Origin of the sequence: Collinsella intestinalis, from assembly GCF_902501455.1 — a bacterium.
In the GTDB taxonomy this organism is placed as follows: Bacteria; Actinomycetota; Coriobacteriia; order Coriobacteriales; family Coriobacteriaceae; genus Collinsella; species Collinsella intestinalis.
The window spans coordinates 1-86,483 of record NZ_CABWIC010000001.1 but is presented as its reverse complement, the minus strand read 5'-3'; the positions used below and the strand labels follow the sequence as shown (position 1 = coordinate 86,483).

Below are 86,483 nucleotides of genomic sequence, written 5' to 3'. Positions count from 1 at the left end.
GCACCGCGCCGATGGTACTGCGGGGTCAGCCCGTGGGAGAGCAGGGCGCCGCTGACCGGTGGACGGCTTTCGCGCTTTCCCGGCGCGGGAGCGCAAGGGGGTCCCCTCGGGGGCCCTCTTTTGCTATGTCGATAGGTTATGGAGCCGTTAAGGCTCCTTTTTTATGTGTCATCCCGCTCTGCGTGCTCTTGAAGGCGCAAGGCAATCTTCAATGGCTACAATAGGAACGTTATACGCTCAGGTTTTGCAGGGAGGTGCACATGGCTGAAGCCGGCATTGGCGTTGATATCGTTGAAATTTCGCGCATGGAGCGCATAATGCATGTAACGCCCTCATTCATCTCACGAATGTTTACTGAAGAAGAGCGCGCATATTGCGATGCCTCAGCTCGCCCGGCAGCTCATTATGCTTGTCGTTTTGCCGCACGCGAGGCTGTCCTCAAGTCTCTTGGCGCTGGATTTGGCCAAGAGGGCGTGGGTCGAAACGATGTGTGTACCTCACGTGATTCCAATGGTAAGCCTATCGCCGTTCTTTCTGGCGGTGCTCAAGCGGTCGCAGAGCGTCTTGGTGTTCAGGAAGTCGCTATTTCCTTGTCTTTCACTGGGGATCTCGCTATTGCCAATGCGCTGGCAATCACTGCCGAATCAAGGCCCAAGCCCAAAGAGGACAAGATTTCCGAGCGCCAGGTTATTGCGCAGTCGTTTCGAGAAGCGCGCAGCGTGCTCGATGAACTCGAGCGCGTGCAGGATTTCGAGGTCGACTTTTTGACTCAGAGTGATTCTGAGCCAGACCCCAGCATCTTGAAAGCTGATAAGGAGTAGCGAGTATGAAGCCGGTTCTTTCTGTCGAGGAGACGCTTCGCCTCGAAGATCTCATTGAAAAGGAGGGCACATCTAAGGCCGCCCTCATGGAATACGCTGGTGAATTTCTCGCCAGTGTTGCGATGAAGGCCCATCCGCATCATGCCGTGGTCTTGGTTGGGTTTGGCAATAACGGTGGTGACGGCTGGGTCGCCGCTGATATCCTGAGTCAAAAGGGTGTCACAGTCGACGTCGTGAGCCCTATCGAGCCCAATGAGATCAAAAGCCCTATTGCGCGCCACGTCGCCCGCCGCACGGCTGGCAGGGATGTCAACGTTGTCGTTGGACCGTCGCGCGACGAGCTCGTCGATATTCTCGCTCCTGCGGATATCGTTGTGGATGCCATTCTGGGCACCGGTTTCAGCGGTGCTGTCCGTGCTCCTTTTTCCATTTGGATTCCGACGCTGAACGAGATGGACATGATGGTCGTTTCGGCCGATGTCCCCTCTGGATTGAATGCGGAAACGGGCGAGGTCGAAGGACCGTGTGTCCAGGCGACGTATACCGCCACCATGCTTGCGCCTAAGATCGGGTTGTATAGCGGCGAGGGTCCTGAGTTTGCAGGTGATATCCTGTGCGGTGAGCTGTACGATCGTCTTGATGAGGTCGTCGACGATGTCGAGCATGCTGCTGATATCGTCGAGCCCGCCGACCTCATCGAGTACTTCCCTGAGATTCCTGCTCATGTGAACAAATACAGTCGTGGTTCCGTATTGGTTGTCGCTGGTTCTTCGGCGTATCCTGGCGCCGCGATTATGGCGGCGAAGGCGGCCGCCCGTGCGGGCGCCGGCTATGTCACCGTTGCCACGCCCGATCCGTGCGCGAATCTCATTCGCATGGCGCTGCCGAGCATTCCCGTGGTGGGAATCCCAGCCGACACGCGCGGCGCATTCGGTGCCGCTGCAGGTTCGGCCGTACGCGATCTTGCGGGAAAATTCGACTGCGTCCTTTGTGGCCCTGGTATGACGACTGCAGCCGGCGGTATGCAGGTGGTTACGGAGCTTCTGAAAAGCGACGTGCCTCTGGTCCTTGATGCCGATGCGCTCAACTGCATGAGTCGCCTTGCCATTGGTGGTATCGACACCACCCCCGACGTCTATCGTCGCGAGGCGCCGCTTGTTCTTACCCCGCATTATCGCGAGCTGTCTCGTCTGGTTGGGGGAGAGTCGGTAGAGGATCTTGGAACGGCGATTGACGCGGCGCAACGTCTGCTGTGGGCCGCCGGTTCGAACAACATGGTGGTGGTTGCCAAGGGTCCTCGAACCGCAATTGTTGGTGTCGAGCGCGTGCTGCTGCCCAAGAGCGGGCCCGCTTCGCTTGCCACGGCGGGTTCAGGTGACGTGCTTGCGGGAATTATCGCCGGCAATGTCGCGGTCAGCCACGGTGAGGTCGACTGCTGGGAGATGCAGTGCGCCTACTCTGTCGCCGTCCATTCGTTTACGGGGTATATCGCCGCTGCGGCGATGGGCGAACGCAGCGTGATCGCCACGGACTTGATCGACGTGATCGGTGATGCCATGGGAGTTGTCGAAGAAGAAGCCCTCAAGGACGCTGGAATCGAGTTGGGAGCATAGATGCAGACGCTACACGAGCCGCCGACGCGCTGGGCGTGGGCCGAGATCGACACCGGGGCGCTGCGCAGGAACACGAGGGCATTCAAGAGCCTGGTTGGTCCGCGCCAGCGCTTGTGCTGCGTGGTCAAGGCCGATGCCTATGGACACGGTGTGGCCAATTGCGCCAAGGTGATGCATGCGGCGGGTGCCGACATGTTTGCCGTCGCCACTGTCCTGGAGGGCGTGGCGCTGCGTGAGGCGGGGCAGAAGCTACCCATCCTGCTGTTGAGCGAGCCCCCGCAGGGCGCCATCGACACTTTGCTCGAGTATGACATCATGCCTTCGGTATACTCGCCCGAGTTCGCCTGGTCCTATGGTGAGCGAGCCGCGGCGCTCGGCCGAGTGGGCAAGTACCACATGGCCATCAATACCGGAATGAACCGCATCGGCGTTCATTGCACGGAGGTCGTCGACTTCCGCCGCAGCGTCGACTTCCATGCGGGCTTGGAGTGCGACGGCACGTTCACTCATTTCGCGACCGCCGATGACCCTGATGGCTGGGATCATCAACTGCAGTGCAAGCGTTTCACCGAGGCGATCTCGGCATTGCGCGAGGCTGGATTCGACCCCGGTATCGTGCACTGTGACAACACGCCCGGATCGGTGCTCAATCCCGCGATGCACTTCGATATGATTCGCGCTGGAATCGGCCTCTACGGCCTTCAACCCTGCGAGCGCACCGCCTCTGTTCTTCCGCTCGAGCCCGTCATGAGCATCCGCGCGCGCGTGACGCACACGTGCTATCCGGCCATGGGCGAGGGTGTGGGCTATGGTTTCACCTACCGGGTTCCACGAACGCGCGTCGAGGTGTGCACGTTGCCGATCGGGTATGCCGATGGCCTGCCGCGCGTCCTGTCGAATCGCATGGACGTCCTGTTCCGTGGGGAGCGCATCCGTCAGGTTGGCAACATCTGCATGGACCAATGTATGGTGGCCGTGTCCGAGACCTCGCTGCGCCCGACGCAGGAGGCCGAGGTGGGCGATTTGATGACGATCGTGGGCCGTGATGGCGATGCGCAGATCACGCTCGACGAGCTGGCCCGGGCTTGCGGGACCATCAACTATGAGCTTGCGTGCGGTTTTGGCATGCGCTTGGAGAAGATTTACGTGTAACGGCGCCCGTCTGCGGGCGGCGTTCGAACGATAGGGGGGCAGCGCCATGGGTGTCATGCACATTCCCGGACATACGGGCCAAAAGCCGCGCGAGGTTTCGCTCGATGAGATCCGTTCCGTCATGGGCGACTGCCGTGCGTGTCAGCTTTGCCAGACGCGCACGAACATCGTCTTTGGCGTGGGCAATCCACGCGCCCGCGTGATGTTCGTGGGTGAGGCGCCGGGAAAGAACGAGGATCTGCGGGGTGAGCCGTTCGTGGGGCGTGCCGGTGAGAACCTCAATCGAATCCTCTCCCTTGCGGGCCTCGAACGCGAGGACATCTATATCGCCAACGTTCTCAAATGCCGTCCTCCGCAGAATCGCAATCCCCAGGCGGACGAGGTATTGGCATGTTCGCCGTATCTGCGCGAGCAGATTCGCAGTATCTGGCCGGATGTCATCGTCACGCTGGGCAACCCGGCGAGCCATTTCGTGCTCAAGACCGAGGTCGGCATCACCAAGCTGCGCGGTCGTTTTCATCAGATGGGTCATTTCACCGTCATGCCGACGTTTCATCCGGCGGCGGCGCTGCGCAACCCGGCGTGGCAGGCGCTGCTCGAGGAGGACTTCCGCATGCTCGGGGCGTACCTGGCGGAACACCCCGTCGACGTTGGTCTGAACGCGGCACGTGCGGCTGTTCCCGAAAATGACGCCGCCGCCAATGCGCTTCCGGAGATTGAGGAGTAGCTATGGCGCTTGAATATAGGGGTCCGCGCGCGTATGCAAGTGCGGGTGTGGATGACACCGTCCACTTGGGCGAGCTGGTCGCCGGCTGCCTGGAGGACGGCGATGTGCTCGTTTTGACGGGTGGACTGGGTGTGGGAAAGACGCACTTCACCAAGGGCGTTTCGGCCGGCTTGGGTGACGGCCATCCCGTCACGAGCCCCACGTTCGCTCTTATGGCCGTACATGACGGCGGCCGCATTCCTTTGTTTCACTTTGACCTGTACCGCCTGGAGCACGCCTTTGAGCTCGAGGACACGGGTATTTTCGATGTGCTGGGGTATGAGGGCGCGTGTCTGCTCGAATGGGGCGAGCAGTTCCAGGACGAGCTGACCGATGAGTATCTGGGCGTGATCATCTCGCGCGTCGATGGGGATGAGTCCCTGCGTGAGATTGCGCTCGAGCCCCATGGTGCGCGTGCAGAGCGCCTGGCTGCCGCCGTCGATGATGCGGTGCGCGCGGGCGAAGCCGCCTAATATCTCAATTTGTATCTGCCCCCCTTGAGTCCTGAACGCTTGGAGCGAGAGAGATGAAACTAGACGAACTGCGGACGCTGATCGTGGCGATCGATACCTCCACGGACATGCTTTCCTGCGCGGTGGCGTGGTGGACGCCCGAGGTCTTCTTCGATGACAGACCTTCGCGGGCCTCGGTCGAGGTCCTCTCCTCCCGTGATCACTTGTGCCGCAGGCGGGCGAACGTCGAGCTCGTCCAAACGGTGCGCGAGGCCCTTGATGAGGCCGGTATGTCCATGTCCGACGTGGGTGGGTTCCTCGTGGGCCGCGGGCCGGGTTCCTTTACCGGCGTGCGCATCGGCATTTCCACCGCAAAGGGTCTTGCCCGCGGTGCAAACGTGCCCCTGATGGGGACTTCGACGCTCGACGCCTGTGCATGGACTGCTTGGAAGGCGGGCACGCGCGGTCTGGTGGGCGTTGCTGCGGATGCCATGCGCGGCGAGGTGTACCCTGCGCTGTATACGCTGGATGATGAGGGCCCGCACCGAATGTTCGAGCGCGAGCGCGTGGTGAAGGCCGCGGCCGCGGTGGAGGAGTGGGCCGAGCGCGCCGATGCGGACGAGTTGCAGCTCACCGGCGACGGACTGGTGCGCTACGGCAAGCTGTTCGAGGAGGCGGGCCTTATGGCGCGCGCCCTTCCTCGCGAGCTGTGGTGGCCCACGGGTGAGGGTGTGCTGCTGGCCGCTGCATGCCCCGAAGGCCTGGCCGCTGCGGGCAGCACGGACCCGGCGGCGGTGTTGCCGGTGTACACGCGCCTTTCCGATGCCGAGGAGAACGAGCGTCGTCGTTTGGGCCTGGCGGAGAGCGTGAACACGGGCATCACCGGTGTGGCCGACGAGCTCGCCGGACGCCACTTGCAGGTTCGTCCCATGGCCGCAGCCGATGCCGAGGCCATGGCCGTGCTCGAGCGCGAGTGCTTCGAGGGTGCGGGGCACGAGCCGTGGAGCGCGAACCTGTTCTTGGCGGAGCTTTCCGAGGGCGCCGCGGCCGCCCGCTCCTGGTGGGTCGCCCATGACAACGGCGAGTTGATCGGCTTTGCCGGCGGCATGGTGGTCGATAAAGACGTCGAGATCCTCGACGTTGCCGTTTCACCCGCACATAGGCGCGAGGGTATCGCGCGCAAGCTTCTCGCGCATGTGAGCTACGATGCGCAGATGCTCGGCTGCACGAGCGCCTCGCTCGAGGTGGAGGCCGACAACGAATCCGCCCGCGCTCTCTATGCGAATTTGGGATTCGAGCGGGTCGGTTGTCGCCGCGGGTACTACGGGGCCGGTCGCGATGCGCATGTGATGCGCGCTTCGCTGCCGCTGGTTTTGCCCGTGGACGCTGCATCGCCGGAGCCCACGGCCGCCTTGGCGCGTGAGTGGCCGTTGCCGGCGCCCTCGCGCACGGCCGATGAGGCGGCCGAGATCGAGCGCCGCCAACTCATCCTCGCTATCGAGAGCTCTTGCGACGAGACGGCTGTGGCCATCGTGGATGCCGAGGGCAACCTGTTGGCAAACCAGGTGTCGACCCAGATCGATTTTCATGCTCGCTTTGGCGGCGTGGTTCCCGAGATCGCCTCGCGCAAGCACGTGGAGGTCATTGTCGGTGTGGTGGATGCTGCGCTGGAGGAAGCTGCCGAGAGCCTCGGTTTGGCGGGCGGGGCCATCGCCCCTGCCGAGCTTGCAGCGGTTGGTGTGACCCAGGGACCCGGTCTGGTGGGCGCGCTTGTGGTGGGCGTGGCGTTCGCCAAGGGCTTTGCGCTTGCGGCCGACAAGCCGCTCATCTGCGTGAATCACCTCGAGGGGCACCTGTTCGCCAACAAGCTCACCACCCCCGACTTGGAGCCGCCGTTCATCTTCACGCTCGTCTCGGGTGGACATACCATGCTCGTGCACGTGCGCGCCTGGGGTGATTACGAGGTCTTGGGCGAGACGCTCGACGACGCGGTGGGCGAGGCTTTTGACAAGGTTGCCAAGGCGCTGGGCCTCGGATATCCCGGCGGTCCGATCATCTCGCGCTTGGCGGAAGACGGTAATCCCAAGGCCATCGACTTCCCGCGCGCCCTCAACAGCCGCGGAGACTACCGCTTCTCGCTCTCCGGCCTGAAGACCGCGGTCACGCTCTACATCGAGCAGGAGACGGCGGCCGGTCGCGCCATCCACCTGCCCGACCTGGCCGCCTCCTTCGAGGCCGCCGTGTTCGACGTGCAGTACAAGAAGGCCAAGTGCGCCCTGCGGGAGACGGGTGCGCGCGAGTACTGCATCGGCGGTGGTGTGGCGGCAAACCCGCATCTGCGTCAGATGATGATTGAGAAGCTCGGTCGCCAGGGCATCCGTGTGACGGTGCCCCCGCAAAACGCGTGCACCGACAACGCCGCTATGATCGCGGTGGTCGCGCGCGAGAAGTTTTTGCGTGGGGAGTTCGCCGAGTTCACGGTGGACGCCGACCCGAACATGACCTTGTAGGCCACGGGTTCAAACGATAGATGAGGCCCCCATCAGCGTGAAGTTTGCTGATGGGGGCCATATTGCGACGCGAGGGGCCGGCACGATGCAAGGGGCTAGTTCCAGAAGCCGTCCTCGTCATCGCCCTTTGGGCCGCGGTCGACGTACATCTTGTGGGTGCGCTTTTCCAGGATGAAGGCGGCGATGCCAAAGATGACGATGCCCGCGAAGAACAAGACGCCGACGCCCAGGCGGGTGCCGAAGAGGAAGTTGAAGACCTGATCCATTGCGCTGTCCTGCTTTCTTGCTGGAATACATGGCGAAATACGCTCACCAGTATATACTTGCACTGCACCAACATGCATCGCATCGCGATTTCCCCGCGATGAGTCGCCGCGCCGCGGTCGGGATAGCTCGGCTCGCGGCGATAGTTTTATGAGAGATGTGAACACGGAGGGACTATGCTCGACATCAAATTTGTTCGCGAGAACCCTGAGGCGCTCGACGCCGCCATGGCGAACCGTCAGGGCTCCTGGGACCGTGAGCGCTTCTTCGCGCTCGATGAGGAGCGCCGCTCCGTCATCGCAGAGGTCGAGGATCTGCAGGCCACCCGCAACGCCGAGTCCAAGAAGATCGGCGTCCTCATGAAGGAGGGCAAGCGCGACGAGGCTGAGGCTGCCAAGGACGCCGTTCGTCAGGTCAACGAGAAGATCGAGGTGCTCGGCGCGCGCCGTGCCGAACTCGACGCCGAGGTCTCCGACTTCATGGCCCGCATCCCCAACATCCCGGCCGACGTCACGCCCGTGGGCAAGGATGAGAACGAGAACCCCGAGCGCCGTCGCGTGGGCGAACCCCGCGATTTCGCCGCCGAGGGCTTTGAGCCCAAGGCCCATTGGGACCTGGGTGCCGAGACCGGCATCCTGGACTTCGACCGCGGCGCCAAGCTTTCCGGCGCTCGCTTCACCGTGCTCTCCGGTGCCGGCGCCACGCTCGACCGTGCGCTGCAGAACTTCTTCCTGAATACGCATATCTCCCGCGGCTTCACCGAGTTCATCCCGCCGGTCATCGTCAACCGCGAGATCATGTACGGCACCGGCCAGCTGCCCAAGTTCGAGGATGACGCCTATCACACCGGCGAGGACCAGTTCCTGATCCCCACCGCCGAGGTCGCCCTCACCAACCTGCACGCCGGCGAGGTACTCGACGCCTCCCAGCTCCCGCTGCGCTACACCGCGGGTACCCCGTGCTTCCGCGAGGAGGCCGGTTCTGCCGGTCGCGATACCCGCGGTATCATCCGTCAGCACCAGTTCACCAAGGTGGAGATGGTCAAGTTCGCCAAGCCCGAGGAGTCCGATGACGAGCTCGAGAGCATGGTGGCCGAGGCCGAGTTCATCCTGCAGCAGCTCGGCCTGCCGTATCGCGTAATCTCCCTGTGCACTGGCGACCTGGGCTTCTCCGCCCGTCAGACCTACGACATCGAGGTTTGGCTGCCGAGCTACAACGCGTACAAGGAGATTTCCTCCTGCTCCAACTGCGGTGACTTCCAGGCCCGTCGCGCGAACATCAAGTACCGCGACCCCGAGAACTTCAAGGGTCAGCGCTTTGTGCACACCCTGAACGGCTCCGGCCTGCCCACCGGTCGCACCATGGCCGCGATCATGGAGAACTACCAGAACGCCGACGGCTCCATCACGGTGCCCGAGGTGCTGCGCCCCTACATGGGCGGCATCGAGCGCATCGAGCCGCTGGCGTAAGGCCGCATAGATTACGGTGACCCTTATGGACGCCCGCTCGTGTATCCGGGCGGGCGTCTTGCGTATGAGGCGCAGGTGCATCGTGGTGCATTGCGCCCGTGATATGATGCTTGGATGAACACATCGCGTTGCATGGGAGAGAGGAACCGACATGCTGAACGCTATTGAGATCTCGCCGAAGGTTTGGTGGGTTGGCGGCATCGATTGGAACGAGCGCCTGTTCCACGGCTACACCACCGAGCGCGGCATCACCTATAACGCCTACCTCATCATGGACGAGAAGATCACCTTGATCGACACGTGCAAGGCGACGTTTGCCGATGAGCTTGTGCAGCGTATCTCGCAAGTCGTCGACCCCGCCAAGATCGATGTGGTCATTACCAACCATGTTGAGATGGATCACTCCGGCTCCCTGCCCGTGATCCATAAAATCGCCCCCAATGCCGAGATCTACGCTTCCGCCGGTGCCGGCGTCAACGAGCTCCGCGCCCACTTCGGCATCGAGGCAACGCCCGTGAAGACGGGCGACACCCTCTGCATCGGCGAGCGCACCCTGAGCTTTGTGACCACTCCGATGGTCCATTGGCCCGACAACATGGTCACGTACTCCGACGTCGATAAGATCCTGTTCTCAAACGACGCGTTCGGCCAGCATTTCGCCACCACCAAGCGCTTCGACGACGAGAACGATATGTGCGAGGTCATGAAGCAGGCCAAGAAGTACTACGCCAACATCGTGTGGCCGTACGGCATGCAGGCCGGTCGCGCGCTTGCCGCGGTCAAGGGTCTCGAGCTCAAGATGATCGCCCCCAGCCATGGCTGCATTTGGCGCTCCCACATCGACGAGATCATCGCCAAATACGAGGAGTGGACCACGTACCAGACGCAGGAGAAGGCCGTCGTGGTGTTCGATTCCATGTGGCACTCCACCGAGTCCATGGCGCGTGAGATTTGCGATGCCTTCATCGCCGAGGGTATCTCCGCCCAGCTCATCGACGTTAAGAGCACGCATATCTCCGACATCATGCTCTACATGTGCGATGCCAAGTACGTGGCTGTCGGCTCGCCCACGCTCAATTCCAACATGCTGCCTACCGTGGCGAGCTTCCTCACGTACATGCGCGGCCTTTCGCCCAAGAACGAGCAGCGTATCGGTCTGGCGTTCGGCTCGTATGGTTGGGCTCCGCTCGGCCCCAAGCAGGTGTACGCTGAGCTCGAGAACGCCAAGTTCCAGCTGCCCGTGCCGGTCGTGGCGCAGCAGTGGGTGCCTTCCGAGGAGAACCTCGCCGAGCTGCAGGGCACCGTTCGCAAGATGATCGAGGCCGCCCGCGCGTGATGTCGGGCAGGTGGCTCGTGCCCGTCTCGAGTTTTTGAGGGGCGGCCCCGCGGGGTCGCCCTTTTTGCCAGAGCGACGCCTTGCGGGCGAGCAATCGGATTCATCACCGCCCGGTGTAAAACCGGTGTGCGGTTCGTACACAAGGAGCTTCAATGGTGGATACGCTGCAGATGACCAGGAGTCTGGGTTCGTATGCCGATGTGCTCGCCGATGCGGGCATCGTGCTCGAGGACGTGCGCGACGAGGCTCGTGGGATCGAGATCGCATATGCGACCGATGATTCCCGGCGCGTGGTGCCGCGGACGCTGTTCGTGTGCAAGGGCGCTGCGTTCAGGCGCGAGTACCTGCTGCAGGCGCTCGCTGCCGGTGCGGTTGCCTATGTGTCCGAGGTCGATTACGAGGTCGACGGCGAGGTGGGGCATGAGGTTCCGCGCGTGCTGGTGAACGATATCCGCGCGGCGCTCGGGCTGCTCGCCGATGCCGCATACGACCATCCTTCCGGCCGGGTGAAGGTGTGCGCCTTCACGGGCACCAAGGGCAAGACCACGAGCGCATATTACCTGCGCTCGATTCTGTCCGAGCATGCACGCGAGATGGGACGCTCCGTTCCGGCCCTGCTGACGGGAGTCGAGTACGATGACGGCGTCGAGCGCGGCGATTCGCTACTTACCACGCCCGAGTCCTTCGAGCTCGAGCGGCGGTTCGCCAACGCCGGCAGCGTGGGTTGCGAGCACGTGGTCATGGAGGCGTCGAGCCAGGCCATCAAGTTCCGCCGCACCCTCGGGGTGGACTTTGCCGTGGGTGCGTTCACGAATTTCGGCGAGGACCACATCTCTCCCATCGAGCACCCCACGCTCGAAGATTATCTCGAGAGCAAGTTGCTGCTGTTCGAGCGCTGCCGCGTGGCCGTGGTGAATCTCGACATGGACGTGGCCGAGCGGGCGCTCGCCGTCGCCCATGCCTCACGTACGGTCGAGCGCGTGCTTACCTATTCGCTCGAGGACGCGGCGGCCGATGTGTTTGTGCCGTCCTATGTCCGCACCGAGCGCGGCATCCGCGCGACGGTGCGTACGCCGCGGTTCGCCCGCGAGCTCATGATTCCCTCACCCGCGGTGTTCAACTTGAGCAACGCTCTGGGCGCCATCGCGTGCGCCGAGGCGCTGGGAATCTCGGCCGACGCGATTGAGACGGGCCTTTCCCGGGCCTACGCGCCCGGTCGCATGGAGCTGTATCCGAGCGAGAGCGGCCGCATCATGGGTGTGGTCGATTACGCTCATAACGGCATGAGCCTCGAGACGCTCCTGCGCGATTTGCGCGCGAGCTATCCCGACCGCGAGTTCGCCGTGGTGTTCGGTGCAACGGGCGGCAAGGGCGTCGATCGCCGCGAGACCATGGGGGAGGCGGCCGGAAAGCTCGCCGATCGCATCGTTATTACCGAGGACGATCCCGGTCCCGAGGACCCCGCCCTCATCTGTGACGCCATCGCTCGCGCCGTGAGCGCGCAGGGCAACGAGAGCTGGCAGGTCGTGCTCGATCGAAGCGAGGCCATACGCACCGCGGTGAACGAGACGCACGGCCCCGCCGTCGTGATCGTGACGGGTAAGGGCAACGACCCGTTTATGCTTCGCCACGGTGTGCGCGAGCCGTATGAGCCCGACGGCGATCAGCTGCGCCGCGCCTTGGCGGACTGGGAGCGCGAGCACGTCTAGGTGCTCTGCGCCCGCCCGAACGCCGGTTTTGTGGCGGCTCCCCGGCGGGCCGCCAGTCGTACAATCGAGAATGACCGAGATGTTTGTCTGAGAGAAAGAGGACTCATGGCCGATTCGCCTGCCACCGCCGCTCCCATGGGAGCCGATTTTACGGCCGAGCCTGCCAAGGTGTATTACACCAACTTGCGCACGCACGGCCGCGAGAGCCAGCTCGACAAGCTCAAGCGCCTCATCCGCCGTGCCGGCATCGAGCAGATCGACTTCGAGAATAAGTTCGTTGCCATCAAGATTCACTTTGGCGAGCTGGGGAACCTCTCCTTCCTGCGTCCCAACTATGCACGTGCCGTTGCCGACGTGGTGAAGGAGCTCGGCGGCATGCCCTTCCTCACCGACTGCAATACGCTGTACGTGGGCAGCCGCAAGAACGCGCTCGAGCACATCGATTGTGCGTACCAGAACGGTTTCACGCCGTATGCCACCGGCTGCCAGGTCATCATCGCCGACGGCCTCAAGGGTACCGACGAGACGCTCGTTCCGGTGAAAAACGGGGAGTACGTGCAGGAAGCCAAGATCGGCCACGCCCTGATGGACGCCGATATCGTGATCTCGCTTACGCATTTCAAGGGACACGAGCAGGCGGGTTTTGGCGGTTGTATGAAGAACCTCGGCATGGGAGGCGGCAGCCGCGCCGGCAAGATGGAACAGCACGCGGCTGGCAAGCCGAGTGTGGATGAGGCCAAGTGCATCGGATGCCGCGCGTGCGAGCGCATCTGCGCGCATGGCGCCGTGAGTTTCCCCACGACGCGCGAGCGCACGCTCAAGAACGGGCGTGTGGTCGAATCTCCCGTGGCGCGCATCGACCATGATCGCTGTGTGGGATGCGGACGCTGCATCGGCGCGTGCAATCAGAATGCCATCGAGCCCGATTACGGTGCCGCCGCCGACGTGCTCAACTACAAGATCGCCGAGTACACGCAGGCCGTCGTGCAGGATCGTCCGAGCTTTCACATCTCGCTCGCCATCGACGTGAGCCCCAACTGCGATTGCCATCCAGAGAATGACACGCCCATCGTGCCCGATATCGGCATGTTCGCGAGCTTCGATCCCGTGGCTATCGATCAGGCGTGCATCGACATGGCGCTCGCCATGCCCGCGATGCCCGATACCGAGCTGACCGAGATGCGTGCCAAGCTCGAGGCGGCGGGCGAGGTTCCCGAGCGCTGTGAGCACGATCACCTCAACATGACGCACCCCGATACCAATTGGCGCTCCATGATCGAGCACGGCGAGAAGATCGGCCTCGGTACGAGCGAATATGAGCTCATCGAGGTGAAGTAGCCCGGGCGTTTGGTGCCCGGGATCTGGAGCCAGGGGCTCGGGTTCCGAGCCGGGATCTTGGACCTGAAGACATGGAGATGGTCGTGATTTGCCTGGCTGTTGCACGGAGGCAAATCACGACCGCTTCTGGGTGAGATGACATGGGCTCTGCCGTTTGCGGAGGGACCGGCGTTTGCGGTGGGCGGCGTTTGCGGGGGGACCGGCGTTGGGGGTGCCCGGCGTTTGCAGAGCGCCCGACCGGGCTTTCTGAGACGCTATTCTTCGCGGTCGAACTCCTCGTTCGCGTCGAGGGGGCGTCCGGAATAGTTCACATGCTCGGTCACGGCCCCCATGTCACCGGTTTCGATGAAGCGACAGGCCGCCTGGGCGTAATCGTCCAAGGCGCGGTCAAAGACATCGGGGAATGCCTCGGTGCTCTCGGTCTCGGAGAACGGGTTGCGCCAGGGCTTGTGCTCCAGGTTGCCGCATGCGGAGGGGGTTTCGGTGGTGATGCGGTGGGCGAGGGACTGCAGCAGGGAGTAGTCGCTCACCAGGCTCTCGAGGCGACCGAGCACATCGGAGCGCATGGACCCCGCGGGTTCGATCAGGCGGTAGACGAGCTGCATGTCCGCCACGGCCCCGCCGTATTCGTTGGCGGCAACATCCATGCCGTAGACGCTCTTTGCCATGAAGCTCACGAGCGCTCCGGCGACCTTGTCGATGCGCGGATTGCTGGAGACCTCGCCCACGGGCGGGAATTCGGCGATAGTGGCGCCGTTGCGTTTGAGCTGCAGCATGAGCAGGTCGAGGTCGCTCTCGATCACGGCGTGCACTTGGCTGCCGGCGCCGGTGAGGTCGGGGTCAGCCTCCTGGATGCCCCACTGCTGCGCGTAGACGAAGGGGTGCGCGTTGCGGTCGAGCACGTAGTGGGAGAGCATGCCCAGCGTCCAGGCGCGGCCCACACCGGAATCGGAGGGCTGCAGGCGCGAGACGCCTTCGCGCAGCGCGGCGAACTGGCGGGACATGCGGCTGCGGTGCATGACGCGTGCGAGCTCCATACAGGTCCCCATGTTCGGGGTCCTGAAGCGGAAGAAGAACGGGTCGGGGCCCTGGTTGGCGAGCAGGAACGCAGCGAGCTCGTCCTCATTCGTGATGATTCCCTCGGGCAGGCGCTCGATGCTCTCCTCGCCGAACAGGCGATGGGTGATCAATGCGGGCATGCGTGTCTCCTTTGAAGTGCGTGCAACTGTCGCATATTATGCCCAGCTTTCGGGCTGGATTTCGGGGCGGCGTCCGACCCGGCTTTCGAGGTCGGATTTCGCAGTATCGAAATGGTTTCGAAATGCAAAACGTTGCGCTTACCTGCGAAAATAAGGTATAACAAGCACTTGTCACATATATCGAGGGGGGAATGCATGGCAAATATGATCGAAATCCGCGGCCTGAACAAATATTTCGGCGACCTTCACGTCCTGAAGGACATTGACCTCACGGTCGAAGAAGGGGAGAAGGTCGTCATCATCGGCCCGTCCGGCTCCGGTAAGTCGACGCTCATCCGCTGTGTGGACTATCTCGAGGAGCCCACTAGTGGCGAGGTCATCATCGACGGCACGCCGCTTACCAAGAAGAACCACCTGGAGATGGCCCGCACGTACAGCTCCATGGTGTTCCAGCAGTTCAACCTGTATCCCAATATGACGGTGCTCGGCAACCTCACGCTCGCACCCATCAAGCTGCAGAAGAAGTCCAAGGAGGAGGCGACTCAGGCCGCCATGGTCGCGCTCAAGCGCGTCGGCCTGGCGCACAAGGCCGGCGAGTTTCCCCAGAACCTCTCCGGCGGCCAGCAGCAGCGCGTCGCCATCGCCCGCGCGCTGTGCACCAAGCAGCCGATCATCCTGTTCGACGAGCCGACCTCCGCTCTCGATCCCGAGATGGTCCAGGAGGTCCTCGACGTCATGATCGAGCTCGCACAGGAGAACATCACCATGATCTGCGTGACGCATGAGATGGGCTTCGCGCGCCAGGTCGCCGACCGCGTCATCTTCATGGACGATGGTCACATCCTGGAGCAGGGCTCCCCGGAGCACTTCTTCGAGAACCCCGAGAACCCCCGCTGTCGCGACTTCCTCGCGAAGATCCTGCATTAGAGCGAGGGGATGCAAATGCGATATAAGAAGGAACTCATGCGGGCTCCCGGCGACGGAACCCGCTTCGCCGCCTCGCCATTCGCCCCTGGTGCCGACGGCAGGTGCCCGAGCCGTCGATCGGTGCTTCGGGGTCTTGTCGCCACGGCGGCCCTTGCGGGGGCGGGCGTCCTTGCCGGCTGCGGTGCCGGTGCGGGCTCCGAAACCGGTTCTGCGCCGGCGAGCGCCCCCGGCTCTAAGCTCGCCGCCATCAAGGCGCGTGGGAAGCTCAACGCTGGTGTGAAGAAGGACGTTCCCGGATACGGATACTACGACCCCGCCGCCCGCACCTATGCGGGCATGGAGATCGACCTGTGCTATCAGATCGCGGCGGCTGTCTTCGACATGACCTATGACGAGGCGCGTGAGCGCGAACTTGTCTCCTTTACCGACGTCACGCCCAAGACCCGCGGTCCGCTCATCGACAACGATCAGCTCGACGTGGTGTGCGCGACCTACACCATCACGCCCGAGCGCATTGAGAGCTGGGACTTCTCCACGCCCTACCGCACGGACTACGTGGGCCTCATGGTGAAGAAGCGCAGCGGCTTCACGCGCATCGCCGACCTCGACGGGCGAATCATCGGTGTGAGCCAGGGCGCGACCACCCAGGGCCTCATCGAGCAGATGCTCAAGGACGAGGGTATCGATGCGCGCCCCGAGTTCCTCGCGTTCTCGGGGTACCCCATCATCAAGAGCTCGCTGGATGCGGGCAATATCGATTGCTTCGCCATGGACCGCTCCACGCTGGCCGGATACATGAACGAGACGGTCGAGCTGCTCGAGCCCGAGGTGAAGTTCGGCGAGCAGAACTACGGCGTTGCCACCAAGAAGGGCAGCGACCTGTCCACGGTCGTGGACGAGTGCGTGCGCGCTTGCGCGGCGAGCGGCTGGCTCGATGCCGAGATCGAGAAGTGGGGGTTGGTGTAAATGCTCGAGGGACTGCTCGATCCCCGGCGCTGGGCGCTGACATTTGAGAATATGGGGCCGTTTTGGGAGGGCTTCGGCGTGACCCTCAAGGTCGTCGCCGCGGGCCTGGCCCTGGCCTTGCTGCTGGGTACGTTGCTTGGCGTGTTCTCCACCACGCGTTCGCGTATCTTGCGCGGCATCTCCCGCGTGTACGTCGAGTTCTATCAGAACACGCCGCTGCCGGTGCAGGTGCTGTTCATGTACATGGCCGGCCCGCAGTTCCTGCAGGTCATGACGGGCGCTGCCCAGCCCGTGCGCATCGCGCCGTTCGTGTTGGGCGCTCTTGGCGTGGGCCTCTATCACGCGGCGTATGTGGCCGAGGTCATCCGCACGGGCATCGAGGCCGTGCCGCGCGGTCAAATGGAGGCCGCTCAGAGCCAGGGCTTCTCGCGCCTGCAGACCTACGCCTACATCGTGCTGCCCCAGACGTTCAAGATCATCTTGCCGCCCCTGTGCAACCAGGCGCTCAACCTGGTGAAGAACACCTCTGTGCTGGCGCTGGTGGCCGGCGGTGACCTTATGTACCGCTCCGACAACTTCGTGAGTCTGTACGGGTTCCTGCAGGGCTATATCGTCTGCTGTCTCATGTACTTCATCATCTGCTTCCCGATCGCCATGCTCGGCCAGTGGCTCGAGCGCCGCAGCAAGGCCCGCCCGCGCGCCAAGGTCATCCCCGGTGTGACGGATGCGGCGGGGTCTTCGCCCGAGGGTGCTGTACGGCCTGCGACCGCTGGAAAGGAGGCGTAAGCGATGGAGATCTTCAACGCGACGAACCTCGTCTACATCCTGGGCGGCTTTATCAAGACCATCGAGATCTCGGTGCTGTCCATCATCTGCTCCGTCGTGGTCGGCACGGCGCTCGCACTCGTCAAGAGCTACGGCCCCCGTCCCTGCCGTTGGCTCGTGAGCGCCTACATCGAGCTGTTCCGCTGCACGCCCAACCTGCTGTGGATCCTGTTCATCTACTTCACCGTGCAGGGCATCGACATCTTCATTTCGACGCTCGCGTTCACGTTGTTCACGAGCGCCGTCATGGCCGAGATCGTGCGTGCGGGCCTGAACGCCGTGCCCGCCGGGCAGTTCGAGGCGGCGCAGAGCCAGGGTTTTGGCTTCTTTGCCACGATGCGCTACATCATTCTGCCGCAGACTTTCCGCATCATCACGCCCGCACTGTTCGGTCAGTGCACGACGGTCATCAAGGACAGCTCCTACCTGTCCGGTATCAACGTTGCCGAGTTCATGTACACCACCAATGTCGTGATGGCTCATGCCGTCTCGCTCGACCAGGTGCTCATGCTGTACGGCTTCGTGTTCGCGCTGTATTTTGCCCTGAACTTCGGCATCTCGCTGCTGGTTCGTCGTTATCAGCGCAAGGTTGCGGCCGCATAGGGCCAAAAGAGGCGTCGCCGGCCCATGAGGGTGGGCGGCGCATTTTCTACGGTGCCCGCGCCATGGGCCCGTTTCCGCCGACCATCAAACGCAAACCCTTCGTACCCGGGAGGTAGCAATGGGTTTTCTGAAAGATATGCACGAGCGCAGGATCGCGGCGGCGCAGGAGGTGCGCGCCGGTCAGCCCGTCGTGATCACCATCGCGCGCGATTACGGTGCCGAGGGCCACGAGATCGGCAAGATGCTCTCCATGGAGTTGGGCATCCCGCTTTACGATAACGAGTTGCTGGTCCGTTCCGCTGCGCGCAGCGGCGAGGCGCTCGACAAGGTGGCCGCCTACGACGAGCGTATGGCTGCCGAGTTCATGGCGTTCCTGCCCGATCGCGCGGATTCGCGCACCATTTCCGACCGCCTGTTCAAATCGATGGCCCAGGTGATCGTCGATCTTGCCGCCACGCGTAGCTGCATTATCGAGGGGCGTCTGTCCGACTACCTGCTTCGCAACAATCCCAATCACATCGCGGTGCTCGTGACCGCCCCCTTCGATGCCCGCGTCGAGATCGTGCGCGCCAAGCGCGGCCTGGACAAGCGCGCCGGTGCCAAGCTCGTGCGCGAGATGCAGCATGCCCGAGAGGCGTTTTACAAGCGCTACTCTGCCGGCAAGTGGAAGATGACGGACGGCAAAGACATCGTGGTCAACCGAGCCAAGCTTGGTCGCCAGGGGTGCGTCGACGTGATTGCCGCCGCGTATCGCTTCAAGCTCGCCGAGGTTGGTCAGGACCCCGTGTCCGTTGCCGCCGGCGAGCTCGAAACCGGGGACCTCGGATAGGCGGAGATAGACCTTAGTCATTCAGACTTAGATTTGATGACAATGTGACGCTTAAAAAACTTGAGCTGATGTGAATAGCCTTGCGCGCGGCGGGCATAACGTGAGTGTCAAACAACGGCACGCACCCCGCAGGGCGCGCGCGAGGCGTGCGGGCATAGTGCCCCACGCGTATCACGAAGGAGTGATCGAGTATGGCTATGGTTCCGTATCGTCAGGGTTATGGCGTCCTCCCCGTGTCCACCAACTCTCTGTTCGACATCTTCGACGACATGATGGACATTCCGCGCACCGCTCTCGCCACCAAGGCGTTCCCTATCGACGTCGAGGACAAGGGTGATTCCTACGAGGTCAAGGCCTATCTCACCGGCGTCACCAAGGATGATTTGGACGTCGAGCTCAATGAGGGCCGCCTGTCCATCTCCGTGACCGTCGAGGAGAAGGAGGAGGACAAGAACAAGAACTACCTCCAGCGCGAGTTCACCGCGTACTCCGCCACGCGCGGCGTCTATCTCAAGGATGCGGCTTGCGAGGGCCTGTCCGCCACGTTCGCCGACGGCGTGCTGACCGTCACGGTTCCCAAGTTCGTGGAGAAGAAGAACGTCACCAAGATCGCAATCGACTAGTGAGGTCCCGCATACTGCCTTCTTGCTACGCCCCCGGCGCCCCAATCGGCCGCCGGGGGCGTTTTGTGTGTCGGGCCCGGCCTGCTGCCGGCGTTGGAGGGCGATCGGCGGGTACCCAGTCGCGCGACGCCATGGCAGCCCCCGTCGGCCTCGGGTGCTACAGGACGGAGAAGGGGCGGTTCTGGCCGGCGGGGCGGATGTGAAGGTCGGCGGTATCGCCCGGGCGCCTGAGCGTGGCGCTCGAGCCGAGCTCGTTGTCGAGTTCGGCGCCGATGGCCGCGGCGAGCGCTCGCACCGCCAGGCTCGGCCGGTTGTTCTCCTGGGAGATGTGCATGGCCACCACATGCTCCGTGCGCTCGCTCACGAGGGCGGACAGGGCCTCGGCGGCCTGCGCATTGGAGAGGTGCCCGCGGTCGGAGGCGATGCGGTCCTGCAGGTGGCGCGGATAGGGGCCGCAGCGGAGCATCTGCGTGTCGTAATTGCTCTCAAGTGCGAGGATGCGCGCATCCGCCAGCAGCTCCATGGCGCGCGGTGGCAACATGCCCGTATCGGTGGCGTAGCCAATCGCGTCGCCCGCGCATGAGAAGCGGAATCCCACCGGGTTCACCACGTCGTGCGAGGTGGGGAAGGTCTCGATGCGCACGCCTGCGACCTCGAGGGCGTCCCCGGGGGTGAAGGTCTCAAAATCGAGGCAGCTGAGGTACTTGCGTCCATCCACCGTGCCCTCGCTGGCAAACAGGGGGCCGTTGAAGATCTTGACCCACACGGATATGCCGCTCACATGGTCGGTGTGCTCGTGCGTGAGGATGAGCGCCCGCACATCGCGCTCGTCGAGTCCCAGCTCGTGCATGCGGTCGAGGACCTTGCAGCGTGCAAAACCGTTGTCGATCATGATGAGCCCCTCGGGCCCTTCCACCAGCGCGCAGTTCCCGCGCGAGCCGCTGCCGAGGATGTGAAGGTGCAGGGCGTGCCGACGCTCGCTTTTGGCGTCTGCGCCAGGCGTGCGCTGCTCGGCTGGGGATGCGCTTGTGGAGTGGGTCATGTCTGGTCCAATCAGTACAATACAAGGCGGATGAGATGAGCGTGCCGCACGCGGTGCCGCACACGTGGAAATGACGGGCAGAATCGTCGCCGCCCGTCGCGAAAGGCGATACATGCCAACGGTTTCACAAAGATATGGGTCCGGGCACGCGCTGCATGCGCGTGCAGCGGGCGAGCGGGGGCAAGCCCTCGCGGCGCCGGTGGTCCTCATGGTATCAGGAGGTGCGGACTCAACGGCGTTGGCCTTGATGGCCTGCACCGGCGAGCTCGACATCGACGACGGGCGCGGCTGCGCCCGTATTGCCCGTGAGCGGCTGCACGTTCTGCATGTGAACCACCATCTTCGGGGTGAAGCCTCCGACGGCGACGAGGCCTTTGTGCGCGATTTGTGCGAGTGCTTGGGGCTGCCCCTGTGCGTGGAGCACGCCCACTTCGCCGATTTGGACGGGCGCAACCTCGAGGCGGCCGCGCGCGATGTGCGCTACGCCGCGGCGCGCCGCTACGTGCGCGAGCTCTCGCAGCAATCCGGCACGCCCCGCACCGCGGCGCGCATCCTCACCGCGCACACGGCGAGCGATCGCGCGGAGACGTTCTTCATGAACGCCATCAAGGGTTCGGGCGCCGCGGGCCTTTCGAGCATTCCGCGACGCCGCAACATCATCGTCCGCCCCCTGATGGACCGCACGCACGGCGAGCTTGTGCGCTATCTGCAGGTCGCCGGTCAGCCCTGGCGTGAGGATGAGAGCAATCGGGATACGAGTTACCTGCGCAACTTTGTGCGCCATCGCCTGATGCCGCTCGCCGCCGAGCGCAATCCCGGCGTGGCGCGCAGCGTGGGCGCGGCCTGCGACATCCTGGGCGATGAGGACGCCTTCATGTCCCAGCTCGCGGCGACCGCGCTGCGCAGCTGCACGCGGCGCGAAGGGGCGGGCCTCGTCGTGCTGGACGCCGCCCGCCTCGCCGCGGCAGAGGTTGCCATCGCCCGCCGCATGGTACGCCTGGCGGTGAAGAGGATCGCGCCTGAGGCCCGTTTGGAGATGCGCCATGTCGAGGCGGTGCTCGCTTGCGTGGCGGCGGGGGAGGGTTCGGTCGCCCTGCCCGAGGGCGTCGACGCGCGTATCGAGTTCGGTACGCTCTCCTTCCGCACCCCCACTGAGCGCGAGCGCGCGGCGACCGGTTGGCTGCCCGTTCCCGGCTCCATGGTCGTCGCGGGCGGTCGGGTGCTTGAGAGCGCGTTCGTCCGAGTCCCCGAGGGACACGACGCCGTCAGCCTTGCCCGTGGGCTCAGCGCCGAGGCGGGTGGCGGAACGGTGGCCGTGATCGACGCTGCGGCGCTGGGATATGCATCGCGCGACCTGCAACGACTCGCCGAGGACCAGCGTTGGGGCGCTTCGGCAGCCCAGGGAGGGACGGACGGCGTCCGCCTGTGGGTGGACGGCCCGGCGGCGGGCGACGTGATGTGCCCCTTGGGGATGCAGGGGCGTAGCAAGAAGCTCTCCGACCTCATCAACGAGGCTCGCGTCCCGCTTGCCGAGCGCGCGGGCGTCCCGGTTGTGCGCAGCTCTCCGGGGGGCGCGATCGCGTGGGTCGCGGGAGTTCGTGCGGACGAGCGCTTCAAGTGCACCCCTACTAGCTCTATGCTGGTAAAATTAACGATTCGTCCCATTGGCGACGTGTAGCGTCCCCGAATGCGGGTATGCTTCAACCATCTTGTACATGCATGTGAAAGGGAAGTCATGGAAACGATGCATCCTGATGTCGAGAAGGTCCTGTTCTCCGAGGAGGACATTGCGGATATGGTCAAGCGCCTGGGCGCTCAGATCTCCGAGGATTACAAGGGTAAGGACCTGGTCCTCATCGCCGTTCTGCGCGGTGCCGTCGTGTTCATGGGCGACCTGATGCGCGCCATCGACACCGATCTGGCCATCGACTTCATGGCCGTGTCCAGCTACGGCAACGGCACCAAGTCCTCCGGTACCGTCCGCATCATCAAGGACCTCGACATCGACATCAAGGACCGCGACGTCCTGATCGTCGAGGACATCCTCGACTCCGGCCTCACCCTCAAGTATCTCATGGCCAATCTCGCCAGCCGCGGCCCGGCCTCGCTGGAGGTCTGCACCTTCCTGTGGAAGGACGTCGAGGGCAAGCAGGCCGCCATCGATCCCAAGTACGTGGGTACCCACTGCCCGGACGAGTTCGTGGTCGGCTACGGCCTGGACTATGCCGAGCGCTACCGCAACCTGCCGTACGTGGGCATCCTCAAGCCGGAGGTCTACGCGTAGCATGACCGACTGCAACGACGAGTGCATTCTGGGCGCCGCCACCCTCATGGCCGAGGGCGGCGGCGCCGGTTCGAATGGTCAGGGCCCCACGCCTCCCGGTGGCGTGAACGGAGATCCGGCCGCCGGCGGCTCCAACCGTCCGACTGGCCCGAGCCGCACGAACTACATCTACCTTGCCATCGCCTGCATCCTCGTGGGTTCCCTTTTCTGGAATCTGGGCCGCGGGGCGGGTCTTGGCGACAAGCCCGCCGAGTTGGCCACGAGCGAGTTCGTGGCCGCCGTGGAGGCCAACCGCGTCGACGAGGCGACCTACACGGTGCTCGATGGCACGGTCGAGGGCGCCTATTGGCCCGAGGGCGAGAAGAAGACCGAGGACAACCTTGAGCGCTTCTCCTCCACCTATGTGGGTTCCGATGCCCTGGCAGAGCTCATGGCCGCCCACCCCAAGACCACGTACAAAGTGGACACCGAGGACCCCGACATGCTGATGAACCTGCTGGTGGCGATTCTGCCCACCGGCCTGCTCATCTTTGTCATGTTCTACTTCATGCGCCAGATGACCGGTGCCAACAACAAGGCGATGCAGTTCGGCAAGACGAACGCCAAGACGACCGAGGTCACGCGTCCCAACGTCAAGTTCAAGGACGTCGCCGGCATCGATGAGGCGGTTGAGGAACTCGAGGAGGTCCGCGACTTTTTGGCCGATCCCGAGCGGTTCCGCAAGCTCGGCGCCAAGATTCCGCGCGGCGTGCTGCTGGTCGGTCCCCCCGGCACCGGCAAGACCCTGCTGGCCAAGGCCGTCGCCGGCGAGGCGGGCGTGCCGTTCTTCACCATCTCCGGTTCCGAGTTCGTCGAGATGTTCGTGGGTGTGGGCGCCTCGCGCGTGCGCGACCTCTTCAAGAACGCCAAGGAGCAGTCGCCTTCGATCATCTTCATCGACGAGATCGATGCGGTCGGCCGTCAGCGCGGTGCCGGCCTGGGCGGAGGCCACGACGAGCGCGAGCAGACGCTCAACCAGCTGCTCGTCGAGATGGACGGCTTCGAGGAGAACGAGAGCGTGATCCTCATCGCCGCCACCAACCGACCCGATGTCCTCGACCCGGCGCTGCTGCGCCCGGGCCGTTTCGACCGTCAGATCACGGTGGACCGCCCCGATGTGCGCGGCCGCGAGCAGATCCTGCGCGTGCACGCCGCGAACAAGCCCCTCGACACCGATGTCAGCTTTGAGAAGCTCGCCCAGCTCACCGTTGGTTTTGCCGGCGCCGATCTGGCGAACCTCCTCAACGAGGCCGCGCTACTTACCGCCCGCCGCAACCGCTCCCTCATCTCGATGGACGAGATCGAGGAGTCCATGGAGCGCGTCATGGCGGGCCCGCAGCGCAAGAGCCGCGTGATGACCGAGACCGAGCGCCGCATCATCGCCTACCACGAGAGTGGTCACGCCCTGGTGGGTCATGTGCTCGAGAACTCCGATCCGGTGCACAAGATCTCGATCATCAGCCGAGGCCAGGCGCTCGGGTACACGATGCAGCTGCCCGCCGAGGACCACTTCCTCAAGTCTCGCCGCGAGATGCTCGACGACCTCGCCGTGTTCCTGGGCGGCCGTGTTGCCGAGGAGCTCATGTGCGACGACATCACCTCCGGTGCGAGCAACGATCTGGAGCGCGCCACCAAGATGGCCCGCGAGATGGTCACGCGCTTAGGGATGAGCGATGAGCTCGGTACGCAGGTGTTCGGCGAGGCGCAGCACCAGGTGTTCCTGGGTCGCGATTACGCCGACCATCAGGACTACTCCGAGGAGACGGCGCGCCGCATCGACGCCGAGGTCCAGCGCATCATGCGCGAGGCCCACGAGCGCGCGGTGGAGATCATCTCCGCCCGGCGCGAGCAGATGGACCTCATGGCCCGCGTCCTGCTCGAGCGCGAGACGGTCGAGGGCGATGCCGTGACCGCCCTGCTCGACAATGAGTGGGATGCCTACCTTGAGCGCGAGGGCGATATCGTCGCCGCCAAGGAGGCCCGCAACGACGCTGCCGCCAACGGTGCCGATCCGGCCGTGGTGGATGCCGAGCGCGCCCGTCGCGCCAAGCCGCGCCAGAGCGACGAGGAAATCGCCGCAGAGGCCGCCGCGTTCGCGCAAGCTGCCGTCGCGGGGGATCGAAATCCCGGGGGCGACGAGGATGCCGAGTGTGGTGCGGATGCCGAGTCCGACGAGGGCGCCGAATGTCCCCGGAGCGATTCGTAATTTATCGATGTGACACAATGTGCTGGCGGTGCGATATGTGCCCGCCAGCACATTGCTTTTGCCTGCGCCAAAATGCCCATATCTGCATCCGCATCGTCTGCGATTGCACCGGCTTTCTCCATGGACGGCCTAAATTGCCTATGGGAATCCGATATATGGCGGGTGTCAAAAAGAAGACAAGCATAGGCAAATGCACTGGTCCATGGATAATGATTCAAGCGAGAGAGTAGATTCGAAGATCGGAGTGCCCGTGGCCGGATTTTTCGCACGTGCGAAGCGGACCATGCGTCAGAAACGTCAAAACGAGCCCATGGTCTTTTACCTGTACTTCATATTGCGCGCCCTCGTGCTCATCACGCTTGTGCGCTCGGCGTTTATCGGCCATTACGAGCACATGATGCTGTGCGTCCTCACCCTTGTGCTTCTGCTGGTGCCGTCCTTCCTTGAGCACACCCTCGATATCGAACTGCCCGACCTGCTCGAGTCGATCATCTTGCTGTTCATCTTCGCCGCGGAGATCTTGGGCGAGATTGACGCCTTTTACATCAGCATCCCGTTTTGGGACACGATCTTGCATACGACCTGGGGATTCATGTGTGCGGGTATCGGCTTTGCGCTGTTTGACATCCTGAACCGCAGCGAGAATTCCAGCATCCACCTCACGCCGCTGTATATGGCGGTTTCGGCGGTGGCGTTCTCCATGTGCATCGGTGCGTGCTGGGAGATCTTCGAGTATTTCGCCGACTGCTTCATCGGCGTCGACATGCAGAAGGACACGCTGGTCCAGGCCATCAACACCGTGTGGCTCGACCCCACCAACTCCAACGTGACCATCCCGGTGCGCGACATCGTCTCATCGCAGATCACGCTCGCTTCGGGCGAGGTCATCTCGATTCCCGGCGGCTACCTCGACATCGGTATTCACGACACCATGGCCGACCTGATCGTGAACCTCATCGGTGCGCTCGCGTTCGCCGTGCTTGGCTTCGCGTACGTGAAGACGCGCGACAACAACTCCTTTGCGGCGCGTTTCATCCCGCGCGTGCGCAAGCGCGTGTCCGAGGCTGTGGGCAAGGCCGGCTCCTCGGCGGAATAGGCTGCTCTATGATCAACGAGGCCATTCATCGTGCCCTCCGATGACTTCGGTGTCGGTGGCTGGGTGCGCGTGGGGTATTGTGTGGGGTATGAGACCGTCGTGGATTCGCTGCCTGCCGGGCAGTCGCTGATGGACGAATACCGGAGTTGAGAGAGGGGACCGTGATGGGTTATACGATTTTGGGCGATGTGCATACGCATACGCTGTACTCGCGCCACGCCTATTCGACGATCGAGGAGAACGTCCGCGCCGCTGCTGAGGCGGGTTTGGAGATTCTCGGCTCGGCCGATCACTTCAGCGGCATGCTTTATCCCGAGCAGCACCTGCGCAACTTCCAGTACTTGATCAACATGGGCGTGTGGCCGCGCACCTGGCACGGGGTCACGGTCCTGCATGGCTGCGAGGCCGACGTGGTGAGCCTCGACGGGTCGCTGTTCGGTCAGGATATCGTGGTGCATTGCGATATCACGGGGCGTGACCTGGGCGTGGAGCGCACGTTGTTCGACCGCGCCACAGGCGATGCGGATTACGTGATTGCGAGCGTGCACGATGGGTCGTTCGCCGAGGGGGCGTCGGTGTCCCAGGTGACCGATATGTACGTCGCCGCTCTGGAGCAAGAGAAGGTGTTCATCCTCGGCCACACGGGCCGCTCGGGCCTGCCCTACGATATCGACACGGTGCTGACCTGCGCCAAGAAGCGCCACAAGCTCATCGAGATAAATGAGCATTCTCTCGAGGTGGGCGATCGCTATCACGGCGTGTGCCGCACGATCGCGGAGCGTTGCGCCGAGCTCGGTGTGGGCGTGGTGGTGTCAAGTGATGCGCACGTGGCTCCGCGTATCGGACAGTTCCCCACGGTCGAGCGCATGCTCGAGGAGATCCACTTCCCCGAGGAGCTCATCATGAACCGCGGCCGCGAGCCGTTCCTGCGCGAGCTGGCCGCCGCCGGCGTGCGGGATTTGAGATAGTACCGGGGCCTGCGCGCGGTTTTGATCGCCGGTCCGTTTCGAGGCTTCCATCACAGAAACGTAAGGGTTTCGTCACATGCGCATCGCGCTCCGTTGGTATTCTTGGGCGAATGATTCTGCCCGAGGAGGGGAGGGGTGCGCATGGATGGACGGAGAGATTGCCGTAGGTCGGTGCTGCGGCGTATGCTGCGGCGGTTGCCGTGCGCCCTGCTTGCCTTGGGCCTGACGGCGACGCTCGGGTCTGCCGGGGTCCTCGCCACCCGTCGCGCGCAAGAGCTCACGGGGCGCGGCGCCGTGGAGCAGCCCAGATTGAATGCTGCGTATGCGCAGGGGAGTGAGGGTCCGGCGCCCGAGGCCGAGACCGCGCATCCCGCGCGCTTTGCGACCAATCTTACCTACACGAGTCTTGACGCCCCAGACGACGGTTCGGCGGTCGCCCGCGTGACGTGGGATGATGCGTGGTTTTCCGCCGATGAGGGCGACTACAATCATGAGCTCGCCCAAACATCGTCGGTACTTGCCGCGCTCGCTTACTCGGAGTCGGGTTATTACCAGGCGCGTGAGAACCACCCGCCGTATATGGAGAATGCCCTTGCCTCTCTGGGGTTTGGCGAGGTTTCCACCGAGTCGTACCGCTATCGCAGCAAGGTTGTCGACGAGGTGCTTGACCTGGCGACGGGCGATGCCGATGGTGCGGCGTACACGATCGCCCGCAAGCGTCTGGGTTCCGGGCACGACGGTCCTGCGCGCGACCTCATCCTGGTGAGTGCGCGGGGCAGCTACGGCTCGGAATGGCTGAGCAACCTCGATATGTCTCGGGACGAGGCCGGCGACCATGGCGGCTACGTGCGCGCTGCGCGTGAAATCGGGGCGGAGGTCGTCTCCTGGGCCGAGGAGTCGCGCGCGCTTGGCGCAGAAGTGTCGGTTCTGCTGGTGGGCCATAGCCGTGGCGGCGCCATCGCGAACCTCGTAGCTGCTGAGCTCGACGATCTTCGTGCACAGGCGGGTGATGCGGCATCCTTCGGTCCCGTGTATGCTTACACGTTCGCTGCCCCGGCGACCACCCTCGCCTCAGATGCGCGCTCGGAGCGCTACGGCAACATCTTCAATATCGCCAACCCTTCGGACATCATGCCCTACCTGCCGCTTTCGGCCTGGGGATACGAGCGTTACGGCGTCGACCTCGAGCTTCCGAGTGTTGGCTGTGCGGATTTCGATCGCCTCGAGGACGAGATGCGCGCCGTGTATCGCGAGTCGGTTGGGGTGGAATGTTCCGCCGATGCCGCCGACGTGCTCATTGCCCGCACGGTTTGCAACAACATTGCCGCGGCGGTGGGTTCTGCCGAAGAACTCGTTACCCCTGTTGGCGCGCTCACGGCATTCCGATTGCTGGCAACGCACGTCGATCCCGTGCGGATCCTCTACAGCCATTATCCCAGCACGTACATCGCGTGGATGTCCGTCATCGACGAGTCTCAATTGGGGACAGGTACAAATTGAGACATTTCTGGGCGGTGTGGCCGGAATAGCCCGAAATCGCCCGAGGTACCAGCCCCTCTCGCAATGTCTCAATTTGTACCTGTCCCCAATTGAGACATCAGGGGCGTATGAGGATGGCGACGGTTTCGACGTGCTCGGTGTGGGGGAACAGGTCCACGGGCGTCAGGCGCTCAAGGCGGTAGCCGGCGCGTCCGAGATGCTCGAGATCGCGCACCTGCGTGTGGGGGTTGCAGCTGATGTAGACGATGCGTCGCGGTGCGAGTGAGGATGCCGCGTCGAGGAACTCGGGCGTCGACCCGGCGCGCGGCGGGTCCATCACCAACACGTCGACATGGTCGCCTCGATGAGCTGCCTCGAGCATGTATTCCGTGGCGTCCCGAGCGATGAAAGACGAGGTCGCACCCAGGTCGTTGAGCTCGGCATTGCGCACGGCGTCCCGTACGCCCTCGGGATTGCGCTCGACGCCGGTCAGGGCGATGTCGAACCCCTGCTTGCGCGCCGCCGCCGTTGCAGCAAGGCCGATGGTGCCGCTGCCGCAATAGGTGTCGAGGACGGCATCGGGGCCGGTGAGGCCCATGCCGTCGATTGCGAGCTGGTAGAGCACCTCGGTCTGCTGTGGGTTGACCTGGTAAAACGAGACGGGTGAGATTTCGAACGTGCAGTCGAGGAGACGATCGGTCATGCGCTCGCGGCCCGCAAGGATACGTGTCTGACCGCCGAGGATGGCGTTGGTGACGCGGGGATTGACGTTTTGCGCCACGGTCACGAGTTCGGGATGGGATTCGATCAGGCGGCACGCAAGTTCGTCGAGGCGGTCGACCTCGAGGCTGCGCGTGACGAGCGTGAGCATCGATTCGTCCGTGCGCCAGCCGCAGCGGAGTACAGCGTAGCGGAGCTGACCGCAGCGGCGGTCTTCGTCATATGCGGGGATGCCGAGTTCGGTGGCCAGATGTGCGACGTCGTTGAGCAGTTCGCGTGCCCCGGGCGCCTCGACGGCGCATGCGGGACAGTCGACGATATTGTGCGTACCGCGGGCGAAAAACCCTCCGTGCACCGAGCCGTCCGCGGCGGGTGCGAAGGGGGTGGCTGCCTTGTGGCGGAACGCCCGCGGTGCGGCGAGCGGGGCGTCGGCTACGGTCACGGGCCCGCTTTCGCGCGAAGATCCCATACCGAGCACCGGCTCGATCTGCGCATCCCAGTCGAATTGCGCGATAAGCGGTTCGAAGAGCTCACGCATGGCCGTATGCTTGCGCGCAAGTTGCTTGCGGTAGGGAAGGCCGAGCCATGCGCAACCACCGCAGCTGTGCATGATGGGGCACGGGGCCCCGGCGTCGGGGCGCTTGGCGGTGGCTTTCTTGGGCATGGCGGGGTCCTTCGCTCGGGGTGTTCTGCTCGCTATGGTACCCGAGCTGCGAACGCACGGCTTGGCGGGTTCGCCCAAACCATATATCTCCGATTTGGGCGATCGGGGGAGCACCGCTTTGAAGTGCCCTGTCGCCGCATGTCGAAACATCCGGGAAATCTCATGGTGATCGGTTGCACTCCATCAAACTAAAGTGTTATCCTTCCAATCGCCGACAATGGCACTTTAGTTAAGTAAAGTGAAATGAAGGGAACAGATCATGAAGAAGAACGAGCAGAACATGCAGGGCAACCTCGCGAGCATCTCCGGCGCTATGCCCGAGACGGGCTCCGTCGGGTCCGGGACCCCACGAAAATGCGGCATGACGCGGCGGTCGCTGGTAGCCGGCGCGGCGTCCGCCGTTATGGCGTTGGCGCTGCTCGCGGGATGCGGCGCAACTCCCAAGGCGACCGATGCCGGGTCCGCCCCTAAGACGGCGGAGGACACCTCCGCCGCAGCGACATCCAAGCTGATTGTCGGTTTCGACCAGGCGTATCCGCCCTACGGCTATGTGGGTGACGATGGCGAGTACACCGGCTTCGACCTCGACCTCGCCCGTGCGGTCGCCGACGAGCTCGACTGGGAGGTCCAGCTGGAGGCGATCGACTGGGAGGCCAAGGACGCCCTGATGGATTCCGGGGCCATCAACTGCATTTGGAACGGCTTTACCATGGAGGGTCGTGAGGACGACTACACCTTCTCCGACCCGTATATGCTGAACGCTCAGGTCATCGTGGTTCGCGCTGACAGCGGGATCTCCGATCGCGCCGGCCTGGCCGGGAAGACCGTGGTGACGCAGATCGACTCCGCCGCCGAGGAAGTGCTCGAGGGCGACGCCGCCGACCTCGCTGCCACGTTCGCCTCGCTCGAGACCATCGGTGAGTACAACACCGCGTTCATGCAGCTCGAGTCGGGCGCCGTGGATGCCGTGGCCTGCGATTTGTCCATTGCCCGCTATCAGATGTCCGCAAAGCCCGATGCGTATCTCATGCTCGACGAGTATCTCTCCGAGGAGAACTACGCCGTCGGCTTCAAGAAGGGCGACACCGCCACGGCCAAGAAGGTGACCGAGGCGCTGAAGAAGCTGTACAAGGACGGCACGGTTGAGCAGATCGCGGCCAAGTACGCCGATCAGGGCCTGACCATGGACAACTGGCAGATCAAGTAAGTGGTGCTCAGCATGGCGCGCCCGAGGTGCATGTGCCCGGGCGCGCCTTTTGCGCGCGTGCCAGGCCCGTTGGGAAAGGACGATATTCAGGTGGATATCACGACCATGATGCAGATGCTGGGCGAGGGTTTCATCACCAGCTTGCAGATCTTCGCGCTCACGCTCGTCGGCGCCTTGCCGCTCGGTGTCGTGGTGGTGGCACTGCGCATGTGCCGATTCGCGCCGGTGCGCCTCATCGCGCGGGCCTACATTTCGGTGATGCGAGGCACGCCCCTCATGCTCCAGATGTTCGCCATCTATTTCATGCCGTTCTACGTCTTTGGCGTCCAACTCACGCCGTCGTCGAAGTGGCAAGCAGCGGTCTTCGCGTTCATCGTGAACTACGCCGCGTATTTCGCCGAGATTTATCGCTCCGGCCTGCAGTCCGTCCCGCGTGGGCAGTATGAGGCCGCCGAGGTCCTGGGGTACTCCAAATTCCAGACGCTCGTGCACATCGTCGTGCCGCAGGTGGTCAAGCGAATCATGCCGGCCATCGGCAACGAGGTGATCACGCTGGTCAAGGACACGTCGCTCGCCTTCGCCATCGGTGTCGGGGAGATGTTCTCCACGGCAAAGGCGCTTGTCGCCTCGCAGGTGAGCATGGTTCCGTTCGTCATCGCGGCTGCCATCTACTGGGCGTTCAACTTCGCGGTGGAACTCGTGCTCGGCTCCATCGAGAAGCGCCTCGCTTACTATCGCGATTAGCGGGTAAGCCCGTAATTGCTGTTCACCGCGGTATGCGGCTCCGTGCAGCTGACGCCGTGCATCTATTTGAAGGGTGGCTCTCATGCCCGCTGTCGTTTCAATCAAGAACGCGCGCAAGTCCTTTGGGGGGGTTGAGGTCCTGCGCGATATCTCTCTGGAGGTCGCTCGTGGCGAGGTCGTCGCGGTCATCGGGCCGTCGGGCGGCGGTAAGTCGACGCTTCTGCGCTGTATGACGCTGCTCGAGACGCTCGACGCCGGTGGGCTGTCGTACGGCGAGGTGGATGCGGCGGTGCCGGGGGAGGACGGTGCGAGCGTGTACGCGAAGGGCGATGCGCTCAAGCGCGCCCGGGGCAGGTTCGGCCTGGTGTTTCAGAACTACAACCTGTTTCCGCATTTCACGGTGATGCGCAATATCGTGGACGCGCCGATTCGCGTGCAGCGTCGTGACCGCGCCGAGGTGGAGCAGCGGGCCCGGGAGCTGATCGAGCGCATGGGCCTCGAGGGTTGTGAGGACAAGGTCCCCTGCCAGCTTTCCGGCGGGCAGCAGCAGCGCGTGGCAATTGCCCGGGCCTTGGCCATGGACCCCGAGGTCATCTTCTTCGACGAGCCCACCAGCGCGCTGGACCCCGAGCTCACTGCCGGGGTGCTGCGGGTGATCCGCGGGCTCGCGGCCGAGGACATGACGATGGTCGTCGTCACGCATGAGATGGACTTTGCGCGCGAGGTCGCCGACCGCGTGGTGTTCATGGACGGCGGTGTGATTGTGGAGGAGGGGCCGGCGGAGCAAGTGCTCGACAACCCGTGTGAGGATCGTACCCGTGCATTCCTCGCCCGCATCGAGAAGTGACGAAAGCCGATTGCTCCGGTCCGCTCACGGGAGTGGACGGTTGGGTCCGTGCGCTTTGGTAGCATGGGGAAAGCCGAAAAGCCCGCCCATGCGGTGGGAGATTGGGAGTGTGGACCATGTCGGACAAGCTTTTCAAGTTGCCCCTCTTCGCCAAGACGCAGCAGCTCCAGTCCATACCCGGTGAGGATGCCAAGCGCGTGTTCATGATCACCGAGGCGATCAAGCCCCAGCCCGAAAAGAGCATGGGCTACCTGGTTGAACAGGTGAGTGGTCGCCAGGTGAGGATCCATGCGTGGCTCGCCATCGGCGGCGCCATCTTCACATGTGACGAGCCAATCGCGGCGCGCCCCGAGCGCAACCCCGATGCCGGTATGGCCAAGGACGATGACGGTGGCATTTTCTTCTTTGTCCGCGCCGAGGGCAGGCCCGTGAAGGCCGCCCACTTCACGCAGCGCGAGAAGGACGGGCGCCTCACCGTTTCCAGCAGCATGAACGACCTTGGGCCCTACGGAACGGGGTCGCACGACATCGACGTGATGGGCGCCGCCTGCTATCTGACGCAGTGGATGCTCCCGCGCGAGCACGGCGAATCGATGCCGACCCTGACCGTCGCCGATATCCTGGACACCCTGCTCGAATCCTCTTATCCCGACGCGCTCGACGCCCTGGTCTATCGTGGGGGCAAGGAGGGCGCGAGCGGCTTCGAGCGGTATGCCTCGCGCTCCCTGGCACAGGCCGGTGCCGAGCTCGTACGCCCTATCGCGGCGACGCGAGACATCGATATTCGCCGCCTGAGCTCGACGGGGCTGTTCTGGACGGGATGTGACAAACGCGAGCTCACCGATGAGCAGATCGATACCATCCAAGCCGTGGAGGGTGCGCTCAACCGCCTGGTGTTCGCGGAGCACTGCCTGGGCGAAGATTCGTCGCCGATGGTGGGAGGCCTGACCGAGGGCGCGTGCGAGCGTGCCGCACTTTCATCGTTGTGCTCGTTTGCATCGGTTGCGGAACGCCTGATGCGCGGATGCGACCGCAAGAGCGACTATATGGAGCTCGCCGGTGCCCAGGCGAGCCGTGGCGGTGAGTGGGACCTGCGCACGCGCTTCGCGGTGGCGGCAGAGGGCCTGCGTGCGCCCTTCAACTTCGATTACGCCTTCAACTGCGACGCCGCCTCCGGCGTGTTCGCGGTTCAGGCGACTGTCCCCGTGGCCGGGGCGTTCCCCTTCCAAAGCGAAGCGGAACGCAACGACGCACGCGCCGCGTATTCACTGCGTCTTGCCATGGCGCTTGCGGCGGTGGCCTTCGGTGCGGGCGTCGGGGTGGTGCGCGCTATCGTGACGGTGCGCGAGCGCAACATCGACGGGCCCGCGATCGTCTCGCTCGAGTTCAGCCGCCAATTGTTCACCATGCAGCTCATGCCCGCCCTGCAGTCCGGCGCCATTCTCGAGGCTTCACTTTCGCCGGGGGAGCTTATCGAGGCCTTCTCGCCTCGTGCGTTGCACATGGAGACGGGCGAGCTGGGCGCGCTGCTGCCCATCGAGCCGATCGAGGCGCCCCTGCCCGATCGCTCGATCAAGATGGCCGAGGACACGCGCCCGTTGCCTGCCTCCCTGGTCGAGCCCCTGCGTGCGGACCTCGTGCGCGATCTCGATATCTTCGATACGGGCGACGACCCGCTGCGCGATCGTTATCGCGAGATCTCCGACCGCGTCCGCGAGGCCTCGGCGCCCGAGGAGGAGGCGCCCGTCGCCAGCGAGCTGGCCGACCTGATCGCCGCTTATGACGCCGCCGAGATGCTCGAGGAGAGCGCGGCCCGGCCGCTGTATTGCGTGAACATGATCTCGCGCATTATCGTGAGCGAGCATGACGATGGCCCGCGGACGCGCTTCCGCAAGATTCCCGATACCATGTTCGACGCGCGTTCGATGCTGTGCCGCATATATCGCGAGCAGGGCAACCTCGAAGATGCGATTCGTTTGGGCGAGGAGCTCGTCCGCCTTGCCCCGACCTCCTTTACGGCTTACCATTCGCTGGCCCTCGCCCTGCGCGAGGCCGATCGCATGGGGGACGCGGTGCGCGCGCTCCTGGATGGCCTGACCGTCGCCGCCGACCCCACCGATATCGCCTGCGCGTATTACCGATTGGGCTTCTACTTCTGGCAGGGCGGCGACCCCTCGCTCGGCTTGGCCTGCTACGCCATGGTGAAGCCCGGCACGTATTTCTACGGCGAGGCGCAGTCCGAGATGCAGGAGCTCATGCAGCAGAGCCACCTGAGCCGTCGTCCGGACCTTGACGAGGCCCGGGCTCTCCTGCGCGCCGACGGCGTCCCGGTGGCTCCCGTACCGCAGCTGGGCGAGATGGCCGCCAAGGCTGGCATCGCCCTGGTCGACGCCGGTATGTTTGACGCGGCGCATTCGCTCGTGCACTTCCTCTCGAGTTTGGATGTCGCGCCCAACAGCTTCGACGTGCTCGCCTCGGTCCGCCGCTCCCTCGTGCAATAGTCCCAATCGGGGACAGGTACAAATTGAGTCATTTCGCCACGGTAACGCCGGCCGCCCAGATGACGGGCGGCCGGCGTCGTGTTGTTGGCAGGCGTAATTCGCGTCTGTCCCCAAGCGAGGTGTTTCCACGCAAGCCGCCCGCGGCGCCCGTGCCCACGCTTGCCGATGGGCGTGCAATTGCATCCCCACGCGGGGGTAGGCTCAGGCCATACGGCTGTCGTGCGGGGATGCACAAGGCACCTCGCACGCATTTTCGGCGCGAATATCTCGCGCTGGGAAAGGGAGGTGTCCCATGGGTGCACCCAAGACTGGCAATGTGAGGAACGTGGTGCTCGTAGGCCAAGGCGGGGTGGGCAAGACCTCGCTCGCGGAGGCCATGCTCCACCTTTCCGGCAAGACCGCCCGCCTGGGCGGCCACGACGGCACCAAGCCCACGCTCGACTACGACGCCGAAGAGGTCAAGCGCGAGTTCTCGATCTCGACCGCCATCGCCCCGATCGACTGGAAGGGCGCACGCATCAACGTGCTCGACGCCCCCTGCTATCCCGATTTCATCGGCGATGCCTATGCGGCCATGAGCGTATGCGAGACCGCCCTGTTCGTGGTCGATGCCGCCGAGGGCCCGCAGCCCACCACCGTCAAGCTTTGGTACGCCGCCGAGGACCTGCGCCTCGCCCGCGCCGTGTTCGTCAATCGCGTGGACAAGGAGAACGCCGACTTCGATATGTGCCTCGACATGCTGCGCGAACGCTTTGGCATGCGCTTGGGCGCCGTCACGCTGCCCTGGGGCACTGGCGAGGATTTCAACGGCATCATCGACCTCGTTCGCATGAAGGCCCGTCATTGCGACGGCACCAAGCAGACCGAGACCGAGATCCCCGAGGAGTACCGCGCTGCCGCCGAGGCCGCGCATGAGACGCTTTGCGAACTCGTGGCTGAGGCCGACGACGAGCTCATGGAGAAGTACCTCGAGGGCGAGTCCCTCACCCAGGAGGAGGTCGAGGGCCTGCTCGCCAAGGCCATCGCGCACCGTCTGTTCGTCCCCGTGTTCGCCGGTTCCTGCGTGAAGGAGCAAGGCGTGAACTCCCTCATGGACGACGTTGCCACCTACTTCCCCGCGCCCACCGACTACGGCGAGATGCCGCTCATCGACGGTGACACCCTCAAGATCTCCTCCGAGGACGATCGCCCCGTGGTCTTCGACTTCAAGACCCTGAACGACGCCCAGCAGGGCCGCCTGTCCTTCCTCAAGGTGCTCACCGGCACCATCGAGCCGGGCATGGAGCTCGTCAACGCCCGTACCCGCAAGGGCGAGCGCCTGGCGCACCTGTACGTGATGTGCGGCCGCGAGATGACCGAGGTCGGTCATGCCTACGCGGGCGATATCGTCGTCGTTCCCAAGATGTCCGCCGAGACCGGCGATACCCTATCCGTGACCGGCAAGGTCGAGGCCGCCGCGTTCAAGTTCCCCAACTCCCAGTACCGCATCGCCATCGAGGCCGAGAATCGCTCCGACGAGGATAAGCTGTTCACCTTCATCGAGAAGGCCTGCGAGGCCGACCCGACCATGAGCATCGACCGCGACGAGGAGACGGCCCAGACCGTGATCTCAGCTGTTGGTGAGGCGCAGGTATCCGTGCTGCTCAATCGTCTTGAGGATCGCACCAAGGTCGCCGCGCACATCGTGCCGCTGCGTATTCCGTATCGCGAGACCATCCGTCGCGTGGCCTCCGCCCAGGGTCGTCATAAGAAGCAGACCGGCGGCGCCGGCCAGTTCGGCGATTGCTACCTGCGCGTCGAGCCGCTGCTCGACGGCACCGAGTATGAGTTCGTCGACGAGGTCGTGGGCGGTCGCATCCCGCGCGCACTCATCCCCGCCGTGGATAAGGGCGTCCAGGAGACCATGAGGGACGGCGTGATCGCGGGCTACCCGCTCACCGGCATCCGCGTGGCTTGCTACGATGGTTCCTATCATCCGGTCGATTCCAACGAGATGGCCTTCCGCACGGCCGCGCGCATCGGTCTCAAGAAGGCATGCGAGGACGCCGATCCCGTGGTGCTCGAACCCATGGAGAACATCACGGTGACGATTCCCGAGAGTTATGCCGGTGCGGTGATGGGTGACGTATCCGCCAGCCGCGGCCGCGTGACCGGCATGGATTCCAATGACCGCGGAGAGACCGTGGTAACCGCCACGGTGCCCTACGCCGAGCTCGTCGATTACGCCACGCGCCTGCGCTCGCTCACGCGCGGTACGGGTGACTTCACGATGGAGCCGGCCGGCTACGAGCAGGTTCCCTATGACGTGCAGCAAAAGCTCGTCGAGATCTTCGAGCACAATCGCGCCCAGGGTAGGTAGATCACGTTCGGAGCGAGCGGATCGCGCCCCGTCTTTTGCACTAGGCGCGGTTCGCCCGAAGTTTGACGTGTAAGGCCCGGTATGTCGAAAGGCATACCGGGCCTTTACATGCGGGGCGGTTGTTTATTGTCTGCCTATTCAGTTCCTTACACGGTTTCGCATGAGTCTGACGCGGTCGTTGCGGCCCTCTGATGCGTGGGCCCGAGGATTAATGGGGCATATATACACGAATGGATGGAGCAGCATGCCGCATTCCCACAGCACCGACCGCACCGGAATCTCGCGCCGCGGGTTCGTGACCCTCTCGATCGCCGGCGCGGGTGTAACCGCCGCCGCTATGACCGCGCCCGAGGCCGCCTACGCCGACGAGCCCGCCTTGGCGCCCGTGGTCGCGGATTACCCGAACCAGATCAAGATCGCTCATCTCTCCGATACGCACTTCTTCTCCAGGCGCCTGTACTCGGACTGCCCGGACTTCACAATCGCCGAGCATTCCGATCGCAAGATGTTCCGTGAGTCCGGCGACATCATCAAAAAGGCCATGGATGAGATCGTAGCCTACCAGCCCGACCTGGTGATCCTTTCCGGCGACCTTACCAAGGACGGTGAGCTCGCCTGCCATCAGGACATTCACGCGATGCTCTCCGACGCCAAAAAGCGGCTCAAGGCTGCGGGCAAGGAGACCCAATTCGCTGTCATCAACGGCAACCACGACATCAACAACGATCTGAACGGCCGCGACTTCTCCAGCGGGCTTGCCGAGCATACCGACCTGGTCGACCCCCTTGCATTCAAGGATCTCTACGCCGACTGCGGCTATGACGACGCCATCGCCATGTTCGACCAGGGCGGCTCCAAGGGCGGCAGCCTCTCCTACGTGCTCCGCCCCGTCAAGGGCGTGACCCTCATCGCCGTCGACTCCTGCAAGTACTCCACCGACCAGAACGGCCTTGATGTGGACGAGCACGTCACGTCGGGCGTGGTGGGCGAGAAGCTCCTGCAGTGGATCGAGAGCCAAGCCAAGCAGGCTCGTGCCGCCGGCGACATCGTCTTTGTGACCCAGCACCACGGTGTGGTCCCACACTTCTCCATGGAGCCGACGCTCATGGGCGAGTATCTGGTCGACAATTACGAGGAGTGCCAGCGCCGCTACGCCGATGCCGGCGTCTCTGCGGTGTTCACCGGCCATATGCACGCCAACGACATCGCCAGCATCACCACCGAGGCGGGCAACACCCTCTTCGACATCGAGACCTGCGCCACCGTGACCTATCCGAGCGACATCCGCTTCGCGACGCTCGGTTGGGAGCGCGAGAAGGGCACCGCGAACGTGCATGCCACGCTCGCGCTCGAGAGCCATCCGCTTGGCTCCGTCGATTACACCGACTTCGACAGCGGCTCCGTGACCCGTATTCCCAACATCGAGGAGTACGGTCATGAGCGCCTGCTCACAGTCGACGTGGTGAAGACCATGATCGCCGATGCCTTGGTTGCCCCGATGCTCGATCAGGCCGCGGCCAACGGCGGTGTGAAACCGCTCTTGGCTCAGCTCGCCGGTGGCCTCGGTATCGGTGACGGCACCGCTGCCGCACTTGACGGTGCGCTGTTCGGCGCCGTTTTTGGCATGCTGCCCCAGAGCGCCGACGAGGCGTTCATCGTTGAGATCCCGATTCTCGGGAGTGCGGGCATTTGGGCGAACCCCGAGAACCGGCGCGTGATGGTCCAGAAGATGGAGGCGAAGGCCGGTGTGGAGCCTTATGCGCTCACGTTCGACGCCGGCGCCATGGCTGCTGTCCAGAGCGCTCTCGTGAGCGAGCCCATGGCCGCTGCCGCAGGCTGGTCCTACTACATCAGCGCCGAGTCGCTCGCCAAGTTCCTTGTCCCCGTCTACGCGGGCCTCGACTCTCTGCTGGTTTCCGGCGGTAGAGACCAGGTCCTCGACCTGCTGCGCACCCTGGTTGAGACCCTGGTCAACCAGAAGGTCGCCGACGGGGCCAACAGCCTCTTCGACCTCATCAAGTTCGCCTACGGCGACCATCTGCACGGCGACGAGACCTGTCCCGCGTGGGTCGAGACCGCGACCGCCCAGATCAAGCTCACCGGCGACGACGCCGAGGGCAACCCTGCGGCTGACGGTTCGCTTACCAGCTTCCTGCGCGCGACCATCAACGACGAGGTGGTCCTGGATAAGCTCAACGCGCTGCTGAAGGGAATCAAGATCAACCTTAAGGACCTGCTGATCAAGGAGAAGGGCAACATCGCGATTGATATCGCGCTCGGCGCCATCAAGGACCTCGGTGCGATCTTTGGCCTGCTGGGAGGGACCCCTGGCAACATGATCCCCAATATCCCGACGCTTGCCGACCTTGCCCACGGCGCGCTGTATTCCCTCACGCACGACGAGAATCAGCTTGGTGACCGTGTGAATACGCTGGCGACCGGCTTGGTCGATCCCGATTGGAAACCCGGCGGCGGCTCCACGGGCGGTGGCGGCTCCGGCAACGGCAATGGTGGCGGTAGCGGTAGCGGCAACGGCTCCACTGGTGGCGGCAACGGTAACGGCTCCAATGGCGGCAATGGGACCGGTGGCAGCGGCAACGGCGACAGCACCGGTGGCAACGGCACCGGAGGCTCCACCGGCGGTTCTGGCAACGGTGGTTCCACCGGAGGCAGCGGTTCCACCGGTGGCGTTGGCGGCAGCGGCACAACCGGCGGCAACGGTGGCTCGAGCGGTAATGGCTTCGGCACGGGCAACGGACCCACCAGCGGCAACGGTGATTCTGCCGGTGCGATCACCGGCTCCGGCAAGCCCTCCTCGTGCAAGCTTCCCCAGACCGGTGACACCAATACCTTCGCCGCGGCTGCCCTGATGGGCCTGAGCGCTCTCGCCGCCGCCATCCACGCCGGTTCTCGCAACGAGGCGCTCGATTCCCAGGACACCGAGTAGCTCTAGGCAAAGCGCGCTCAGGTGCAAGTTCCGTCATCCATATCGGTTTCCGCGGCAAGGGGAGCTTATCCCGAATGACGAGAATTTTGGCCCAGTGAGTTGCGAGATGTGCTTCGCGCTTGGCTTATCCCGGGACGCCGAGGGCCTTGTACCCGGTGAGCCGGGGGTGTACTCCGCGCTCGGTCTACCCCAGGGTGCTGAAGGCTCCGTGCTTGGCGAGTTGCGAGATATGCTCCGCAATCGGCTTGCCTCGGACACCGAGGAACCTGGGCCAGTGTTGAGTTTATGCGCGATTGGAGGCTGTGCACGATTTATCTGCCACTGTAGGAGCTTGTGAACGATTCGTTCACAAGCTCCATTTTGTCGATACTTCTACCTGCGGAAATGATGGACCGCCAACACCCCAAATTTCGAAACCGTGCATAAGCTCCAATCGCGCATAGCCTCCAACCGCACGCGGCCTATCATCCACGGGTCCGCCGCGCACGGCCTCAGCCTTGCACGCCCGTCATTCACGGGCCCACCGCGCACGGCCTCCAGCCTTGCACGCCCATCATCCACGGGCCCGCCGCGTATGGCCTCCAACCGCACGCGGCCTATCATCCATGGGGTCGCCGCGCATAACCTCCGTCCGCATGCCGTCCATCGTTCACAACCTCCAGCCACGTGCAACCTCCAGCCACGTGCACCCTCCAACTCCACGTTGCCTGCCTTCTGCGGGGTCGTCGTGTATGGCCTCTGAATCGACAAGACTTGCAGGGAGGGTGGGCTGTCTTTTGTTCACCGCGCGGGCGGAGGGTTTGGGCATGGCGGTTTTCCGCAGGCCTTGCCTGGAACTGGCCTGAATCTGGTCTTCGTCTGCTCACGCTGGACAGATTGAGAACGGCTGCAAGCGCAGGTCACGCGGCACTTTCCAAAATTGTCTCCAACGATACGAGGCTCGTGATCGAAGATGCAGACATGAGCCTCGTGTTGTCACATAGAACTGCTTGGGCGCTACATCAGACGCCCTTGAACCCGCGTGATGTACGTGGCTCGCTGCCTGCTGAGTTCCAGACATTGGCACCGGGGCCGGTCGATATGTACCTGGTTGAGCGGGCGCGAAGGCTTCTCGTCGCGCGCGGTATCCCGTACGAGCATCTGGACAGGATGGACGTCTCGGTTCTTCGTGCATGTGATCGAAGGTCCGGTCATGGCGTCTCAGCGCATGTTTGGTCGCATCCGATACCGCCCGGCGGGTTGCTCCGACTCGATAAGGGAATCTTTGTCGTTTCGCCGTTGTTGTGCTTGCAGCAGTTGGCAGGATCGATTCCCAGGCGTGAGCTCGCCGAATGCCTGATGGAGGCGTGTGGGCGCTACGCGGTGCCGCCGAATGGTGACGCCATGGTTTCGCGTGAGCCGCTCGTCTGCGTCGACGATGTGCGTCGGCTTTGCGCGGATGCCGTGGGTCAGCGGGGTGTGAACAACCTGCGGCGGACGCTCAGATTTGTGCGTGATGGGGCGCGTTCCCCGATGGAGACAGCGTTTTTTCTGATGCTCCTGTTTCCCAGGAGGTTTGGAGGTGAGGGGATTGAGAGTCTTGAGATGGCTTATCGCATCGAGGTGGCGGGGGAGGCGCGCCTGCTGACAAGGCGTTCGCACTTCGAATGCGACGCGTATCTTCCGCAAGCGAAGGTCGATTTAGAATACAACGGAATTCTGCATGAGGAAGAGGGTCAAATCGCAGTTGATGTCGAGAGGGCGAACGCTCTGGAGGCGATGGGGTATCGAATGATGACGATCACTCGTCAGTCATTTTTTGATGGGGAGGCCTTTGGAAGACTGATGAGGGCTATTGAGCGCAGGTCGGGGCATCGGCAGGTACGCGTGGACTCGGACTTCTTGAAGCGGCAGGAGGAGCTGCGGCGGTTCATGCTCAGGAGGTATTTGGCCGAAAGCGGAGTCGCGGACGATGAGGCTGGCGCGCTTGAGGAGATGGCTTGAGCTCAGCTCTTACAGGTCGTCCACCAGGGCGGCGCTTTTGGCGTAGGCGGTGCTCTTGGCTTCGAAGAAGTCGGTCTTCACCATGTTGGCGTTCGAGTACTGGCTTACCCATGCCATGTCCGCGGGTTCAGTGCGATACCCCTCGCAGAGCTGGCCGAATCCCAACGAGCTCCAACGAAGATTGCCCAGGTACTTGATATAGCCTTCGACCATGTCGCCCGTGAGGCCGGGAATCGCATCTCCCAGCACGTACCTGCCCCAGGCGATTTCCTGGCGCACGCCCTCCTCGAGCATCTCGCGCAGCATCGTTGTGTTCTCGTTGGAAAATAGCTGCGGCTCTTCTTTCTGCAGCTCCAGGATGATGCTGCGGAACAGCCACAGGTGCGTGTTCTCGTCACGGTTGATGTAGCGGATCTCTTGCGCGCTGCCGGGCATCTTGCCCATGCGCGCGAGGTTGTAGAAGAACATGAAGCCGGAGTAGAAGTACACGCCCTCGAGGATGTAGTTCGCCATGAGGACGCGCAGGAACGTGCGGGCATCGCGGCGCTCTTGGAATTCGTTGTACAAATCGCCGATGAACGTGTTGCGCGCAAGCAGATGCTCGTCGGTCTTCCACTGGTAGAGGATCTCGTTGCGCTTGGCCGGGTCGCAGATGGTGTCGAGCATGTAGGAGTAGCTCTGTGAGTGCACGCTTTCCTGAAACGCCTGGATGGACAGGCAGAGGTTCACCTCGTTGGCGGTGATGTACTCGGCGATGTTGGGCAGGTTGGCCGACTGCAGCGAGTCGAGGAATACCAGGAAGGAGAGGATCTTGTCGTACGCGACGCGCTCGGCTTCGCTCAGGCGCGGGTAGTCCTTGACGTCTTGGGTGAGATTGATTTCCTCGGGAATCCAGAAGTTGTTCATGGCCTGGCGGTACCAGCTGGACACCCAGGGGTACTTCATGTTGTTGAAGTCGTTGAGGTTCGTAGTGTTGCCGCCGATCATGCGGCGGTCGCGCACGTCGAGGTCGCCGTTGGGGTTGAAGAGAGGCTTTTTGACGAGAGTTTGGTTGTCGGTGAGGGTCATGGTATCGCCCTTTCAGGACGGGATGGATTGGTCTGCAGACGTGTCTTTGGGCTTTTAGTATACGATACAAAACAAGAAACAGTTAGGCTATGCTAACCATCAACATATCGGTATCGAAGCCGAGAGAAACACCAGATATTGCGTTTGCGCACACAGATAGCAGGGAGAGGCAATGACGGAGACCGGCACCCCGGATGTGGGATTCATAAAGAAGCGGGACGGCCGCAGCGAGCGCTTCGATGGGGCGAAGATCGTCGAGGCGATGAGGCGCGCTTTCGAAGACGTGGCTGACGAGCAGGCCGCTGCCCGTGGCCTGATTGCGGGGCATGGGGCGTCTGCGCCGGCGGTGTCTGCCGACGAGCTGGAGGCACTTCTCGCCAGCATTGAACAGGCCATGGATCGTGATGGCGTCGATTGCGTTGAGGGGGTTCAAGACCTGGTTGAGCGCGCGCTCATGGAACGCGGCCATTTCGAGGTAGCGAAAAGCTACATCCTCTACCGCCATGAGCGGGCCGAAAAGCGCGCGGTTCGTGTCGAGCTCGCGCGTGCCGTTGCGGGCTTGGGCGGGGGAATCGCATGTGAAGAGGGCCTCGTGGCAGCCGGCGTCCCGTCCGCCGCAGATGACGACGCCGCTATCGCGCCGAAGGACTACCTCGTCGAGGACCTCGACCGCACCCTCGCCCGCATCCAGCGCGACTTTGACGATCCAGCCTATGACCTGGCCATGCTCTCTGCTCGATTCCGCGCCCTCACGGGCGCCGGCCAGGATGCCGATGCGCGCCTCGGCGCGCTCATTCGCGCGGCCGTTGAACTCACCAGTCAGGAAGCCCCACGTTGGGAGATGATCGCCGCGCGCCTTCTGGACCTTTCGTTTATGCGCCATCTTGCCGCCACGCGTCGCGAGCTGGGCATCGCATCGTTCGGGGAGCTGGTGCGCTACCTCACCGAGCGCGGTCTGTACGGCGATTATATCCTCGCCTCCTATTCCGTCTCGGAGCTTGAGGAGGCGGCGGCCTTTATGGTGTCCGAGCGCGATGAGCTGTTCGCATACTCCGGCCTCGACTTGCTTATCAGCCGTTACGTAATCCGCGCGCACGACCATACGCCCCTGGAGAGTCCGCAGGAGATGTTCCTCGGCATCGCGTTGCACCTCGCCATGAATGAGGAGCCGACGCAGCGTCTTGCGTGGGTCAAGCGGTTCTACGATATGCTCAGCAAGCTTGAAGTGACCATGGCCACGCCCACGCTGAGCAATGCCCGCAAGCCCGATCATCAGCTCTCGAGCTGTTTTATCGACACGGTGCCGGACAGCCTCGTGGGTATTTACCGCAGTATCGACAATTTTGCCCAGGTGAGCAAATACGGCGGCGGCATGGGTATGTACCTGGGCAAGGTTCGCGCGACCGGCGGGTCCATCCGCGGCTTCGAGGGCGTTGCGGGCGGCGTGATTCGCTGGATCCGCGTGATCAACGACACCGCCGTGGCGGTCGATCAGCTGGGTATGCGCCAGGGCGCTGTGGCGGTGTATTTGGATGCCTGGCACCGCGACTTGCCCGAGTTTCTCAACTTGCGTACCAACAACGGTGACGACCGCATGAAGGCGCACGACGTCTTTCCGGCCGTGTGCTATCCGGACCTGTTTTGGCGCATGGCCGAGGAGAGCCTCGACCAGGATTGGCATCTCATGTGCCCGCACGACATCCTGCAGGTCAAAGGGTATGCGCTCGAAGATTTCTATGGCGATGAGTGGGAGCGCCGCTACCGCGATTGCGTGGCCGACCCCCGCATCTCCAAGCGCCGCATTCTCATCAAGGACCTGGTGCGCCTCATTCTCAAGAGTGCCGTGGAGACCGGCACCCCGTTCGCTTTTATGCGCGACACCGTGAACCGTGCGAACCCCAATGGGCATGAGGGCGTGATCTACTGCTCGAACCTCTGCACCGAGATCGCGCAGAATACAAGCGCGATCGAGGAGGTGACGCGCGAGGTTGTGACCGAGGACGGCGATACAGTCGTGGTGACCACCACGCGCCCAGGCGATTTTGTGGTGTGCAATCTTGCGAGCCTCTCGCTTGGACGTCTTCCCGTCGAGGACGACGAGGTCATGGGCCACGTGATCGAGACCGCGGTCCGCGCGCTGGACAATGTTATCGACCTGAATTTCTACGCGCTGCCCTATGCGCGCATCACCAACCATCGCTATCGCTCGATCGGTCTGGGCGTTTCGGGCTACCACCACATGCTTGCCCGTCGCGGGATCTCGTGGGAGAGCGAAGATCACCTGGCTTTTGCCGACGAGGTGTTTGAACGCATCAACTACCATGCGATTCGCGCTAGCGAGCGCCTGGCGGAGGAGCGTGGGGCCTACGGGCTGTTTGAGGGCAGCGATTGGCAGACGGGTGCATATTTTGCCAAGCGCGGGTATTGCTCCTTGTCCGGTGAGGTTGCCGAGGTGCGTGAGGGTGCGATGGGTTCCGAGCGTTGGGGCGAGTTGGCCGAGGCGGTGGCGCGCAATGGCGTGCGCAACGCCTATCTTCTGGCGATTGCGCCCACGAGCTCGACTTCGATTCTCTCGGGAACCACGCCGGGCATCGACCCGATCATGCGCAAGTTCTTCTTGGAGGAGAAGAAAGGTTCGATGTTGCCGCGCGTGGCGCCGGAGCTTTCGCCGCGTACGTATTGGTACTACAAGCCGGCGCACTATATCGAGCAGACATGGAGCGTGCGCGCCGCGGGCGTGCGTCAGCGCCATATCGACCAAGCGCAGTCGATGAACCTCTACATCACGAATGACTACACGTTGCGTCAGGTGCTCAGGCTCTATCTCGAGGCATGGCATCGCGGCGTGAAGACAATTTATTACGTGCGCAGCAAATCCCTGGAAGTGGAGGAGTGCGAGTCCTGTTCGGCATAAAGCCTCCATGTACCGCATGAGCGCGCTCGACCCCCGCGGGCCCATGTCCGGCCCCGCGGGGGTTACGCGTATCGATAGGGGGTTTATATGGAGCGGTCGGCAGCGTGCACGGCCCAGCCCGTACCGGGGTAGATATCAAGTGTGTGTTTGTCAAGTATCCGTATGCGCGTCAATCGGAAATGGGTAACATGCGTCTAAAAAATGACGCCCATACTAACTATGTGCGGTTTTCGATATACCTGTTTTACAGGTAGGATTTTTGTTCTAACGGCTATACTGTGCGAGATTGCCGAGCAGGGCTGTGGTTAAGAGCTGTGCCGAGGTTGTGAGCACGTCGAGAGGTGAGATTCGTGGCCGAGCAGAAAACAGGGCGCGCGTATGACGCCAAGGTACGCCGACAGGCAGTAAAGGTTCTTGCAACCGGTGCGGGGCATCGTGCCCTTGCATCGAAGCTCGGTATCCCCGACGCCACGGCACGTCAGTGGGCACGCTCCTATGCGGCCGGCGGCAAGGTCGCGGTGATGAATGCGGGGGCCACGCATCGCGTGTATCCGTTCGAGCTCAAGCTTTCTGCGGTCAAGGACCGTTTGGAGAACGGCATGAGCGTGCGTGAAGTGATGATCAAGCACGGCATCCCCAGCGAGTCGTCGGTTAAGACCTGGTGTCGTCAGTACCGTGCCCATGGTGAGGAAGCCCTGGTCAACAAGCCGCGCGGCGTCAAGCCGCGTCATGTGCGCGAGCAGCTGGAGCGCGAGCGTTCCGAGGCTGAGCGCGCCGAGCGCGAACGGGCTCAGGGCGGTCAGGCCGAGGAGTAGGTCGAGGGCCCGGAGGCGGTCCGGATGCGTCAGATTTCAAGGGCGGGCATCCTTTTGGGTGCTTGCCCTTTTTCGTGTGCGCCGGTTCTAGTACCCCAAGGGGATGCCAAGTTGGTATTGCGCCTGTTCGAGGTCGAGGACCCAGGTGCCGTCTTCAAAGGCCAGCTGGAACCCGAGGAAGGATTCGGAGTCCATTTCGGCGTTCTCGATTGCCTCGGCAAGCAGCCCGCGTATGTGCGCCTGCTCGTTCTCGGCGAGGGGTCGCTTGGCCCCCGCCTCGTCAGTGTCCAGCTCGCTCATATAGCTGTAGACGCTCTGCCGCAGCGTGGCGCGCATGTCGAGGAGGTCGGGTCCCCAGGTGTAGAGGTATAAGCTCGCGGTGCCCTCGTCGGTGTGTGCGTAGCAGGAGTCGATCCGGTAGCTGAAATTGGAGAGCGCCCAATCCGCATAGGCGTTCGCATCGATGCCAAGTTCCTCGCAGGTGTAGCCGGTGGTTTCCATCATGCTCTGATTAAGGCCATCGATGACCGCCGTGCGTTCGGGGCTCTGCTCGCTGGCGATGGCCTGCAGGTAGGCCTCGCAAATCTGCACGCAGGTGCGTTCGTCGTCATCCAGGGAGTCCATGTCGATTCCGGGGCTCGGGTCGTGACCGTCGTACGAGGGTACTTCCGGCTCGATGAGTTCGGGGGAATTCGTCTCGGATGTAAGGTCCGAGAAGAGGCCGCCTATGCTGTAGAACAAGGCGGGCAGCACGTTCGCCAAGACGACGAAGATGGCGATCGCCCGCACAGTCTTGCCCAGCGGTGAAGGTCCCCGCTTGTCTTTGGGTGCGGCTTTGGCGGCCCGTCGCGCGGCGATGCGCTCCGCCTGCATCTGCCGCTTTCGCTCGCGCGCTTCGGAGGGGCTGGGGGATTGTTCGCGCCGGGAGTCATCGGCGGTGTCGTCTGCGGAGGGGGCCTCGTAATCGTCGCGCGTCTTGGTGGGGCCGTCGTAGGGGCTCCCGTCAAGGATACAGGTCTCCGGTTCGATGCCGTCGAACAGCCCGTCGAAAACGCCCGGTTCGTCCCATGGGAGGGTCGGTTCACCGGCGGTGAACGGATCGACCTGGGCGTCGTGCTCTTTGCGTCGTGCCATGGTGCCTCCCTTATTCTTCGCGGTGCCGGGGCTCCTCGCGTCTTGGGCGATGGAGTTTGCGGGCCTCGTGCGCGTGGGTGTATCGGCACAGTATATCTTGCGTTCTCGCCGCTTCGCGGCCACCGACCGTTTGCGGGAAACAGGCGGTATCTCGCGGCGGGTTGAACGGCAAGTGGGTATGATGCATCCAACGAAAACCACGTTCTAAGGACCGAACATGTTCTTCCTCTTCGATCTTGTGGGCGGCCTCTTTGGCTTGGCGATTATCTTCGTGATCGTTGGCCTGGTCACGGGCAACCTGTTCTTCGTGGTCAAGCAGCAGCATGCGGTGATCATCGAACGTCTGGGAAAGTTCCATCGCATCGTGGGCGCCGGCTTTCACGTCAAGATCCCCTTCATCGACCGCAAGGCCGCAACGGTGAGCCTGCGCACCATGAAGAACGGCTTCGATATCGACGTGAAGACGCAGGACAACGTGACCATCGGCCTGGAGGTCTCGGCCCAGTATCACGTGAGCTACGAGATGGGCACGCGGCCTTCCGAGTCCGGCGTGTACAAGAGCTACTACATGCTCCAGCAGCCCGTGGCGCAGATGCGCGACTTCATCACCGACGCCCTGCGCTCTTCGATTCCCGTCTACACCCTCGACGAGGTCTTTGCCAAGAAGGACGACATCGCCAAGGACGTGAACGCCACCGTGTCCGAGCAGATGGATGCCTACGGTTTCACCTTGGTGAGCACGTTGATCACCAAGATCGCGCTGCCCGCCGAGGTCGAGGACTCCATGAACCAGATCAACGCCGCGCAGCGCACCAAGGCTGCCGCGCAGGACCTCGCCGAGGCCGATCGCATCCGCCGCGTCACCGAGGCGCGCGCTGAGGCCGAGGCCATGGAGAAGGCCGGTGAGGGCATTGCCAACCAGCGCAAGGCCATCGCCATCGGCATCAAGGATTCGCTCGAGACCATCCAGGAGACGGGCGTGGGCAATGCCGAGGCCAACCAGCTGTTCATGTTCACCCAGTGGACGGAGATGATGAACGAGTTCGCCAAGAGCGGTCGTGCGAGCACCGTGGTGCTGCCCACCGATTTTACGCAGAGCGCTGGCATGTTCGAGCAGATGCTCGCTGCGAGCCAGGCGGTCGACGCCGCGCCCGTGCCTCAGGCGCCCCCGGTCCCGCCGGTGAACTCGCGCCTGGACGTGTAAACTGGGTATATAGCAACCGAAATGCAACGAGGGGGCCGCGGGAAACGGCCCCCTCTCCTGAGGAGAGGGGAAGCGATGAGCAGCTCGAGAAAGATGTTGAAGATTATCGCCATGGTGTCCGCTATCACGGGCCTTGCCATGCTGACGTTTGGCCTGGCTGTTGCCGGTGCGGGTCTGTTTGGCGGCACCGCGATTTCGGGTACGGACGCGGCGTCCCTGTACATGGGCGTTTCCGGCGTGTCGGGCCTGTGCTTTGTGGTGATGGGCCTCATGGGCATGCGCGCGTCGAACGTGCCGTCGCGTAGCGGCACCGCGGTCGCGACCTCGCTCGGCTGCCTTGCGGTCACTGCCGTGGCGGTGCTGTTCTGGTCGTGGCAGGGCTTTGTGAAGATCGACGTGCCGAACGCGATCCTGCTGGTTGTGGGCGCGGTTGAGGCACTCGCCGTCCTGATGCTCGCGCGCAAGGTCAAGAAGGAGCACGCTACCTGGCACTAGTCGCACTTGGGGTTATCCCGTTCGTTCGGGTGCGATCCTTGGACGCCTCCGGCTTGGGTGCGGCTCCTGCCGGCCCCCGCGGGGTGCGGCGTCTGCCTGCCCCCCGCAGGGTGCGTGAGCTTATGAACGATTTTGATGGCAGAAAATGGAGCTTGTGAACGATTCGTTCACAAGCTCCATTTTTGTACGCATATCTACCTGCGGAAACAATATCGCCAAAATGAACAGTAGGGGGTTAATCGTTCATATTCTGTCTTTGCCTATTTCCCATGCACCCGACTCGCGCGTTCAATGCGTCCGCGCGCGACCTGCCCGCCCGCGCCGGGTCCGTACCAGGCCCGCCCGCGCGCACCAGACCCGCGCGCTATCGGCCTGCCCGCATCGGGCGCATGAACGCCCTCGTCCAGCGGAATTTGAGGGCCCGTGCGAACGGGCGCTCAAAGACGGGCGCGGCGCACACGAGCGTGACCGCGGCTGTTGCGGCGGCGACCGCAAGTGCGCCGGGCACCGCCTCGGCCATCCATGGGAAGTCGTAGAGCGGCGTGTGGAAGGTGAGCCATGCGCGGATTAGGCGATGCAGCACGTAGACTTGAAGCGTACGGCGACCGAGGGTGGTGAGCGCGCCTCGATGCTCGGGCGCCAGGCGGATCAGGGTGACGGAGAACAGCGCGCCTATCCCGAGCGCGGTGAGCTTTTGCAGCGCTCCCATAAGAAGGCCATGCTCATAGGGGTTGTCGCCATAGACCATGGGAAAGAACCACTCGTGCGCATCGGGGTCGATCACGCGTATGGCGGCAATCACGAGAGCGATCGCAACTGCGCACGCTGCTCCTCGCCAGTTGCGAATGCGCAGGATGTCCTGCGGTTTTAGGTAGTACCCGAGCGCGAAGTACGGCAAAAACGCGATGGTTCGGCTGATGGCGAGCAAGCCGCTCGAGAGATCGACCATGCCCCACAGCACCGACACAGCGAGAGCGAGTGCCAGGCCTCGTTGGGGGCCCAGATGCGAGAGCGCCGGGGTCAGTGTGTACCAACATGCCATGGAGACCAGATACCACGGCGCTGACGTGAACGAGAGGATGCGCGCGGGCGTGAGCGCTGCGCCGTTGACGAGCGCGAGCGCTATCTGGAAGCCAAAGCCGAGAACGAGAAAACTCAAAATGCGGTCGACGTTGAGCTTGCCTCCACGGTACGCGCCCTTTGCGAACAGGCCGGACATGAACACAAATAACGGCATGTGGAATAGGTAGATGATGTCGAAGACTGCGCTGAGGACGGGATTCTCGTTGTGGATGGGGTGCGCTATGTGGCCGAGGACCACCAGGATGATGAGGATACCCTTGATGTTGTCGAACAGGGCGATTCTTTCGCCCCCGCGTTTTTCCACGCCCAACCCCTTTCGTTGCGCACGAAGCTCTCATGCTAACAAGACGGAAGCGTCTGCATCGTTGCCGTAAGATATCTGCATATATGACGTAAGCGGTCGGGCTCGTCGTATGCGGTCCGTCCTTGGGCGAGAGGGGCTTTTGTGAACCTGGATACAGTGAAGGTCGGTTTCATCGGATTTGGCAATATGGCGAGCGCCATGGCGGATGGCTGGATTGCCAGCGGTGCGGTTTTGGCGGAGAACATGTGCGCCTGCGCCGGCCGTTTCGATGCGCTCAAGAGTCGCTGTGAGGAACGCGGTATGCACGCGTTCGAGGATGCGGCCGCAGTGATCGAGGCCGTCGACGTGGTGGTTGTTGCGGTTAAGCCCTACATGATCGAGCGCGTGCTGGGCCCGGTGGTGCAGCTCCTCGCAGACAAGGTGGTGCTTTCGGTCGCGGCTGGTTGGGACTGCGAGGCGTATGAGCGCGTCATTCCGGGGACGCGTCATCTCTCGACGGTGCCCAATACCCCGGTCGCCATCAACGAGGGCGTGATTGCCTGCGAGAAGGCCTCCACGCTCAGCGAGGGCGACCATGACCTCGTCTTCGCCCTGCTCGATCTGCTCGGTACGCCGGTCGAGGTCGAGACGCGCCTGCTCTCCGTCGCCGGAACGGTGGGAGGCTGCTCTCCGGCGTTCATAGCCATGGTTATCGAGGCCCTTGCGGATGCCGCGGTCAAGCACGGGATTCCGCGTGCCACGGCCTACCCCATGGTGAGCCAGATGATGGTTGGAACCGCCAAATTGCAGCTTGCGACTGGCATGCACCCCGGTGCGATGAAAGATGCCGTTTGCTCTCCCGGCGGCACCACGATCCGCGGCGTGGCGGAGCTCGAGGCGGCGGGCATGCGCTCGGCTTTTATCCGCGCTATCGACGCGATCGAGGGGTAGATTTTTGCAAGACGAAACACGGATGAAATCTTGTTGACTGCATTCCGCTAAAGCGCGATACTGCAACAGTCCACTTTAGTAGACGGGAGCGCATCCCGCGCGAACGTCGGAATCACAAAGGGTTTTAAAGTCATGCGTCATCTTTGCCTAAACATTCTCAGCATTATTAGCTAGCACGGGTTGGCAAGATGTGTCGCCCGTGCGTTCACGGGCGGCTGATAGCTGATGGGGGCCGTCGTATTGTATCGACGGCCCCCATTTTTTTCTGACTTTGACACTCAAGAGGGGGAGGAACTATGAACGGAGTCGTATTGATGGTGGTTGCCGCGGCAGTTTTGGCCGCAGGTTACCTGGGTTACGGAAGGTGGCTCGCGAGTAAATGGGGCGTCGACCGAGAGGCCCTCACGCCGGCGTGCCGCATGGAGGATGGCAAGAACTTCTCGCCGGCGTCCGCCTTCACCGTCTTCTCGCACCAGTTCAGCTCGATCTGCGGCGCGGGCCCCGTCACGGGCACCATCGTCGCCATGGCGTTCGGTTGGCTTCCGGTCGTACTGTGGGTTCTCGTGGGCGGCATCTTCTTTGGCGCGGTGCACGATTTCGGCGCGCTGTACGCCTCGATGAAGAACAACGGCAAGTCCCTCGCCCAGCTCATCGAGAAGTACATCGGCCGCACGGGGCGTCGTCTGTTCCTGCTGTTCTGCTGGTTGTTTTGCCTGATCGTGATCGCGGCGTTCACCTCCATGGTCGCCGGCACCTTCAAGTTCACGCCTGATGCCGCGGGCGCGGTCGATTTTGCCAAGTCCTATGCCGCCGGCTGCGCGGGCACAATCTCGATCCTGTTCACCTTCGTCGCCATGGCCTTCGGTTGGGCCTGTCGCAAGTTCAACCTCACGGGCGCCAAGCAGTTCGCTACGGGCGTCGTCCTCATGGTCGCCATGTTCGCTGTTGGCATGCAGTTCCCCGTCTACCTCGACCTTAATGGCTGGATCGCAGTCGTCATGGTGTACCTGGTGTTTGCCGGTGCCATGCCTATCCAGACCCTCAAGCAGCCGCGCGACTACCTGACTTCCATCATGATGATCGTCATGATCGTGTGCGCCGTCCTCGGCATCGTGGTGCTCGGCGCCAAGGGCCAGGCCATCATCACCGCCCCGGTGTTCACGGGCTTTACCTCCGCTTCCGGCATGATGTTCCCGGTCCTGTTCGTCTCCGTCGCTTGCGGTGCGCTTTCCGGCTTCCATAGCCTGGTGTCCTCGGGCACGTCCTCCAAGATGGTCGAGAACGAGGCCGATGCGGTGAAGGTCGGTTACGGCGCTATGGTCGTGGAGTCCTTCGTGGGCATCCTCGCCATCATCATCGCCGGCATCATGTTCTCCGATATGAACACTGCCGGCACGGGTGCCCTCAACGGCGGCGTTGCCTCCACCCCGTTCGCGATCTTTGCCACCGGCATCGCCCGCGGTATGCAGGCGTTCGGCATCGACGGCACCGTGGCCACGGTGTTCATGACCATGAACGTTTCCGCCCTCGCCCTGACCTCCCTCGACGCGGTTGCCCGCATCGGCCGCACTTCCTTCTCCGAGTTCTTCGCCGCGAGCAACGACGCTCTGGCCGTTGAGAGCGAGAAGGCCGGCGCCATGAAGGTCCTCGGAAACCCCTGGTTCGCCACCGTGGTGACCCTGCTGCCCGGCTTGGCCCTCACCTTTGGCGGTTACCTCAACATCTGGCCGCTCTTCGGCGCCTCCAACCAGCTGCTCGGAGGCATGACCATGATCACCTTGGCCGTGTTCTGCAAGTGCACCGGTCGTAAGGGCCTGATGCTCTACGTGCCCGTTGCGTTCCTGCTCGTGTGCACCTTCACCTCGCTCGGCATGAGCATCGCCGGCTGCGTGACGGCGCTGCAGACGGGTGGCATGGCCGTTATGGCCACCTCTGGCCTGCAGCTCGTGTTCGCCGTGCTCTTGGTTGCGCTCGGCCTGATCGTCACCGGCAATTGCCTGAAGGAGCTGCGCGGCAAGGAGTTCGGCTCCATGCCCGACGAGGAACCCGAGTGGTCCGAGATGGGCGCCCGCGACTACCGCACCGGCAAGTTCTCCGGTAAGGGAGAGGTTTCCGAGGGCGTGGCCGTTGAGGCGTAAAACCGCTTGACGGGGGCTTCCCGCGCGCGGAAGTTTGCATCATGACGGGTCGGTCGCAGTTGCGGTCGACCCGTTTTGTCTTGCTGGAGACATTGCCGCGGTGTGAAGCGGGTGTCCGCCGCGATACGCTCGCCGCGCCCGCTGGGTATAATGGTTCAACATCGAATTGACCCGACTTGGACCGACGGTCCTACTAAGGAGTAATCATGGGCAAGGGTATGAGTTTTGTCGCTGGCGTTGCCGTGGGCGCTGCCGCGGGTGCCGTCCTGGGCGTCATGTTCGCCCCGCGCTCCGGTTCCGAGACCCGCGCCATGGCCGCCGATATGGCCAACGACGCCTGGGATTCCGCGCGCGATATGTATGAGCAGGGCGTTGACCAGGCCCGTTCCGCCATGGGCGACTTCGGCCCCACCATGGACGCCGCGACCGACGAGCTGCGCGCCAAGGTCGACCTCGCCCGTGAGCGTATGGACCAGCTGCGTGAGCAGCTCAATGTTGCCGTCGCCTCCGGCACCGTGACCCCTGCCGCCGACGTGGTGGTGGAGACGGTCGCTCCCGAGGCCCCGCTCGACCCCGCCCAGGCCTAAGCGCCCCTTCGCCACGCATATGCTGGCAGGTGATTTCGCGGGAATGAAGCTGTACAGGCTTCCCGCGCAGGACAAGAAACTCAAAAAAGACGGAACGCCGCGCGATCCCAAGAAGATCGGCAAGTTCCACTGCCCGGTGTTCACGCCGGATGGGACGCAAGTCGTGGGCTTCATGCTCAAGATGCCCGACATCGCGGGCATGATCAAGCAACCCGACCGCTTCGTCGCCTACGACGCAATCGCCGCCGGTGCCGAGGAGATCGTCGTCAAGGAGGATCGCGCCGCGTTCGACACTGCGGCAGCCAAGCGCTTGGGCATTGATCTGGACGCGTGTCTCATCTGGACGGGAATGGATGTGCGCACCGTTTCGGGGGGGCGCGTGGGCTACTGCGCCGACGCCGACTTCAACCTCCGCACCGGAAAGGTCAACGCTTTTATCCTCACCGAGGGTGGGGCCTCCAACGCGCTCGTCGGCCATAGGGAGATGCCCGCGAGCATGCTCAAGGGCTACCGCGACGGCGCGATGATCGTCGAAGACGCCGCGGCGAATCTCGAGTTCTCGGGCGGTGCCGCAGCCAAGGCAGCCGAGGCGAGCGTAAAGGTTGCCGCAAAGGCGTCTGAGGTGACCGCCAAGGCCAAGGTCCAGGCAAAGAAGGGCGCCGCCGTCATCGACGAGAAGGGCTCAAAGGCCCTCGATAAGGGCAGTCGCGCCTTGGGCAAGCAGCTCGGAAAGACGAAGGGCATGTTCGGCGCCTTCGTGAGCGAGTACAAAAAGGCCGCGGGGACCCCCGCCAAGGGATCGGGGAAGAAGTCCTAACCGCCGCCGTTGCGCGTATATGACATTCGACGGACGGGAGAACCATTGCCTAACTACACCACCTCCTATTCCACCAAGAACAAGCCTCGCTATCGCAAGAACACGAACGGGCGCCTCTCCGGCGCCCGTAAACCGCCGCGTCGCCGTGACGCACAGTATTTGCGTCGGACACAGGGCTTTGGCGGGCGTCGTCGCTCCGGCCACGGCTATGGTGGAAATGACCGCCGCCCTTACGCGATCATCGTGGTGGGCTGTGCTTTTCTGCTCTTTGTGGCGAGCATCGTGTGGTACGCAAATCGCAGCGTCGAGATAACGCTGAACGGCGAGGCCGCAAAGGTCCGTATCAATTCCTCCATCGAGCGCGTCATCCGCGAGAAGGAGCTCGAGCCGCGCCCGGGCAATTTGCTCGCCGTCGACGACTCTGTTCTTGAGAAAGGCGGCGGCACCGCCTGCACCGTCGAGCTGAATGGCAAGGCCATCGACAACGATCACCTGGACGAGGTCGAGCTTACGGGCGGCGAGAAGCTCGAGGTCGGTGACGGCAAGGACATCTACGAGAAGCATGACGTCGAGGCGACCGTCATCGAGCCCACGCTCACCATCGACGGGACGGGTGCGCTGCGTTTTGTGCAGACATGGGGCGTGCCCGGTCGTTCCGAGGTCTGGACCGGAAAAAAGACCGGCATCGTGGCCGATAGGGGCGTTGTCGAGGATGTGGTGAACGCCGAGGTGACCTGCACCACGATCACGCCGGACACCAAGGGGAAGAAGTACATCGCTTTGACGTTCGACGAGGGCCCCAGCTCGCGTACATCCGAGATATTGGACATCCTCAAAGAGAAAGATGCCAAGGCGACGTTCTTCGTCTCCGGCGATAAGGTGGCCGCGGCTCCCGCTGCGGTCAAGGCGATTGCCGAGTCGGGCAATGAGCTTGGCACCAATGCGTATTCCGACGTCAACCTGGGCGAGCTTTCTGCCTCCGACCTGCGCTCGCAGCTTTCCGACAGCTTTGCCGCCGTGAAGAAGGCGGGCGGCGGAAAGGTCTCGCTCGTGCGCCCGCCGTTCGGCGAGTTCTCCGAGCAGAACTGGGCCGATGCCATGGATATGGTGAGCGCGGTTGTTTCCTGGAACGTCGACTCGGGCGACTGGCTGCTGCCGGGTGCTGCGACCGTTGCCGATACCGTGGTCGGCTCCGTTCGCAACGGCAGTATCGTCCTGCTCACCGACAACGAGACAACCTGCGCACAAACCGTGGAGGCGCTGCCGCAGATCATCGACCGTCTTCAGGCCGAAGGATACGAGTTCGTTACCCTGTCCGAGATGATCGCCACCGATGACGACCTCAAGGACCTGGTGGACCTCTCAGAGGTGAGGATGCCCAAGAAGGCGAGCCTGCCCGTGGTGCAGAAGGACTCCGAGCAGGGTGAGTGATCGTTTGGGAGCTTCCTCGAGCCCGGTTTGTTCGAGGTCCCGCTGCCTATGGGCGAGGTGTGCCCTACGAGGTGCGTTTACCATCTGCTGATAATGGACGTGCCGTCACAAGCGGGCGGCATGGTATAGTAAAAGCGGCTGTGCCCACGGGCCGGCCGCATATTTTTTGCAGTTTGAGGGTCACGAGAAAGGCCTGAGGTGAAACCTAAACCCCGACCACACAGTCGCTGACCCCTGCGAGTGACTCCTTCGCGCGCAGCGCGACAGATGAGCGCCCGCCGGGGTGCATCTGCATATTGAAGGAGCACTATGAACTACTTTTCCGAAATGCTCAGACTCCCGGTCGTGGATGCGGCTGGCGAGAAAATCGGTGTCGTGAACGACTTGGGCATCGCCACGGGCGAGGTCTTTCCCCGTGTCACCGCGCTGGCCTTCCAGGGCCCGGGCAAGACGCCCTTCATGATCTCGTGGCGCAAGTACGTCGAGCGCTTTGACGAGGACGGCGTGTACCTCAAGTATCCCGCCACCGACATCCGCTTCTCCTACCTCCAGCCCGACGAGGTTCTCCTCGCGCGCGACATCATGAACAAGCAGATCGTCGACACGCAGGGCATGAAGGTCGTGCGAGTGAACGACATCAAGCTGTCGGCCACCGGCGACAACCAGCTGCGCCTGCTCGGCGCCGAGGTGGGCGCCCGAGGCCTTTTGCGCGCCATCCACCCGCTGTTCGAACGCGTGAGCGTGAAGGTGGCGCAGATGCTCGGCAAGCCGCTCGCCGAGGACATCATCGCCTGGTCCTATATGGACCTGCTCGAACGTTCCACCAAGCAGATCAAGCTCTCCGTTTCGCACAAGACCCTCTCCGAGCTCCATCCTGCCGACATCGCCGACATCATCGAGCAGCTCGATCCGCGCTTGCGCACGCAAGTGTTCGCCCAGCTCGACACCGAGCAGGCGGCCGAGGCCATTACCGAGCTCGACGACGATGAGCTCATGACCGAGATGCTCGAGGGCCTGTCCGACCGCGAGGCGTCTACGATGCTCGCCACGATGGACCCCGATGACGCTGCGGCGCTCATCGAGGAGCTCGATTACGAGAAGGCCGAGAAGCTCCTGCGCCTTATGGGCGTCAAGGAGGAGAAGGCCATTCGTAACCTGCTCGGATACGAGGAGGATACCGCCGGCCGTATCATGACCAACCAGTTCGTGGCGCTTCCCGCCACGGCCACGGTCCAGGATGCCATCGACGCCCTCCGCGGTCTCGACGAGGACTTCGAGAGCATCTATTACGTCTACACCACCGATGTCGAGGGCGCGCTGACGGGCGTGCTCTCCATGCGCTCACTCGTGGTGGCCGAGCACACCGACCGCCTCAAGGACTTGGCGTATCGCGATGTGGTGTGGGTTGCCCCGGACCTCGATCAGGAGCTCGTGGCCGACGAGATGACCAAGTACGACCTCGTCGCGATTCCCGTTTGCGATGAGAGCCGTCATATCCTGGGCATCGTCACGGTCGACGACGCCCTCGACGTTATTGCCGAGGAGCACGCCGAGGACCTGCAGATCGCCGGTGTCTCCGTGAGCGAGAACAACGCGGGCGAGTCTACGCACGCGTTCTCCTGGTTCGCCCAGCGTCAGTACTGGGTCCTGGTGTGGGCTATCGCCGCCTGCGCCATCGCGGCCATCGTGGTGACGCCGTTCGAGAGCCTGGGCCACATGGGCGAGGCGGGCGCCCGCGAGATCGTTACGGGCCAGGGCATGATGGCCCTCATGCCCATCGCCATCATGCCAGTGGTCCTGCTGGCGTCCATGCGCATGGTGTCTTTTGTGAAGAACAGCTACCTCGAGTACGATGAGCGCGACGACGAGCCCAAGCCCTATCTTGGGTTCTTCCTCAAGACCACGTTCATCGGCATCGTGTTGGCCGCCGTCGTGTTCTTGTGCGGTGAGCTCATAGCGACGACTCTGTTCGCCGAGGCCAACCCCTGGGCGGCGAGCGCGCTGCTCGACTGCTTCAAGGGTGCCGCGGCGGTCATCGTCGCGACGTACGCCAGCGCCGTCATTTATTTCTTCGTTCTGTTCCGCAGCGACGAGAAGGACCAGAACATCTCTGGCACTTCGCTCACGTTCGCAGCGGTTCTGCTTTCCGCCCTCGCCTACACCGTGCTCGGCGCGGTGCCGCTTCTGTAGGGTGTGATCGAGGGCATGGAACAAGCAACTAAGAAGAAACTGACTGTCGCGGCCGTGCTGGGTGCCATGGGCCCCGGCCTGCTCGCCGCGCTTTCCGGCAACGACGCTGGCGGTATCGCAACCTATTCGAGTGCGGGCGCGAGCTACGGTTACGCCACGTTGTGGATGCTTCCCGTGATGGCGCTGCTGCTCATCGTCGTGCAGGAGACGGCGGCTCGTTGCGGCTGCGTCACGGGCAAGGGCTTCGCCTCACTTATCCGCGAGAAGTTCGGCGCGCGCAAGACGGCGCTCGCCATGGTGGCGCTCCTCATCGCCAACACCGCGGTCACCATCTCCGAGTTCGCGGGTATTGCGAGCGGCCTTGCGTTGTTCGGCATTCCCAAGACGGTGTCGGTGCCGCTTATGGGCCTGCTCATTTGGCTGCTCACCATGAGTGGCAGTTTCCGCCGGATTGAGAAGATTCTGCTGCTCGTGAGCTGCGTCTTCGTGACTTATGTGGTCGCTGCGTTTTTGGCTGGCCCCAACTGGGGCGAGGTGGCGCTTTCCACGGTGACGCCGCATCTGATCCCCGAGCCGAGTTACGTCTCGCTGCTCGTCGCTACGATCGGCACCACCATCGCGCCGTGGATGATCTTCCTGGCGCAGAACAACGTGGTCGATAAGAACGCTGACGAGTCCGATATCGTCCTGCAGCGCATCGACACCACCACCGGTTCCGTCATCGCCTGCGCCATCGCATGGTTCATCATCATCACGACCGGCGCGGTGCTGTATCCCGCCGGCATCGAGGTCGCCGACGCCGCCGACGCCGCTCTCGCGCTGGAGCCCATCGCCGGCGAGTTTGCCACGGTGCTGTTCGCTGCGGGTCTTGTCGCGGCGAGCTTCCTTGCCGCCTGCGTGCTTCCCGGCGTGACATCCTCCGCGGTTTGCGAGGCGTTCGGTTGGGAGCGCGGCGCCGACCGCAGCTGGAATGAGGCACCGGTGTACCGCGGCATCATCACGGTGATTATCGTGGCGTCTGCCGCGCTTGTGATCATGCCCGGCGTGGACCTATTCCAAATCATGATGAGCGCCCAGGTCATCAACGGCGTGTTGCTGCCCATCCTGCTTGTGTTCCTCGTTTTCATCGCCAGTGACAAGCACATCATGGGACGATTCAAGAACAGCCGTCTGTGGAACGTGCTCACCTGGGCGACCATCGTCCTCATCACGGTCCTCACCGTCGTGATGTTCGTCCTTCAGGCGCTGGGATACTAGCACGGAGGGAGCCTGCCGCGCGGGGCACGGCTACTTCGATGGCATCTCAATCGGCTTCAGATCGAGGGTGCATGCCGTCTTCAGGCTGTCCAGGGTGCGCTGGGCAACCATGAGACGCTCGTCGTCACCATCTTCCAGGTGGACGGGCAGGTAGCGCGCGACCTGATCGTCGATGAGCTGAACGTATTCGGCCGCACCGGCGTTTGAGAGGTGAATGCCGTCGCCGTCGAACAGATCGTTGCGGTTGGCGCTGTAGGCAAACCAATCGATGAGAATCACGTTGTCATAGCGCTCGGCCGCATCGGAGAGCACGCGGTTGTTCGGCTCGCACCAGGGGCGGGCGGCGCGATTGTTCACGAACGCCACGATGCGCTTGTCGCCGGCCAGCTTCATGAGCGTGTCGACATCCTGCGCGGAGAAGGGGCCGTTCGTACCCAGGGCAAATACGGCGATGCGCCCGGCGAGTCCTTGGTCGACGAGACTGCGATACACATCGATGCCAGCGGTGAACTGACGGTTCATGGCGGCGTCGATGTGGCCGTGGGGGAACGTCTGCGTGAAGGTCTCAACGGCGCGCAGCGAGACGGAGTCGCCGACCATCGTGATGTCGTAGGCGCCCTCGGGAACCGCGTTGCCAGGTTCGCTCGCGCCGTCTTGCGCAGGCGCATCGGTGCTCGGCTTGCCGGCGTCGTTCGAGCCCTGCAGGAGGGCGGCGCCGTCCTCGCTCAGCGCGGAGGTGGCGGGGACGAACACGATGCCGCCAAGTGCCACGAGGCCCGTGATACCGGCGAGCGCCAGCGGGATCGCCTTCGCGCGAACCCAAGTGGGCCTCGTTTCCTTGTTGCGCAGCTGTGCGAGGATGCGGCCTTCGGCGCCATGGCGAAACGGCGTCTCGATAAAGCGGTAGCACAGCTCAGAGACCCCAACCACGACGGCGACCTGGCAGAGGTAGACCCACCAGGGCTTGGCGCTCACGTCGCTGGCCGGGTTCATAAGCAGGAGCAGCGGATAGTGCCACAGGTAGATGCTATAGGAGCGCTGCCCGAGCCAAACGAGGGGCTTGGCCGAGAACAGCTTGGCCAGGCGGCTATGCGCCTGCGCGCACGCGGCGACGACCATCAGCGTGAATAGCGATGCGAGCAGGATGCCGCCGCGGTAGGGGAAGGCGGTGTAGCCGTTGCTGAAGACGACGAGCAGCAGCAGGCCGACAAGGCCGAGGGCTCCGAGTGCGTCGAGCGGGCCCGCGCCGAGATGCTTGGGCGCCTCGCGGTTGAGTTTGTGCGCGGCGGCCCGCCATGCTCCCTGTGCGGCCTGCGTGAGCCGTGCGTTGGGGACAAACGCAAGCCAGGCGCCGAGAAGCAGGGAAAACGCGCGCGTGTCCGTTCCGTAGTAGATGCGGCTCGGATCGGCTCCGGGATTGTAGAGGACCGCCATCTCGATGGCGGAGACCGCGGCGAGGGCGAGGGCGGCGCGTCCGATGCGGCGATGCGGCTGGCCTGCGCGTAGGGCGAACATGAGGGCCACGGGCCAAACGAGGTAGAACTGCATCTCGATGGCCAGGGACCAGAAATGGGTGAGCGGCGAGGGGTCGCCCACGGCGTTGAAGTAGGACTGCTGGTTGAAGATCTGCCACCAGTTGTTGAGGAAGAGCGCCGAGGGGAGGATGTCGGGTCGCATCTTGGTAAGCATGACGTGGTTGAACAGCGTGCACAGTGCCGCGCTCGCCACAATGACCGTGACGATCGCCGGGATGAGTCGGCGTAGGCGACGCTGCCAGAACCCCTTGAGGTCGATGCGCCCCGTGCCGTCGTATTCGGAGAGCAGCAGGCGTGTGATCAGGTAGCCCGAGAGGACGAAGAAGATTGTGACGCCCTGCATACCGCCGGGTGCCAGGTTGGGGCTGAGATGGTAGAGCACGACGGCGGCGACGGCGAGCGTGCGGATCCCGTCGAGCGCCGGGATGTACGCCATGCGCCCGGGACGGGGTTCGGATTCGATGGGCGCTTTCGCGCCGTGACCGGCGGGGTCGTGAATCGCCTCGGCGTTGTCCGAAGCGGCGTGACGGGGCCCTTGTGCGCCATCGTGCGCGGATGCCTCGAGGGAATGGGTGTGTTTGGATGACATGACCAAGGTGGAGTCTTTCTCATGAGTTCGTTTGCTGGTCTACCGCGATTCTAGCGCGTATCCGTGTGCGTGAATCGCATGCGCCGTGACTGTTCTGTAAGCGTGGCGGTCACGTTTGACGGACGGGTCAAAACGCAAACGCCCCGCTGGCCAAAGGGCTCGCGGGGCGCTGGTTCGGTCTGCTGGAGGTCGTTAGAACTTGACCTGCGGCACCTCGCGGGACGCCTCTGCGGCCTCGAAGCCCGAGCGCTGCTTGAACTGGAAGATGCCGGCGAAGATGTTGCCGGGGAACGTCTGGATGCCGTTGTTGTAGTTGAGCACGCAGTCGTTGTAGCTCTGACGGGCGTAGGAGATCTTGTTCTCGGTGTCCTCAAGCGAAGCCTGGAGCTGCGTGAAGTTGGCGTTGGCCTTGAGATCGGGGTAGGCTTCGGCAACCATGAGCAGCTGGCGCAGCGCCCCGGTGAGGGCGTTGTCCGCGGCCATCTTCTCCTCGGGAGTGGCGGCGGTGGTCGCGGCAGTGCGGGCCTGGGTCACGGCGTCGAGCGTTTCCTGCTCATGAGCGGCGTAGCCCTTGACGGTTTCCACGAGGTTGGGGATGAGGTCGTTCCTACGCTGCAGCTGCGTATCGATGTTCTGCCATGCGTTGTCGACGCGGTTGCGCAGGGTGACGAGGTTGTTGTAGATGCCGGCGATGCCCATGACGATGGCCACGACGACGATGACGCCGATGATGAACGGGAGTCCCATATGTGCCCCATTTCCGTGTTGGCGCTCAGGCGCCGAGCTTGTTGTTCGTGGTCCAGTATACCCGTCGCGTCAAGGTGCATCCTCGAGTGCTCTGCCAGCGGTTGGCAACATTCGTTCATCAAACCTGATATGCGGTGGGCAAATTGTTGAAGGGCCCTTGCGATATTCACATTGCGTACTAGGATAGGTGACAGATATCACTTATCTATCTATCTGACGAGACGAGGATAGATAGCGTACGGATGAACAACGGAGACGGTGGACATGGACCTGCGCATTCAGAAAACGTATCGCTCGCTTCTGACGGCATTTACCAAGCTGCTCGAAAAGCACCGCTACGAGGACGTGAGCGTTGCCATGCTGTGCGAAGAGGCGATGATCCGCCGCACGACGTTTTACAAGCACTTCGCCGATAAATCCGAGTTCTTCAGCTTCTTTGTGGACAGCCTTCGCATCGAGTTGGTCAAGTATGGCGAGGCCAGGGCAGAGGAGCTGCGTCTGGCGAAGGGCGAATCGGCAGAAGACGATCCCCTTGTCGTGAATGTCGAGGAGGGCATTGCGATTCTGCGGGCTTTGGTCGATTTCCTGCTCGAGCACGCCCAGCTCGTCGACAACATCCTGGACAGCTCCATGAGCGGAATGATGTTGCTCATGATTGAGGACCGCGTGGCCGAGATCCTGCGCGAGCGCTACCATGCTCACTCCAAGGCGCGCGGGGAGGATCCGCTCGCGTTCGCCTCCGCTTCCGAGTTCGCCGCTGGCGGCATCGTGCGTCTGTTCGGCAAGTGGTGGATGCGCGGCCATGATCCACAGACCGAGGGCGATTTGGTGAACACCGCGGAGACCATGGTCCTGCGCGTCTTGAGTCGGTAATGACAAAAGCGAGCCTTTCCGGGCTCGCTTTTTTAATCAACCTGGCGCAAGAGAGGGATTCACCGGGCGGCTTTGCCGCCCTCGATCCGCTGCGCGCCTGCGGCGCTTGCGGGCTTCGCCGGAAAACGCTCCGCGTTTCCTCAGCTCCGCACCCTCGCGGGTTCGAATCCCTGAGAGGGCAACAAAAAAGCGGGCCGTTCGGGCCCGCTTCTGCAATCAACCTGGCGGAGAGAGAGGGATTCGAACCCTCGGAACACTTGCGTGCTCAACGGTTTTCAAGACCGCCGCATTCAACCGCTCTGCCATCTCTCCGGCGCGTTGGGTAATGATAGCATCGAACGCGATGTGACGTGCGCGGGGTTTGCCCGCGCGGTGCGAGAGGTACGGGGTTGCCGGGATGAAGCCAGCCGATGAGATGCCGAGACCAGCGGTGTCGCGTGAAGACGACGAACGCTTCATGCGCGAGGCGCTCGCCGAGGCGCGTGCTGCCGCCGAGGTCGGCGAGGTGCCGATCGGCGCGGTTGTGGTCCACGAGGGCACGATCATCGCCCGAGCCCACAATAGGCGCGAGCTGGACGAAGACCCCTCGGCGCACGCCGAGTTCCTCGCCATGATGCAGGCGGCGCGCACGCTTGGGAGATGGCGCCTGAGTGGTTGCACCGTCTACGTCACGCTCGAGCCCTGTCTCATGTGCTCGGGCCTCATGGTCAACGCGCGCATCGACCGGTGTGTATACGGTGCGGCCGATCCCAAGGGCGGCGCGCTCGGAACGCTCTACGACGTGAGTGCCGACCCTCGCCTGAACCATGCATTCCCGGTTGCCTCGGGCATTCTGGAAGACGAGTGCGCTGCGGAACTGCGTTCGTTCTTCCGCAGGTTGCGGGGCGCGCGTCGCGAGGAGGGGGCCGAGGGCCCGCATGACGTTTCGCGCCTGGAGGCCCTGGAGGGCGCTTTGGGCGGCGATTGCGGGAAAATGCCCGCGCCAGTCCTGATGAAAGCTTCCGCGGCCTTTGGGCGTCCGCCCATGCGCTCCCATCGCCCGACGGCTCCGGCGCGCAAAGGTGAGATGCGGGGCCCCCTCAATGTGGTGCTCGCCATCGATTCGTTCAAGGGGTGCGCTACGAGCTCGCAGGTCGAAATGTGGCTTGCCGAGGGCATGCGCCGCGGGGGCGATGACGTGCGCGTTGCGGAGATTCCCGTGGCAGATGGGGGAGAGGGCACCGTCGAGGCCCTGCGGCGCCCGCTCGGCGGCGAGGTGCGCAGCATGTCTGTGCCCGCGCCGGTTGCCGGGCATGTCGATGCATCCTACCTGTTTTTCGATGATGCCCAGGGTCGTAGTGCCGTGATAGAGATGGCCCAGGCTGCCGGAATCGGCCTGTCCCCCCGGAGTCATGAGGCGGCACGTGCCGCCACGACCCGCGGCGTGGGAGAGCTGATTGCCGATGCGGTATCGCGGGGGGCCGAGACGGTGTATGTCGGCCTCGGCGGCAGCGCCACCGTGGACGGCGGTGTTGGGATGCTGCAAGCGCTGGGCGCGCGCGTGCTCGATGCGTCGGGTGGGCAGGTCGTCCACGGGCTTTATGGCGTTCGCGACATCGATGCAATCGACTTGGCCCCCGCACGGGCTGCGCTCGCCGGTGTGCGGCTTGTCGCGCTGTCGGATGTGAAGAGTCCGCTCGTGGGCCCACGCGGCGCCGTGCGCATGTTCGGCCCCCAGAAGGGCTTGGGTGACGGCCTTTCCGAGGCTGAGCGCGATAAGGTGCTCGCGGCATGCGACGGTTGGATGGCTGCGTACGGGGCACGCCTTACGGCGGCGCGCGATGCGCTTGACGGGAGTGCCGAGCAGGTGGGGCATCCCGGCGCTCGGCCCAAATCCCTACTCGGCGTCCCCGGCTCCGGCGCTGCGGGCGGCCTGGGGGCCGCACTGCTCGCGCTTGGTGCCGAGCTCATGCCCGGCATCGAGGCCGTGCTCGGCATGGCCGGGTTTGACGACGCTGTTCGCGCTGCCGATCTGGTGGTTACGGGCGAGGGCGCCGTCGATGCGCAGACCGCCCAGGGCAAGGTCCCCGTGGGAGTGGCCCGCCGTGCGAAGCATCTGCGTCCCGACGTGCCTGTGATTGCGGTATGCGGCTCTCGCGAAGATGAGCTCGAGGCAGTGTATGCCGCGGGTGTCGATGCGGTGCTTCCCGTGGGGGCGGCTCCGCAGGCGCTCGATGAGGCCCTGGATCCCGATTGTGCTCGCAGGAACCTGCGGATGGTGGGTGAGACCGTCTACCGCCTGGCGACGATGACGTAAGGTATCCGCACTCGGGGTGTGGGCTCGCCGTGTTGGAGCTGGACGAGTCGCGCCCGAGCGGCTACTATAGTCAAGCACGCCTCGCGCGTTCGATGGGTTCGGGTGACGATATGTTCCGAACCTGGTCAGGTCCGGAAGGAAGCAGCCATAAGGAGCCTCTGACGGGCACCCGTTCCCATCGAGCACACGGGGCGTTTTTCTGTGCCGATGCCCCCTGGGGCAACCGAGATCCCTCCCAGAGCAATAGATGCGATGGCGTTCCTGGAGCGCCTATCATGCCGTGCGGACATAATTGCCCGCGCGGTCGAGTTTCTCGACAGTATATACACGAACATACGTTCTATTTTTGGGTATACTGATTGCACGGAGACAGGCGAGAGAAAGGGGACGGCGATGGATGTATTCGACAGCGGTGCGGTGTTGTTCGCGAGCGAGGAGGAGGGGGAGCACCTGAGGATCGAGTGCGCGGTTACGTCAGAGGGGTCGCTTCGTATCGTGCAGGAAAGTTCAGGTCCATTGACGCAGTGGAGCTTCAGGGAGAGTCCTCATACGGTCGAGGCGATGATAGATCCGGCGGGCGTCGGCGAGCTTTTGGGCTATTTCCATCTGGATGCCGCGCATCAGCTGCCCGCGGTATTGCGTTTGGAGTACACGGGTTATGAGTGCTTCTCAAGCCTATGCGACCTGATGAAGCGCCTCGCTATCCCGTATGAGATCAGGGAGGCTGCGATCGTGAGATAGTTGTCAGTCTTGATGCGAGATTACAATAATTGGAAAAAATGCTAATTTTTCCTTGACGCTATGCATCACTGATGGCAATATATACCACGCGTTGCGGCGTTACCTCAGCTGGATAGAGGGTCTGACTACGAATCAGAACGTCACAGGTTCGAATCCTGTACGCCGCACCAGTCGAATTTGAGAGCCCCCGGAAACGGGGGCTTTTCTTTTGCCGAGCCATCGGCTTTTGGCCCTGATCTCCTGCTAGAAAAAAATTTGAAATTGTGGGTTGACGCCACTGGGGTGCAATGGCAATATATACCACGCGTTGCGGCGTTACCTCAGCTGGATAGAGGGTCTGACTACGAATCAGAACGTCACAGGTTCGAATCCTGTACGCCGCACCAGTCGAATTTGAGAGCCCCCGGAAACGGGGGCTTTTCTTTTGTAGCGGCTCTTTACAGCACGAATTCGTTGCAGAGTGAATTTGAATGCGGGAAGTAAAAACGCCCATCCGGATCGAACCGGATGGGCGTTTCGCGTTCCTCGGTCAGGGGCGCATGGAGATGGTGCCAGCTTATGCAGCGCGAGCCATGGCCTGGTCGAAATCGCGGGTCCCCTTGAAGACCTCGTGCTTAAAGGGGTTCACGCCGAGCTTCTTGGCACGGTGCATGATGTAGGCGAATGCGACGACGTTCACGATGAGAGCGATAAGGGAGACGGCGAGATTGACGCTCGGGTTGTTCACGGAGCTGACGGAGAAGACGCTGTAATCCTGGAACATGGGGAACACCTGGGCGAACATGCACCACAGAGCAAGGGTGTTCGCGCGGTTCTGAATCCAGCCGCCCTTGTTCCAGAAGAAGTTGGCGACGGTGGGCGCGAGCAGCAGGGCAAGGCCGCAGTACCACGCATGCGTGGGGAGGCAATTGTAGGTGTAGCAGAAGTTCCACAGGTCATAGGCGAGGATGTAGACCCAGGTCATATCGGGCCAGAGCATGTCGTCGCCCTTCTTGGAGCGGTAGATGCCCCACCAGCCGGTCATGCAAAAGATGTTGATGAGGCCGGCGATGCCGTTGAAGACATTGTGCCATCCGCCCATGAGGACGACGCCCTCGGTGGACACCCAGGTGGTGCCGAAAGCACGCATGGCGCTCTCGAAATCAGAGGCAACCGCGATGAGGATGTTGATGGCGACGATGGCAAAGGGGAACACCTTGAAAGCCTCGCTGCGGCCGAGTTTGCCCCAGCCGTACTTGAGCATCATGAAGCCGATGCAGCCGGCGGTCGCGGCGTAGAGTTTGGCATAGTGGAACCAGCTGCCCATGTGCAGATACGTGGGATTGTCGAGAGCCCACTCCATGCCCATGCCGGCGCACACATAAATCGAGATGAAGTACACCGTGAGCACGGCGGGAATGCCGAGGAAACACACGATGCCGCCGGTTTTCGAGCGGCGTGCGACTTCGTTGGCGGCGATCAGGCTCACGAAGACCATGATCCAGCCAAGCCATTGATACATGGCGTTTTCGCCATACACCTGGAACAACATAGGTTCCCCTTTCTATACAAAGCCCCCTATGGGCCTGTTGACAGAGTGTCAAAATTTACGGCATGAAGGAACGCGCGGGGCGGTGCCTTGGATGCGTCCGGCCCCATGCGAAAATGGGCGAGCTACCGCTCGGGGCAGCGCTCCGGATATTTCGCGGTGTAACCCTCGATATGCAGGGTGCTTGCGATGATGTCTTTGATGGTGCCCTCCGGCGCATCGGGATGGGTGCGCACAAACATGATGAGTCCGGTGATGAGGACGTAGAACGTCTCATAGAGGTGGTCGATCTGCACTTCATGATGCGCGGCGAAGTCGACCACAGTCGACGAGCATATGTATCGGGCGAGACGGTCGGCCGCGCGATGGACGAACGAGGCATACAGGGCGGCATTGCCGCTGTGGACGACCGATTGCGACATGACGTCGCCCTTTTTCACGATCATGTTCTTGAGCATATGCGCGACGGAGTCCAGAGACCCCTCGATATCCCCGCTGACACGCGATTCGTTCCACGCAGTGAGTTGCTCGACAAACGAATCGATGCTCAGGTCGAGAACGGCCTGCAGTGCGTCTTCCTTGGTGGGGAAGTAGTGGTAGAACAGCGATCTTGTGCATCCCGCGCGCGATGCGACGGCCGAGATCGACAGGCGGCTCAGCCCATCTTCGACCACGGTTTGGCGTACGGCCGCGAGGATCTCGTCACGACGGTCGTCGTGCGTCAAACGTTCGTGATGTCTGTTCGCATCGGAAGCCATGGGGCCCTCTCCGTCAAAGTCGCTCATTTACCGATTACAGTCTTGACCGCTGTTGACAAAACGTCAATATGTAATTTGACGAAGTGTCAACAAGTTTTGCCGAGCGGTGCGAGGCGATTGCGGGGAGTGCATGTGCGCTGGCGACCAGAGGGGTTGTTGAGCGAAGCTTCCGGAATAGGAGGAGGACCCATGAGCGATGTCCGCGTGATCGAGGTTAAAGAGAGCGTGTTCGCCGACAATGACCGCAAAGCCGATGAGCTGCGAGAGGAGTTGCGCGAGCGGGGGACCTTCCTGTTGAATCTGATGTCGAGTCCGGGTTCCGGCAAGACGACCACGCTTTCGCGCACGATCGCGGCGCTCAAGGACGAGATGTCCATCGCGGTGATGGAGGCCGACATCGATTCCGACGTCGATACGCGCACCATCTTGGGTACGGGGGCTCGCGCCATCCAGTTGCACACCGGTGGCATGTGCCACCTAGATGCCTATATGACCGAGCAGGGTCTCAACGAGCTGTTCTGCGAGGAGGACGAGGCGGGCCGTACGGACCTGGCCATTCTCGAGAACGTGGGCAATCTCGTATGCCCCGCCGAGTTCGATACCGGCGCATCGGCCAACGCGATGATTCTGTCCGTGCCCGAGGGTGATGACAAGCCGCTCAAGTATCCGCTCATGTTCAGCATCTGCGACGTGGTGCTTGTGAATAAGATCGACGCTCTGCCCGTGTTCGACACGTTCAGCATGGAGCGCGTTCGCGAGAACATCCTCATGCGAAATCCGAACGCGACCATCATCCCCATGAGCGCCAAGACGGGCGAGGGCATCGATGTCTGGGCGGACTGGCTGCGCGAGCGCGTCGCCGCCTGGAAGCAGGCCTAGCAAACCTCAATTTAGGGACAGTCCCTAAATTGAGACACCTTCGAACCCCAGGAAAGGAATCCACATGATCGTCAACGGCCCTGGCATCTCGTTCACCGAGCCGGATATCGGCTCCGAGTTCGTCCCGCCGATTCCCGAGAACCCGCGTCCCAAAATCGTGGCGCTGTGCGAGCACTGCACAAACCGCCTGTTGGGGCGCAAGGAGCTCAAGCCTTTTGAGTACTGGGCGTTCGCCGAGGTGACGACCGACGAGATGGCCGACGTTCTGCTTAAGATGAAGATGCGCCGACCCTACACGCTTGGCGATGCGGTCAAGGCCACCGGGCTGGAGGCCGAGCCGCTCGAGAAGCTGCTCGATGAGATGAGCTACATCGGTCTGCTCGAGTACAACTGGGAAAACCCCACCCGCACGAAGCAATGGGTGCTGCCCATGCTCGTGCCCGGTTCGGCCGAGTTCCTCAACATGCGCCAGTCCCAGATCGACGAGCATCCTGCTGTGGCGAAGTTTTTTGAGCAGGCCTCCAAGGGGGCCCTTGCCAGGGCCACGCCGATGGTGCCGCCCGGAGGCGCGGGAATCGGCATGCACGTCATCCCGGTCGAGCAGGCGATCCAGATGGAGGACCGCTCCGTCTCTATCGAGCACATCGAGCATTGGCTCGACAAGTACGAGGGCAAGTACGCAGCGAGCCCGTGCAGTTGCCGTATGAGCCGCGCGAAGTTGGGCGAGGGTTGCGGTGACGACCCGAACGACTGGTGTATCGCGGTGGGTGACATGGCCGACTACGTGGTGGAGACCGATCGCGGCCACTACATCACGCGCGAGGAGGTTTACGAGACCCTGCGCCAGGCCGAGGCCAACGGCTTTGTGCATCAGATCACCAACATCGACGGCGAGGACAAGATCTTCGCCATCTGCAACTGCAACGTGAACGTGTGCTATGCGCTGCGCACCTCGCAGCTGTTCAACACGCCCAACCTCTCCCGCTCCGCATATGTGGCGCGCACCGAGACCGACAAGTGCGTGGCCTGCGGCCGATGCGTCGAGGTGTGTCCCGCGGGCGCGGTAAAGCTCGGCCAGAAGCTGTGCGCCGCGAGCACGGGGGAGGTGCCGGAGTATCCCAAGCAGGAACTGCCCGACACCGTGAAGTGGGGCCCGGAGAAGTGGAGCCCCGATTATCGGAACAAGAACCGCATCGAGACCTATGACACGGGAACAGCCCCGTGCAAGACCGCGTGCCCGGCTCACATCGCGGTGCAGGGGTACCTCAAGCTCGCGGCGCAGGGGCGTTATCGCGACGCGCTCGCCCTCATCAAGCGCGAGAATCCGCTGCCGGCGATTTGCGGCCGCATCTGCAACCGCCGTTGTGAGGACGCCTGCACGCGAGGGCGCATCGATTCGGCGGTTGCCATCGACGAGGTGAAGAAGTTCATCGCCGAGCAGGACCTCGCAGCCGAGCATCGCTACGTCCCCGAGGTGGTGGCGCCCACGCGCACTGGGGGCTTCGACGACAAGATCGCGGTAATCGGCGCCGGTCCCGCGGGCCTTTCCTGCGCGTTCTACCTGGCAGAGAAGGGCTACAAGCCGGTCATCTTCGAGAAGAACGCGCGCCCCGGCGGCATGCTCACCTACGGCATCCCCAGCTATAAGCTCGAGAAAGACGTGATCGAAGCCGAGATCGATATCATCCGCGAGATGGGCGTCGACATCCGTCTGGGCGTCGAGGTGGGTTGCGACGTCACCCTCGATGAGCTGCGCGAGCAGGGGTTCAAGGCGTTTTATGTGGCGATTGGCTGCCAGGGCGGCCGCCTGCCCGGCATCCCGGGCGAGGGCGCCGAGGGCGTGTCCGTCGCCGTTGATTTCCTGCGTGGCGTAGCCGAGCAGCAAGACGACGGTGGCAAGGCCGAGCCGATGTGCGGTCGCACCATCGTGGTGGGCGGCGGCAACGTGGCCATCGATGTGGCCCGCACCGCAGCGCGCCTGGGTTCCGAGCACGTGGAGATGTTCTGCCTGGAGAGCTCCGAGGACATGCCGGCCAGCACCGAGGAAGTTGTCGAGGCCAATGAGGACGGCGTGCACATCTCCTGTGGCTGGGGCCCGGTCGAGGTTCGCACGGGCGAGAATGGTCGCGTGAGCGAGGTCGTTTTCAAGCGCTGCCTGCGCGTGTTCAACGACGAGGGGCGCTTCGACCCGCAGTATGACGAGAACGAACTGCGAACCGTCGCTGCCGATCGCGTCGTGTTCTCCATCGGTCAGTCGATCGTCTGGGGCGACCTGCTCGAGGGGGAGGCGGTCGAGCTCGGTCGCGGCCAGGGCGCCGTCGCCGATCCCAAGACGTATCAGACCGCACAGCCCGACATCTTCGTGGGCGGCGACGTCTACACCGGCCCCAAGTTCGCCATCGACGCCATCGCCGCCGGCCACGAGGCCGCGGTGTCCATTCATCGCTTCGTGCAGGATGCGACGCTCACCATCGGGCGCAACCCGCGCTCTTACCGCGCGCTGAACAAGGATGACGTCGACTTTGGCAGCTACGATACGGCGAGCCGCGGCGACGCGGTGCACGACTACGAGCGTGAGAAGGCAGAGCCGTTCCGCGAGTACGTGAAGACGTTCACCGAGGAGCAGGTGCGCGCCGAGACCGCCCGCTGCCTGGGCTGCGGCGCGAGCGTCGTGGATGAGAACAAGTGCATCGGCTGCGGTCTGTGCACCACTAAGTGCGCGTTCGATGCGATTCACCTGCATCGCGAGCATCCCGAGTGCTCCAACATGGTGAAGTACGAGAAGAAGGTCCCGAGCCTCGCGAAGTACGCGCTCAAGCGCGAGATCAAGATTCGCTTTGGGAAGAAATAGCCGATAGCGGCGTTTCGGATAAGGCGGCCGCAAGACCTCGATCGGGGGACCGTCCCTCGATCGAGATCTCAATGGGGGAGTTTTCGCATGCACGAACTGGGCATCGTTTTCCACATCATCCGCAGCGTCGAGGGCGTGGCACGGGAGAACAACTTGCGCCGTGTCTCCTCGGTGACGCTCGAGCTCGGGGAGGTCTCGGGTGTCATCCCGAGCTATCTGACCGATTGTTGGGATTGGGCGTGCGCCAAGAACGACCTCATGCGCGGGGCCGAGCTGGTGGTCGAGGAAGTTCCCGCAGTCACATACTGCGAAGCGTGCGACAGCACCTATGGCACGGTCGAGCACGGTCGCATCTGCCCGCACTGCGGGAGCGAGAGAACGTATCTGATCCAAGGAGACGAGACGACTATCAAGGAGATCGCCACGCCGGATGAGGAGAGGTCCGAGGCCGCGCGGTAGGAGCGATGGACGTGCAGGAAACCCCATCGGGCGAAACGGCCCGATGGGGTTTCTTGTTGAGCAGGGGTGTGATTACTCGGTTCCCGTGAGCCTTTCGACCAAGGCGCTGAGCTCGGCGACGTGCTGTTCGAGCTCGGCGATGCGGCGGGCGTTGTCGGCGATGCCCTCGCGGTTCATGATCGAGGCCTCCTCGACGGGGTCGGGCATGGTCTCACGGTGGTGGGTCGCGTCAAAGGACTCGGCGAGGACGCGGCACCCGTTACGGCGCACCACGCGCCCCGGGATGCCCACCACGGTGCTGTCACTCGGTACGTCCTTCACGACGACCGAGTTTCCGCCGATGCGCACGTTGTCCCCGATATGGATGTTGCCGAGCACCTTGGCGCCCGTTCCAACGGTGACGTTGTTGCCCAGGGTGGGATGGCGCTTGCCGCATTCGTTGCCCGTGCCGCCGAGTGTGACACCCTGGTAGAGCACGCAGTCATCGCCCACCACGGTGGTCTCGCCGATCACGACCCCCATGGCGTGGTCGATGAACAGGCGCCGCCCGATTCTCGCGGCGGGGTGGATTTCGACGCCGGTGAAAAAACGGGTGATTTGCGAGAGAACGCGTGCGAGCCCGTGCATGCCATGGTTCCACAGCCAGTGCTCCGGCGTATGCATCCATTTGGCGTGCAGTCCCGGATAGGACAGGAAGATCACGAGTGAACTTTGGGCCGCTGGGTCGTTTGCCTTGACGGCGGCGATGTCCTCGCGGACGGTGGCGATGGCTCCCATGTCCCTCCTTTGGTGCGTGTACGCGGTTACGGCGCGACTCCCATAGTGAGCTGCAAGTGTACGCGCCCGTTTCGCTAATGTCGAGAGAATCGGTAGGATTAACATCGGCGGGCGCGCCCGCCCCGTGTGCCCCGACACGCCCCCGCGCGCCCCGTGTGCCCCGCGCTCGCCCGCGCCGAGAGGTTTTGGAAAGACTGCGGACATTACCTCGTCTTTACGTCTGCTCGGTATCATGGTGACACTTGCGTTTGCAGCATGATCAGAAAGGCATCCCATGCAGGAGGCATTTTTCGGCTTCATCAGCCAGTTCGGCTATCTTGCGGTCGCCGCGCTCATCCTTTTCGAGAACGTGTTCCCGCCTATCCCCAGCGAGCTCATCCTGCCGCTGTCGGGCTTTCTCGCCACGCAGACCGAGATGACCCTCCCCGGTGTCATCATCGCCGCGACGGTCGGCTCGGTTGTTGGCGCGTATTTCCTCTACGGCATCGGCCGTCTGCTCTCCCAGGAGCGTCTTGAGGGGTTCTTCGACACCAAGCCTATGCGTATGCTGGGCTTCCATTCCGACGATGTGGCCAAGGCTATCGGCTGGTTCGACCGCAAGGGCCAGATCACGGTGCTCATCTGCCGCTGCATCCCCGTGGTGCGCAGCCTCATCTCCATCCCCGCCGGCACTGCCAAGATGAACATGGTGCGCTTCGCCCTCTACACCCTCGTGGGTTCGCTCGCGTGGAATGCCATTCTATGCACGCTGGGCTTTTGGGCCGGCGGTGCCTGGGAGCAGATCACCGCTCAGGCCGAGTGGGTGTCCGACGTGGTGAAGGTCGTCATCATTGTCGTCGCCGTGGGCGTTGTGGCATGGTGGGTCAAGTTCCGCATCCTGCCGGCGCGTGCCGAGCAGAGGCGCCGCGAGGCCGAGGGCAAGTAGCGCCTCTGTCGCGCCGGGGCGCATCGGCGCGCGAACCGTTTCCTGCCGATTAATTCTGCCGCCACTCCATCGCGACGGAGTACAATCAAGCGAACATGCCAATGCCGGGCCATGTGCCCGGCATTCTTGTAGTATGCAGAGGCCTTCCGTCGGACGGGCCTTTATGTTGAGAGGGCGCCTTCGGCGAGGGTGCCCGCATCGAGTGAGGAGTTCACCATGACCGTTGAGAAGAAGGACCTGGACTGGGGAAACCTCGATTTCAGCTATCGCAAGACCGACTATAGCTATGTGTCCAACTACAAGGATGGCGCATGGGATGAGGGCGCCCTGACTACCGATCACAGCATCACGCTGTCGGAGTGCGCGGGCATTTTCCATTATTGCCAGGAGGTCTTCGAGGGGCTCAAGGCCTATGCCACCGCCGATGGGTCCATCGTGTGCTTCCGTCCCGACCTGAACGCCCAGCGCATGGCCGATTCCACCGAGCGCCTGGTCATGCCCGCCTTCCCGCAGGACCGCTTCGTCGAGGCGGTCAAGCAGGTCGTTGAGGCCAACGCTGCGTGGGTGCCCCCGTTCGGTTCCGGTGCGACGCTCTACGTCCGCCCGCTCATGATCGCCACGGGCGACGTCATCGGCGTGAAGCCTGCCGACGAGTACCAGTTCCGTATCCTCGTGACGCCCGTGGGTCCGTACTTCAAGGGTGGCGACACCACCGTCAAGCTGTGCGTTTCCAAGTACGATCGCGCTGCCCCGCATGGTACCGGCAACATCAAGGCTGGCCTCAACTACGCCATGAGCCTCAAGGCGGGCATGGAGGCGCATGCCGCGGGTTATGCCGAGAACCTGTATCTCGACTCCGAGTCCCGCACCTATGTCGAGGAGACCGGCGGTGCCAACGTGCTGTTCGTCGCCAAGGACGGTACGCTCGTGGTGCCCAAGTCTCATACGGACTCGATCCTGCCCTCCATCACGCGCCGTTCGCTCGTGCAGGTGGCTCAGGACCTGGGAATCGCCGTCGACGAGCGTCCGGTTACCTGGGATGAGGTTGCTTCCGGCACCTTCGTCGAGTGCGGCCTGTGCGGTACTGCGGCCGTCATCTCGCCGGTGGGCGAGATCCACGATGACGATACGGTCGTCGTCTTCCCGGGCGGTCACGAGTCCTCCGGCCCCGTCATGAAGCGTCTGCGCGAGACCTTGACCGGCATTCAGGGCGGTCAGATCGAGGATGCGCACGGCTGGGTCTGCAAGATCTGCTAGAAGAACGTGGGGCGATTCGGTTTCGCCCGCGCATGTTGATGGCGGCGCGCAAAATGGCCGCCGCGGTGGAAGCGGTTCGTCGTCTTGCGCCCCTTGCTCGTTCGCGGCAAGGGGCGCTTTTCTGCTACCCTTGAGTCGGTCAAACAAATGGGTGAGCGCGGTGGACGCGCCCGCATGGAAGGAGGCCTCATGGAGGCTTACAAGCAGGAGTTCATCGAGTTCATGGTCGAGTCCGACGTCCTCAAGTTCGGCGACTTCACCCTCAAGAGCGGCCGCAAGTCCCCGTTCTTCATGAATGCCGGCGCCTACGTCACCGGCGAGCAGCTCATGCGCCTGGGTGAGTACTATGCCCGCGCCATTCACGATAACTTCGGCCTGGATTTCGACGTCGTGTTCGGCCCGGCGTACAAGGGCATCCCGCTGTCTGTGGTCACTGCCATCGCCATGCACAAGCTGTATGGCAAGGAGGTCCGTTACTGCTCCGACCGCAAAGAGGTCAAGGATCACGGCGCCGACAAGGGAGGCATGCTGGGCTACGAGCTCAAGGACGGCGACCGCGTGGTGATGGTCGAGGACGTGACCACGTCCGGCAAGTCCATCGATGAGACGTACCCCAAGCTCATGAATGCCGCCAACGTCGAGGTCAAGGGTCTGATCGTCTCCCTCAACCGCATGGAGGTCGGCAAGGGCGGCGTCACCACCGCGCAGAAGGAAATCGAGGCCAAGTACGGGTTCCCCGTGGCGAGCATCGTGTCCATGGCCGAGGTGACCGAGCACCTGTACAACCGCGAGGTGGCCGGTCGTGTGGTGATCGATGATGAGCTCAAGGCCGCCATCGATGCATATTATGAGCAGTACGGCACGCGTGAGTAGCGTTTACATCCGAGCGATTTGATGAGGCGGGCGTCGGCGGTTTGCCGGCGCCCGCTTTTTGCGCCGGCCGTTCACCGAGACGCTGCCGTCTGCATGGAATCCTTCGCGTATCATCAGGCCAACGTTCGCCTCGGTGGTGCGTGCCGTACGGGGTTGCATTCCGCTGTTGGGAGGAAAAGACATGAAGAAGAGGTTTTGGACGATCCCGTTGATGGTGCTCGCCGTGGCCTGCACCGTATTCCTGGGAGGTTGCGGCGGTCCTTCGGTCGAGGAGCTCATCCGCGAGGATCTCGAGACGGCGTTTTCCGAGGTCTCTCCGGATAACGAGGAACTGCTCGCCGCCATGACGGACAGTTCGGATGGCGGGTTCGAGACGCTCGGCATCGATACCCAGGAGTTCGCGAAGGCCTATCTCGACGGGTTTACCCACGAGATCAAGGAGGTCGCGGTTGACGAGGAGGCCGGCACCGCCGATGCCACGGTTGTGCTCAAGATGAAGTCCCTCACCGCGATCATGTCCGAGTTCACCGGCAAGTTCCAGGAGTATCTGACCACGATCGATCCTCAGACCGTGGAGAGCGAGGAGGCCCTGTACGAGGAGGCGGGCGCCATGCTCATGGAGGCTGTGAAGAACGCCGAGCCCGAGGAGAGCGAGTGCGTGTTCACGTACGAGAAGGACGATGAGAACACTTGGTCCGCCACCGATAGCGCGGAGCAGCAGATTCTCGATGCCATGATGTAGCTTGTAGACTGACATACCTGCGGGAATGAGCGCATGGGGGCGCGTGGGGCTTCGGCTCTGCGCGCCCGTTTACTGTGGCCCTTGTTTTCATCGTTCCGCTTTTGACGAAGGGGCCTTTTGCGGCGTTCGTCCCGCCTTGAAATCAATTCATCGACTTTTGGTAATTAGTTTGCCGATTTGCCGATGAGCGGCCCATCCGGAGTTTAAGCGAACTGGGATTTTAAGCACCATCTTGTGCGCTGTTCCCCATGTATTCGGATTCCAATTACCAAAAGTCGACCGAGTGAAATGCACGGCATTCGCATACTGAATAATACGAGCCATAAGCGGTTGGAAGATGCATATTCCCCCATCGGTGCTCCTTGGAACCGCGCACGGGAGGGGCCGAAGGGCGCACGGCGGGAGGGCCGCTACAAAACGATGCCGAGCAGCTCCTCGGGAGTGTCGATCACGTAATCGGCGCCGGCGCCCTCGAGCTCCGCGCGGCCGCGAAAGCCCCACGCCACGCCGCATGAGCGCATGCCCGCGTTGTGTCCGCAGGCGATATCGACATTGGAGTCTCCCACGTATAGGGCGGTCTTCGGATCTGCGTTGAGCTGTTCGAGGACGTGCGCGGTGATTGCCGGGTCGGGCTTGGGCGGAAAGGCGTCGATGCGTCCTTGTGCCAGGGCCACGCGGTCGCCAAAGTAGCGCTCGACAAGTGGGACCGTTGCCGCGTGGTCTTTATTGGAGAGAACGGCGCAGGTCACGCCACGCTCGCGAAGTTCGTCCAAAAGCTCGAGGATGCCGGGGTAGGGGGCCGTGTGGTCCTCCTTGTGCTCGGCGTAGAAGGCGCGGAAGTCGGCGAGTGCCTGCTCAAAAATGCGGCCGTTCCCCATGAATTCGGCGGGAATAAGGCGCTCGATGAGCTTGATCTGCCCGTTGCCGACTTTGTAGCGGAATTGGTCCGCCGTGTAGGTTGGCCATCCGCGGGATTCGCATACATGGTTGCCGGCGATGGTGAGGTCCTCAAGGGTATTGAGCAACGTGCCGTCAAGGTCGAATATCACGTGGGTGTAGGTCATGGACAGCCCCTTCGAAAAAGCCCGGCCACATACGTGACCGGGCCTGTCTATCATGGCTGGGGCAGAGGGATTCGAACCCCCGTAACTGGTACCAAAAACCAGGGTCCTGCCGCTGGACGATGCCCCAAATGGGTGTGGGCGCGCAAGCGCGCCGCTCTAGTGTAGCGTACCTAGTCGCTCAGTGCATCACACAGGCCGTCGAGAAGGCGAACGGCCAGAGTTTGCGCATCACTTGAAGTGAACGTGCCGTAGCCGGTGATGCCCGTGAGCTCGATGCGGAGCTTGATCGGACGGGTGGCTGCCGCGGCGACCGCCGTCTTGATGCGCAGTGAGAGGTTGTTGCACTCGGCCAGGGTGATCGTGGCGCGCGGCTCGGCGTCGTCGGGCAGCGCATCGGAGGCGATCTCGACCGTCAGGTCCACATCCTCGGGCGCGACGTCGTCATACAGCACGATGCCGCTGCCATCGGTCGTGGCGGTTGCGATATTCCACACGCGCGAGGCGACGTTGCGGGCGATTGCGTCCTCACCGCCGATGGCGATGCTCCAGCTTTCGAGCACGCTCGCGGCGCGGGCGAACCCCATGCGGGCCTCGGCCTCGACATCGATTACAGAGGGCTTGCCCTCCCACACATGGTGCAGACGGTTCACGTAGTTGAAGGTGTCCTGGAACGCCATGCCATCGGCGAACAGCCCCACGTTCTCCTGGAACTGCTGCAAAGCGGCCTCGGTATGCGGGCCGAAGTAGCCGTCGTCCACGCCGCAGGCAAAGCCGAGCGTGTTGAGGGCGCGCTGCAGGGCGCGGACATCGGCGCCGTGGAAGTTGGGCAGGCGCAGGTACAGCGTGCGATCGCCGAGCTTATAAGACTCGTCCACCAGCGCGCTCCAGCACGTGCCGTCCACATCCTCGCCCGTATCCAGTCCCTGCTGGGCACGAAACGCGCGAACGGCCGCAGCCGTGGTTGCGCCGAACTCCTTCGCCGTCATCTCGGCGGCGTCGATCATATATCCAAGCGAGGAAAGGCGCGTCTGCACGTCCTCGACGGCAGGCCCTTGCATTCCCTGCGAAATGGGTTCCATGAGATCCCCTTACAACCTGGCGCACGCTGCGGACTTACAGGCCGCACGGCGCGTCTTCATGCGCGCGGGAGAACGAGTGCCTTCGCGCGGCATACATCATACAGTCTACCAAGAGTGCCGACGGCTCCGCATAAAGTACAGCAGGGTCTTTCGTTTTGTTGCGGCGAATGGCTTTGTACAAAAAAACGACCGCGCCGATGAGGGGAGCGCGGTCGTTGAGGGGGCTGCGGTTCAGATGCGCGTCATGCGCGGCGGCGATCCTTACAGGTTGGCCTCGATGTCGGCCTTGAGCTTGGGCTTGGGAACGGCGCCCACGGAGCGCATGGCTTCGGCGCCGCCCTTCAGCAGGACGACGGTGGGGATGGACATGACGCCGAAGCGCATGGCCAGGTCCTGGTTCTCGTCGACGTTGCACTTGACGACGGTGACCTTGCCCTCGAGCTCGCCGGCCAGCTCATCCACAACGGGGGAGAGCATGCGGCACGGGCCGCACCACGGGGCCCAAAAATCGACGAGGACGGGCAGCTCGCCTGCGAGCATGGAGTCGAAGTTGGTGGCATTCACCTCGGTGACGTTGGACATGGATTCCTCCTATATACGCGTTTCCGCCGGCGCCTGCCGACGGAGGTCTTTTGAATCGAGGACGTTATACCCATGCCTGCGCGCCCGTTACACCGGGAGTAGAATGATTCGGTGTGATTCTTTTCGCCTGGCTCGCGGGCCGGGGTACGATCGTAGGGGCGGGTGTTCGACGGATGGCCATCACCACACAGGAGCGCAAGGAGGCGCTGGCGGCTGCAGCCGAGCAGGAGCTCAAGGGGCTCGAAGCGCGTGGGGTCCGCATGGCGGGCAACGCGTTTTCTCCGGTCGTGCTTGTCAAGGGCGAGCTCAACGATGCCGAGCGTTCGGGCGATCCTCTGCTTTCGGGCGCGGACGGCACGGCCCTGCGTGCGGCGCTCGGCGCCATCGGTTGGGAGCCGCAGGATCTTTGCGTGCTGGCTGCGGTTGCCGGCTCGGGCGACGAGGCCGTGGCGGGCGGTCTGACGGCGGGTGAGCCGCTGCCCGTCGACCTGTTCCGCGAGGCGCTTGAGGCGCTCGATCCCGAGGCGGTCATCCTGTTGGACGATGCGGCCGCCGATCTTTTGCGCGAGACCTATGCCGACGCCCTCGCGATCATCGAAGACTTCGATACCGCCATGCTTAAGCCCGGGCTCATTGCGCCGGTTCTTGGCCGCCGCGTGCTCGCGCTCGATGGTTTTGAGGCCGCGCTGTCCCAGCCGGCGGAAAAGCAGCGTATGTGGGCGTATCTCAAGCAGATGCCACCGCTGGGGGCGCCGTACTAAATGGGCTCCCGCGCTGCTGCAATTCGCTGATTCCGTAGGTGTCTTGTCAGCTGTCTTGTCAGTGGAAGCCCCCAGTGTCATACTTCCCTCAACGAACCTGCGAATGTCGGGAGGACCGCATGGCACAGACGAGGGGCGGGGCCCTGGAGCGCGCGGCGGCGGTGCCCGCCGAGACGCGCGAGCGCATCGAGGAACTCAAATCCGAGCGCGACGCGGTGATACTCGCGCATTACTATGTCGAGCCCGAGGTGCAGGCCGTCGCCGATTACGTGGGCGATTCGTTCTACCTCGCAAAACTCGCTAAGACCTTGCCGCAGCAGACCATCGTCTTGTGCGGCGTGGAATTCATGGGCGAAAGCGCCAAGCTCCTCAATCGCGATAAGACCGTGCTCTTGCCGGAGCCTGCGGCGGATTGCCCCATGGCCCATATGGTGCGCCGGGCGACGATCGACGGTGCCCGTGCCGAGTACGGCGACGATCTTGCGGTGGTTTGCTACGTCAACTCGACCATGGAGATCAAGAGCTGGAGTGACGTCTGCGTGACCTCATCCAACGCGGTCAAGATCGTGCGCGAGCTGCCGCAGCACCACATCCTGTTCATCCCCGATCGGAACCTTGGTCGCCATGTCGCGCAGCAGGTGCCCGAGAAGCACGTGATCCTGAACGACGGATGCTGCCCGCGCCATGAGGCGATTTCCCTTGCCGAGCTGCGCGAGCTCAAGTCGGCGCACCCCGAGGCGCTCACGCTGGCGCACCCCGAGTGCACCGAGGCGATTCTGGCGGAGGCCGAGTTCATCGGCTCGACCGCCGATATCATCGGCTTTGCGGAGGCGAGTGCGGCGAGCGAGTTCATCATCGTGACAGTCGATGGCGTGCTCTACGAGCTGGAGCGGCGATGCGCCGGTCAGGGCAAGCGCTTCTATGTGACCAAGACTCCGCCCACCTGCGCCGATATGGACGGTATCACGCTCGATAAGCTCGTGGCGTGTCTCGAGAGCGGTTCGGGCGCCGTGGATATCTCGGTTGGTGAGGATGCGGCCCGCGCCGCGCAGCGCACGCTCGACCGTATGCTGGAATACGCCGCCCGCTAGGACGCATCCGGCAGGGTTCCGTATGAGCGGTACCCGTCCGGATGCGTTCCTTGCGTGGGGCGCCGGAACGAAAGGGGCCGCGGATGGCGGCGAACCATATGGACATGACGTGCGATATCGCGATTGTCGGATGCGGCGTGGCGGGCTTGTATGCCGCACTCACCGCGCCGGCGAGCGCCAAGATCGTGATGCTGTCGAAGGGCGCCCTCGACGAGTGCGATTCGATGCTCGCCCAGGGCGGCATCTGCGTGCTGCCCGAGGCCGAGGATTACGACTCGTTCTTTGAGGACACGCTCCACGCCGGGCACGGCGAGAACCGCCGCGAGAGCGTGGACATCATGATCCGTTCCTCGCGCGCGGTCATCAACGACCTGATTGCGCTGGGTGCGGAGTTCGAGCGCGAGGAGGACGGCTCACTGGCCTTCACGCGTGAGGGCGCGCACGCCCGGGCGCGCATCGCGTTTCATGCCGACGTGACGGGCAAGGAGATCACCGAGGCGCTGCTGGCGGCGGTCAAACGCCTGCCCAACGTGCGGATTCTCGAGCATGTCGCCATGGTCGACCTGCTGTTCGATGCGCACGAGGCCGGCGGGGCGGACGCGGATGGCGCGCCCGCCTGCACGGGCGTGCTGGCACTTCCCGTCACCGCTGCATCCTCGACGGCCACGATCGAGGAGCTGCGCGCCGTCGCCGGTGTGGGCGAGTCCCTCGACGCCGCCCCCGCCGACCTTGAGTGCGGTGAACCCTTCTGCATCCATGCGGGGAATACCCTGCTCGCCACAGGCGGCATCGGCGGCGTGTATCAGCATTCGACGAATTACCCCCAGCTCACGGGTGATGCGTGCTTCCTTGCCAGCGCTTACGGCATCAAGCAGGAGCATCTCGAGTACGTGCAGATTCACCCCACCGGTCTGTATTCCGCCGAGCCCGGCCGCACCTTCCTCGTGTCCGAGAGTTGTCGCGGCGAGGGCGCGATCTTGTTGAATCATGCCCAGGAGCGCTTTACCGACGAGCTCCAGCCGCGCGATGTGGTGGCGCGCGCCATCCAGGATGAGATGCGCAAAGAGGACACCGAGTACGAGTGGCTGAGCTTCGCCCCGGTCGATCCGCAGGTCGTGACCGCGCACTTCGCCAACATCCACGCGCATTGCCTGGAAAAGGGGCGTGACATCCTCGCCGAGCCCATTCCGGTCGTTCCAACGCAGCATTACTTCATGGGTGGCGTGCGCGTCGATCGCGATTCGGCTACGAGCATGCCGCATCTGTACGCGGCGGGGGAGACCGCCTGTAACGGCGTGCACGGCAAGAACCGTTTGGCGAGCAATTCGCTGCTTGAGTCTTTGGTGTTCGCCCGCCGTGCGGCGTGGAAGATGGCGACGGGCGAAAGCCTGCCCGTGGAGGAGACCGGTACCCCGGCTCTCGATGGCGTGCACCGCGCACCGTGCGACCTGTTCCCCGGTCTTCCGTCGTTCGAGCTGAACATCGACACTCTTATATAGGAGGCTCGCATGAATCCCATCACCATGAACTTGGTCGCCGACGACATCATCCGCTTCGCCCTGCGTGAGGACATGAATGCGGGCGACCTGTCGACCGAGTCCGTCTGCCCCGAGCGTCGCGAGGCCGAGGTGCAGCTCATCGCCAAGGCCGAGGGCGTGATCGCGGGTCTCGATGTGTTCGAGCGCGCTTTCACCCTGCTCGACCCGCGCACGAGCTTTGATGCTCGCGTCGCCGACGGCGATGCGGTCGAGCCCGGTCAGCTGCTGGGCATCGTGCGCGGCGACGCACGCGTCCTGCTCTCGGGCGAGCGCGTGGCCTTGAATTTCCTGCAGCGCATGAGCGGCATCGCGACGTACACACGCCGTATGGCCGCAGCCCTGGAGGGGACGAAGACCAGGCTCGTCGACACGCGCAAGACCACGCCATGCCTGCGCATCTTCGAAAAGGCCGCGGTCGAGGCGGGCGGCGGTGCCAATCACCGCTACAACCTCTCCCAAGCGGTCATGCTCAAGGACAATCATATCGACGCTGCAGGCGGTATCGCCGCTGCGGTGGCGGGCGCCCGCGCGCACGCGCCGTTCGTCTGCACGGTCGAGGTCGAGTGCGAGGACCTGGACATGGTGCGCGAGGCGCTCGAAGCCGGAGCCGATATCATCATGCTTGACAATATGACGCACGAGCAGATGGCCGAGGCGGTTGCGCTCATCGACGGCCGGGCCAAGGTGGAGGCCTCGGGCAATGTGGACGCGGGCAACATCCGCGCCCTCGCCGACCTGGGAGTCGACTTCATCTCGTCCGGCGCCCTCACGCATTCGGCGCCCATTCTCGACCTGTCCCTCAAGCATCTGCGCATGGTGTAGCCGGCGTCTTTGGTGGAGAGGGGCCGCGTGCGGCTTGGTCCGGCGCCCCTCGCACGCGGACGAGATGGGCTTGCCAGATACGGATGGGAGGTGCGGCGGATGCCGTTGATGGGACATGAGCGCAGGAACGCGATCCTGCAGAGCCTGCGCGGGGCCGAGCGGCCTGTGAGCGGGACGGCCCTGGCCGACGCCGCGGGTGTGAGCCGCCAGGTGATTGTGCAGGATATCGCCCTGCTGCGCGCCGACGGGCATGATATCGTGGCGACCAACCGCGGCTATGTGCTGCGTGAGGGTTCTTCGGATGCGGATATCCCCACGCGCCTGGTCAAGGTGCGCCATACGGTCGAGCAGCTTGAGGATGAGCTCAACACCATCGTCGATCTGGGCGGTACGGTTCAAAGCGTGATGGTCAATCATCGCGCGTATGGCAAGATCACCGCGGATCTCGACATCCGCAGCCGCAGCGGGACCGCGCGGTATCTCGACGATATCCGCACGGGCAAGTCCACGCCGCTCATGACTGTGACAAGCGGGTATCACTTTCATCGCATCGCGGCCGAGAGCGAGGAGGCACTCGACCGCATCGAAGCCGCCCTTGCCGCGCGCGGTTACCTCGCCGAGCTCATGCCCTATGAGGACGATTTTCAGTAGTCCACCGCGTGCTCGGGGGTGCGCCCCTGAACCTGGAGAAATAGTTCTCTAGGAGGAAGAGATGGCGTATCCGCAAGAGCTTGTCAACGAGGTGCTCGATTATCTGGATTCGGGCCATTCCGTCCGCGAGGCCGAGCGACGCTTCGGCGTCGGCCACGAGAGCGCTGCCAGATGGAGGCGCCTCCGCGACGGCAACCTCAGGGCCAACAG

Annotated in this window: 71 protein-coding genes, 4 tRNA genes and 1 other RNA gene; 59 read left to right on the top strand and 17 right to left on the bottom strand. The window is 63.3% G+C overall.

Annotated elements, in window-relative coordinates:
- The first annotated feature begins 260 nt into the window (after window positions 1-260).
- Genes acpS through tsaD form a run of 6 tightly spaced genes read left to right on the top strand, consistent with a single transcriptional unit; the run spans window position 261 to window position 7,314 of the window.
- On the top strand, window positions 261-821 hold the full coding sequence (gene acpS, locus AOBCEHNH_RS00380) for a holo-ACP synthase (RefSeq protein WP_152062738.1): 561 nt from the start codon (window positions 261-263) through the stop codon (window positions 819-821).
- Window positions 822-826: 5 nt separating this feature from the next.
- Window positions 827-2,434 carry an NAD(P)H-hydrate dehydratase gene (locus AOBCEHNH_RS00375; protein ID WP_152062737.1) on the top strand — a complete coding sequence of 536 codons (1,608 nt, stop codon included), beginning with the start codon at window positions 827-829 and terminating at the stop codon, window positions 2,432-2,434.
- A complete protein-coding gene (gene alr / locus AOBCEHNH_RS00370) occupies window positions 2,435-3,586 on the top strand; it encodes an alanine racemase (RefSeq protein WP_152062736.1) in 1,152 nt (383 codons plus the stop codon).
- 46 nt (window positions 3,587-3,632) lie between these two features.
- A complete protein-coding gene (locus tag AOBCEHNH_RS00365; protein ID WP_152062735.1) occupies window positions 3,633-4,313 on the top strand; it encodes a uracil-DNA glycosylase in 681 nt (226 codons plus the stop codon).
- A 2-nt stretch (window positions 4,314-4,315) separates the two neighbouring features.
- Entirely contained in the window at window positions 4,316-4,825 is a 510-nt protein-coding gene (gene tsaE / locus AOBCEHNH_RS00360) for a tRNA (adenosine(37)-N6)-threonylcarbamoyltransferase complex ATPase subunit type 1 TsaE (protein ID WP_152062734.1), read from the top strand.
- Between the two features lie 53 nt (window positions 4,826-4,878).
- Complete coding sequence (gene tsaD, locus AOBCEHNH_RS00355; protein ID WP_152062733.1) at window positions 4,879-7,314, top strand: tRNA (adenosine(37)-N6)-threonylcarbamoyltransferase complex transferase subunit TsaD; 2,436 nt, start codon at window positions 4,879-4,881, stop codon at window positions 7,312-7,314.
- A gap of 95 nt (window positions 7,315-7,409) precedes the next feature.
- Here the strand turns inward: tsaD and AOBCEHNH_RS00350 are convergent, their stop codons facing one another.
- Window positions 7,410-7,580, bottom strand: a complete 171-nt coding sequence (locus AOBCEHNH_RS00350) for a DUF6724 family protein (RefSeq protein ID WP_193221126.1) — start codon at window positions 7,578-7,580, stop codon at window positions 7,410-7,412.
- Window positions 7,581-7,754: 174 nt separating this feature from the next.
- On the opposite strand from AOBCEHNH_RS00350, the gene serS reads away from it, so the two are divergent.
- The 4 genes from serS (at window position 7,755) to AOBCEHNH_RS00330 (ending at window position 13,430) form a co-directional block, all read left to right on the top strand.
- A complete protein-coding gene (gene serS, locus AOBCEHNH_RS00345; RefSeq protein WP_006723866.1) occupies window positions 7,755-9,047 on the top strand; it encodes a serine--tRNA ligase in 1,293 nt (430 codons plus the stop codon).
- Between the two features lie 151 nt (window positions 9,048-9,198).
- A complete protein-coding gene (locus tag AOBCEHNH_RS00340) occupies window positions 9,199-10,383 on the top strand; it encodes an FprA family A-type flavoprotein (protein ID WP_006723865.1) in 1,185 nt (394 codons plus the stop codon).
- Window positions 10,384-10,535: 152 nt separating this feature from the next.
- Entirely contained in the window at window positions 10,536-12,092 is a 1,557-nt protein-coding gene (locus tag AOBCEHNH_RS00335; RefSeq protein ID WP_152062732.1) for a Mur ligase family protein, read from the top strand.
- Window positions 12,093-12,197: 105 nt separating this feature from the next.
- Window positions 12,198-13,430 carry a DUF362 domain-containing protein gene (locus AOBCEHNH_RS00330; RefSeq protein WP_193221125.1) on the top strand — a complete coding sequence of 411 codons (1,233 nt, stop codon included), beginning with the start codon at window positions 12,198-12,200 and terminating at the stop codon, window positions 13,428-13,430.
- 254 nt (window positions 13,431-13,684) lie between these two features.
- On the opposite strand, the gene AOBCEHNH_RS00325 is transcribed toward AOBCEHNH_RS00330, so the two are convergent.
- A complete protein-coding gene (locus AOBCEHNH_RS00325; RefSeq protein ID WP_152062731.1) occupies window positions 13,685-14,629 on the bottom strand; it encodes a zinc dependent phospholipase C family protein in 945 nt (314 codons plus the stop codon).
- A gap of 195 nt (window positions 14,630-14,824) precedes the next feature.
- Between AOBCEHNH_RS00325 and AOBCEHNH_RS00320 the strand changes: the two genes are divergently transcribed.
- The 6 genes from AOBCEHNH_RS00320 (at window position 14,825) to AOBCEHNH_RS00295 (ending at window position 19,402) form a co-directional block, all read left to right on the top strand.
- Window positions 14,825-15,556 carry an amino acid ABC transporter ATP-binding protein gene (locus AOBCEHNH_RS00320; RefSeq protein ID WP_152062730.1) on the top strand — a complete coding sequence of 244 codons (732 nt, stop codon included), beginning with the start codon at window positions 14,825-14,827 and terminating at the stop codon, window positions 15,554-15,556.
- 15 nt (window positions 15,557-15,571) lie between these two features.
- A complete protein-coding gene (locus AOBCEHNH_RS00315) occupies window positions 15,572-16,522 on the top strand; it encodes a transporter substrate-binding domain-containing protein (RefSeq protein WP_226803162.1) in 951 nt (316 codons plus the stop codon).
- Entirely contained in the window at window positions 16,523-17,308 is a 786-nt protein-coding gene (locus tag AOBCEHNH_RS00310; RefSeq protein ID WP_152062729.1) for an amino acid ABC transporter permease, read from the top strand.
- Window positions 17,309-17,311: 3 nt separating this feature from the next.
- On the top strand, window positions 17,312-17,950 hold the full coding sequence (locus AOBCEHNH_RS00305; RefSeq protein WP_152062728.1) for an amino acid ABC transporter permease: 639 nt from the start codon (window positions 17,312-17,314) through the stop codon (window positions 17,948-17,950).
- Window positions 17,951-18,068: 118 nt separating this feature from the next.
- Window positions 18,069-18,779, top strand: coding sequence for a cytidylate kinase-like family protein (locus tag AOBCEHNH_RS00300; RefSeq protein ID WP_006723856.1), 711 nt, complete (start codon window positions 18,069-18,071; stop codon window positions 18,777-18,779).
- Between the two features lie 191 nt (window positions 18,780-18,970).
- Window positions 18,971-19,402, top strand: coding sequence for an Hsp20/alpha crystallin family protein (locus AOBCEHNH_RS00295; RefSeq protein WP_118104086.1), 432 nt, complete (start codon window positions 18,971-18,973; stop codon window positions 19,400-19,402).
- Between the two features lie 157 nt (window positions 19,403-19,559).
- Here AOBCEHNH_RS00295 and AOBCEHNH_RS00290 read toward each other — a convergent pair whose 3' ends face one another.
- Window positions 19,560-20,444, bottom strand: a complete 885-nt coding sequence (locus tag AOBCEHNH_RS00290; protein ID WP_193221123.1) for an MBL fold metallo-hydrolase — start codon at window positions 20,442-20,444, stop codon at window positions 19,560-19,562.
- Window positions 20,445-20,556: 112 nt separating this feature from the next.
- Between AOBCEHNH_RS00290 and tilS the strand changes: the two genes are divergently transcribed.
- The 6 genes from tilS to AOBCEHNH_RS00260 all read left to right on the top strand — a co-directional run bounded on the left by tilS (window position 20,557) and on the right by AOBCEHNH_RS00260 (window position 28,537).
- Window positions 20,557-22,122 (top strand): tRNA lysidine(34) synthetase TilS, encoded by a 1,566-nt coding sequence (tilS, locus tag AOBCEHNH_RS00285; RefSeq protein WP_370739220.1) that lies wholly within the window; start codon window positions 20,557-20,559, stop codon window positions 22,120-22,122.
- A 57-nt stretch (window positions 22,123-22,179) separates the two neighbouring features.
- Entirely contained in the window at window positions 22,180-22,728 is a 549-nt protein-coding gene (gene hpt / locus AOBCEHNH_RS00280; RefSeq protein ID WP_006723843.1) for a hypoxanthine phosphoribosyltransferase, read from the top strand.
- A gap of 1 nt (window position 22,729) precedes the next feature.
- On the top strand, window positions 22,730-24,973 hold the full coding sequence (ftsH, locus tag AOBCEHNH_RS00275) for an ATP-dependent zinc metalloprotease FtsH (protein ID WP_152062726.1): 2,244 nt from the start codon (window positions 22,730-22,732) through the stop codon (window positions 24,971-24,973).
- 283 nt (window positions 24,974-25,256) lie between these two features.
- Entirely contained in the window at window positions 25,257-26,069 is an 813-nt protein-coding gene (locus tag AOBCEHNH_RS00270; protein WP_226803161.1) for a DUF2238 domain-containing protein, read from the top strand.
- Between the two features lie 164 nt (window positions 26,070-26,233).
- Window positions 26,234-27,037 (top strand): phosphatase, encoded by an 804-nt coding sequence (locus AOBCEHNH_RS00265; protein WP_152062724.1) that lies wholly within the window; start codon window positions 26,234-26,236, stop codon window positions 27,035-27,037.
- A 141-nt stretch (window positions 27,038-27,178) separates the two neighbouring features.
- Window positions 27,179-28,537 carry a lipase family protein gene (locus AOBCEHNH_RS00260; RefSeq protein WP_226803160.1) on the top strand — a complete coding sequence of 453 codons (1,359 nt, stop codon included), beginning with the start codon at window positions 27,179-27,181 and terminating at the stop codon, window positions 28,535-28,537.
- A 97-nt stretch (window positions 28,538-28,634) separates the two neighbouring features.
- Here AOBCEHNH_RS00260 and rlmD read toward each other — a convergent pair whose 3' ends face one another.
- Window positions 28,635-29,900, bottom strand: coding sequence for a 23S rRNA (uracil(1939)-C(5))-methyltransferase RlmD (gene rlmD / locus AOBCEHNH_RS00255; RefSeq protein ID WP_152062723.1), 1,266 nt, complete (start codon window positions 29,898-29,900; stop codon window positions 28,635-28,637).
- Window positions 29,901-30,159: 259 nt separating this feature from the next.
- Here rlmD and AOBCEHNH_RS00250 point away from each other — a divergent pair, with 259 nt between their 5' ends.
- The 7 genes from AOBCEHNH_RS00250 to AOBCEHNH_RS00220 all read left to right on the top strand — a co-directional run bounded on the left by AOBCEHNH_RS00250 (window position 30,160) and on the right by AOBCEHNH_RS00220 (window position 42,488).
- On the top strand, window positions 30,160-31,107 hold the full coding sequence (locus AOBCEHNH_RS00250) for a transporter substrate-binding domain-containing protein (protein WP_226803159.1): 948 nt from the start codon (window positions 30,160-30,162) through the stop codon (window positions 31,105-31,107).
- A gap of 90 nt (window positions 31,108-31,197) precedes the next feature.
- On the top strand, window positions 31,198-31,851 hold the full coding sequence (locus AOBCEHNH_RS00245; RefSeq protein ID WP_039910715.1) for an amino acid ABC transporter permease: 654 nt from the start codon (window positions 31,198-31,200) through the stop codon (window positions 31,849-31,851).
- Window positions 31,852-31,933: 82 nt separating this feature from the next.
- The gene (locus tag AOBCEHNH_RS00240; RefSeq protein ID WP_152062722.1) at window positions 31,934-32,698 is read left to right on the top strand and encodes an amino acid ABC transporter ATP-binding protein; all 765 of its coding nucleotides are present in this window, start codon (window positions 31,934-31,936) and stop codon (window positions 32,696-32,698) included.
- Window positions 32,699-32,814: 116 nt separating this feature from the next.
- On the top strand, window positions 32,815-35,199 hold the full coding sequence (locus AOBCEHNH_RS00235) for a tetratricopeptide repeat protein (protein ID WP_152062721.1): 2,385 nt from the start codon (window positions 32,815-32,817) through the stop codon (window positions 35,197-35,199).
- A 292-nt stretch (window positions 35,200-35,491) separates the two neighbouring features.
- Complete coding sequence (locus tag AOBCEHNH_RS00230) at window positions 35,492-37,558, top strand: elongation factor G (RefSeq protein WP_152062720.1); 2,067 nt, start codon at window positions 35,492-35,494, stop codon at window positions 37,556-37,558.
- A 244-nt stretch (window positions 37,559-37,802) separates the two neighbouring features.
- Window positions 37,803-40,505 (top strand): metallophosphoesterase family protein, encoded by a 2,703-nt coding sequence (locus AOBCEHNH_RS00225; protein WP_193221122.1) that lies wholly within the window; start codon window positions 37,803-37,805, stop codon window positions 40,503-40,505.
- A 942-nt stretch (window positions 40,506-41,447) separates the two neighbouring features.
- Window positions 41,448-42,488, top strand: coding sequence for a hypothetical protein (locus tag AOBCEHNH_RS00220; protein WP_152062718.1), 1,041 nt, complete (start codon window positions 41,448-41,450; stop codon window positions 42,486-42,488).
- 9 nt (window positions 42,489-42,497) lie between these two features.
- Here AOBCEHNH_RS00220 and AOBCEHNH_RS00215 read toward each other — a convergent pair whose 3' ends face one another.
- On the bottom strand, window positions 42,498-43,556 hold the full coding sequence (locus AOBCEHNH_RS00215) for a ribonucleotide-diphosphate reductase subunit beta (protein WP_152062717.1): 1,059 nt from the start codon (window positions 43,554-43,556) through the stop codon (window positions 42,498-42,500).
- Window positions 43,557-43,728: 172 nt separating this feature from the next.
- Between AOBCEHNH_RS00215 and AOBCEHNH_RS00210 the strand changes: the two genes are divergently transcribed.
- Together AOBCEHNH_RS00210 and AOBCEHNH_RS00205 are read left to right on the top strand one after the other, a co-directional pair.
- Window positions 43,729-46,470, top strand: coding sequence for a ribonucleoside-diphosphate reductase subunit alpha (locus tag AOBCEHNH_RS00210; RefSeq protein WP_152062716.1), 2,742 nt, complete (start codon window positions 43,729-43,731; stop codon window positions 46,468-46,470).
- A gap of 350 nt (window positions 46,471-46,820) precedes the next feature.
- Entirely contained in the window at window positions 46,821-47,285 is a 465-nt protein-coding gene (locus AOBCEHNH_RS00205) for a helix-turn-helix domain-containing protein (RefSeq protein ID WP_152062715.1), read from the top strand.
- An 87-nt stretch (window positions 47,286-47,372) separates the two neighbouring features.
- Here the strand turns inward: AOBCEHNH_RS00205 and AOBCEHNH_RS00200 are convergent, their stop codons facing one another.
- A complete protein-coding gene (locus tag AOBCEHNH_RS00200; RefSeq protein WP_152062714.1) occupies window positions 47,373-48,419 on the bottom strand; it encodes a hypothetical protein in 1,047 nt (348 codons plus the stop codon).
- 217 nt (window positions 48,420-48,636) lie between these two features.
- On the opposite strand from AOBCEHNH_RS00200, the gene AOBCEHNH_RS00195 reads away from it, so the two are divergent.
- Together AOBCEHNH_RS00195 and AOBCEHNH_RS00190 are read left to right on the top strand one after the other, a co-directional pair.
- Window positions 48,637-49,623, top strand: a complete 987-nt coding sequence (locus tag AOBCEHNH_RS00195) for an SPFH domain-containing protein (protein WP_152062713.1) — start codon at window positions 48,637-48,639, stop codon at window positions 49,621-49,623.
- A gap of 75 nt (window positions 49,624-49,698) precedes the next feature.
- On the top strand, window positions 49,699-50,118 hold the full coding sequence (locus AOBCEHNH_RS00190) for a hypothetical protein (RefSeq protein ID WP_006723821.1): 420 nt from the start codon (window positions 49,699-49,701) through the stop codon (window positions 50,116-50,118).
- Window positions 50,119-50,482: 364 nt separating this feature from the next.
- On the opposite strand, the gene AOBCEHNH_RS00185 is transcribed toward AOBCEHNH_RS00190, so the two are convergent.
- The gene (locus AOBCEHNH_RS00185) at window positions 50,483-51,505 is read right to left on the bottom strand and encodes an acyltransferase family protein (RefSeq protein WP_226803158.1); all 1,023 of its coding nucleotides are present in this window, start codon (window positions 51,503-51,505) and stop codon (window positions 50,483-50,485) included.
- Between the two features lie 141 nt (window positions 51,506-51,646).
- On the opposite strand from AOBCEHNH_RS00185, the gene proC reads away from it, so the two are divergent.
- From proC to AOBCEHNH_RS00150, 7 genes are all read left to right on the top strand, one after another.
- The gene (gene proC, locus AOBCEHNH_RS00180; protein ID WP_152062711.1) at window positions 51,647-52,435 is read left to right on the top strand and encodes a pyrroline-5-carboxylate reductase; all 789 of its coding nucleotides are present in this window, start codon (window positions 51,647-51,649) and stop codon (window positions 52,433-52,435) included.
- Between the two features lie 296 nt (window positions 52,436-52,731).
- The gene (locus AOBCEHNH_RS00175; protein WP_152062710.1) at window positions 52,732-54,573 is read left to right on the top strand and encodes a carbon starvation CstA family protein; all 1,842 of its coding nucleotides are present in this window, start codon (window positions 52,732-52,734) and stop codon (window positions 54,571-54,573) included.
- Between the two features lie 206 nt (window positions 54,574-54,779).
- Complete coding sequence (locus tag AOBCEHNH_RS00170) at window positions 54,780-55,160, top strand: YtxH domain-containing protein (RefSeq protein ID WP_006723817.1); 381 nt, start codon at window positions 54,780-54,782, stop codon at window positions 55,158-55,160.
- Window positions 55,161-55,203: 43 nt separating this feature from the next.
- Entirely contained in the window at window positions 55,204-55,977 is a 774-nt protein-coding gene (locus AOBCEHNH_RS00165; protein ID WP_226803157.1) for a PRC-barrel domain containing protein, read from the top strand.
- 45 nt (window positions 55,978-56,022) lie between these two features.
- A complete protein-coding gene (locus AOBCEHNH_RS00160) occupies window positions 56,023-57,408 on the top strand; it encodes a polysaccharide deacetylase family protein (RefSeq protein WP_226803156.1) in 1,386 nt (461 codons plus the stop codon).
- A gap of 309 nt (window positions 57,409-57,717) precedes the next feature.
- Window positions 57,718-59,598, top strand: coding sequence for a magnesium transporter (locus AOBCEHNH_RS00155; RefSeq protein ID WP_152062708.1), 1,881 nt, complete (start codon window positions 57,718-57,720; stop codon window positions 59,596-59,598).
- A gap of 15 nt (window positions 59,599-59,613) precedes the next feature.
- Entirely contained in the window at window positions 59,614-60,855 is a 1,242-nt protein-coding gene (locus AOBCEHNH_RS00150; RefSeq protein WP_039910709.1) for an Nramp family divalent metal transporter, read from the top strand.
- Between the two features lie 30 nt (window positions 60,856-60,885).
- On the opposite strand, the gene AOBCEHNH_RS00145 is transcribed toward AOBCEHNH_RS00150, so the two are convergent.
- Both AOBCEHNH_RS00145 and AOBCEHNH_RS00140 read right to left on the bottom strand, forming a co-directional pair.
- Complete coding sequence (locus AOBCEHNH_RS00145) at window positions 60,886-62,979, bottom strand: acyltransferase family protein (RefSeq protein ID WP_152062707.1); 2,094 nt, start codon at window positions 62,977-62,979, stop codon at window positions 60,886-60,888.
- A gap of 192 nt (window positions 62,980-63,171) precedes the next feature.
- Window positions 63,172-63,726 (bottom strand): LemA family protein, encoded by a 555-nt coding sequence (locus tag AOBCEHNH_RS00140; protein WP_006723811.1) that lies wholly within the window; start codon window positions 63,724-63,726, stop codon window positions 63,172-63,174.
- Window positions 63,727-63,990: 264 nt separating this feature from the next.
- Between AOBCEHNH_RS00140 and AOBCEHNH_RS00135 the strand changes: the two genes are divergently transcribed.
- Window positions 63,991-64,599 carry a TetR/AcrR family transcriptional regulator gene (locus AOBCEHNH_RS00135; protein ID WP_152062706.1) on the top strand — a complete coding sequence of 203 codons (609 nt, stop codon included), beginning with the start codon at window positions 63,991-63,993 and terminating at the stop codon, window positions 64,597-64,599.
- 222 nt (window positions 64,600-64,821) lie between these two features.
- Here the strand turns inward: AOBCEHNH_RS00135 and AOBCEHNH_RS00130 are convergent.
- Window positions 64,822-64,911 (bottom strand) — tRNA-Ser (locus tag AOBCEHNH_RS00130).
- An 85-nt stretch (window positions 64,912-64,996) separates the two neighbouring features.
- Between AOBCEHNH_RS00130 and tadA the strand changes: the two genes are divergently transcribed.
- The 5 genes from tadA (at window position 64,997) to AOBCEHNH_RS00105 (ending at window position 68,022) form a co-directional block, all read left to right on the top strand.
- Window positions 64,997-66,895, top strand: a complete 1,899-nt coding sequence (tadA, locus tag AOBCEHNH_RS00125) for a tRNA adenosine(34) deaminase TadA (protein ID WP_152062705.1) — start codon at window positions 64,997-64,999, stop codon at window positions 66,893-66,895.
- An 89-nt stretch (window positions 66,896-66,984) separates the two neighbouring features.
- Window positions 66,985-67,080: signal recognition particle sRNA small type (gene ffs, locus AOBCEHNH_RS00120), an RNA gene on the top strand.
- 208 nt (window positions 67,081-67,288) lie between these two features.
- Window positions 67,289-67,636, top strand: a complete 348-nt coding sequence (locus tag AOBCEHNH_RS00115; RefSeq protein WP_226803155.1) for a hypothetical protein — start codon at window positions 67,289-67,291, stop codon at window positions 67,634-67,636.
- A 93-nt stretch (window positions 67,637-67,729) separates the two neighbouring features.
- Window positions 67,730-67,806, top strand: a tRNA-Arg gene (locus AOBCEHNH_RS00110).
- A gap of 139 nt (window positions 67,807-67,945) precedes the next feature.
- A tRNA-Arg gene (locus tag AOBCEHNH_RS00105) sits at window positions 67,946-68,022 on the top strand.
- Between the two features lie 170 nt (window positions 68,023-68,192).
- Here AOBCEHNH_RS00105 and AOBCEHNH_RS00100 read toward each other — a convergent pair.
- Entirely contained in the window at window positions 68,193-69,167 is a 975-nt protein-coding gene (locus tag AOBCEHNH_RS00100) for a DUF5692 family protein (protein ID WP_152062703.1), read from the bottom strand.
- Window positions 69,168-69,289: 122 nt separating this feature from the next.
- Window positions 69,290-69,922: a TetR/AcrR family transcriptional regulator gene (locus AOBCEHNH_RS00095; RefSeq protein WP_152062741.1), complete on the bottom strand. Its 633-nt coding sequence runs from the start codon at window positions 69,920-69,922 to the stop codon at window positions 69,290-69,292.
- A gap of 189 nt (window positions 69,923-70,111) precedes the next feature.
- On the opposite strand from AOBCEHNH_RS00095, the gene hypB reads away from it, so the two are divergent.
- The 3 genes from hypB to AOBCEHNH_RS00080 all read left to right on the top strand — a co-directional run bounded on the left by hypB (window position 70,112) and on the right by AOBCEHNH_RS00080 (window position 74,111).
- The gene (gene hypB / locus AOBCEHNH_RS00090; protein WP_152062702.1) at window positions 70,112-70,801 is read left to right on the top strand and encodes a hydrogenase nickel incorporation protein HypB; all 690 of its coding nucleotides are present in this window, start codon (window positions 70,112-70,114) and stop codon (window positions 70,799-70,801) included.
- 64 nt (window positions 70,802-70,865) lie between these two features.
- Entirely contained in the window at window positions 70,866-73,652 is a 2,787-nt protein-coding gene (locus AOBCEHNH_RS00085; protein WP_193221121.1) for an FAD-dependent oxidoreductase, read from the top strand.
- 87 nt (window positions 73,653-73,739) lie between these two features.
- Complete coding sequence (locus AOBCEHNH_RS00080; protein WP_152062701.1) at window positions 73,740-74,111, top strand: hydrogenase maturation nickel metallochaperone HypA; 372 nt, start codon at window positions 73,740-73,742, stop codon at window positions 74,109-74,111.
- Between the two features lie 72 nt (window positions 74,112-74,183).
- On the opposite strand, the gene cysE is transcribed toward AOBCEHNH_RS00080, so the two are convergent.
- Complete coding sequence (gene cysE / locus AOBCEHNH_RS00075) at window positions 74,184-74,888, bottom strand: serine O-acetyltransferase (protein WP_152062700.1); 705 nt, start codon at window positions 74,886-74,888, stop codon at window positions 74,184-74,186.
- A gap of 274 nt (window positions 74,889-75,162) precedes the next feature.
- Here cysE and AOBCEHNH_RS00070 point away from each other — a divergent pair, with 274 nt between their 5' ends.
- From AOBCEHNH_RS00070 to AOBCEHNH_RS00055, 4 genes are all read left to right on the top strand, one after another.
- Complete coding sequence (locus AOBCEHNH_RS00070; protein WP_152062699.1) at window positions 75,163-75,813, top strand: DedA family protein; 651 nt, start codon at window positions 75,163-75,165, stop codon at window positions 75,811-75,813.
- Window positions 75,814-76,029: 216 nt separating this feature from the next.
- Complete coding sequence (locus tag AOBCEHNH_RS00065; RefSeq protein ID WP_152062698.1) at window positions 76,030-77,070, top strand: branched-chain amino acid aminotransferase; 1,041 nt, start codon at window positions 76,030-76,032, stop codon at window positions 77,068-77,070.
- Window positions 77,071-77,259: 189 nt separating this feature from the next.
- Window positions 77,260-77,943, top strand: a complete 684-nt coding sequence (gene pyrE, locus AOBCEHNH_RS00060) for an orotate phosphoribosyltransferase (protein ID WP_152062697.1) — start codon at window positions 77,260-77,262, stop codon at window positions 77,941-77,943.
- A gap of 181 nt (window positions 77,944-78,124) precedes the next feature.
- Entirely contained in the window at window positions 78,125-78,685 is a 561-nt protein-coding gene (locus AOBCEHNH_RS00055) for a hypothetical protein (RefSeq protein ID WP_152062696.1), read from the top strand.
- 410 nt (window positions 78,686-79,095) lie between these two features.
- On the opposite strand, the gene AOBCEHNH_RS00050 is transcribed toward AOBCEHNH_RS00055, so the two are convergent.
- The 4 genes from AOBCEHNH_RS00050 to trxA form a co-directional block, all read right to left on the bottom strand.
- Complete coding sequence (locus AOBCEHNH_RS00050; protein WP_152062695.1) at window positions 79,096-79,749, bottom strand: HAD family hydrolase; 654 nt, start codon at window positions 79,747-79,749, stop codon at window positions 79,096-79,098.
- A 53-nt stretch (window positions 79,750-79,802) separates the two neighbouring features.
- Window positions 79,803-79,876: transfer RNA gene (locus AOBCEHNH_RS00045), tRNA-Gln, on the bottom strand.
- A 43-nt stretch (window positions 79,877-79,919) separates the two neighbouring features.
- Complete coding sequence (locus tag AOBCEHNH_RS00040) at window positions 79,920-80,828, bottom strand: peptidoglycan-binding domain-containing protein (RefSeq protein WP_193221120.1); 909 nt, start codon at window positions 80,826-80,828, stop codon at window positions 79,920-79,922.
- Between the two features lie 261 nt (window positions 80,829-81,089).
- Window positions 81,090-81,410, bottom strand: coding sequence for a thioredoxin (gene trxA, locus AOBCEHNH_RS00035; RefSeq protein WP_006723794.1), 321 nt, complete (start codon window positions 81,408-81,410; stop codon window positions 81,090-81,092).
- Between the two features lie 173 nt (window positions 81,411-81,583).
- On the opposite strand from trxA, the gene AOBCEHNH_RS00030 reads away from it, so the two are divergent.
- The 6 genes from AOBCEHNH_RS00030 to AOBCEHNH_RS08095 form a co-directional block, all read left to right on the top strand.
- On the top strand, window positions 81,584-82,171 hold the full coding sequence (locus AOBCEHNH_RS00030) for a hypothetical protein (protein WP_152062694.1): 588 nt from the start codon (window positions 81,584-81,586) through the stop codon (window positions 82,169-82,171).
- A 119-nt stretch (window positions 82,172-82,290) separates the two neighbouring features.
- Complete coding sequence (nadA, locus tag AOBCEHNH_RS00025) at window positions 82,291-83,262, top strand: quinolinate synthase NadA (RefSeq protein WP_152062693.1); 972 nt, start codon at window positions 82,291-82,293, stop codon at window positions 83,260-83,262.
- 83 nt (window positions 83,263-83,345) lie between these two features.
- The gene (locus AOBCEHNH_RS00020) at window positions 83,346-84,761 is read left to right on the top strand and encodes an L-aspartate oxidase (RefSeq protein WP_152062692.1); all 1,416 of its coding nucleotides are present in this window, start codon (window positions 83,346-83,348) and stop codon (window positions 84,759-84,761) included.
- A gap of 9 nt (window positions 84,762-84,770) precedes the next feature.
- Window positions 84,771-85,622 carry a carboxylating nicotinate-nucleotide diphosphorylase gene (gene nadC / locus AOBCEHNH_RS00015; RefSeq protein WP_118272146.1) on the top strand — a complete coding sequence of 284 codons (852 nt, stop codon included), beginning with the start codon at window positions 84,771-84,773 and terminating at the stop codon, window positions 85,620-85,622.
- Window positions 85,623-85,721: 99 nt separating this feature from the next.
- On the top strand, window positions 85,722-86,273 hold the full coding sequence (locus AOBCEHNH_RS00010) for a transcription repressor NadR (RefSeq protein WP_006723789.1): 552 nt from the start codon (window positions 85,722-85,724) through the stop codon (window positions 86,271-86,273).
- 61 nt (window positions 86,274-86,334) lie between these two features.
- Window positions 86,335-86,483, top strand: a 149-nt coding sequence (locus AOBCEHNH_RS08095; protein WP_152062691.1) for an IS630 transposase-related protein, incomplete at its 3' end; no start/stop codon positions are given.

Coding starts and splice junctions, on each gene's coding strand:
- nadA (WP_152062693.1), top strand. CDS start 82,291: ATGGCACAGACGAGGGGCGGGGCCCTGGAGCGCGCGGCGGCGGTGCCC.
- AOBCEHNH_RS00080 (WP_152062701.1), top strand. CDS start 73,740: ATGCACGAACTGGGCATCGTTTTCCACATCATCCGCAGCGTCGAGGGC.
- AOBCEHNH_RS00305 (WP_152062728.1), top strand. CDS start 17,312: ATGGAGATCTTCAACGCGACGAACCTCGTCTACATCCTGGGCGGCTTT.
- AOBCEHNH_RS00265 (WP_152062724.1), top strand. CDS start 26,234: ATGGGTTATACGATTTTGGGCGATGTGCATACGCATACGCTGTACTCG.
- AOBCEHNH_RS00375 (WP_152062737.1), top strand. CDS start 827: ATGAAGCCGGTTCTTTCTGTCGAGGAGACGCTTCGCCTCGAAGATCTC.
- AOBCEHNH_RS00190 (WP_006723821.1), top strand. CDS start 49,699: ATGAGCAGCTCGAGAAAGATGTTGAAGATTATCGCCATGGTGTCCGCT.
- AOBCEHNH_RS00010 (WP_006723789.1), top strand. CDS start 85,722: ATGCCGTTGATGGGACATGAGCGCAGGAACGCGATCCTGCAGAGCCTG.
- AOBCEHNH_RS00115 (WP_226803155.1), top strand. CDS start 67,289: ATGGATGTATTCGACAGCGGTGCGGTGTTGTTCGCGAGCGAGGAGGAG.
- AOBCEHNH_RS00065 (WP_152062698.1), top strand. CDS start 76,030: ATGACCGTTGAGAAGAAGGACCTGGACTGGGGAAACCTCGATTTCAGC.
- AOBCEHNH_RS00210 (WP_152062716.1), top strand. CDS start 43,729: ATGACGGAGACCGGCACCCCGGATGTGGGATTCATAAAGAAGCGGGAC.
- trxA (WP_006723794.1), bottom strand. CDS start 81,410: ATGTCCAACGTCACCGAGGTGAATGCCACCAACTTCGACTCCATGCTC.
- AOBCEHNH_RS00225 (WP_193221122.1), top strand. CDS start 37,803: ATGCCGCATTCCCACAGCACCGACCGCACCGGAATCTCGCGCCGCGGG.
- AOBCEHNH_RS00260 (WP_226803160.1), top strand. CDS start 27,179: ATGGATGGACGGAGAGATTGCCGTAGGTCGGTGCTGCGGCGTATGCTG.
- AOBCEHNH_RS00155 (WP_152062708.1), top strand. CDS start 57,718: ATGAACTACTTTTCCGAAATGCTCAGACTCCCGGTCGTGGATGCGGCT.
- nadC (WP_118272146.1), top strand. CDS start 84,771: ATGAATCCCATCACCATGAACTTGGTCGCCGACGACATCATCCGCTTC.
- AOBCEHNH_RS00040 (WP_193221120.1), bottom strand. CDS start 80,828: ATGGAACCCATTTCGCAGGGAATGCAAGGGCCTGCCGTCGAGGACGTG.
- AOBCEHNH_RS00170 (WP_006723817.1), top strand. CDS start 54,780: ATGGGCAAGGGTATGAGTTTTGTCGCTGGCGTTGCCGTGGGCGCTGCC.
- AOBCEHNH_RS00135 (WP_152062706.1), top strand. CDS start 63,991: ATGGACCTGCGCATTCAGAAAACGTATCGCTCGCTTCTGACGGCATTT.
- AOBCEHNH_RS00310 (WP_152062729.1), top strand. CDS start 16,523: ATGCTCGAGGGACTGCTCGATCCCCGGCGCTGGGCGCTGACATTTGAG.
- AOBCEHNH_RS00195 (WP_152062713.1), top strand. CDS start 48,637: ATGTTCTTCCTCTTCGATCTTGTGGGCGGCCTCTTTGGCTTGGCGATT.
- ftsH (WP_152062726.1), top strand. CDS start 22,730: ATGACCGACTGCAACGACGAGTGCATTCTGGGCGCCGCCACCCTCATG.
- AOBCEHNH_RS00165 (WP_226803157.1), top strand. CDS start 55,204: ATGAAGCTGTACAGGCTTCCCGCGCAGGACAAGAAACTCAAAAAAGAC.
- cysE (WP_152062700.1), bottom strand. CDS start 74,888: ATGGGAGCCATCGCCACCGTCCGCGAGGACATCGCCGCCGTCAAGGCA.
- AOBCEHNH_RS00240 (WP_152062722.1), top strand. CDS start 31,934: ATGCCCGCTGTCGTTTCAATCAAGAACGCGCGCAAGTCCTTTGGGGGG.
- AOBCEHNH_RS00020 (WP_152062692.1), top strand. CDS start 83,346: ATGGCGGCGAACCATATGGACATGACGTGCGATATCGCGATTGTCGGA.
- AOBCEHNH_RS00340 (WP_006723865.1), top strand. CDS start 9,199: ATGCTGAACGCTATTGAGATCTCGCCGAAGGTTTGGTGGGTTGGCGGC.
- AOBCEHNH_RS00200 (WP_152062714.1), bottom strand. CDS start 48,419: ATGGCACGACGCAAAGAGCACGACGCCCAGGTCGATCCGTTCACCGCC.
- AOBCEHNH_RS00290 (WP_193221123.1), bottom strand. CDS start 20,444: ATGACCCACTCCACAAGCGCATCCCCAGCCGAGCAGCGCACGCCTGGC.
- hpt (WP_006723843.1), top strand. CDS start 22,180: ATGGAAACGATGCATCCTGATGTCGAGAAGGTCCTGTTCTCCGAGGAG.
- AOBCEHNH_RS00055 (WP_152062696.1), top strand. CDS start 78,125: ATGAAGAAGAGGTTTTGGACGATCCCGTTGATGGTGCTCGCCGTGGCC.
- AOBCEHNH_RS00050 (WP_152062695.1), bottom strand. CDS start 79,749: ATGACCTACACCCACGTGATATTCGACCTTGACGGCACGTTGCTCAAT.
- tsaE (WP_152062734.1), top strand. CDS start 4,316: ATGGCGCTTGAATATAGGGGTCCGCGCGCGTATGCAAGTGCGGGTGTG.
- tsaD (WP_152062733.1), top strand. CDS start 4,879: ATGAAACTAGACGAACTGCGGACGCTGATCGTGGCGATCGATACCTCC.
- AOBCEHNH_RS00320 (WP_152062730.1), top strand. CDS start 14,825: ATGGCAAATATGATCGAAATCCGCGGCCTGAACAAATATTTCGGCGAC.
- AOBCEHNH_RS00325 (WP_152062731.1), bottom strand. CDS start 14,629: ATGCCCGCATTGATCACCCATCGCCTGTTCGGCGAGGAGAGCATCGAG.
- AOBCEHNH_RS00315 (WP_226803162.1), top strand. CDS start 15,572: ATGCGATATAAGAAGGAACTCATGCGGGCTCCCGGCGACGGAACCCGC.
- AOBCEHNH_RS00100 (WP_152062703.1), bottom strand. CDS start 69,167: ATGTTGTTCCAGGTGTATGGCGAAAACGCCATGTATCAATGGCTTGGC.
- tadA (WP_152062705.1), top strand. CDS start 64,997: ATGAAGCCAGCCGATGAGATGCCGAGACCAGCGGTGTCGCGTGAAGAC.
- AOBCEHNH_RS00250 (WP_226803159.1), top strand. CDS start 30,160: ATGAAGAAGAACGAGCAGAACATGCAGGGCAACCTCGCGAGCATCTCC.
- AOBCEHNH_RS00215 (WP_152062717.1), bottom strand. CDS start 43,556: ATGACCCTCACCGACAACCAAACTCTCGTCAAAAAGCCTCTCTTCAAC.
- tilS (WP_370739220.1), top strand. CDS start 20,557: ATGCCAACGGTTTCACAAAGATATGGGTCCGGGCACGCGCTGCATGCG.
- pyrE (WP_152062697.1), top strand. CDS start 77,260: ATGGAGGCTTACAAGCAGGAGTTCATCGAGTTCATGGTCGAGTCCGAC.
- AOBCEHNH_RS00150 (WP_039910709.1), top strand. CDS start 59,614: ATGGAACAAGCAACTAAGAAGAAACTGACTGTCGCGGCCGTGCTGGGT.
- AOBCEHNH_RS00270 (WP_226803161.1), top strand. CDS start 25,257: ATGCGTCAGAAACGTCAAAACGAGCCCATGGTCTTTTACCTGTACTTC.
- AOBCEHNH_RS00095 (WP_152062741.1), bottom strand. CDS start 69,922: ATGGCTTCCGATGCGAACAGACATCACGAACGTTTGACGCACGACGAC.
- AOBCEHNH_RS00145 (WP_152062707.1), bottom strand. CDS start 62,979: ATGTCATCCAAACACACCCATTCCCTCGAGGCATCCGCGCACGATGGC.
- alr (WP_152062736.1), top strand. CDS start 2,435: ATGCAGACGCTACACGAGCCGCCGACGCGCTGGGCGTGGGCCGAGATC.
- AOBCEHNH_RS00070 (WP_152062699.1), top strand. CDS start 75,163: ATGCAGGAGGCATTTTTCGGCTTCATCAGCCAGTTCGGCTATCTTGCG.
- AOBCEHNH_RS00330 (WP_193221125.1), top strand. CDS start 12,198: ATGGCCGATTCGCCTGCCACCGCCGCTCCCATGGGAGCCGATTTTACG.
- acpS (WP_152062738.1), top strand. CDS start 261: ATGGCTGAAGCCGGCATTGGCGTTGATATCGTTGAAATTTCGCGCATG.
- AOBCEHNH_RS00300 (WP_006723856.1), top strand. CDS start 18,069: ATGGGTTTTCTGAAAGATATGCACGAGCGCAGGATCGCGGCGGCGCAG.
- AOBCEHNH_RS00175 (WP_152062710.1), top strand. CDS start 52,732: ATGAACGGAGTCGTATTGATGGTGGTTGCCGCGGCAGTTTTGGCCGCA.
- AOBCEHNH_RS00365 (WP_152062735.1), top strand. CDS start 3,633: ATGGGTGTCATGCACATTCCCGGACATACGGGCCAAAAGCCGCGCGAG.
- AOBCEHNH_RS00235 (WP_152062721.1), top strand. CDS start 32,815: ATGTCGGACAAGCTTTTCAAGTTGCCCCTCTTCGCCAAGACGCAGCAG.
- serS (WP_006723866.1), top strand. CDS start 7,755: ATGCTCGACATCAAATTTGTTCGCGAGAACCCTGAGGCGCTCGACGCC.
- rlmD (WP_152062723.1), bottom strand. CDS start 29,900: ATGCCCAAGAAAGCCACCGCCAAGCGCCCCGACGCCGGGGCCCCGTGC.
- AOBCEHNH_RS00335 (WP_152062732.1), top strand. CDS start 10,536: ATGGTGGATACGCTGCAGATGACCAGGAGTCTGGGTTCGTATGCCGAT.
- AOBCEHNH_RS00230 (WP_152062720.1), top strand. CDS start 35,492: ATGGGTGCACCCAAGACTGGCAATGTGAGGAACGTGGTGCTCGTAGGC.
- AOBCEHNH_RS00030 (WP_152062694.1), top strand. CDS start 81,584: ATGGCCATCACCACACAGGAGCGCAAGGAGGCGCTGGCGGCTGCAGCC.
- AOBCEHNH_RS00295 (WP_118104086.1), top strand. CDS start 18,971: ATGGCTATGGTTCCGTATCGTCAGGGTTATGGCGTCCTCCCCGTGTCC.
- AOBCEHNH_RS00140 (WP_006723811.1), bottom strand. CDS start 63,726: ATGGGACTCCCGTTCATCATCGGCGTCATCGTCGTCGTGGCCATCGTC.
- hypB (WP_152062702.1), top strand. CDS start 70,112: ATGAGCGATGTCCGCGTGATCGAGGTTAAAGAGAGCGTGTTCGCCGAC.
- AOBCEHNH_RS00350 (WP_193221126.1), bottom strand. CDS start 7,580: ATGGATCAGGTCTTCAACTTCCTCTTCGGCACCCGCCTGGGCGTCGGC.
- AOBCEHNH_RS00085 (WP_193221121.1), top strand. CDS start 70,866: ATGATCGTCAACGGCCCTGGCATCTCGTTCACCGAGCCGGATATCGGC.